The organism is Paenibacillus amylolyticus, from assembly GCF_036894225.1.
GTDB lineage: Bacteria > Bacillota > Bacilli > Paenibacillales > Paenibacillaceae > Paenibacillus > Paenibacillus amylolyticus.
Window position 1 is genome coordinate 3,460,284 of sequence record NZ_CP145892.1, and the last position, 115,343, is coordinate 3,575,626.

Here is a 115,343-nt window from a genome sequence, read left to right on the forward strand (position 1 = left end):
AATGATGCGTAGGCGTGAATTTCTTCTCCTGCAACCGATTTTGCTTGTTGGATTGCAAAGGCAGCGGAGAAATCCAGTCTTCACTTGCAAACGCAAGTTTTATAGTAGAAAGAGACAGCCTGTAAGGAAAGCCCAGAATAAGAGGAGGGCAAGCCGGAAGCAGAGTCAACTGATCCACTTGAAAAGAAAGAAAGGTCAACCGGGCTACATGCGCTTGCTCTTTTATCGTTTGGAGAATGTAGGATTGCTGAGTAGGGAGCAGAATACAACTGCCTTGGCTCAGATCTTGGGAGATGTTGTTTGTTAACACCCGAATTCCATGATCCAGAGCAATAAGCAATGTATATTCATTGGCAGCGTTGCTCTTGATTGACGGATTATGATGATTGGTTTCCTGCAGTGGTGTGAGCTGAAGCAGATCATGCTGCTGCAGTTGGATGTAAAGGGAAGCCATTTGCATTCTGGAGCACTCCGATCTAGTGATAATAATTCTCAATTACTAGTTTACCACATTTTACACGTTAGATAATGTTTCGTTGCAGACATTATTACACGTAGCAGAAGTTTACAAAATCCAAAAATCCTCCATAACCCAAAGGGGTTGGAGGATTTTTGACGTTATCTATGCGATATTATTGATTCATCCATTTCGGTAGTTCATCAAGCAATTGCTCCAGTGCCAGTAGGTTGTCGGTATTCCAATCGGCTGATGCTGTGTAAACGTGTCCTTGCTGAACGGCCGGCAATGTTTTCCATAGTGTGCTCTGTAACAACCGATCAGATTCAGCTCGACTTTCGTCATTATCCAGCGTTAGGACAAAGAGATGATCTCCTGCATAGTCCGGCATTAGTTCTTCCGAAAGTTCGACGAATGTTAGCTCCTTGTCGATAATGTTTTGCTGAATTGCTGGTGGAATTGCAAATCCGTGCTCTTGATACAAGACTACACCCAATGAACGATTGCCCATCACATAGAGCTGTTTACCTAACTGCAAGAAGATGGTCGCTGTCTCGCCCTCTGCCACATTCAGCTTGTCCCACATCGCTTCCGCTTTTGTATCAAATCTGCTGATCCATTGCTCTGCCTCATCCTGTTTGCCAAAAATGTTGCCAAGTTCGCGTACGCGTTCCGTAAATGGTAACGCCGAGTTGAACGGAATGGTAGGCGCAATCTTCGAAAAAGCGGTGTTTCGGTCAGCATCTTGGTTATAACCATTCAAAATCAAGGCAGGCTGCAAGGCTGTTATTGCCTCCAAATCACCAGGATTTCCGACATCATCAATACCTTCTAATCGGTCTACAATATAGCTTTCGGAAGCATGAATCAGATTGGCTCCAACGACGGAAATATCCATGGCCAGGAGATCTCCAAGTGTTGAACCAAGATAGATCACCCGTTGCGGCTGAGTGGGTATTTCAATCACTTCGCCTGTTTGGGTTGTATAGCTTTTTGTCGTTTGTTCGTTGGTCTTCACAGCTTCTTGTGAAGGGGCGCTTTCCGAACGGCTGCATGCTGCAAGGACGGATAGAAGAAGGAAGCATGCTCCCCATATGAATAGGTGTTTCTTAATTGTACTGTTCATCATTGTTTCCCCCTGAGTTCTCTTTTTCTCATTGATAACCATTATCAATTACAACGTAATTATAGGTGCCTTTTCAGCGTCTTACAATGAAAAAAACGCAGTGAATTTATTTGTACAAATGTCAATGCGTGCATCTATTTGTTCGTTGCTTTGTTTTCAATCCGCAGGTGTGTTGTCATCGGAGTATGCGTGATCAAAAACAGCTTGCTGTATAAGGAATTAATAACCTTTGGATAATAATGACATTGACAACTGCAGGTTTTTCCAAAATAATAGTATGTAATTGAATACTGGTACCTTTAATTCAGTCCAGAGAGGCTGGCAAGGGCAGCGGATTTCATAATCACGCGAGAATCAGGGCTTATCCCGACATGGGATGCTCTGTGTCTTCGCGCGGATTATGATGCAAAAAGAGGCTACTTGTCAGTGTATAACTTGACGAGTAGCCTCTTTTTTCTGCTTTTTTTGGTATCAGATACACTTTACGTTGGGGGTATTCTGATGAGCAAACAAGATCAAGAGTTTTCATGGCAAGCTGTGCCGAAATCGCAAAGAAACCACTTTTGGAAGACGTTATCCGTCATGCTCGGTTTCACATTTTTCTCAGCAAGCATGCTGGCAGGAGGCACGTTGGGCGTAAGCTTGACGTTCATGGAGTTTATTGGCATCGTGCTTGCAGGCAATCTGGTGCTCGGTATCTATACAGGGGCACTGGCACATATCGCCGCCAAAACGGGCCTGTCCACACATCTGCTCGCTAAATATGCGTTCGGCGCAAAAGGGTCGTTTCTGCCTTCATTCCTGCTAGGCTTCACACAAGTCGGATGGTTCGGAGTAGGCGTAGCCATGTTCGCGATTCCAGTCGCCAAAGCCATGGATTGGAACGTGTACCTGTTGATTATCGTGTTCGGACTTGCCATGACAGCATCAGCCATTTTCGGCATGAAGTCACTCGTCATTCTCGGATATATCGCGGTTCCTGCGATTGCCATTCTCGGTGGTTACTCCATGTTCGAAGGTGCAGGTTCGCTGGGTGGTCTGCAAGGGTTGCTTGATTACACGCCGACTCAGTCGCTTACCGCGGCGGCAGCATTAACGATCTGTATTGGATCATTCATAAGCGGCGGAACGCTGACACCCGATTTTGCCCGGTTTTCCCGGACATCGAAACAGGCAGTTACTGCAACAGTGATTGCATTCTTCCTGGGTAACTCACTCATGTTTCTGTTTGGTGCAGTTGGCGCAATGGCCTATAACCTGGCTGATATCTCGGAGGTCATGTTCCTGCAAGGATTGATCATCCCGGCAATCATCGTTCTGGGCCTGAATATCTGGACAACCAACGATAATGCACTGTACGCTTCGGGTCTTGGTTTTGCGAACATCACCAAAATCTCAAAGAAATTCTTCGTCATCGTAAACGGCATCGTGGGTACCGTATTCGCCATGTGGATGTACAACAACTTCGTCAGTTTCCTAAACGTACTGGGCGCGGCGGTACCATCGATCGGGGCAATTATTATCGCAGATTACTTCATTGTGAAACGTAGAAACTATAAGCCATTTGCCGACATGTCATTCAAAAATGTAAACTGGGTAGCGATGGTGGCTTGGGCCATCGGCGTTGCATTTGCCCAACTGGCTCCTGGCGTAACACCATTGAACGCACTACTTGGTACAGCAGTGGCCTATATCGTCTTGATGCTGATTGTTCCTGCCAAAGAAACCAAAGAAATGGGGAAAATAAATGATTATACAGAACGCAAAATTGCGGGGTAAAGAAGGACTATGGAATATCGTTGTGAAAGACGGAAAGTTTGAACGAATTACACAATCGCTGGAAGTGACCGAGAATGAAGAGGTCCTGGATGTTAACGGATCGCTTGTGCTGCCACCGTTTATTGAGCCGCATATTCATCTCGATACAACGCTCACTGCAGGTGAGCCGGAGTGGAATCTAAGCGGAACGCTGTTCGAAGGCATCCAACGCTGGTCGGAGCGCAAGGCTTTCTTGACACATGAAGATGTCAAAACACGCTCCAAAACGGCACTCAAGTGGCAATTGGCACAGGGCATCCAGCATGTACGGACTCATGTGGACGTTACCGATCCAAGCTTGATCGCAGTTAAAGCGATGCTTGAAGTAAAAGAAGAAATGGCTCCATATATGGACATTCAGCTTGTTGCTTTCCCACAGGAAGGCATTCACTCTTATCCAAACGGGGCAGAATTGCTGGAAGAGTCACTGAAAATGGGCGTTGACGTGGTCGGCGGCATTCCACACTTCGAATTCACACGCGAATACGGCGTTGATTCAATGAAAGTTGCGTTTGATCTGGCCGAAAAATACGACCGTCTGATCGACATCCATTGTGATGAAATCGATGACGAGCAATCCCGTTTTGTTGAAGTCGTTGCCAAGGAAGCTTACGAACGTGGACTGGGTTCACGCACAACGGCAAGCCACACAACAGCGATGGGGTCATATAATGACGCTTATACGTACAAATTGTTCCGTTTGCTGAAGATGGCTGATCTGAACTTTGTCTCCAATCCGCTGGTTAACATTCACCTGCAAGGACGCTTCGACACGTATCCGAAGAGAAGAGGGCTGACGCGTGTCAAAGAGTTGCAGGAAGCAGGTCTGAATGTGTGCTTTGGTCACGATGACATCTTCGATCCATGGTATCCGCTCGGTACAGGCAACATGCTGCAAGTACTGCACATGGGGATTCATGCTTCGCAGTTGCTTGGTTACGACCAGATCGTGAATTCGATCGACCTCATTACAAAAAACAGCGCAAGAACGTTACACATTGAGGATGTATACGGTATTGAAGAAGGTAAACCTGCTAACTTCATCGTACTTGAAGCAGAGAACGAATATGAGGCTGTTCGCAAACAAGCTGGCGTACTTTATTCCTACAGAGGCGGCCGTAAAATTGCGGAATCGAAGCCGCGGGACACATCCATCATTTTTGAAGGCGGTACAGAAAAGGTTACTTTTAATAAATAATGAAGAAAATATACTCCCATTAAAGTCGCTATTTTAGCGGCTTTTTTTCTTTTTTGTACTGTCTACATACAATAAGAACCAAACATTCAGCTTGTCTTAAGTGCTTCACTAGAAGCCTGCTTCCCGCCTTTTTTACGAACAAAACTAATGATCAGCAGTAGCAGGGGTAACAAGCCAAATAAAAAAATGGACATATTGCCAAGAAAATCACCCAAAGCTAACGTTTCCTCCAGGTTTTTAGGCAAGTAAGCAATTACATACAAGACTGGCAACATGGCGAATTGTATGCTCGTAATATTTTTGAGACGAAACAAATCTCGGATCCCGATTGCCGCAAAATAGTGTTTAAAAGCATAGGTTGCAAAGATCTGCATCAGCCAAAACACAATGAACAGTGATTCATATCGCTCAAAAAGAAACCCCTCAATTTCAAAACTTCGAACCATGTCGAACGTTGGCCACATTCGTGTTTGAATTCCTGGCAAAGATAAGTTTCCTACAACGGTAACAATCGTGACCAAATATATGATCGTACAACTAAGTATGCTGTATATAGCAGCTTTATTGCTTGCTTTCACGTCCACCATGTAAGCTGTGATGATGAGTAAAACTTCATATCCAGAATAGGAGAGACACGAAGGTTTAAGACCCTTCAACACAGGCATGAATCCATCGCCCAGAAGTGGTCTGAGGTTATTAATTTCAAACATCTTGCTGCTTAAAAGGAAAACCAGCGCTAACAACACAAGCGTAACGGGCAACACAATTGAAAAGACCCGGATGATGACCTTAAGACCACCCGTTAACATATAAATACCAATCCACAAACTGACCATAATGGTGACCCAAGTAGGCGTGCGCTCAAGGATGTACATACTTGTAATTTCGGCCATGACTCTAACTTCGAATGAACAAAGAACAACAAAATACACGATAATTAAAAGTCCCAATAGATAAGCAATCCACTGACCTGTGATTTCGGGTATAAATTCGAATACCGTTTTACCGGGGAATCTACGACACAAGGTTACAAGAAGAATGCTGATTGTGGTTACAATTAATCCTGATAAAATGACAGAAATCCATACATCTGGTGTCCCTACTGCTTTACTAATTGTGCGAGGGAGTGTTAGAATTCCAGCTCCGAGTATTGAATTGATAACTACAATAATTACCTCGGAGGTATTAATATTAGATGTGGATTGCTTCATTTGGCCTTCGCTCCAAACCGGAGAATATATTTCTAGGTAGTATCGCCCAACGCAGTTGTTTTATGTAAAATAAGTTGGAATGATATAATGTAGAGATATCCAATAATGAATTGAAGATGAGGATGCAGGTTATGCCAAAGAACGATAATATGTTAGCCATTCTATGGATGCTGAATTCAGGCACCAAAGTAACTGCAAAACAGATGTCCGAAAAGTTAGAAATCAATATAAGAACCGTATATCGATATATTGATACATTATGTGCCAGTGGAGTACCGATCATTTCCGATACGGGTCACAACGGAGGGTATAGCTTGCTGAATCAGCATATCAAAGCACCTCTGTTATTTGATATTGATGAAAAAAAGGCACTTCTCCAAGCTGCTGTGTTTGCAAAAGAAGCTGGATACCCTTTGAGTGAGGCATTGGACAATGCAACATCCAAATTGAAAATGTATACAAATCAGGATCAGGAAAACACACTTCGCCGTCATTTAGACGGGTTTAACGTTATCAATCGCATGGGAGATCCATCCGTTCAGACGATCTTGGCGGAATTGGAGCAAGCCGTGGCTAATGATTGCTCTGTCGAAATTGATTATCGCAGAAGCCGTGAGGAACAACCCAAGAATAGAGTAATAGACCCATATGGAATGGTTTACTGGAATAATAAATGGTATACCATTGCGTTTTGCCACTTGAGAAATGAATTTCGCAGCTTTCGGGCAGATCGTATTCTGCGAATCAAGCTTACTCCGCTCCGCTTTAAGCGTTCGGAAGCCTTTTCTGCTCGTGAATTTTTTCTGCAAAGTTTATTACCTGATGTAGGAGGGAAAGAGGGGTTAATTTCCTTGGTTATCGAAGGCCGATCAGAGGCATTGGATGACTTGGGGCTGCATTGGTTTATGGGACATTATCTGAAAGAGCGGACTTCTAATCAAGCCATCTTTTTATTTGATGAAAAATCAATTGATACATACGTCCCCTATTTTCTCCTATCCTATGGGAAGTCCATTCAAGTCATCGAACCACAGCGTTTGAAGGACAGACTTGTTGCTGTTGTATCCGAGTTAATGGAATACTATCAACTTTAACAACTTCACTGACAGCATTTGAACTCATCGGATTTTGATCAGGGAACTTGATAAAGAACTTGATAAAAAAGTTGCGAAGCTTTGCTGCTTTGGATATGATTATCTAATGTTCGATTAAAAAAATACTTATGTAATCATTTAATGATAAAAGACAGTGAGGTAGAAAAAATGATCGCAAGAACAGAAGAAGATTTTAATGGCTTGAAGGAAATTGGCAAAATTGTAGCTTCTATTCGAGATGAATTGGTTCAAAGAACCATCCCAGGCATAACGACTAAAGAACTTGATGATTTGGCAGGAGAGCTTTTTGAGAAAGCTGGCGCAGTTTCTGCTCCAAAAAGTGAATATAATTTCCCGGGATTTACTTGTATTAGTGTTAATGAAGAAGTGGCACATGGTATTCCGGGAGATCGGGTTATTCAAGAAGGGGACATCGTCAATATTGATGTGTCGGGCTCCAAGAACAGTTATTTTGCAGATACGGGACTCTCGTTTGTCGTAGGCGAAGGTGCAGAAGTGTTAACGAAAATATGCGACGTTGTTAAATTGGCATTTGAAGCAGGTCTAAAAAAAGCAAAACCGGGCTCCAAAAAAAGCGGGATCGGAAAAGCCGTATTCCAAACTGCTAGACAGCATGAATTAACGGTTATCAAAAACCTTACAGGACATGGTGTTGGACGTGGAATACACGAAGCACCTGACCACATCTATAATTATAATGATCCATCGGATGATGAATTGTTAAAAGAAGGTATGGTTATCGCATTCGAGCCATTTATTTCAACTTCAGAAGAAGAAGTAGTCCAAACTGGAGATGGCTGGACCTTTGTTACTAAAAACAGCTATGTAGCTCAAATAGAACATACCATTATCCTTACTAAAAATGGTCCGATTATTGTCACTCTTTAAGGTGTTCAAACTGAAAGTCGCTAAATTTAGCGACTTTTTTTGTTTTTGTTTTATTGGTACGTCAAAGTAAATCAAAATATAAACGTTCGCTTATTAATTTATGTTGAAATTATGGAAGGATTTAACGTATATTTAGATCTGATCTTTATGTTATAGACAGAGGTGATTGATTGAGCACAACAAAAAAGCGCGTTCAAGTCATTGATGGACTGCGTGGATTCAGTCTGGTCGGCATTGTACTGGCGAATATGCTGGCTTTCCAATATGGAATGTATGGCCAGAGCAAACCCCAACTGTTCGGGATTGGCGGAGCAGATCAGGCTTTCCTCTCATTCCTGCTGATCACTGTGGTGGGCAGTTTTATGCCGATTTTTGCATTTATGTTTGGCTTTGGAATGGTTAAGCTCTCGGAAAGCCTAAAATCACGAGATTTACGACCAAAGTGTCATCTGGCACGCCGTTTTCTACTACTGTTTGGAATCGGATTACTGCACATCATCTATCTATGGGAAGGGGATATCCTTACATTTTATGGTGTACTCGGTTTCTTCTTGCTCATGTTCCTTAATCGGAAGCCCAAAACGCTACTCATATGGGCGGTACTGCTACTCATGGGAGCGGGCATACTTGGTCTCCCGGCATCTAATCCGATGAACCCGCTGGCGATTGAGTCCATTAATATGGAGAACTACATCATTCAAAGTCAGGATGTATACGGCAACGGCACATACGCGGAAATCAGGAATTTCAGTAATAACGGCGATCCATTCGGCGGGGATTTGGAGCTGTCATTTGCCCTGATAGCCCTGATGTTAGCACCACTCATGACGGTGCCGATGTTCCTGCTCGGCATGCACGCTGCCAGAATAGGCACGTTTAGCGATCCCCAAACGATGCGAGCTATATATCTTCGCCGGGCATCGTTATTGATTCCGGTAGGTTTGATACTCAAAGCATACGGTGTATTGGCACCACAATTGGGTGCGGAAGGTTGGCTCGGAATCGGAATCGGGGGGACGCTTGGAGGAGCGTTGCTTGCACTCGGATACATATACGCATTCGCGCTGTTGTATGCTGGAAACCACCGTTTCAGCCTGATGGGCAGGTTCGAGGCGGTCGGCCGTCTCTCGTTGACGAATTATCTGATGCAGAGCGTAATCTGTACAACAATTTTCTATGGATATGGCCTGGGACTGTTTGGAAGTGCTGGCGTGTTTATCGGAGCAATTATTGCGCTTGCTGTCTACGTTATTCAATTGTGGCTCAGTCCGCTATATCTTAAGAAATTTAGCAATGGACCTGTCGAGTATATCCTACGGATCTGGACTTATCTGTCCTGGAAAGGGCAGCCAAGAAAGAAGAAAAGATCAAATTTAACTACGAATGAAAACGCGCCTGGTGTTCAGTAAGCATAAAGTGTTATCGTGAAACGCAAAAAGAAGCTCGTTCCACCAAAAGAAAGGGCTTCTTTATGCCGTAACGATCATCTTCCTAATGTTTCCTGTTATAATTAGTAATTATTTATAGATTCAACATATCAACCCTAATACATAAGCTAACTAATATAGTGCGGGCAGTGGTAAGGTAATGCGAAATGAAAGATGAAGCATATACATTCAACTGTTTCCACTCAAGCTTGAAAGGATCATTATTGTGCTAAAAATAATTAATTTTCTTCTTTTCTTGCTGATCATTTGGGTAGTCATCTTTTATCCTTTTCGTTTTGCTTGGTTTGAAGGTTTGAAACAGATTCCTGCAGATCTTCATGTTATTTATTTACTTTTCTTGTTCTTTGGGTATCTGATCTGTTCATCGGCTATGGGACTTATGGTTGGCAAGATGTTTTTTAAACGAAAAGAACAGTGAGTATGTGTAAGTATGGAGGTTGGAGAATTATGAAGTTACATACTAAAAGACTTTCTCAAGAAATAGAAGATCTACACTCAGGGAAATATTTTTCATAGAATACTCTGCTGGAGATGAGATATTCAAGAGTTTGAGTCATTGGTTCTATAATATCATTCAAAGTCGCTAAAGCAGCGACTTTTTTTGTTTAATCCATGTAATTGCCTATCTCAAGGGTTGAGGGGAAAGAACTTATTTCAATGATCGATTAGATAATTTTTGCTTTGAATAGGCCTCCACTCGCATCAACCAGTGGGGTGGAAGCAATGAAGGAGTTTGCTACATTACAGCCTTACGCCTGTCCTGCCCAGATTATTGACTTGGGTAGTGACTCAGCGAATCTGGAAAAGATTATGGATGCGAGACCTGATGTCCAAGAATGTGAAAGATGAAACACTTATTTTTAGTAGATATCCCAAGATTTTTTGAGTAAGGAGTTTCTATTATGCACATAATAATAAGCCAGCTATTATATTTAATAGCTGACTTTCTTTTTATTCAAAAGAGAGCTATTCCCAATTAGCTGCGTGTTTTTGAATTAGATTAATCATCTGTTTCATTGCAGGTGAAATCCACTTATCTTTGTGATATGCCAAATATGTGGATATTGTAGGGCGGTCAGACTCAACTTCTTCGCCTTGAAATTTTTTGGATTTTAATTCTTCTTTGACAGAAAAGTAAGGAACCATCGAAATGCCTAGTCCGTTTTTCACACATTGCTTAATCGCTTCGATACTTTGGAACTCTATACTGTTCATAACATCGACTTTTTTATAATTGATGTAATCCTTGAATACAGATTTGTAACTGCAGCTACGTTCCGTATATAACACAGTTCCTTTTGCATGGTTTTTCTCATGAGGGGGACTAATAAGGACCATTTTTTCTCTCACCAAACGTTCGCAGTGTAGTTCGGGAGCTCCCCATCCCTCTTTTTCTAAGGCAACAAGCAGGTCAATCTCACCATTTTGAACAGCTTGAGAGACATCTTGGTAGTCAAGTGATTTGAGCGAAAGGTTAACTTGCGGATATTTCTCACCATACTCAACCAATAAAGAAGGTATGCGACAGATCATTAAGGATTCCGAAATACCTAGTGTCAAATTTCCCGAGGGCTCATCATTTGAAGTAAGTGCTTGCGTATACAACTCAATAATTTTATGAGCATACGGCAGAAATTGATGTCCGTATTGTGTGAGCACAACTTGTTTACCTAAGCGATCAAAAATAGGCTTACCGAACTCTTCCTCCAATTCTTTAATATGTGTCGTGACAGAAGATTGAGCATAACCGAGATGTTCAGCTGCTTTCTTAAATCCTCCTTTTTCAACAATAGTTTTTAATGTAATCAAATGGCGGAGTTCCATAGATACCCTCCTAAAGTGAGTTCATTTTTAATGAACTAAAGATTCAATAACATCAATTTTACTGTTCATTTCATTCATTTTATAATGTTCATATTCTGAAAGATATATAAACATAATTGTTAAAGGTGGATGGTTAAATTGGTACAAAAAAATAAATTGTTTGAACCTGTCAACGTTGGTTATAACTTTCTAAAAAATCGTGTAGGAGTAGCTCCAATGACTCGTACGAGTGCTACTCCGGAAGGTCTTGCCACGGAGCAGATGGCTGAATATTATGCGTCTTTTGCTCGTGGAGGTTTTGGATTTGTCATTACAGAAGGAACATACACAGATCAATTGTACAGTCAATGTTACTTTAACCAACCTGGCTTGATAAATGAAGAACAAGCTATTGCTTGGAAAAAAGTCGTGGATACTGTACATGAAGCGGATGCTGCAATTATAGTTCAGCTTGAGCATGCAGGAGCACTTTCTCAAGGAAATCGCTTCAGTTCCCATAACCTAGCTCCTTCAGAAGTGCAACCTAAAGGAGATCCTTTGGCGTTCTATGGTGGAGTTGATAAATTTCCTACTCCGATAGCTGCAACAAAGCAAGATATCGAACAAGTGATTCAGGGATTTGTGGAATCAGCAATCCGGGCAAAAGCAGTAGGGTTTGATGGTGTTGAAATTCATGGAGCCAATGGTTACTTGCTTGATCAATTCTTGACCGACTACACTAATGAACGATCAGATGAGTATGGCGGTTCGACCGAAAATCGGGTACGGCTTTTAATTGAAGTTTCATCTGCAGTCCGTAAAGCCGTTGGACCGAATTTTACAGTAGGTATTCGAATTTCTCAAGCCAAAGTCAATGACTATATCCATAAATGGGGTGGAGGTGAAGCAGATGCTAAAGTCATTTTCGGTGGATTAGGGCAAACCGGGCTTGATTACATTCATGTGACTGAATATAAGGCATGGAAGCCTGCTTTCGAAGAGAATGGGCCTTCATTGGTACAACTAGCTAAAAGATTTTCAGGTAAAATTGTCATTGCCAACGGTCAACTTGAAGATCCATTAAAAGCATCTGAAATCATCACTGATGATAAGGCTGATCTCGTGACATTAGGAAAGGGAGCTCTAGCTAACCACGATTGGGTTACTAAAGTTAAAGAAGGTAAGCTACTAGCTGAGATGAGAGAGGATAAGATACTGCGACCAGATGCAACGATCAAAAATTTTGAAATCCTTTAATGGGAACAGACAAAAGTATTTTACTCAATTATTTCAAACTGAGGATGTCATACTATCTGTGTAGAGCTCTCAATCAGTGGTATGCATTCTCGACACCAAATAAATGGCTTTCAGAACTTATTGAGCAATAATAGTATTGCCATAGGTCGTTTTAAACGGATGACCTGTGGCAATTAAGGTAGAAAACAGACATTCAATTAGTGGGTTGCAATTATATACTAATTAATATTGGGAAATATCCATTTCAAAGTGATTTTAACGTTCTTATTCAGATAACAACGAAAGATGCCTGAACCTTTGATACCGCCTGTGGAATTCATCTATAAGTTACACACTATCTTTTTGGAAAGTACCTATCATAAAAGTGCGTACTATTCATAATATGTGACTCATGTATACTAAATTGTACCTCGATGTAAAGGAGAAAAGATCATGAAAAGCAAAGAAAATTCGACAACGTTGCGTATGTTAATGCCTCAATGGCAAGGGGGAGATAATCCTAATTACTCCTTTGGAGCTGAGCTTCTTGAATGGCTAGCTCCAGAGAATAACAAGCATATAACCGTTAAAGTACCTGTTTCAATGAGCGATGATACCCCCTTGGAAAAAGAGGAAGGTATTATAGGTGATATTGTGGGAAAAGAGCAATTATTAAATCAACTTGATGCGGCAAATCATTTAATCAAAGCATATCAACCAGACCGAATTGTCATGTTTGGAGGAGACTGTTTAGTGGAGCAAGCCCCATTCGCTTATTTAAACGAACGTTACAGTGGTGAGTTGGGATTACTTTGGATTGATGCGCATCCTGATATAACAACACCAAAAGAATACTACAATGGTCATACTTATGTATTGGGTAATCTATTAGGTGAGGGAGCTCCTGAATTCGCTGCTAAAGTAGATAAGCCTTTTCGTCCAGAGAACGTAATGATCGCGGGAATAGATCAACCGACTGGCCAAGAATCGGAACTAATTTCAAGATTATCAATTAAATCAGCGTCCAGTTCTCAATTAAAAGAAAGTAGCAAAACTGTGCTGGATTGGATCGAAACGAATAGGATTAAATATTTGGTGATTCATTTGGATCTGGACGTTCTTGACCCGAAAATTTTCAGATCATTGCTCTTTGCAAATCCGTTATCAGACTTAGAGATTGATTTTCCTATGGGGAAAATGCAACTTTTTGAGGTAGCAAAATTGATCAATGAAGTTAGTGATGTCACTGATGTAGTTGGTCTCGGGATAACCGAACATCTTCCATGGGATGCAATAAACTTAAAACAACTACTTCAGAAAATGCCTATCCTTAACGATTAAGATGCTAATGCTTCAAAAGTATGCGCTTAATGAAAGGGACCATCGATATTAAGGAACAGAAGCACTTTCTTCATATAGTTAGTCTCCTTAGTAGCATTCATAAGAACTACATCTGTATTAGATAGGAGAACAAACAAGTGACTCATAATAAAACTGTTAAAACGTTACGCATGCTAATGCCCCAGTGGCAGGGAGGAAACAAACCAAGTTATATTCTTGGAGCTGAGCTCCTAGCATGGTTAGCTCCAGAAAACAATAATCATAAGACAGTTAAAGTACCTGTATCCTATAGTGAAGATATGACTCTCCACACAGAGGAAGGTATTTTAGGAGGAATCGTAGGTAAGAACCAATTGTTGAATCAACTGGATGCAGCAACTCATTTAATTGAAGCTTATAAACCCGATCGAATAGTTATGTTTGGCGGGGATTGTTTGGTTGAACAAGCGCCATTCGCCTATTTAAATGAGCGTTATAATAGTGAAGTTGGACTATTATGGATCGATGCACATCCTGACGTGGCAACCCCAGAGGTGACGCCCAACGGGCATGCTCATATATTAGGAAATCTGTTAGGTGAGGGAGCGCCAGAATTTTCTCAAAAGGTTAAAAAGCCTTTCTTACCGAAGAACGTTATGTTAGCGGGACTTGTTCAAACAACTGAACATGAATCGGAACTTATTTCTAGGTTATCTATTAGTTCAGCAACTAGCGCCGAATTAAAGGATAATAATAAACCAATATTGGACTGGATTTCAGAAAATCAAATCAAATACGTAGTAATTCATTTGGATTTGGATGTACTTGATCCGAAGATTTTCAGGTCATTGTCATTTGCTAAGCCGCTGTCTGACAAAATTCATACTCGTATGGGTACGATGCAACTTACAGAGCTGATAACTTTAATACAAGAAGTTAGCTTGTTAACTACGGTTGTTGGACTAGGTATCACAGAACATCTTCCATGGGATGCTATAAACTTAAAAAATTTACTTAAGGATATGCCAATTCTAAAAAACTAAAAGAGAGTTTTTTGAAAATTGGTAGATGTACTGATGATTATATATACTTGAGCAATTTTAGCTAATCGCTCATATAGATTAGAAATGTAAAAAATCACAACAAAACTGCTTCGTCTTCATGAAACAAGGCGTTTGGTATTATCTAGTTAAGCGTGGAGTCAGAGATGCCTACTGGTCCAAGAGTTTCATCCGACATCGTGATTGGCAAACCGAAAACTTCCATGGGAATTTACAATTGTAGCTGATAAATAAACGGAAAGTGCTATCCAGAGAAAAACCACTCCTTTGCCGGAGTGGCTTCTTTGGATCACACGGAATAAGTGAATTAGTAGACAGTTATATAACCTGAAAATAGTTCAATTACCGACAGGTAATCCATCTCCAATCGTTAGACTACCGCCGACATTAGATAATCGCCTTGCTTCACTTCCTGTTCAGTAGTTTTTAACACGTCCAAGTAGTTGGCGGAGTTGGTAACGATGACTGAGGTGGCAGTGATGTAACCGGCTGTCCGGATTTGCTCCGCGTCAAACTCTACAAGCAGTTGCCCGCAAGAAACCCGATCGCCCTCTTTAACTTTTTTCTCAAAAAATTGTCCTTTTAGCTTTACCGTATTCACTCCAATATGGATCAGAAGCTCCATGCCACTGTCCGTGGTCAGACCGAGCGCATGACCGGTAGGGAATACGGTGGTTACGACACCATTGATTGGCGATACCAAAATTCCATCAGTGGGTTCAATGACAAGCCCCTGTCCCATGGCACCTGAAGAGAAGGCGGGATCGGGCAAATCTTCAAGTAGCTGAACACTGCCTTTAAGCGGACTCACAATGATTTCCTTGTTTAACCGAGATTCACTTGGCTCAATCGCTTGTTTTTCCTGTCCAGAAGTTTCAATCTGCGGCTCCTCAACAGTAGCCTCAAGATCCTTGAATCCAAGTAGCAACGTGAGTAGAAAAGCCAGGACAAAAGATACGGAAACACCGATCACAACCGAGGCGAACCCCGTTGTCACGTAAGTAGGAAAAGCGAGCAGGCTGGGAAGTGAGTAAGCGACTGCCCGACCACCCCCGACTCCGATAATTGCGCCCCCGATCGCTGCGGAAATACATGCGTAAATGAACGGTTTTTTCAATCGTAAAGTAACTCCGTAAATGCCTGGTTCCGTGATTCCGAAAATCGCAGTAATCGTAGCAGATCCGGAAAGGGTTTTAAGCTGTGAATTGCGGGTTTTCAGCATAACGGCGAGCAAAGCACCGGCTTGAGCCAGCACGGCTGCGGTCAACATCGGCCGCATTAAGTCATAGCCTATTGTCGCCAGATTATTAAGTGTAATTGGAAGAAAAGCCCAGTGAAGTCCGAAGATAACAATGACCTGCCAGAAACCACCAGTGACTGCTCCTGCCAACATTGGGCTGAATTGCATGAGTGAGGTAAAACCGCTAGCTAACCCCTGACTAACACTGTTGCCGATCGGTCCAAAAGCAAGAATGGTAAGCGGGACGACAATTAGAAGCGACAGCATCGGCACAAGAATATTGCGGATAGACTGGTGAATAATCGAGTTGAACCATTTTTCTATATGAGATTGAACCCACACCGCCAGAAGGATTGGAAACACGGTGGAAGTGTACATCACAAGCACAATGGGGATGCCTAAGAAATCATAAGTTTGACCGCTATTAAACGCAGCGGAAATGGTCGGAAAGACCAGGGCTCCTGCAATAGCCAAGGATACGTTCATATTAGCTTTGAATTTCCTTGCGGCAGTAACTGCCAAAAATATGGGCAAAAAGGTGAATACACTGCTTGATGCCGCGTTTAAAATTAGATAAGTTCCTGAGGTGTCATCTAGCCAGCCGAGCGCCACAGACAAAACAACCAGACCTTTGAGCAATCCAGCTCCAGCTAGCGCACTGAGCAGCGGGGAAAAAACACTGGAAATAAGATCTACGGTTTTTCCGAATATTCCTGTTTTTTCTGCATTCTCTTTAGTATCCGTTTTGCTGCCGCCATCTTGAAGGTTGGTGTGCTCCATGATTCCTTCATAAACTTTGGACACGTTATTGCCGATGACGACTTGAAATTGACCGCCGCTTTTCACAACGGTGATGACTCCAGCTATATTTTTCAACGCCTGTTCATTCGCTTTTGTATGATCTTTCAGGGTGAATCTAAGCCTGGTTGCACAGTGATATACATCATTCACATTAGATTCACCGCCAACAAGTTCAATAACACGTATGAACAGTTCTTTGTCTTTATTACTCATAGCATATTGCCTCCTTCATGATGGGTAATTGATCTCAGGTTGTGAGCTGTTCGTTCCTGATGTGCCGGCTTACATCGTTTCACTTCCAAAAAGCAGCAAAACCTGAACTCGTGGCAAAATAAAAAGAAAAATCATTTTGCCATCAGTCCAGGTTTTGCCTGCTTTACCAGTCACAATCCTTTATCTAATGTGTTGTATATGAAGTTTTAGCTTGAAAGAAATAGGGCTATAAAGTGCTTCGTTCAGTAAGCCGCTGGATATGAATGGTTAAGTAAACGAATTCATCTTTGTTTAAGGACTGTACATACGTTTTTTCTAAGTACTCGTTGATCTTGCAAGTGCAAGAAAAGGCTCTGACATAAGTCTTTTTCACCTGCTGATATAAAAAATCTTCGCCGCTTTGGTGAATCTCGTGGCGCAATAAGCGCATGGCGAAATATTGAAGGTGTGTTAAGAAACGCGAATAATTTAAGCTCGATTCATCAAGAACAGTGCCGTAATGGTACGTGACGATTTTCAAAATCTCGTTGACAATTTCAGTCATCTTTATCGTCATTTTCATTTCAGTGCCGTCAAGTCGGGCATTGACGACATGTAAGGCGATAAAACCAGCCTCATCTTCCCCGAGCGAAACTCCAATCATGTCGCTGATTAACTGCAGAGCATCCAATCCGATACTGAATTCCGTTTTATAGAAACGTTTAATTTCGAACAGCATGGCATTTTTAATCTCCATACCTTTGTTCTTACGTTGGATGGCAAAACTAATATGGTCGGTTAACGACAGATAAATATTGTCGCTGAGTTCAGTACCAAGTACATGGTTGGCGTGTTTTACGATCTCGTTCACAACTTCGAAATGAACGGCGGGTAATTCATGTATCAGTTCAGCCATTTTTACAGCAAATGCATGCTCGGCTAAATGGAAGATTTTATCGATCTTGTGTTCATCGACCACATCACCTGCACTTTTTTGGAAGGAGATGCCTTTACCCATAACGATGACTTCCTTCCCCTTTGTATTGCGGGTCAGCAGAAGGTTATTGTTTAATACTTTTTCAATAATCATGTGCATCGGCTCCTTGTTTTCTGCAATATGCATAAAAAAAACCTAAGATAGTTCAAACGCCGCCAATTGGTTAACGGCATTCAAACTTTCTTAGGTATTGCCCGAATCAACGGTCACAATCCTTATTTGAGGTAACTATAGCACAAGTGATAAAGCGGTTTCAAGTTACAAATTAATCCCATTTAATCCCATAAAAAAAGTTCTTGACATGTAATGCATTACACAAGATAGAGTCCAAATTGAGAACACAATAGAACAAGGAGGACTTCAAAATGAAAAAGGGATTAAAAATTGTGACGATTGGCGGCGGATCGAGTTACACCCCAGAATTGATCGAAGGTTTTATCAAACGGCATCATGAACTTCCAATACGTGAATTGTGGCTTGTAGATATTGAAGCAGGAAGAGAGAAACTTGAAATTGTAGGAGCCATGGCTAAACGGATGGTAAAAGCGGCGGGAATCGACTGTGATATTCACTTGACGCTTAATCGAAGAGAAGCGTTGGCCGATGCCGATTTTGTCACCACCCAATTCCGAGTCGGCCTTTTGGAAGCCCGTATTAAGGACGAAACGATTCCGATTAGCCATGGGATGATTGGTCAGGAAACCAACGGAGCAGGTGGGATGTTCAAAGCATTCCGTACCATTCCGGTTGTTCTTGGAATTGTTGAGGACATGAAGGAACTTTGCCCAGATGCTTGGTTAATCAATTTCACGAACCCTGCGGGAATGGTAACGGAAGCTGTGCTCCAATATGGTAAATGGGAGAAGGTCATTGGTTTGTGCAATGTTCCGATTATTTCCTCCAAGAATGAAGCTGCTGTTCTGGAAAAAAATGAAGAGGAACTGTTCTTCAAATTTGCCGGTATTAATCACCTTCACTGGCACAAAATTTATGACCGAGATGGTAAAGAGCTAACTAAACAGGCCATCGAAAAGCTCTACGGTCCTGATGCCGAGCCAGAAAAAATGGTAGAAAATATAAAAAGCATGCGTTTCTTGTATGAGCAAATTCTCCAACTGGGTATGCTGCCTTGTCCTTATCACCGGTACTATTACATGACCGACAGCATGCTTGAAGAGGAAGTAGAAGCGGTCAATGGCGAAGGAACTCGCGGGCAGGTTGTGAAACGCCTGGAGGAAAGTTTGTTTGAACTTTATAAAGATCCTAACCTGAATTACAAGCCTAAGGAATTGGAAAAACGCGGAGGAGCTTATTACAGCGACGCAGCTTGTGAAGTTATTAATTCTGTATATAACAACAAGGGAACGCATATGGTAGTCAACACACAGAACCGCGGAGCAATTAGCGATCTACCATATAACAGTGCCATCGAAGTTACAAGTATCATTACAGCCCATGGTGCAGAGCCTGTTCACTTTGGCGCATTCCCGTCCGCACAAAAAGGGCTATTGCAGGTGATGAAGGCAATGGAGGAACTGACGATCGAAGCAGCGGTCACAGGAGATTATGCAACCGCTCTACAAGCATTCACACTTAATCCGCTCGTTACCAGCGGTGACATTGCTAAGGTAGTTTTAGATGAAATGTTGGAAGCGCATAAAGAACATCTTCCGCAATTTCACAAATAATTTATTTAGAGATTGAAGTCATTCAGGCCTGTCCCTCATATAGGGACAGGCCTGAATGTTGTTCGTTCATGAAGTTTAACGGGATGGAAGAGAAAAGAACTCATGATCTCAAATGGGCTCTTTTCTTCTTTTAACAGGATGGATGTTGTTTTATGTAGATTTTCGTTCAATCAGTCTAAACTGAAGAGGATGAAGATTGGATGCCGAATTTTCCAGCATACTCATAATAATATTAAAGGCATTCTCTGCTTGTTTATCCACGGGGTAATGGATCGTTGTCAGATCCAGCAGGTGAGCGCTGTCTGTATTATCAAATCCCATGATTCCCACATCATCCGGAACCGAAAACCCCGAGCGTTGAATCTCCGTTAAAATACCTGCTGCTACCTCATCAGTCGAACAGGAAATGGCATCCGGCTTGTCCGTTTGTTCTATCCACCATCGCGCTATTTCCTCACCATCATGAATGGTGACTTTATTATGAAATTGCGGAAAGCCAGTGTTCTTCAACCCATGCTTCTGTACAAAATCCTCATAAGCTCTTATTCGCTCCAAGGTATTCTGTCCTTTGGACGAATACACGTTCAAAATTTTACGATAACCTCTGGCATACAGATATTCGAGACCCAGCGTATAACCTTGATATTGGTCCATAAATACGGACGGTATGGTGTCGCTGGTAAGACGCTGCCATGTTACAATTGGCCCATATTTCGTATAGGATTCGATGATATCCCACTCAATCGTCCGTACCAGACAAAGAAGGGCATCCACCTGTTTACTGCGTAACATTTCAAGCGCTACAAGCTCCTTATCACGATCTCCGTCTGTCATAAAAAGCATAATGTTGAATCCGTATTTTTGGGATATCATGTGGAATGAACGGACAAGTGACATCAAAAGGGGATTGTAAGTAACACCCATAACACCGATGACTTTTGTCGCTCCATTTTTTAAGGACTTTGCATTCGAATTAGGGACATAATCCAATTGCTCAATGATGTTCAAGACTTTTTCTCTTGTTAAATCGCTTACATAAGGATGTCGATTAATTACCCTTGAAACGGTTGCTGTAGAAACGCCTGCAAGACGTGCAATCTCTTGAATATTTGCCATCTGATCCACCTCATCATTAAGGATAGCACGATTTTAATTGTTTACAAGGTAGAGGCCATCATCTCGATTTGTGACCAGATAATGGCATGTTAGATGTTGAGAACAAAAACTTAAATCCTCACAAAGTGACACGTATTTTTCATATACCTTCTACGTTGGTTGACAAACCAAAACCACGTTTGTTAGAAGCTCACCTTTAACAAACGTGGTCGAGACGGCGGCTAGATAAGACGCTAAGAGCTTGAGTTTGTCCTTTCCGCCAGTTTAGTAATCAACTCGATATCTTGTTCGGTTAATTGTTCAAAAAAATGTTTGCGTATTGCCTTGGAGAGGTAGGGACGGGCATCATCTAACATTGATTTTCCAGAAGAAGTGATACTTACTTGTACTCCACGATCGTTGTCTAATGGTTTCTTCATCACGAGTCCACGTTTTTCCATACGCTTCAGATGATGAGATAATCGACTTTTATCCCAGTCCATAGAGTCGGCTAATTCCTGTTGGCGAAGACTACCATCCCCAAAAAGGACTAATCGGTCCAATACTCCAAAATCACCCTCTGACAATCCTGAGTGATCGGCCATATCTTTGACGATACGACCGAAGATGGTTTGAAAGGAACCTTTCCACATATGCCATATTCGCATTTCTTCTTCGTTAAGTTCATTTTTATCCATAGGAGCATAATAACATGGTTGACGCGTCAACTTCAATGTGCTAAATTTGATCCAAGGTTGACGCGTCAACTTAGTTCATATAGACCCACCAATCACAAAAAAAGGAGATTATAACTATGCAAGATAAACCTGTCGCTCTGGTCACCGGGGCTAATAAAGGTATCGGCCTTCAAATTGCGAAGGATCTCACGAAACAAGGATTCACCGTGCTCGTTGGATCTCGTAGCCTCGAGAATGGAGAAACTGCCTCAAAAAGCATCGGTTCAGATTCACACGCTCTCCAGCTCGACGTTACAGATGAAAACTCCATCGCTGCTGCTGCAGAACGTATTCGGAACGAATTTGGTCGTCTCGATGTACTCGTGAACAATGCGGGGATCTCGCACGCAGGCAGATCGGGTGAACCATTTCCGAACGGTGGCGCAGCGAGTGGTCTTTTGACCGTTGCTTCGCTTGAAGATATTCGTACAGTTTATGAGACTAATGTTTTTGGAGTTATTGCTGTTACGCAGGCGATGTTGCCACTTTTGCGGGAGGCCCCGGCAGCACGTATCGTCAACATAGGCAGTACCGGCGGCTCCCTTAGCTGGAACTCTATTCCCGAAAACTCGCATCGTGCGATGTTTGGTGCCTATTCGGCATCAAAATCAGCTGTTCATGCGGTGACACTTGCCTTTGCATTTGCGCTTGAATCAACAAACATCAAGGTCAATGCGGCATGTCCAGGCTTCACATCGACTGCGCTTAATAATTTTGCTGGTACTCGTAGTGTTGAACAAGGGGCTCGTGAAGCGGTCCGGCTGGCGATGATTGGAGCGGATGGCCCAACAGGAACATTCTCAGATGAGGATGGACCCATTGCTTGGTGATCATAGTTATACAATGAGGGTGAGCAACTTAAGGAGGATTTCAGGATGCGCGTTTTCGTAACAGGAGCAACAGGCTACATCGGTTCCGCTGTTACCCGGGAACTTATTGAAAGGGGGCATCAGGTCATCGGTCTCGTTCGTTCAGACAGTAGTGCTGCGAAACTAGAAGAGTCCGGGGCCGAAGTACACCGCGGTGACATCAACGATCTTGACAGCCTCCGTAGTGGTGCAGCTGCTGCGGATGGCGTCATTCATCTGGCATTCCATCACGACTTCTCGAACTTCGCTGGAGCACTCACAACAGATCTGCATGCCGTAGAAGCGATGGGGGCGGCACTTGAAGGATCTGGCAAGCCGTTCGTAATCACCACACATGTGAATGGAGTAGCAACGGAGAACATAGTGTTAGCGCTGGCAGGGCGTGGAGTGCGTACATCGATTGTAGAGCTTTGTCCATCGGTACACGGTGAGGGTGACACAGGATTTGTGCCGAGCCTGATCAATATTGCCAAGATTAAGGGCTTCTCAGCCTATGTGGGAGAGGGGAACAACCGCTGGCCGGCTGTGCATCGCCTTGATGCCGCGCATCTATATTGTCTGGCGTTAGAAAAGGCACCCGCTGGTTCACGACTAGATGGGGTCGCAGATGAAGGAGTGCCATTTTGCGACATCGCGAGTGCTATTGGTGAGCAGCTGAACGTACCTGTAGTCAGCATTTCACGCGAAGAGGCAGATGCCCATTTTGGCTTTCTCAGCACACTCGCATCGCTCGATATCCCGAGATCAAGCATTGCAACTCAGGAACTTATGGGATGGCGGCCAGTGCAACCTGCACTGATTCCCGACCTTAAACAGTCTCATTACTTCAACAACTGATTGGAATTTTCACGCCTTTTTAAAAAAATAACAACCATTAATAGAAGACACTCCATTCGTCAGGGGTGGCTTCTTCTTTTGCTAATGTATTCTTAAGACGTGGAAAAAATAGGTTCTTGAATTTCTTTCCCGATGTACAGCCGAATCCGAGATTGTGATAGGCTGTATCTACAAAAGTATTACACATTCTAAATGGAAGGGGATGATTTACCTGGATCAGGAACTTGCGACCACGATTGCTATCGAATTTAAGAACAATCAGAAGGTGTTGAATGCGATCGGTGACGAAACCCGGCAAGCCATCCTCATAGCCTTGATTCAAGGGCCGCAAAAACCCGGCATGCGCGTAGGAGAGATCAGGATGAAAACTCATCTTTCCCGACCGACCGTATCACATCATCTGAAAATATTGAAAGAATCACAGATAATAAGTGTTCGTAAAGAAGGAACTCTCAACTATTACAGCCTTGACTCCGGTAGCAAGTTGAAATTGTTGAAAAACCTGGTGAACGAGATAGAAAAGTTGCTAACGCAATGTGAAGAACAAGCATCGGAACAACAATTAGAAAAAACGGGGAGGGGGAGTTGCGAATGAATCAGACAGTCGCAGCGGCAAACGGAGTGGACATTCCTCAACTCGGGTTCGGCCTATATAAGATCAAAGACGGGGGGACCTTCGAAAGGACTGTCGAGGAGGCTATTCGAATGGGTTATCGCCATTTCGATACGGCCAAAATTTACGGTAATGAAGCGGCGCTAGGTCGGGTCATCCAAAACAGCGGCATTCCCAGGGAGGAGTTCTTCATTACCTCCAAGGTATGGACGACAGACCTGGGGTACCGTGCGACGAAAAAGGCGTTCGAGCAGACTTGCCAGAAGCTGAACGTAACATATCTCGATATGTATTTGATTCATTTTGCCGGTCCTCAATACGTGAACGCCTGGAAGGCGATGGAAGAGTTATACGACGCAGGTAAAATCAAAGTTATAGGTGTAGCCAATTTCGAGATCCGGCATCTGGAGCATCTGAAGAAACATTCCCGGATTTCGCCGATGGTAAATCAGATCGAGACCCATCCGGAATTTCCGCAACACGAATTGCATGATTATATGGTTCGACATCGGATTCTGCATGAGGCTTGGGGACCGTTGGGGCAGGGAAGCAAAGCGCTGCTGGAGCATCCGGAGCTGGTGGCAATTGCCCTTTGCCACCAGAAATCGGTTGCGCAAGTCATTTTGCGCTGGCATCTGCAACGCGGAATTATTGTCATCCCCAAATCATCGAATCCTCAACGGATAAAAGAGAACAAAGAAACATTCGACTTTGAGTTGAATGAGAAGGAAATGGAACAAATACGACGGTTGGACACGGGTAAGAGATATTCCGTAAGTCCGAATGGCTACATGGTCAACCCGTTTTATATCAATTTGATGAAGTTATTTATTCGCTCTCATTGATGGATCATATTTCTGCGGTACTGGTAGGGCGTAACTCCATATTCCACTTTGAACAACTGGATAAAATATTGATTTTTTCGGTAACCAACCATCTGGGCTATGTCGGCTACACGGAGTTCCGAATCTTGAAGCAATTGAGAAGCCTTCTCCAACCTTTTCCTGGAAATGTAGTTTGACACATTTTCGCCCGTCTCCTGTTTAAACAGTTTGGAAAAATAGACGGGATGGAGATGTGCAACTTTCCCCAGTTCGTCCAGGCTAAGGCCATGTGACAGATGGTCTTCGATATACGTTTGTACTTTGTCAACGATGGTTTGAATGGACATCTGTTTGTTGTTTCTGATCCGACTGACCCGATCCATGAGAGTTGAGGATAGTTCATCAGGATAGTGTAACTGGTTGAATATCCACTCCACGGTTTCAGAGGGATCGCGATCCTTATCCGTCAGATATACATATAGAATGGTCTCCATGAGAAAGATTGTTTTTTGCTTATGGAGATGGATTTGATCATATTTTTTAATGATATTTCCCGCCGACTCCCAATCACCGCATGACGGAGAATGGTTGAATATGCCATTGAAGTCTTCTGAGTGTAAGTCCTCATTAAGAAAGAACCTGTAGAACATCTGTCGGGTCACATTTCGATCAGTCAACAAAAATGGAGGAGACGCGACCGATTGCTCCAGTTGGATGGTCAGTTCCCCAGCAGCTTCTTCCGGAAGCAGACCGAACAGTCCCGTTCCCGCATTCCAAACGAGACGATCCAATTTGTCTCCGACAGCATGTTTTATAGCATCCTCATGTTCCTGTGTAAAACCCTCCAGCTTGAAGCAGCACATACGACGACGCCCTAAAAATTCAGTATACGCATCATATTGCTTCCTTAATGTCTCGTTATGACCAAGAAGTGAAAGCAGATACTCCAATCCATCGAAGTTCTCCCATGCAACAGATTGAGCGGGCCGTGTCTTTGTAATATTGTTGATGGCTTTGGACATTGCTTTCTCCACATCATCTTTGTCGACAGGTTTGAGCAAGTAGTCGAGCGCACCTAAACGGATTCCTTGTTGCGCATATTCGAACTCGGAGTAGCCGGAAAGGATGATCACTTTGGTTGGCAAGTTATGTTGGTGGATATGTTGAAGCAGATCAATACCAGACACCTCAGGCATTCGGATGTCAGTGATCAGAATATCGATGTGGTTTTGAGTCAACATCTCTCGGGCTTCAATCGAATTGGTCATCGTCTCGATCTGATCAATGCCAAAGGTGTTCCAATCGAGCAAGTGCTTCATGTATTCAACGACATAATGTCCGTCATCCACAATTAATAATCGCATTAGTTATCTCCTTTCACCACGGGAATGCTGATGAGCAGCAGCACGGACAAGCCGCCCCAATCATTAGTAGTAAAATGTAACCCGCTACGTTCGCCGTACGTATTTTTCAGACGTTGATTTACATTCCAGAGCCCTACGCCTTTAATTCCTTCAGACGGGGTATCGCTCTCAAGCCGAGCCTCTAGGCTGCGGATATCATCCAGCGAAAGACCTTTGCCGTCATCGGAGACCTTGATCGTTATTCCAGCCTCCGTCTGTTTTACTTCAATCGTCACCCGATGGGCACCTTGTTGTCCTTCAATGCCATGTTGAATCGCATTTTCAACCACTGGCTGGATGATCAGCGGCATGAGGGGAATGGAGGACAGTTCAGGCGGCAGATCAATGCTGTACTCCATTTTTTTGCTAAGAGCCATAATTATCAGGAAATGTTCCGCAAACTGAAGCTCGCTTTCCAGCGTGACTTCATGCCGGTCCAATTTGGTTAAATAACGATAATATTCAGCCAGATGTTTGCTCATGCGCATGACAGAATCAGGTGAGAATTGAGCCACCGACATGATGAAAAACAAACTGTTGTACAAAAAATGGGGATTGATCTGAGCCTGGAGTTGTTGAAGTTCCGCACTTCGTCTTAGTTCCGTTTCAGTCTTCAAGGATACGAACAGATCCTGGATCTCGGTAACCATATGATTAAAACTTCTGAACAGGCTGTAAAACTCTCTATCCGTATTTTCGGTAATACGAGTATTATGATTGCCTTGTTCGACCTGTGAAAACTTCCGCTCCAACAAACGAATATTACGGTAATAGTTCCGGTAAAACGTAAAGATCACAACCAGACCAAGCGTGAAAACGGCTAAAATGCTAGCAAAAAAAACTTTACGGTTGCGGTCAAACGGTTGCAGAAAATCATTCGTCTGTGTATATGTAATCAGGTAGGCGTCGATTGATTCAATATATCGGGAAAGAACATAGTAATCGTCCGACTTGGTGTGATAATCATATTTCAAAGTGATCTCCGGCTGTGGAGAAATCATTTCAGTAACCGCTTTCAATAGATCGTTGTCGACTTCTTTCTCACTCCATAACTGATGGGAATTAAACCAAAAAAAAGCGTTTGAGCTGTTGTTGTTCACAGCCTTTTTCAGCAGATTTTTCAAATAATCAGTATTCAGCTTTACACCAACGACGTACTGAGTCGGTTCATTTTGTCCGGGTTTTTGGATGTAAGGGTAGAGGGCAAAGTAATACAAGCCATTGCCGACGATTTGCCATCCCCGTTGATGAACATCCTTGAACGGAAGTCTTGCCTCCGGCGTACTGTTGGTGGACAGAAACGTTTCTTCAGACTTCCAGTAAATGCCGATCGATTCAATCGATCGACTGGAGAGGAGCGTTTGCCGCAAGCGATCAACAATATCGTTTTTCTTCATTTGAGAATCGTAATTGCTCAGTTCGATAACATGCCTCTGATAAAATCGGACATCACTGTCTGCAGCATATTGAACCCCGTACATGTTAGCTTCGTATATAATCCCGTCTAATATGCCTTTCACATAATCAAGCTGGTTTTTGGAAGCGCCAATCAGATTTTCTTCAAGTGTCTTGGAGCTCAATCGATTCATCACGAAAAACAAACTTAACGTCAGCAGCAGAAAAAAAACAAAGAAATAGATGAATCGCTTCATATACATTTTTCTGATCATATGTGTTTCCTTTCATATCGTCAAACGCAGAAGTTTAAAATCCAGATCGGATTAACTTTAATATAAGCCAAACCTTCGAAAAGCGGAAGGGCAGCAACAGCGAGAAATGAAAGCGGTTTTAAACTGCTTCAGGGCGGGGTGATGATCTTGAAATTTTGGCATTTTGGAGTGAAAGCGCTTTTGTTAAGCTTATCTTCAAGGATCGCTTTCGAAAGCCATCATAGAGGAGGTATGCAACATTAACGAGATTGTGCCCGTCAGATCCGCTAAAAAAACAAAGCTTTCCCAGCGGACTTCATTCAAAAAGGAAATTAAGAAAAGCTGGCCTTTGTACGTACTGTGTATTCCCGCATTTGTGTTTGTCTGCATCTTTTCTTATGGCCCGATGGTAGGTTTACTCATGGCATTTCAGGACTACAAACCATGGCTGGGCATCACAGGTTCACGGTGGATCGGGTTAGATAATTTCGAACGAATTTTCCAGTACAAAGAAGCCACACAAGCGATCGTTAATACGTTAATTATTGCCGTTTCTAAAATTATCGTTGGTATTATCGTTCCGATCGTTATGGCTATCCTGCTGAGTGAGATCCGAAATATGGGCATTAAGAAAAGTGTACAGACACTGGTGTATCTGCCGCATTTCTTGTCCTGGGTTACTGTGGCAGGGTTGATGATTGACATTCTCGGATTAGACGGGGGAATCAACCACATCTTAACAAAGGTTTTCGGCAACGATCCCATTTACTTCTTGGGTGATCCTGATCTGTTTCGATTCACGGTTGTGGTCAGCGATGTGTGGAAGAGCTTTGGCTTCGGCATGATTGTTTATCTGGCGACCATTGCGGGAATTAATCCTTCCTATTACGAAGCGGCCGAGATCGATGGTGCCACACGCCGGCAGCAAATTCGATACGTCACTTTGCCTAGCATGTTGCCCATGATCATCGTCATTTCTACATTGAGTCTGGGAAATATTCTGGACGCGGGTTTTGATCAGGTCTTCAATCTGTACAATCCGCTTGTCTACAGTACGGGAGATATCATTGACACCTATGTCTACCGTTCATCCTTGTTAAACGGGCAATATGGATTCGGGACAGCAGTAGGATTGTTCAAATCGGGGATTAGCTTGATCTTGATCGTTGTCTCTTACAGGCTGGCCTATAAGTATGCCAATTACAAAATATTTTAACAAGGAGGGAGAGGGATCATGTACCATAAGACGACAGGTTATAGAGTATTCTCCTATTTTAATTACGCGTTTATGATACTGGCGGGGCTGGCGTGTTTCCTACCACTGCTTCATCTATTGGCGCAATCGCTCAGCAGCAAAGCGGCCATTAGCGGTAATATGGTTTCATTTTGGCCGGTGGGGTTCAACGTGGATGCCTATGTAAAAACGTTCAACAATTCTAATTTCAACGGTGCCATGCTAACATCCATCACTCGAACCGTATTGGGTACAACCATCAGCATGTTTATTCTTACCTGTGCAGGATATGCCCTGTCCAAGGAATTCCGGGGACGTAACGTGCTCATGTGGTTTTTTATCTTTACCATGCTCTTCTCGGGGGGATTGATACCTTCTTACATATTGATCACAGCCCTTGGATTAAAGGATACCATCTGGGCTCTTGTGTTACCGGGCGCTTTCGGTGCCTATAATTTGATTCTTCTCGTCAATTTTTTCAAAACGATTCCAAAAGCCTTGGAAGAAGCAGCTTTCATTGACGGAGCGTCCTTTTTCGTAATTCTCAGCAAAATATATTTACCATTATCTCTGCCTGGCATCGCGACCGTATCCTTGTTCATTATGGTGGGGCACTGGAACTCCTGGTTTGACGGGATATTGTACATGTCGGATGCAAGTAAGTATCCGTTGGCTTCGTTCTTACAGACGGTCGTTGTGCAGAGCAATATGCAAAATATGGCGATGAGCCAGTCTGAGGTGGCAGCCATGTCTGAACAGAGCATCAAGGCAGCGCAAATTTTTGTCAGTACGCTGCCGATCATTTTGGTCTATCCTTTTTTACAAAGATATTTCGTGAAGGGAATTGTACTAGGAGCCGTCAAAGAATAGTTAGGATGACGAAAAATTGGATCGCTATATATGTTCAACTAAACATTTACACGATAACGTAGAGGACAGAAGAGACCTGAAGAAGCGGAGCGTTCGCCTTTATTCCAGAATTTCACCTTTGTAAAAGTGAATCAAAAATTCTGGGAATAACAGCGATCGGAAGGTTGTTCTGTCATCGGAGTGCCAGTGTAAATAGGCAATTAGTTGAACTTATATAGAAAACAAATTGAGTATGAGTGAAGGGGGCATGTTTCCATGAAGAAAAGAACTGATTTATGGAAAATGGTAAGTATGGTTATGCTGTCGGCTGTTCTTATGGCTGGCTGTAGCAAAGGGGAGAGTGCTTCCGAGACCGCACCGGCATCGGTGCTTAAAGACGGAAAATATGATCCACCGTTTACAATCACCATAGCCAAACAACAGGATGAAAATGCTGGAAAGTACATCAACGGTGAGACTTTGAATGACAATGTATTGACCCGCTGGGGCGAACAAAACCTGGGTATCAAAATCCAAACCACCCTGCTGGGAGGTGATGCTTCACAATATAATACCAAGCTGCGGCTGGCACTGACGGGTTCCGAGAAACTACCAGACGTTCTGCCCGTCTATGACACCATGCTGGTCAATGATCTGATTGAGTCGGGGCAGGTCAAGGAGATTACAGAAGACATCTCAGCCTACATGCCTGACCGGATAAAAGAAATATACAAACAATACCCGACCACCTTCAATCCAGTGGTTAGAGAGGGTAAGGTCTACGGGATGGCGATTGCGCCGAATCTGACGGAAGGCGAAGTCATGCTGATCCGCCAGGATTGGTTGGACAGATTGGATTTGAAAGCGCCAACAACGATTGAAGAGTTTGAACAAGTCATCGCGGCGTTCACTAATGAGGACCCAGATGGGAACGGCAAGAAAGACACATACGGCTTTACTTTTTCAGGTAAAGATTCCTACAACACGGGCTGGGTCAGCGATCCAGTCATGATATTCAGCGCATACACAGGCAAACATCTTCCAAGGCAATGGCATAACGACAATGGCAAACTAACCTATGGATCTGTGGCTCCTGGCAACAAAGAGGCACTTGCCAAGTTACGCGATTGGTATGCACAAGGGTACTTGAACAAAGAATTGGCCACCCAAGGGGCCTGGGATGCTCTGTCCGATTTTACGGAGGGGAAAGCTGGTATCATCATTGGTCGTCCTTGGCTGTACGACAGTGTGAAGGACGTAGAGAAAAATGTGGATGGTGCAAAAATTAGTGCTTATCCGACCATTCAAGGTGTGAACGGTGATAAGACCTACCAATCCGCCCAGTTGAACGATGGTGTGTTCATGTTTAACAAGGATTTTCAGAACATGGAAGCCTTCTTCCTGTACTACGATAAAATGTACGACGCAGCGTTCAGCACGGGAGAGTTCAAATACGGCTACGCTCAAGGATACGATTACGATATCGTTAACGACGAAGTCACTTTTGATCCAACGAAATTTAATACGCCATTAGAGGCTGTGCAGGGCGTTGGGAAAATGGCATTTACCAAAAATACGCCGAGTGTTGATGGTCCCGGCCAATCCTACTACGATCTGGCGAATGGAGTTAAAGCCGACACGGGTGTCCTCATTCAGAGCGCCTCGAAGGATCAAACGACGCAGGACGGATATCAAATTTCGTATGAAAACAGAGATGTTTTACTGCCAAATGAGTTTAACGGTCCACCAACGCCAACGATGCAAAATGTGTGGGAACAGTTGACCACCATGGAACAGGAGACGTTCACCAAAATCATATATGGCAATGAGCCGCTTGAAGCATTTGATACCTTTGTGAAACAGTGGCATGAAAAAGGCGGAGACACCGTGATCGAAGAAGTTAACGAATGGTACAACCAAGCCAGTGAGACGGATGTAATGACACTGATGAATTTGAAATAAAGTCTAGTTTCACCTGAACCAGCCTTCCGGCAACAGGAAGGTTGGTCCTCTAAAAAAAGGAGATGATGAGACATGATCAAAGGTAAATCGTGGATGGCTATCGTCATTGCATTGATGTTGTTAACAGTGCATTTAACGTCCTCAGCTCAAACCGTTCACGCTGCTGCTGGTGAAGAGACCAAGATCGCCGCAACACTGTTTGTCCTGAAGAATGAATCCGAAGTATCCAATGCCAAAATTCATTGGGCACCTGTCCAGGGAGCGACTGCATACGAGTTATACAGATCAGAGAACAATGCGCCTTATACGTTATTACAGACCTTAACAGGTACAACGACGGATGATTATGAACTCAATATAGGTAACACATACAAGTATCAAGTGAAGGCATATGGCGGAACTTCCTTGTTAACCTCCGCTGCCTCGCCAGAATATACCCCTTACAGCCTTCCAGAGGACCTCACAACTTTTGATAACACAACGCAATCAACGCTTATGCTCCCGAATGAACTTAAAGTTGGAGACACCTACTACAGATTCAATTTCGTGCAAAAGTCATCAGGCGGTTTTGGCGAAATGATTCAACAGACGTCAACAGATGATTTCACCTACGGTAACGACAAAGTGGTCCTTTCCTACACAGATCATCCCGATCTGGCGAATTCTAAATTTGAAGGCATCAACATCCTCTACCATGCACCCACGAACAAGTTTGTTTTTTGGGCTCACTATGAAAACAGTACAGACTACACACTTGCGAGGGTATCGGTGGCTTCGGCCACGCCTGGAGAAGACTTTACATTTCACAAAAGCTTTCGACCGGAAGGGAACCAATCCCGGGATATCTCCATTTTCAAAGATGACGATGATTCGGCGTATCTGATCTCTACGGCCAATAATAATTCGGACACCATCTTATATAAGTTAACCTCCGATTGGCTGGATGTGGATCATCAAGTTTCTGTTATTTATCAAAATCAACACAGGGAACTGCCCAAGATGATCAAAAAAGATGGCATTTATTATTTGTTCTCTTCCCAGGCGGCAGGTTGGTATCCGAGTATCCCTCTGTATTCATCAGCAACAAGCATAGACGGAGATTGGTCTGAATTACGGACGATTGGCAACACGTCAACCTTCTCGGCGCAGTCGGGTTCCGTCATGCGGGTGAAGCCAGATACGGGCAACAACGTGGTTATGGTTGCGTATCGCTGGATGTTCGGCTGGGCAGGTACGCAAAATGGAACAACAGAGGAACGACTGCTTCCCGTTTGGTTCTCTGATGGTTACGCATTTTATGATTATTTTGATCAAGTCCTTTATAACACAAGCGATGATGCTGTCGTTCCCGTTCAAAATGGAAAACTGCTGTCACAAGGTAAACCAGCAACAGCCCAAACGGCTACTGGAACAAATCCGGCAAGTAATGCTAATGATGGCAACTATCAAACCGAATGGGTCGGTACAGGCAGTTCTTGGCCACATTGGTGGAAGGTCGATCTCGGCTCTGTTGAACAGTTGAATAATGTGCAAATCTCCTGGTGGATGCAAAAAGGCTCCGAAGGTTATTACAAATACAAAATCGAGACCAGTACGGATAATGTAAACTGGACCGTGGCATTGGATCGAACCAATAATACATCTTACGGTTTCACATCAGATACGCTATCGAGCACTGCTGCCAGGTATGTACGAATTAATATGCAAAATGCGGCACTTCATAACAATCCCAACAATTGGTACACGCCAAGACTATGGGAAGTGAAGGTATTTGGATCGGACACCAATTAACGATATGTTCCTAAAAGAAGAGAGGTAACGGTGTGAATAATCAATTAACCAATGGTGGCATCTGGAATGATTCAAGCGGTCAGCCGATCCATGCCCATGGTGGACATATGTTATTCCAAGACGACTATTATTACTGGTATGGCGAAGATCGTAGAGAGGATATATATGTGAGTTGTTACCGTTCCAAAGATCTATTCAAATGGGAGTTTCGAAACCATATCTTGACGACCTCTACACCAGCTGCACCCATTCGAGTTCGGACAAATCTGGCATTAGTGAACGATAAAGGTGGAAAAGTAAATCTCGAACGGCCTAAAGTGCTTTTCAACGCGGTGACCAAAAAGTTTGTACTCTGGGCTCACTATGAGAATGGTAACCATTACAACGATGCCGCATGCGCCATTGCCACATCGGATTCTCCGGATAGTCATTTCGTGTATCATGGCAGCTTTAATCCGTACGGGTATATGTCGCGTGACTGCACGCTCTTTCAGGACGATGACGGGACAGCGTATTTTATTTCAGCTGCCAGAGACAATGCGGACCTGCACATCTATCGTCTGCAGGAGGATTACCTTAATGTCGAAAGTCTTATCGGAAAGCTGTGGCAGGGGGAATATCGGGAGGCGCCAGCCGTCTTCAAACGGAAAGGGAAGTATTATATGGTGACCTCATTTTGCACGGGTTGGGCTCCCAATCAAGGGAAATACGCGATGGCTAATACGATGGATGGTCCATGGGGGATGCTCAGCGATTTTGGCGATGAAACGACGTATCAAACGCAACCAGCGTTCGTGCTGAAGCGATCAGAGGAGGAGTACCTGTACTTTTCGGATCGTTGGAACGGATCGGATTATTTTCAATCCAGCTATGTGGTACTACCCATTGAATTCAATGGGGACATTCCGATTCTGAATGATTATTCCACGTTATCTTTGCGAGAGGACGCACATCTGATTCATTTTGAACGCATAATTTGAACGATAAAACGACTGATGAGAAAAGACTTTGTTCCTACAGCGAATGCAGGTTCAAAGTCTTTTTGAATGAATTTTATAATTTCAAATCCAACGAATAGCGATCGCGAAGTACTGAACAATGGTGGAGCTCATGTCCAGCCATAACAAATGCAATCGATCGAGCTGAAGCAGGATTATCACTGACGATCCCTCTACAGAGCCATGCTTCCGGGGTGAGGCGACGGAGCATAAGAATGGTTGAGCGACGTGTGACAGCATATTCTTCATTCAAATCAGCTACGGTATACGCATTGAAGGGATGGCTCTGCATAAGCACGTCCTGATCGTAGCCGGGATGATTCGCTTGGTCACCTCTGGCGATGCGAAGCAATCGGCTGCTCATAATTCGTTCGTTATCCAAAAGGTGGCCGATGACCTCTTTCACGCTCCATTTGTCTTCGGCGTACCGATAATTTGCTTGCTCCTCTGTCAATGAAGAGAGCAAAGTTGGTATGATGTTGGCTTGCAGCTCTAAGCGTTCGATGATGTTACCTTCAGGAACAAGCTGGATATAGCCTTCATAAAAAGCTGCATATTCATCTGTAGTTGGTCTTTCAACCATGGTAATGCCTCCTTTGTGATCATAGATCTGGAATATATTGTAGCATAAATCTTACTTCCAGCATTGAAATTGGCCCTTCCGCTTGATAGGTGGAAGGGCTACTTCATGTAAATGGAGCAGTCTTATAGCGTTTGGTTATACCACTTCTAATCCGTACGTCGTATCCTTTTATTTTGGACAAACTTCTCTAAAACCTCAAAATCCTCAGTCACTTTTTTGAACGGCAACGTGTCCAGCACCTGTTCCCGATAATTCTTTTTAGCCGCTGCGCTGAGACGGGAGTCAAGTATGCTGAGTATGCCAAGGTCCGTTTCACTGCGGATCAAGCGTCCAGTTCCTTGCCGTAATCGAAGAAGCATGTCCGGTACAAACACCTCCATGAACGGATTCTCTGTTACAGATGCCTTATATTCATAAACAGGATCCGATGGAACAGGGAAGGGCAGCCGGAAAATAATGACCTGTGACAGGTCAGACCCCTCGATATTCACACCTTCCCAGAATACACCAGTACCCAGGAGGACACCTTTGCTTTTCCTGAAATCAGCGATGACACTGTCCTGTGATGATCCCTCTTTTTGAACATGGAGTGCCCATGTGTATTCATTAGCCTTTGAGATCAACTTTTTGTGAATGTATTTCATGTCCTCTTTTGCTGAAAAAAGAACGATTGTTCTTCCCTGAGTTAGATTACAGAGTTGAACCACTTCGTTGTACGCTGCTTCAAGATAGTTTTCGCGCTGATCGTGGTGGTAATAGGGAACTTTGTTCGAAATATACATCATGGCATGGTTGGTGTAGTCAAAAGGGGAGGGGTGGCGCTCTAAGAAACCTCCCTTATAACCAAGGGAGTGCGTCATATAAGAATATTGTTCCTCCAGCGTATCCCCGCCTTGGCACAGCGTTGCTGATGTTAGGATTACAGGTACCTTGCCATTAAATAAAGCGTATTTCAGAAATTGGCTTATATCTTTGGGACAGATGCTGATCGTGGCTACTCCCAGGGGACTGCTTGCCCATAAGAGATAGTTGTCCTCAATTTCAGATAAGACACGAATGAGGGTGATAAGACCGTTGATGGCTTCAAAAGCGTCATCGATCTCCCGCTCGTGACGGGAGGTCAAAATGGAAAGGCGCAGACTGAGATCTTTTAAATCGTTTAAGACTTGGTTTAACGGTATTCCTTTGATTTCCGACACTTTGATTCGGTCGTTATCCTGCTTGGCATGGTGGAGCAAATCCGCATTTACCTGTTTGAAGATGCGCTCAGCGCAGTTTTTGATGGACTTGGATTGTGAGAAGAGACTTTTATCCCCGGACTGCTTCGTGAGAAGCTGCACCGTGGTATCCAGAATGCGGGAAATTCCCCGATAAGTGAACTCAAGTGTTCTGGCATCCCGAACTTTTGCTTCCAGATTATGCGCTTCATCAATGACGATCAGAGCAGGCTGTTCCTAGATGATGCTCTTGGTTCCTTCTTTTTTCTTCATCAAATCCCGTATGAGCAAGTCTTGGTTCACGATAATAAAATCAATCTCGTGAGCTTTTGCATTCAATTTCGCTCTCATGTCGTAAAACAAACATGCAGTTTTATGATGACAACGTTCAAATTTGCAATCATTCACGGAAACGTGGGACCATTCAGCATCACTAACCCCAGCTTTAATATCGGCTCTTTCATCGATTTCATAATCTAATATGCGCTGCGCAAGGGTAGACACGGAGGAGTTTGCATCATCAAGATTGATCCATTCCGCTGCTCTACTTCGGCAGGCATACTGACCCATGCCTTTTCCCACGACGGAGCGAACCGTTGAGAATCCCAATCGACTACCAATAATCCTTAAATCTTTATGTATCTGTTCCGAGAGCTGAATGGAGGATGTCGCTATAATGACTGGTTTCTGAGACATTTGATTCGTGAGCAGACTTGGGATCAGGTACGCAAAAGACTTACCGATTCCGACACCAGCTTCAATCATGGCATTATGCCCATGGATATAAGCATCGGCGATATCGAGAGACATTTCTTGCTGTCCGATCCGCTCTCTAAGGCCAATTCGGGGGAACCGGTCATATATTCGGAAGATGGCGTTAACCAAAGAACGTTCGATTTCCTTGTCCGGTTCCTGCTTATTTATTTTATAAAGTTCATTTAACCAATTCATAACGATCGCCCCTCTTCCGAATGATGATCTTCTTGTACTACATTTTGGAGACGATTTACCTCACAATGCAGTTGTAACGGCATTTTTTAATCTGGATACGCCTTCCTGTAATTGTTCATCTGACAAATGTGCAAAAGACAAATAGATACCATACTTCGTACCAACAGACGTTGAACTGCTGACTTCTGAGTATACCACACCTTGTGACCGAGCTGATTCCCTAAAGGCCTCATAAGTGGTCCCATTACCTCGCCACCAGCCAAACACGTGGAGACCCGCTTCATTCTCCACCCAATCAAACCATGTAGAGAGCTGCTTGTTCAAAAGTTTGAGTAACAGATGGAATTTCCGACTGTATAATCGATTCATTCTGCGCAGATGACGTTCATATTGACCACTTGTCATGAATGCAGCTAATGCCCGTTGTTCGATCAGGTTGACGGGTCTTGGCTCGTATAATGCCTGTGCCTTTCTAAAGGTATCTGCTAAGGTAGGGGGAAGAACCACATAACCAAGTCGTACTTCTAAAGGCAAGGTTTTGGTAAAGCTACCCAGGTAGATTACACGTCCTGCTTTATCGAGTGTTTTCAGTGGTTCAACATGCATTCCGCGATATCGGAATTCACTATCATAATCATCCTCAACAATCATGGCATCATTTCGCTGTGCCCAGTCCAGCAAGGTTTGTCTGCGTTCCAGACTGAGCATTTCACCAGTAGGAAATTGTCGTGACGGCGTGACAAACATCATACGTGCTTCCCAGTCCTGGGGCACAACGCCCTGACCATCGAGATTAGCTTCAATCAACTTTGCACCCGCAGCCAATATGGCTTTAGAAATCCCGACATAACAAGGACTCTCTGTCACTACATAATCCCCAGGATCTGCAAGTAATTGAGTGAGTAGAGCTATAGCTTGCATGGAGCCTGCAGTTACTGCAATATGATCGGGATCAACTTGAATGCCCCGCATCCTCCGAAGATAGGCAGCAATGGCTTCTCTCAATTTTGGATCCCCGGTTGAACTAACCATGGCAGAAGTTGTTTTCAGGTGATGCTCACGCTGCCTTATCTCTGCATACAATCGATTATTCCATTCATCGTAAGGAAACTTGGAGAAATCAGGTTGATATTTGCTAAAGTCGATCACTTCGTCGTTATTCATTCTGGAATCATGTGTATGAGCATTGGCTGGTGCATTTCTTTGAATCGACTGCTGTTCAAACTGCTGAATACGATTTCCCCAGGCTGATAAGTGATGGGTACAAGCTTTCTCGGTGGACGCATCATTGCTTAAGTCCAATTGATAAGCAACAAAGGTTCCTCTTCCATGCTCTGAATGAATGTAACCTTGAGCAGTCAACGTATCATAGACTTGATTCACGGTTCCTCTGGAAATGTGATACGTCGCGGCTAACTCTCGAGTAGAGGGTAACTTCTCGCCATGTATAAGATTACCTTCATGAATTGCATCACGAATGGCATGATAGAGAGCCTTCATCTTCGTATATTTTCGGTTCAAATATGAACTGTAAGCTACATGAAATTGCATAGGACCTCCAGAGTTATCATTGAAGTGGTACAATAAAAACCAAAAATATTGGATCTTTTTATATGACCATTCTCATTCTATACTAAATCATAGATTAGAGCGATGCCTTTATTGAAAACCACCAAAAGTTACTTAGGAGGACTACAATCATGCAAACAGGTACAGATCGTGTAAAAAGAGGAATGGCTGAGATGCAAAAAGGTGGCGTCATCATGGACGTTATGAATGCAGAGCAAGCTAAAATTGCTGAGGCGGCAGGGGCAACAGCTGTTATGGCTCTTGAACGGGTACCTTCCGATATTCGCGCTGCTGGCGGTGTAGCTCGTATGGCAGATCCAACCATCGTTGAAGAGGTTATGAAGGTTGTATCTATCCCAGTTATGGCCAAAGCACGTATCGGTCATTACATAGAAGCCAAAGTGCTTGAATCCCTAGGTGTGGACTATCTCGATGAAAGTGAAGTTCTTACGCCTGCAGACGAAGTGTTCCATATCGATAAACATGAGTTTACTGTACCATTTGTATGTGGAGCCAAAGATTTGGGAGAAGCTCTTCGCCGTATTGGTGAGGGTGCATCGATGATTCGTACAAAAGGTGAGCCTGGAACGGGCAACATTGTTGAGGCAGTTCGTCATATGCGTCTAATTAACAGCCAGCTCCGCAAAGTGCAAAATATGTCCAAAGACGAGCTGTACGCTGAAGCCAAAAATCTGGGTGTAGCTTATGAGTTGCTGCGCGAAGTTCATGAAAATGGAAAACTTCCTGTCGTTAACTTTGCAGCAGGCGGTGTAGCTACTCCGGCGGACGCAGCATTAATGATGCACCTGGGAGCAGACGGTGTGTTTGTAGGATCAGGTATTTTCAAATCCGATAGCCCTGAGAAATTCGCTCGTGCAATCGTTGAAGCTACAACACATTACACCGATTACAAACTGATTGCTGAAGTATCCAAAAACTTGGGCGCCCCGATGAAAGGGATCGAAATTTCTAAATTGGCTCCAGAAGATCGCATGTCCAACCGCGGTTGGTAAGAGCAGATAGAACAACTGGAGAATAAATAGTATCAAACAAAGCCGATCAATGGATACAAATTGATCGGCTTTTTTGGTTATTCTTGACGAAAGTAAAAGCAAAGACGGAGAGGAGAATGTCCATTTTCTTATCAATTGAGAATGATTATGATTATCATTTACGAGATTCGACATTTGCTGTATACTGAAAATAACTATTTTACATAATGCATAAATAAAAAATTAAGGATTCAAAAGGGAGAGAATTAAATGTCTACACGCTTTAAAAAAGGAATGTTATTTTGTTTTATTGCTGCACTTGTTGTTGTACTTGCAGCCTGCTCCAATAGTAGTGATGGTAGCGATCAGGCAAACAATAACTCGCAGCAAGCAGCGAAAAATGTTGCAACAGATGAGAAGAAATCGGATGCAGACGCTTCAGGTGCTGCTCAAACAACGTATCCATTAACCGTTTCAAACTATACAACAGAGAACGGCACATGGGTGAAGAAGGATCAAACGTTTGACAAGGTACCTGAACGAGTAGTTGCCAATACCCAGGGTGCAGCCGAGCTGATGATTCGCCTTGGTTTGACTGACAAAATTGTTGGAGTGGCTGCGTTGTTTGGTAGTGTACCTGAAGATATTGCTGACGAGTTTAAACAAATTCCTGTGCTTGCTGAAGGCTATGTAGGCAAGGAAGTGACCATAGGCGCTTCGCCTGATCTGGTTGTAGGGCGTGGTGGATTGTTTGAGGATGCGGACTGGGGTGTTGGTACAGTAAGCAGCTTGAATGATATGGGGATCAAAACATATGTACAAAGCACCAGTGTTCCTGATGCATCGTTAGATAGTCTGTATCAGGATATTACTGAATTAGGTGAGATATTCAACGTACAAGCCAATGCAGCGGCATATATTGAGACGCTTAAAGCACGCGAGAATGCCTTGTCGGCCCGAGCTAGCGCTGAGACGATCAATTATGCATCATTTTCGGATAATGGTGATGGAACCATTGGAATTTACAACGGAAATGGTGATACGTTTATTGAAAGTGCAATGTCATTAATCAATATGCATAATATGCTGATTAATGAAACTGGCACACTCAGTCTGGAGAAGTTAATCGAGATTAATCCAGATGCAATGATTATTTCGAGGTATGCAGGTGGTATTGATCCTGAGCAGACGATTGAAAAGCTGCTTGCCAACAAACAGGTACAAAACATTAACGCAGTTAAAAACAAAAAAATCTACATTATTGATTTCAACAACTTCTGGGGTTACGGGGATTCCATCTTCACAGGTGTTGAAGGACTCGCTGATGATCTCGGGTTGTAATGAAACCAAGGACAAAAACATAGTACCATTAAAAGTCGCTATTTTAGCGGCTTTTTTTGTTATCAGGGACCAAATTCCTGTCTAAAGCTGTTCCCGGTCAGCCTGAATGATAGCGAGAATGGAGTGAACACTCTATTTTAATACGATTTGACTTGTGAATGTATTATCGTTATAGTGTGAATCAGTTCACACTATAAATTAAGGAGTAATCTATGCCAAAAAATACTTTCTTTCGTTTAGACGAAGCAAGGCGCGAGGAAATATCGAGTAGCGCTATGCATCTTTTTGTTGATAATCTTTACGAGGATATAACTATGAAGATGGTTTTGGATAGTTTGTCCATGCACCCCGGAACATTTTATCGGTATTTTGAAGACAAAGATGACCTTTATTGTCACTTAATACGTAATGTGACCCAGAAAAGAGCTGCATACTTCAGTAACAGTAATGAAGATTCCCTTTACAGCTATTTCCTTACTGGCTTATTTGGTAACGTTAATGGCATGGTGACCGAGCCACTGAATGAGTTGGAAATCAAACTGACTAAAACATTTTCATATATTCCTGAGGACATTTTGCTGAAAGTATATGTGAATGTGTTAAAGGGCGAGTCATTCCCCATGATCAAGGACATTTTACGCCGAATGAGGGTTGATGGATATCTCCGACCGGATGTTGACGACGACCTGATTTCTTTTATGTTTGAGTCAATGCAGCTTAATTTAATCTTGTTTTTTAGGGAATTCGATATTAAGGACTCTAATCTGCAACATAAGATCAGCAAGTACTTTGCTGAATTTATGGGTCATGGGCTGCTTGAAGATCATAAATATTCTGAAATGGTTAGCGATCTTAAGGGGGAAATAAAATGAAAACCTATGACGTATTTCCAGAACCAATTGGCGGCTATACTGTCGGTCGAACCCAGATGGATTTTGAGTACACGGCATCAGATTACTCCAAAAGAGAACTGACCGCTTTTGTGTACTATCCGTCTGACAGTAGCGAAGGTAAGACTACATCAACGTACATGTTTCCTGAAGTCTACGAGATGTTTAATGAGCAGCCACTTGTCACCGCGTTGAAGGATGTTTTCTCTATAGATATCAAGACCCAGTGTTACGACGACCTTGCTCTTTCCGGGAAGGAAAAGCGCTATCCAGTGTTATTCTATGTTTGCGGCGGGGGCGGATCTCCAGAATGGGGTACAGTGCTTTGTACAGACTTGGCAAGCATGGGGTATGTTGTGGTAAGCATCGGCCATCAGAATAGCACGATGTATAAACGTAAAGATGGGCGCCTGTTTAATGTATCCAAGGATTTTTCGGATGTCATTACAGCGTTTGGTGAAGATCCGGAGATGCTGGCGTTGGCTGGTAAGATGGAGATGCGTCCTGACGATGAAACTGCCATTGAGATGTGCCGTAACGTGCTTGCACTACCGATACTTTCCAAGATAACAGAGTATAGTGAATCACAGGCAGAAGATGTAAGGTATGTAGCCGATTATCTTTACAAACTGGACTCTGGAGAGCTGAATTCCATCTTTAAGGGCAGATTGTTGCTTGACATCGGCATGGGTATAGTCGGACATTCCTATGGAGGGCCTACGACGGCGATGGTTTGCCGGGATGACGACCGGTTCGCCTGCGGGATTGGCTTGGATAGCGGTGCGTTTGGACTTCTTGACAGCGATCTTAAGAAACCCTTCTTGTTCCTGTTTTGTGAACCTAACTATAATATGAATGCGGTTATTGGCGCTAACAATAGCATGGAAACCTATTATTTCTCAGTTGATCGTGTTGCACATTTAGATTACTGTGACATCGTGTTTACCAGTGTTAATGAGGAACACAGAGGCGAACGGGATGTTATGGAGATGCGAAATATTGTTACAGACTATGCGAAGAACTTTTTTGATCATTACATACTGCAGAAGGCAGCAAGTGTGGAAAGTCTGGCATACGATGGTGTGGAATTGATCAGGAAGACTAGCAACAAGTGACATAACCGAGAGACTACTGATTAATATATGTCAATTAATTCATATCAATGAGCTAGCCGTACAGACGCAGAGCCGATAACCCCTATTACGCGGTTATCGGCTCTCTGATATTACAAATTAACTTCCTGGTTCAAATAATTGACGCTTATTCGGCCTTAGTCCCGCCAGTGTTTACTTGCTTCCAGGCTCCATCAACATGATATGACATTCCTTTTCGGCGGAAGGCTTGATCTCGACTCCTTTAGGCACAATATACATCTCGCCCTTGGAAATCTTCACTTGCCCATCACGAAAATCAATTATCATTTCCCCTTCGAGCACAAAAAATAACTTGTCAGTCTCCTCATGAACATGCCACTCAAAATCTCCAGCAATCTTAACGATCTTAAATTGATAGTCATTCATTTCACCAATGAGTTTCGGAGACCAAAGATCGTTTAATTTCGAAAATTCCTCATTTAATTGAATAGCTTGATAGTGCATCGTCATTCCTCCTGTGTATTAATCCTATATGTTCAGTATACTGATCTAAGCTTTTGTATAACATGGATGCCTATTGAAATCAGGATGGATTATTGATGAACTTCAGACGATACTCCGTAGGTGAAATACCGCATTGTTTCTTAAACACTCTGCTAAAATAAAAGGGGTCAGTAATGCCAACGGTCTCGGCAATCTGTTGTACAGACGCATCACCTGCCAATAACATTTGCTGTGCCATGTTTATACGATATTTCAATACATATTCTGCTGGACCCATACCTGCATGTCTTCTAAACACGTAGGAAAGTCGATTTCGATTAACGTTATTTTGTTCTGCAAGCGATGCGACAGTCAGACTTTGATCATAGTATTCATGGATATAGGTAGAGACCCGTTCAAATAAAACATCTGATTCACAACTATTTTGCCTATGATCAACACATATTAAAGTCTCATTCAGTACATCGCGAAATAGCATCTCGGTCTGAAACTTTGAAATACCTCCATGCTGGTTATACACATGCCAAAGACGCGTGATTAATTCGATCAGACGTGGAGACTGACCCGTTGATAATTCAAAATGCTGATTGGAAAAGCTTGTCTCTTCGAGGTCCGAACTACATATCCGGTATAAAACGAGGATATATTCCCAGTCCGTTCTATGAAACACGGTTTGATCCAGTTTCATTTTCGCGCCCCCATGTACAACTTTTCCTGGTGAAAAGATATAGGGTGTACCATCAAATTGAAATTGTATTTTTCCTGTAAGAGGAAATACAAATCCAGGAAAAGAATCGGTATAGTCAGCCTGGGGAACCCCTGGATTTCTAGCATATCGATATACTCCTTCGACTTGAAAAGGAATGTGTGCAAAATGCGCTGCTAACTGATTAACGTCTACTTTCACATTACGTACCTCATTTCAAAAGTGTCTGCCGGTCATTCTAAGATAAATCGTTGTGTACCTTACACCAACATTATTGATAACGATTATCACTGTCAATATATATAATGAAAAAGAAAGCTCTTTTTTACATATGGGCAATAGAATCCATCTTGTGTTAACATGTGCACTAACTAATCCAATTGTTTGCTTGAGAAGGGGAACCCATGTCAATTCGAATAAAAATGCTGCTGTCCTTCACGGGCATGCTCGTTATAAGTCTACTGTTCATCCTGCTTACGGCAAGTCTGTATACGATTGCGGCTACAGGGGATCTACAGAGTTTCCGTGATATATACAAGGTACATTATCAGATCAACCCCCTGACTGAACAGGGAGAATCGATCTTTCAAGAGATGAAGTTTCTGGCCAAAAATGACCCTGATGACCTGCAGAACAAGGTTTTGCTGCGTGAATATGATATGAAGCTTCGAGCTGAGAAGTCAGGGCTCTACATCAGACGAGAGAATAGTCAGATCTTCGAATCGCTGACCTTCAACCAGCCAGAACTGAAGCAAGCACTGCCTGCCTATGATCTTAACAATTATCAGATTCGGAGCACCTTCAATATTGGTGAGCGATTTTACGCGTATGCAAAATTTGATTTTCAATATTCAGATGGGGAACGGGGGAGTATCTTTGTCATTCGTGAGAGAAGCCCCTTTGCGGAGCTTACTCGCAAGTTGCTGCCTGTGATGTCATTCCTGCTTATTGGCGTCCTCATCATTGCAAATCTGCTCTTGTTCCGCTGGATCACGCGCAGCTTCATTAAACCCTTGAATCAACTACGAAGTTCAGCCGAACATATCAAGGATGGTAATCTATCCTTTAAACTTCAGCTAAACTCTAATGACGAGGTTGGTCAACTCAGCGAAGCGTTTGAGAGCATGCGGAATCAATTACAGCTCTCCTATGCGTTACGTCAGCAGGACGAAGTGAACCGCAAAGAGCTTATCTCCAACATTTCGCATGATCTCCGTACGCCGATTACTAATATCAAAGGGTATATTGAGGGTATTCGTGACGGCGTGGCTAATACTCCGGAGAAAATGGAGAGTTATGTTAATATCATTCACTCCAAAGCAGTTAGCATGGATAAGCTGGTGGATGAACTGTTTTTGTATTCCAAGCTCGACTTGAACCAAGAACCTTTCCTGTTCAAGACAGTTGATCTCGCTGATTTCCTTGAAGATAGCATCGAAGAGCTGAGATATGATCTGGAGGATAAAGGTGTTGCCCTGGATTGGAATAACCAGCTGTCTGGTCCCGCTATGGCTGCTGTGGATCCGGAGAAGTTAAAACGTACCGTTGTTAATGTGGTGGATAATGCACTCAAATACATGGAGAATGAACATAAACGATTCGAGATTACACTTCAAGCTGATGAGAACTGGATTACGATGGCGTTTAAAGATAATGGCAGGGGAATACCTGAAGAGGCACTGCCTTATATATTTGAACGCTTCTATCGTGCAGAACAATCTCGGAATTCCTCAACGGGCGGAAGTGGGCTCGGGTTAGCAATTGCCCGCCAAATCATTGATGGACATGGGGGCTTTATCTGGGCAGAAAGCCAGCCCAATGATGGCACGAGTATATATATCAAGCTGAAACGGCTGAATGAAGAGAGGAACTAATGAGTAATGGCAAACATTTTGATCATTGAAGACGAAACAACGATTGCGGAACTGGAACGGGATTATTTTGAGCTCAACGGATTTTCCGTGGATCTCTGCCATACTGGAGATGAAGGTCTGAAGCAGGCACTGGAGGGGGACTATAATCTGATCATTGTTGATCTGATGCTTCCGGGACTGGACGGATTCGAATGTTGCAGGCGCATTCGTGAGGTAAAAGAGGTGCCCATCCTTGTCGTTTCCGCGAAAAAGGAAGAAATCGATAAGATCCGGACATTTAATCTGGGAGTGGATGATTTTATTACAAAACCGTTTAGCCCAAGTGAGTTGGTTGCACGAGCAAAGGCTCATTTGACCCGATACGAGAGACTACTTGGCAAAAACAAACCAGCTGAGCAGGATGAAATCCACATTCGCGGGCTTCACATTGACAAAGGATCACGCCGCGTTTTTGTTAATGGAGAAGAGGTGGCGATTACAACCAAGGAATTCGAGTTACTTGTATTTCTTGCGAGTCATCCCAACCGTGTATTCAGCAAATCAGAACTGTTCGAGCGGATCTGGGGCATGGATTCCACCGGAGACATTGCAACGGTTACCGTCCATATTCGCAAACTGCGGGGGAAGCTGGAGACAGACCCCAAAAATCCGGAGTATATTGAAACCGTCTGGGGTGCAGGCTACCGGTTTACTGCATAAGTTTCGTGAAAATTTAGAGCCAGTTTATATTTTGTTAATAACTTTAGCCTTGGGAGTTTCTTTTTGTCCTCTATTCTATAGATACAGGCAACTACAACCTATAGAGGAGGAATTCAACCATGAATTCTACAACCCGCAAAATCGCTACATTTCTAACCATAACTGCATTAGGTACAGCAGTGTTCCCGTTAACTGCGAATCAAGTACATGCAGCTACATACGTTACTAACATTGCAGCAACAGCCACACAGCTTAATCAACAACAGATTGAAGCTGCTATCAAGGATCTCAATAGCTTGGGGATCATGAACGGGTATGCAGATCAATCTATGGGTGAACATCGAGCAATTACCCGTGCGGAGTTAGCTTCATTGGTTTTCAAAACGTTTAATTTGGAGAGCAAGACGGGAGAAACCGTAGAATTGACGGATGTGAATCCGAATGCATGGTATGCGCCATATGCGTCAAAGCTTGTTGAACTTGGCATCATGCAGGCTAACGATGGACAATTCAATCCGCAAACTCAAGTGTCGGATGCTGAACTCGAACAGGTCGTATCCAAAGCGATGCAACGTGATGTAAAGTCCGTTCACCATTGGATGAGCGAGTTCTACTCCGAGAACGGTACAGCAACGCGCGGCGAAACAGCAGTGCTGTTGCAAACTGCACACCAAGCTATTCCTTCGGAGCAAGCTCAAATCAAGAGCGTTAGATCACTGAATGCCATTACGTTAATTGTAACTTTTGACAAGCCGCTGACAGCAGCGAATGAAGCTTTTGCCAAGGCACAAACGGACTTTGCGTTTAGTGGCGGGTTGACGTTAACCAATATGCCCCGTTTGAAAACAGGGTCAATCGCGACTTACATCGTTCCAACGTCCGTACAAGATGCTAGTGAAGTGTACAACCTGACTTACAAAGGCCAAGACGCTGGTTCCTTTGAAGGCAGTGGTACGAAAATAAACATGACAACGGCTAGTCAAGTAACGAATGATACATTCGAGATTGAAGCATTGCAAGTGAACAGTGTCGTGGATTATGGTTACATCATTTCGGCTTACAGCGGTGGTCGAGGAGCTAATGCATTCGTGCTGAATGATCAAGAGCAAGCAGGAGGCAAAACGGTTCAGATCATCTCTTCCATGCAGGCAAGACAAGTTGTAATTACGCCAGAAGGTGGCGAGCCTATCGTTGCCAGATATGTTCCGTTCACGCAATCCACAGACGGTAAACAAGAACCGAAGTTCCGTTTGCCTGAGGGACAAACGCTGAAATCAGGTGTCACATATACGGTTTCTTCGGATTGGGCCAACATCGAAAATGCTTCATTTACGGCGAAATCGTTTGATCCACTAGCGGTTGCAAGTGCTCAAGCAGTGAGCGAAACCTCCATTGAAGTTACACTTGACCAGGACCCTGGGGATGAACTGTTCTCTGGTCGAAGTGTAACGTTAACTTCACCTAGCGGGGATGTTCTGACGGCCACTTATAAATATTCAAGTCGAAAAGGTGCGACGGGTGTATTCGACCTAACAAATGATGGAAAGTTGACTCCGGCTACTACGTATACAATAAACCCAGTTGGGGATTGGAGTATCGCTTCTTCGGTCACCTTGACACTGGAGTAAAGGAGGCAGTATGAGTAAAACGCTGATTATCGTTGTCCTGATAAGCAGTATGTTGATCGTTCAAGGTTGCGTGCCTGAAATGAGAAACAACTCCAACGTGGAGGAAAAGGCCATGACTTCAGCAGATGAACAGCTGTTCAAGGCAGTAGAGGACAGCGATACTGAACGCATCGAACAAATGATTCAAGCAGGTGCCAATATCAATGCTCAAGATCAGAGTGGACGAACCGCTACAATGATTGCAACTTACAATAATGATCTAACATCGGCTAAAGTGTTAATTGAAGCGGGGGCAGATGTGAATATACAGGACGATATGAAAAATACCCCGTTTCTGTATGCTGGCGCTGAAGGATACTTGGATATTTTGAAGCTGACAATCGAGGCGGGAGCGGACCCAGCGATAACGAATCGATATGGAGGGACAGCACTTATTCCAGCTTCGGAGCATGGATATGTGGATGTAGTGCAAGAACTACTGACTCATACTTCGGTGGATGTGGACCATGTGAATCAATTGGGATGGACAGCACTACTCGAAGCGATCATTCTTAACGATGGCAATGCTCGGCAGCAGGAGACGATACAATTACTCATTGACCACGGAGCAGACGTAAACATATCGGACCGTGATGGGGTGTCACCACTCAGTCATGCGAAGAATAATGGCTTCAAAGAAATTGAAGACATTTTGGTACGAGCTGGTGCGAAATAGAACCCTTTTAGGGTGAATAAAGAAACAAACATGTTGAGATATATGTAAAAATGGTTTTCATGGAGCGCCTGATTCCTTCTATGCTGAAGGGCAGGCGCTTCATTCAATCCATCTTACGTGTATGAAACTGGCATAGTCTTAACATAACATGATTAGATTCAAGAACGAAGATCTTAAAAATTGAATATCTCTGCTTTAAAGTTTGCTATAGTTTACCACCATGCTTCCGGATAAAATGGAAATACCAACCATGTAAGCGCTATCTATTATTGCGCTGATTATACATGTTGGAATCATTCATGGAGGTGTATGATGAAGAGGAAGTCTTGGTATACTTTGGCGGTAACTGGTGTCATCTCTTTGTTTTTTTCGGTAAGCGCTTTCGCGGGTTATGTGTTCTGGGAACCTCTAACCTATTTTAACGCAAGTACGTGGCAAAAAGCGGATGGGTATTCCAATGGGAACATGTTTAACTGTACGTGGAGGGCTAACAATGTTAATTTTACAAGTGACGGCAAGCTTAAGCTTGGTTTGACCAGCTCTGCACAGAACAAGTTTGATTGCGGAGAGTATCGTACCACGAATACGTATGGGTACGGCTTGTATGAAGTCAGTATGAAACCTGCCAAGAACACAGGTGTAGTTTCCTCATTTTTCACATACACAGGTCCTGCACATGGCACCCAATGGGATGAGATTGATATCGAATTTTTAGGAAAAGACACAACCAAAGTTCAGTTTAATTATTATACCAATGGGGTTGGTAATCATGAGAAGATTATCAATCTAGGGTTTGATGCATCCCAGGGCTTCCATACTTACGCATTTGACTGGCAGCCGGGACATATCAAATGGTATGTTGATGGTGTATTGAAACACACGGCAACCAGCAATATTCCTAAAACACCCGGAAAAATCATGATGAACCTGTGGAATGGAACAGGAGTAGATAGCTGGCTCGGTCCTTATAATGGGGCTAATCCGCTCTATGCAGAGTACGATTGGGTCAAATATACGAGTAATTAAGCAGACTGAAGCAGCCGTTAGCGGCTGCTTTTTTCTATATTCTGGCATTGTATTTATTCAATATATGTATTCAATATCCAATATCCTAAATTAATGCAATAAATGTTGCAATATTAGTATGGGCATAAATATCAAAAATTCATTATGATTAACTTGTAAGCAACATTACATAGACTGGGGGAACGAAGTTGGACACAAGTAAAAAGAGACGAGTAGGCAGTTTGGTCATGATCGGTGTATTGGCCCTATCTGCAGCCTTGAGTGGGTGTAGTAACGGGAACGAAAAGAAAACTGAATCAAGTACACCAGCGACAACGTTGGAGCTCAAAAATGGGAAGTATGATCCACCAGTATCCATTACGTATTTACGACCATGGGGTCCAGACGTGAAGTTTAAGTCAGGCGAGGATCAGGATAACAACGTCCATACAAAATGGGCCAAGGAGAAACTCGGGATTGAGTTGAAAAACCAGTGGATATCTCCATCCACCAATAATGCATTTGAGACGAAACTGCGCCTGTCACTGGCTTCCAATGCAGACATGCCGGACATTATTTCGTATCGCGGCGAATTCAATCTGGTGCGTGAATTGATTGAGTCCGGAAAATTTGTCGATGCGGGCGAGTTGTTTGACAAATATGCCAGCGACACATGGAAAGCAGCCGTAAACGAAGATCCTTCCGTATGGTATCCATACATGCAAGATGGCAAAAAGATCGGTATTCCGATTTTGGACTATTCCTATAATGGTGATCCTGTCATGTGGATCCGTGAAGACTGGATGAAGAAATTCAATCTGGAAGCACCTAAAACTATAGATGATCTTGAAGTCATTATGGAAACGTTTACGAATCAAGATCCGGATGGCAATGGGAAGCAGGACACTTACGGACTCACCATTGGCTTCAAGAACTGGCTGAACACATGGATGTCTGAAGCTGGGTGGGTATTTGGCGCTTATGGTACAATGCCAAACCAATGGAATCTGACGGCGGACGGAAAACTTGAATACGGTTCCGTTACACCTGGTGCGAAACAGGCTTTGGCCAAATTACAGAGCTGGATGAGCAAAGGGTATATCCCGGAAGAAGCCGGCGTGTATGACGAGACAAAAGCAGCTGAAGAATTTACTGCCGGAAAAGCAGGTATTGTGGTGGGTCCACACTGGATGCCATCCTGGCCGCTGGAGGATGTGAAGAAAAACAATCCTGAGGCTGAATACAAAGCGTATCCAATTCCTTCCGGTCCAAACGGTCAAGCAGGAAGACATGGTACGTCAAACGGAAATGGCGTAGTTCTAATTAACAAAGACATGAAAAATCCGGAAGCCTTTTTCACCTATCAGAACTATCTCTTTGATCACTATGCAAATCCTAAAGAGGGCGATGAGTTTGAGCATGGATTTGCGGAAGGATACGATTGGGTTATGGTAGATGGGAAACCATCTACCGATGCAAGTCTTACGGGTGGTTATGCTCCCGAGAAGTACACGTTGACTTTTGATGGAGCGAGAATACCAAATCTAAGCATGACAACACTTGCCAAGCTGGCAAGCGGTGAAGAAGCAACTACACCGTTTGAGAAGAAAATCAAATCAGGTGTACCAGTACCTATGCTTGATGCAGCCAAGATTGTTTTGGATCAAAAAGATATCGTGTTCAATCAAATGTTTACCGGTGCACCTTCAATGACGATGCAGATGAACAATGACATTTTGACAAAGATGGAGAAGGATACCTTCTCTCAAATTGTATATGGCAAAACCTCTGTGGACGCGTTCGACTCATTTGTTGAGAAGTGGAAGTCTTCAGGCGGAGATCAGATTACGAAAGAAGTTAACGAGTGGTATGATTCCGTGAAAAGCGGAAAATAGGATGACGCAGGGCTGGCTGAATTGAATCATCGCGGCCACATAAGCACCAAAAAGGCATTGCAGGAGAAGATCTCCGGCAATGCCTTTTTGTATTTGATATGGAGAAGGGGAAACCGGAGAGATTACTAGAACGTCAAGTCTGGTCTGTGTACTCTCTTAAACCGGCAGATTTTCCCGATATTCCTGCGGTGTAAGATCATAAAATTTCTTGAAAACTCGGATGAAATATGCGGTATTGTTGTAACCGACAAGTTCTGCAATCTCAAACACTTTGGCGGTTGATGTTCGCAAATGATAGGCTGCTTTCTCCATTCTTAACCGGTACACATAGGCAGTAAGTGCTTCACCTGTCTCCGCCTTGTATACCTTGGACAAGTAGACTGGGTGCAGATGCACATGGTCGGCAATTGCAGGCAGTGATACATCTCCAGCCAGATGAAGGTCGACAAAACTTTTGACGCTGCGCACAATGGTGCTGTGATTGTCTCTAAGCTCTTGTTCAGCATCATCTCGTATGTAATGAAGTGTACGCACGGACCAGTCCTGTAGCTGCTGCGCAGTGGAATAGCTGGGAGCTTGAAAGTAACGATAGGACTCTGCTGGTATCAAAGAAGAGATTTGTTTACCATTTTTATGAATGATGTACGCAAACGCGCCCGCAATAGCAAAATACACCTCAAAAGTTGACTCAGCAATATCATGATGTTCATTGGAATGCAGCAGTTCCTCAAAAATGTGCTCGATTTTCTGTTCCACATCCTCAAAGCGACCAGCTTCGAGCAGGCTAATCAACGTTGGTGGCTGATACAGCGACCTGATCGTATGTAGAGGGTTGGCATCCGTTTCATCGGAAGCGGTGACAAACAAACCTTGCACCTGACCCATCCGTTTACGCATGGACATAACCGTTCGCTCATAGAGTTCTCCAATTTCGTGGGGAAACTTGCCCCAACTGGAGACGGAAATGGAGATTGCACCTTTCAGGTATAACTGAACATTGGTTTGAATCTGGGCAGCATACTGCTCAAGCAATGTCTGAGGCGTCTCACTCCTGCTATAACTCATCGTTGTGGAATGTTTCATGCTTACCAGAACAACAATGTAATCATGAACGTCCCGTGTGTGCCAGATATGAAAATGATTATGCATCACTTCACTTATGATATTACATATCGCATATTCCATTAGGGCCAGGTCGCCGTGCGCCATATCGGATAGATGTTTCTCCATACGGATAATCAACATGCCGAGATCTTCTCCTACGGAGTAGGGGAGCTCCAGCAGATCAAGCTTGTCTGCCAGCGTCTTCTGATCATAGACTTTTCCAGTCAGCAACTCATGCAACATCGTGGATTGAAGCAATGGCAGATGATCCTGAAAGGCGTGTAAGGCTCTTTGATGAGATGCTGCGGTTTCCCACTTTTCTTTAATTCGATGAACAAGACGTTGCACGGATTCGATCAGATCTTCATCACTAACGGGTTTCAGTAAGTAATCAAAGCTTTCCTGCGCAATGGCCTGTTTCGCATATTCAAAGTCGGCGTGACCTGATAACAGAATCGTCTGCACATGAGGCCACTTTTCATGAATCGCTGTAATCAGTGCAATGCCTGACATTTCGGGCATACGTATATCCGTAATTACAATGTCAATGTCGTGGTTGTCCATAATTTCCAGCGCTACTGCACCGGATAATGCTTCATGAACTGTACCGATCCCGCAGCTTTCCCACGGAATGGTCTCTGCCAGCGTTTCCACGACGGAACGTTCATCGTCAACTAATAATATTTGCAGCATGGGTCGTTCACCTACTTGTCTGTATTGTCGTGCCACGTGATGTTAACTTTAATCCCACCCATTGAAGAATGATCATAAGATAGTCCAGATCCTTCACCGTACAGAAAAGATAAACGCTGATGGACATTCCATGTACCACATCCCATATTCTCATCCAGCGGTTTAAGAAGATTATCTCTCAGATGATCAAGTTGTTTCTCAGACATGCCAAGCCCGCTGTCCTCCACGATAATTGTGTACACATCATCCTCGCAGTCCGCATAGATTTTAATCTCACCATCTACCGATTTGGGCTCCAGACCATGAATAATAGCGTTCTCAATAATAGGCTGGAGGGTTAGTCTGGGAACTGTTTTATCTAAAATATCATGGGGCACGTCGATTGTAAAATGCATTCGTTCCAGACGAAGTGACTGGATTTCTAAATAATTTTTGACCATTGTCAGCTCTTCACGAAGCGTGGCTTGATCCTTTTCGGACCTGGTTATGTATCGGTAATACTCTCCCAGATTCAGTGCCATGGCTACTACGGCCTTTTCATTTTTCATTCGGGCCATGTTCTTGATATAGAACAGACAGTTATATAGAAAATGCGGATTAATCTGCGATTGCAACTGTTTGAGCGTGGCTTCCCGACTTCTTAATTTCTCCTCATATACATTCTCGATTAATTCTTGAATTCGTTGAGCCATGATGTTGAAACGTGCAAATAACAAGCTGAACTCATTGCGTGCAGAATGATGAAGCCGAACGGAAAAGTCCCCGGTGGACAAGCGATTTGTCCCTTTCACCAACTGTAAGAGTGGAAGCTGCACACTTCGGTAGAGTGTATATAATACAACAACGCTCATCACGATCAGAACGGCAATTGAAGCGTAAAAAAGATTCCGGCTACTCGTAATCGGTTTCAAAATTTGCTGCATAGGCACATAGTCAACATAATACCAGCCCAGGCTCTTGGATTGAATATAGGAAACGTAATATTCCGTTTTGTTCAACGTTGTACTGAAGCCACCGCTGGCCTGCAGTTTTGCTTCTTTCAGGGAAGGCAGGATTGCGTTCAAGGTCTCCTTTCCAGAACTATTGCTGATTAATCCATAATCGGGATGGAACATGAACGGGTCACCTTTATTATTTAACTTGTTTTGATTAAGAAGTGCAGTTAAGTGATGAACTGGAAAACTGATTTTGGTAATCAATCTGGCTTTGCCAGGTCTCGCCATCGCTGTCGTTGGATCGGTAGTGTACCAGATAAACTGATTGTCGGCATAGGTCCAGGATTGCGAGAGAGGCTCCTTAAATTCATCATCCCTGTACGGAATGTAAGCATAATAATCCGTTGATATCACTTTTTGCATCCTTGGGAAGTATAGTGTGATGGTCGAATGCCATTTGCTTGCTGCGTTGTACAGATTCATTTTCTCCAGAATGGCGCTTCCAACTTTCACACGTTCATAGGGAATGTCCTTGTAGTCGGGACGTTGATATTCCTGAATACTCGAATCTTGCCCAATAGACATCCCATACAATGACAGTTGGTAAATATTGGATTCTACTGAATCAGCAAATGTTGAGAGATGATTCATCGTATTGTTTTGAATCTCGTGTTCGATAACACGCACGCTTTCCCGGTTCGAGTATGTATAGAGAAACAGCACCAGAATAAGCAGCATCACAAACAGCAGTGTAATTTTGGTAAAGACATTCAAGCGTGTGAACAAAGTCCAACCTCCTTAATCTTATTAAAATATTGATATCGTTGTTGCAATATTAGGATATAGATCACAAATTTCCATTGCTATAATTTTAATATACAAGTTCACGATGACTTGTAAAATACAAAATTTAGAACATGGGGGATGCAGGAGTGAAGGAACATACGTTAGAAACGCCGCATAAACGGCGCTCCACCAGGGTAAAACAGCGCTGGAATATGCAACGGAACTGGACCTTGCATATGATGCTCATTCCAGCTGTATTACTGGCACTGGTGTTTCAGTACATACCGATGGGCGGCATTGTAATTGCTTTTCAGGATTTCAAACCATACTTGGGATTTTCTGAATCCAAATGGGTGGGTTGGGACAATTTCCGATATTTATTCTTATATCCGGACGTAGGTCAGGTGATCTGGAATACGCTGGTCATTGCATTTTTCAAAATCATCGCAGGACTATTCGCTCCATTCCTGTTTGCCATTTTGCTCAATGAAGTACGCTTGACGGCATTCAAGAGAGTAAGTCAAACGCTTGTGTATCTACCGCATTTCCTATCATGGGTTATTCTCGGTGGTATTCTGCTCGATATCCTGTCTCCTCAGGGCGGCATGGTCAACCAGCTTGTCGTAGCCTTTGGAGGAGAACCGATCTTCTTCCTGGGAGACGGTACATGGTTCCGGATAACGCTGATCCTCAGTGATGTGTGGAAAGAATTTGGTTTTGGTACGATCGTATTTCTGGCTTCTCTCTCAGGAATTAATCCTGCGCTCTACGAGGCTGCCGAGGTGGATGGGGCCAACCGATTTAAACAGACGCTGCACATTACGATTCCGGCATTAATGCCGATTACAATCGTACTGATGACACTCTCTATCGGCAATATCCTGAACGCCGGTTTTGATCAGGTGTTCAACTTGTACAATCCGCTTGTGTATGACAAAGGCGACATCATTGACACCTTTGTATATCGACTCGGGATTCTGAACGGGAAGATGAGTTTTGCCACAGCAGTAGGGTTGTTCAAATCTGTGGTTGCTACCATTTTGATTGTTATATCTTACAGAATGGCTTACAAACTAGCTAATTATCGAGTTTTCTAGAGAGGAGAAAAGGGCTTGTATTATAAAACAAAAGGATACCGCATATTCAGCATCGCTAACTATACTTTTCTTGGGATATTATCGATACTCTGCATTTTACCAATTATTCATATATTGGCTGTTTCATTCAGCAGTATGGCGCCAGCATCATCAAACCTGGTTACCTTCTGGCCCATCGGGTTCACAACCGACGCATATGTAAAAACATTCGGGAATTCAAACTTCATCAACTCCTTGATCGTATCACTTAAACGGACTGTAATTGCGACGATCATTGGTATGGTCATCATGCTCTTAACCGCATTTCCGTTGTCGAAGGAAGACATCAGTTTTAAAGGTCGCTCCTTATATACGTGGTTTTTCGTATTTACCATTTTGTTTAGCGGTGGTTTGATTCCAAGTTACATTCTGATCCAGAAGCTTGGCTTGATGAATACAATCTGGGCGCTTATTCTGCCTGGCGCACTGTCCGTGTGGAACGTTATTCTCATGATGAACTTCTTCCGCGGTCTGCCCAAAGAACTTGAGGAAGCAGCTTATTTGGATGGAGCAGGTCATATCAAAACGTTGATTCTGGTCTACGTGCCACTGTCTCTACCAGCTATCGCAACCTTGTCCTTATTTACGATGGTGTATCAGTGGAACTCCTGGTTCGACGGCATGATCTATATGTCTGATATTAAAAATTATCCACTTGCTTCTCTGTTACAGACCATTATCGTTCAGCAAGATCTCAGCAAAATCAACGTCGATCCTTCCATGTTAGAGAATATTTCGCAGCGAACCGTACGCGCAGCACAGATCTTTATCGGCGCGCTTCCGATCCTGATGGTATACCCGTTTTTACAACGTTTCTTCGTTAAGGGGATCGTTATTGGAGCAGTTAAGGAATAGGCTATGCAAATGCAAGGATAACTGAGCTGAGGGAGGAAGAAGGATGAGAAAAGGACTGGCATGTATGGTGGCATGGAGTTTAATGGCTTCTCTCGTTTATCCAGCAACTGCTGGAGCAGAAAGTGTACAGGGTCAAGCGGAGGTGGGAAATGTGCAGGCGAAAAGCCTGCACTTCTCTGTTCCCTATACAGATCTGACCGGGCATTGGTCACAATCTGCAGTTACACGTTTGCAAGACTTGAATTTATTGAAAGGTTATACGGACGGTACGTTCAAGCCCAGTCAGGTCATTAGCCGAGCTGAATTCGTGATGATTCTGGATCGGGCCTTTGGTTTCACCGGTAATGCGGCGACTGGTTCATATGCGGATATGACTTCAGACGATTGGTACTATGACGTGATGGTACGAGCGAATGGTTCTGGCATCATCGAAGGGACAGACCGTGAACATCTGTCACCACAACAACCGATTACACGCCAAGATGCAGCGGTGATGGTAGATCGAGCTTTTCAACTTTCAGCGGCTACAAATGAAGAAAGTGAACAATTGAAATTTCAGGATGCAGATGATATTTCTAGTTATGCAAAGAAAGCGCTTACCTATCTGGTGAACGAAAATATTCTTAAAGGTTTCCAAGGCAAATTAAATCCTAAAACCTCGATTACACGAGCGGAGACGGCAGAGTTACTGTCAGCGATGATTGCAGATGTAAAAAGCACTCCTGGAACATATGAGTCTCGGGTAGATGGCAACTTGATTATTAAATCAACGGATATCACGTTGAAAAATATGGTTGTCAATGGAAATCTACTGCTGGCAGAAGGCATAGGCGAGGGATCTGTTGTTCTTCAGGGCGTAACTGTTACAGGAAGTGTCATCATTAAAGGCGGAGGCAGTCATTCCATCAACATTAACAACTCCAAGCTGAAGCGAGTAGTCGTTGACAAACGTGGGGAACCCGTCAGAATTGCCATTACGGAAGAAAGCAACATTCAGGAGATGCATGTAAAGCAGAAATCCATTCTGGAGATCTCTTCAAACAGCCTGATTGATTCCATGAATATTCATGCAGAAGCGAGTCAGACTCGAATGGATACCAAAGGTACAATCCAAAAATTGAGTGTAGATGCCGATGATGTTGTGATCAACGGAGAGAAAGTAAAACAAGGATTGCGCACATCCATGGTGGGTGAAGCCCAACAACCTGCTTCATCGCAGCCTGGTGGTTCAACAAATGTGACAAGTACACCCACACCATCTTCTCCAGACGGGCAATCACCGTCTACACCATCAACACCAAGCAATCCTGCGGGCGAAAAACCGGTTCCAGCAACAACGATTCCGCATGATCAATGGGAGCTGGTCTGGAATGATGAGTTTAACGGGCCTTCGATTGATGCTTCCAAATGGACCGTGCAGGATACAGGACTCGTTTATAACAATGAAATGCAATATTACAGCCCGGATAACACTCGCATTACAAAAGATCAGAATCGAAGCGTGTTGCAGATTGAAGCAAAAAAGGGTCCGAAAAACGGTAAAGATTACAGCTCTGGCAAACTGATCTCCATGGGAAAAGGCGACTGGACCTACGGTAAAGTAGTTGTACGTGCGAAGCTTCCGATTGATAAAGGCATGTGGCCTGCCATATGGATGATGCCAACAGATGAAGCACATTATGGTGGATGGCCTGCCTCTGGAGAAATCGATATTATGGAGCTAATTGGTGGCAAAGAGAGTAATAACAAGGTATATAGCACATTGCATTATGACAGTGTGAAGCCTGACGGCTCCCATGGACATGATCAGGGAAGTCTTACTCTTCCGAAGGGAGAAACTTTCGCTGACGATTATCACGATTTCCAGGTGGAATGGTTGCCGGGTATGATTCGTTTCTATGTGGATGGAAAGCTGCATCATGAAGTGACCAACTGGCAAACGAAGGCCGCCGGCCAACCCGAGTATTATACGTTCCCTGCACCATTTGATCGTCCATTCTATCTGATTCTGAATCTGGCAGTTGGAGGAGACTGGCCGGGGGCACCTGAAAGCAACTTCACTTCCGAAAAGATGAATGTTGATTTTGTGCGAGTATATTCTTACAAAAATCTAGACACATGGCCTGATGTAACAACAAATCCCATCGAGCCTGTGCAACAGCGTGACCCACAAGCCGATGGCAATCAAATATACAATGAACGTTTTGCGGAAGGGTCTGAAGACAATGGAGTGCCTCTTCAGTGGAAATTCATCACAAATGCTGATGGAGCTGGCAGTGTCAAAGTTGTAACGGATGAGCAGAAAGGGAAAGCAGCAGAAGTTACCATTGATGCATCGGGTACTGAAAACTACTCGGTTCAACTCACTCAGATGCCGATGTACATCAAGAAAAACAAAAAGTACAAGATACAATTTGATGCGAAAGCATCTGCTAACCGTACAATCATGTCCAAACTGAACCAATTTGAAAAAAGCTGGACCAATTATTCGGGTGATAACACCTTTGCACTCACGACAGATTGGCAATCCTATGACTATACCTTCAATATGCGGGATGGCACGGATAACAATGCCAGATTCGAATTTAATCTGGGGTTGGATGATACAACCGTTTGGTTTGCCAATGTCAGGCTGATCGAGGTGGGTGAAGCTGATCCGTTAACTGTCGAACGAAACGCGCTACCTGATGGCAACTTTATTTACAATGGCACATTCGATCAAGGCAAGGAGCGTCTGGGATTCTGGTCAAGCAGCATTCAGGACAGTGCGGCAGCCAATATAAGTGTAAATAACTTTTCGAAATTCCCAATTATGGAGCGTCAGCTGGTTGTTGATGTTACTCAAACGAATAATGACCCACAACAAGTTTCGGTGAACCAACCGGATTTGAAACTGGAAGCGAATACAACGTATGGTTTCTCCTTAGATGCCAAGGCAGACACACCGCGAAGTATCGACATTGATGTTGTCAGCAGTAATGGGCATACGGTACAGGTTCATCAAGGACAAAACCTCTCCTTGAACCAAGAAATGAAAACATTCACCGGAGAAATCATCATTGGAGATGGAGCATCAATCGCACAATCCGAGCTAAAACTGTTATTCGGCAGTTCTAAAGGTAAGGTATATGTGGACAATGTTCGTCTGACGAAACGCGGCAAACCTCTGTCAGTGAATGGCTACGCACATGTTCCTGCAACCGAAGCCTGGATGATGCAGGGCTTACAACTGGAGGACTCCGTAGAAGGAGGAAAACATGTCAGTTACATGGATCAGGGAGATCTGCTGCAATATAAAATCGATGTAGCTCACGACGGAGTATATGTTCTGTCTGCCCGAATGGCCAGTGGAAAAAGTGATTCCAAGGTTCAGTTCAGCATTCAGGATGAACAAGGTACAACCGTTGCACAATCAGACCTGAGTCTCGGAGACACGGGTGGATGGCAAGCATATAAAACGGTGTATTTTCCAGGGGTCAACTTGACAGCAGGTAAACCCTATTATGTGAATTTTGAAGGAGCAGATTATAATACACGTTGGGTGGATATTTCACAAAACAAAATTCAGAACAGTGAGCTAACAGCTGATCTGAATCATTGGGAGCTAACTCCTAATGATCTGACAGCCTCACATGAAGAGGGCGTAGGATTAACGATTAAATTGCCTGGTACAAGTGAACATTGGTGGGATGCTTTGTTGCAACAAGGTCAGATCAAACTTGATGCAAACAAAACGTACCGACTTACCTTCGAGGGATCTGCTTCCAGTCCTAAATCCATGCAAGCGGTTCTTTCTCAGAATGCAGGGGATTTTGTGAAGTATTTTGAAGAAGAAGTGGAATTAACCGCGGATCAAAAGTCATATAGTTACACCTTCACTATGGGGGATAGCTCCGATTCGGCAGCTATGCTTGCATTTGGATTAGGATATCCGCTATCTACAGGTGAACACTCGATTCACATCAATAACGTCCAATTATATGAAGTTAATCCGAATGCAGATCAAGGAGGTCAGCCAGCTCATGTTAACCTTATTCCCAATGGGGACTTCTCCAAAGGTGAAGAAGGTTGGTTTACCCACGCGGATGGTAATGCAGCGGACCTTGAGATGCAAGTTAGCAATCAACAGCTTCAAGCCAAGATTGGTCATGCAGGCCAGCATCCATGGGATCGTCAAGTCATCAATGAAGGATTTGGCATACAGCAAGGTTTTAAATATAAATTAACGTTTAAAGCCGAAGCGGAGAAGTCCAGAAAATTGGGTTTGGGAGTTGGATGGGTCGATGCCGCTGCCAACTATGAATGGCATGGGTTCTTTGGGGCACGAGTTGATTTGACTCCAGAAGAACAGGAGTTCACGTTTACATTTGATGCAACAGAAGACAGCTATGCGAATACTCGAATTTCATTTGATCTGGGTAACATTGATGGTGAGCAAGATGGCAACACAACCGTCTCATTATCCGAGGTCAGCTTGATTAATCTGGGTCCTGCCAATTAACTTCTGAATTCTCTATATATTGTCTTATATGCTTGCCTAATTCTCTTATTACCTATGCATGCAGAATAAAGTTGTCCAGAAATGACATCATAAAGAAGTAGTATACATCTCAGTTTCCAGAGGAGGATATCTTGTATGGCTGACCAGAAGAAAAGAAAAGAAGCTGCCTGGAAGTCACGAAAGCAAGAACAGCATCCCCATGGCAAAATCAAATCGCTTAAAGAATTATCCAGCGAATATGAAGAGAAACCTACTACGAATTAAGCAAGAGACTGTCAGTAAACATTGCTGGCAGTCTTTTCTTCATATATTGCAGACATTGAGCGATACGTACTTACTCTATTCTAAAAACGAATGAACACAAGAGATAATGTCTGAATAGTTCGTAAATAACTGTGAACAAATCGTTAATTCATTGACATTGCATGTGATTTTAATTAGAATACGAAATGGACTTCAGGTTAATAACAGATATGAGTATCTTTATGTTTAGTTTAGAGCTTAGCTGTTGAATCTTTAAATCCTAACAACGAATATAGGAGCGACAATATTACAATCCTATATGAAGATTAGGATTTTTTGTTTTTAGCTTTGGAGTATAATTTGAAAGTTGGAGGCTGGCTTTACCATGGACAAATGGTTCAAACTTAAAGAACGAGGCACGACCATCCCCACAGAAATTATCGCAGGGGTTACAACATTTTTCACAATGGTATACATAGTTATCGTAAACCCAGGAATACTCAGCAGCACAGGCATGGACTTTAACGGAGTATTCATAGCAACGGTACTGGCAAGTATTGTGGGAACTCTGATTATGGGAATATGGTCCAATTATCCAATCGTCATTGCGCCGGGTATGGGCCTGAATGCATTCTTTGCCTATAGCGTAGTTGCCGGGTATGGCGTATCTTGGCAGGTTGCACTGGGAGCCGTATTTATAGCAGGGATTTTGTTTATTATTTTATCACTGACTTCATTCCGTTACATGTTGCTAGATGCAATTCCTGCTAGCTTAAAACATGCCATAACCGCAGGGATCGGATTGTTTATTACAACGGTAGGTTTGCAAAATGCCGGGATTATTGCCGATTCAGAATCGAATTTGATTACGATCGGAAACTTGGCTGAGCCAATGGCTTATCTGACCATTATCGGATTGATTATTACCGTTGTGCTGATGGCTTATAATGTGAAAGGTTACCTGTTCATCGGAATGGTGGTAACAGCGATACTTGCCTGGATCATGGGACTATTCCAAATGCCGGAATCGATTGTATCCATGCCGCAAGGCCTCGCGTCAACGGCTTTGCAACTGGATCTAGCAGGTGTATTCTCGAATGGTTTGTATACGATCATATTTACGTTCCTGCTGATCACGCTGTTTGATACGACGGGCACGATGCTCGGCGTTGCTGAACAAGCAGGATTGCTTAAGGATGGTAAATTCCCACGCTCGCGTGGCGCATTATTGGCAGATGCTGTAGGAACAACCTCAGGTGCTTTGCTCGGAACAAGTCCAACATCGGCTTACATCGAATCCAGCACAGGGGTAGCTGCAGGAGGAAGAACGGGACTGACAGCGGTAACGGTAAGTGTACTGCTTGCGCTGACCTTGTTCTTCACACCGATCGTAAGTGTAATATCAAGTATTCCGGCGATCACTTCACCGGCACTGATTATTGTTGGGTACTTTATGATTAACGTCATTAGCAAAATCAAATGGGATGATCTCGAAGAAGCATTTCCTGCCTTCCTGATTATCATCCTTACTCCGTTGACGCATAGTATTGCGACAGGAATCGGCGTAGGTTTCATCTTTTATCCGGTACTCAAGCTGCTTCGTGGAAAAGGTAAAGATGTTCATCCAATCTTCTACATTTTTGCGGTATTGTTCTTCATTCAACTTGTGTTCCTGGACCACTAAAACTGTCTTATCCTATGGAGAACTGCTCTCAACAAGCAGCTCTCTTTTTTTATGTAGTTCATACTCCGTTCATATTCCCGTCACGAAGGGGACATCTTTCATGGTTACACTATACCTATGTCGCAAGAGCGGCTCTACAGATATAAACGACAGGAGAAGATGGAAATGGCAGAAGCAGTGGATGTAACAACAACGGGGACTAAGGGCCGTAAAAAACGGTACTTATGGTTGAAAATAATAGGTGGTATTGTCGGAGCGCTGGTGCTGTTCATGGGCATCACGTTTGTCGTTCATACGATAAGTAATGGGGCAGAGAAAAAGAAAATCGAATCGTACGGCCAATATGTCAATGTTGATGGGAAAAATATGAATGTATCCATTCAAGGTAGCGGCGAACAAACCATCGTGTTACTTCCCGGACAAGGAACACCGTCACCAGTACTTGATTTCAAATTGTTAATCGATGAATTAACTTCCGATTACAAAGTTGTGGCGATTGAGCCTTTCGGTTATGGGTTAAGTGACCAAACCGAAACGGAGAGAACCACCGAGAATATTGTTAGTGAAATTCATGAAGCTGTACAGCAGCTCGGTATAGATCGTTATATTCTGATGGGGCATTCCATCACGGGACTGTACGCGGCGACTTATGTGAACACGTATCCGGATGAAGTCTCTGCTTTTGTCGGGATCGATAGCAGTGTTCCGAATCAACCTGGCATGGATGTTAAATTACCTTTGAACTTAATGAAATTCTTTCAAAAATCAGGCTTAATGAGAGTACTCAATAAAGTGAGTGGTGATTCATATGCATCACTTGACTATGATGAACATACCAAAGAACAGATGAAGTTGATTTCGAATCAAGTCTCGACAAATCCGACATTAGTAAATGAGCTTAAACATCTGGGTTCCAATTTCAAAAATGGAGAAAAACTCACGTATCCTAGTGATCTGCCAGTGCTTCTCTTTGTTCAATCCAATAACGAGAAAAACCCGCAGTGGATTCCGTTACATGAAGCACAAGCCAAACAATCCGCGCAGGGCAAAATGATCCCAATGGAAGGTTCACATTACCTGCATCATACGAAATACAAAGAAATTGCCGAGGAATTCAAATCTTACATGAAACAAATCCAATAGGATGATTGATTAATAAACTGCGGTACCGAATCTGGTGCCGTGGTTTTTTGTTATCAGGAGAGGCTAAAATAAAGACTTGACCTTAGGTCAGACCTAAGGTTTATGCTTGTAATGTGAAAAACAGCAAAGGTGGTGAATTGGTTGAGTGATGAAATTACGATTAGTGAGCTGGCAAAGCTGATGAAAGTCTCTGTACATCAAATTCGATACTTCGAAGAAAAAGGGGTGTTACACCCTGCTTATATAGCAGAAAACCATTACAGGATGTATGGGGTAGATGAAATTTACCGTCTATCTCATATTTTATTGCTTCGCAAAATGGGACTGTCTGTTCAAATGATCAAGGAATGTTTGAGTAACCTGACAACCGTTCAAATCACATCATTATTTCGCCAAGCGTTAGCAGACACGGAAGCAGCCATCACTCAGCTTCAGCAAACAAAGCACCTTATCAGCAAGTTGCTGCAGGAGAAAGATCATATTCCACGTGATGAGGATCAAGTGACTTATTATATTGATACTCGTGAGGAGATTCACTTATCCCTGTGGTTCCATATGGAAGCGCAAGAGTACTTGCAAGCAAGGCAACTGATCCAACTTAAAGAAAACATTCCCAATTTATTTGAAGCCGACATCCATTATGCGTACGATGAGACGGACACCGTAGGAATTTATACACAAAAGGAGGGAGCGAACGATTTAGTTTTGCCTAGAGGAAAATATTTTTCTCGTCATGTATATGTACAAATTGAAGCTGAACTCAAAGAACATATCAAGGAATTCTATGCTTATGCAGAACACCAGGGCTATACGTATCACGGTCCACTTATTATGGTAGAAAAATCTTATTTATCTTTATTCACACCAGAAAAGCTTCATTATGAGCTGTTGTTACAAATGATCGATTAGGGGAGGCACACAGTGACAACTTCCATTCAGATAGAACCCGTTTGTCCCCAGTTTCATCAAGCTGTTGCTGAACTCATGGCTTATGGTTTTGGACACAAATTTCAAAAGATCACTTCATTGTCCATAACTGATCTGGCTTACGTATTTGAACAGTTGCTCAATCATCCGCCCATGGAACAAAGTACTCTTCGTATCATTGCTCGTGAAAATGAGGAGATTGTTGGCACCATGTGCTTGAAATGGAAGGAAGCAGATAACAGAGCAGCAATAACAAGCGTTCGTGCCAATCCTCATTGGTGGAGCCACTGCAATAGAGTTGGCATGTGGAAACTGCTTCAGTTAATAACTGGTTTACATCTGCTGAAGCATACTCCTACATTAGGCGAATGTTATGTGGAAGATCTGGTTGTACATCCACAGCACCAAGGCAAGGGAATTGGTACGCAGTTGCTTCAATGGGCACAGAAATATATGTTGCAATCCAAATCAATGTCATCTCTTAGCTTGCATGTGGCAAGTCAGAATCATCAAGCGATACAATTATATGAACGCTATCAATTTCGCAAGCAGTATAGCACAAACAGCTTTCTGACCGGCCTGCTCTTAGGCGAAAACCAATGGCATTACATGATTTACAAAGGAGATAGTTATGTTTAATTGGAAAAAACGATACATCTCAGTTATTGTGGCAATCTTACTGATGGTTGGTGCAGGACTGAACATAGTCGATCAAAGTGATTTTGACATGGAGGAACAAACCATTGAAATTCAATCTCCACAGGGTAAGTTAACAGGTACGCTCACGTTACCCAGAAACCATTCAGGCAAGCTAGGTCTAGTACTGTTTATTCACGGTGACGGTCCGATAGACTCTACTCATGGTGAGGGATACAAACCGTTGTGGGAGCGACTGGCATCGATCGGGTATGCATCCTTGTCGCTAGATAAACGGGGAATCGGGGGTTCAGAGGGAAACTGGCTAGATCAAAGCATGGATGATCGTGTTGTGGAGGCACAGCAAGCTATTGCATGGGCGAAAGAACAATCCAACATTGATGATTCCAAAATAGGCGTATGGGGTGCCAGCCAAGCAGGCTGGGTGATTCCTAAGCTTGCTGGGAAAGAACATCTCGCCTTCAGTATCTTGGTATCACCAGCGATAAACTGGTTGGAACAGGGAGAATACAACACACGTAGCCAAATGGCGAAAGACGGTCATTCCACGGAGGAGATTCAAAATCAGGTCGATTATGAAAACCAGATTAAAGAGATTTTAAAGAAACATGGCAGATATGAAGAGTACACCAAGATTGCTCGAGAGCATGATCTGATTTCCAAAGAACGCTGGAACTTCATAAAGAAAAATTTTGCTTCAGATGCCACGGCGGATTTACATCATTTCAAAACCCCTGTACTCCTTCTACTTGGAGAAGATGATGTGAATGTGGACATTGTTGATACAGAGCAAGCATACCGTAAAGGAATTCAGCCATCTTCCTTGCTTCATGTGAAAATCTTCTCTAATACAGAACATTCGATGTTACCAACCTCTATTGCAGGCTCGGAATGGAAACAATCACTACGATTTCTGTTTGCTCCGAGAAGCATTACAGTGGATGGGTATATGGATGAAATAGAACATATGTTGACCGCTTTTTCCTTATAACAGAGGGTTTACGATCACTTCGTATCACCAGATAGATAATTGTCATTTCGAAATGAAAGAGCAGGGTCAGGGAGCGCCCTTATCCTGCCTTTTTGCGTGTTATATGTTAACTACTGTGCCAAATGTTCCAGATCCGGCTGCAATTTGGTCCGCAAAACATATAACATAATGGCCCCAACTAGGAAAGCCACGGCATCCGCAATAACGAGCGACCAGATCACTCCATGAAAGCCATTCATTTGATTAGCGATATACAATATAGGAATTAGTGTAATCCCTTGAATTATGGACATAACAAACGCGGCGGTTCCTTGGGCTGTTGCTTGGAAGATCCCCATAAACAAAGAAGTCATTCCTGTAATAAACAAGGATAAGAAGGTTACATGCAGAATGTAGCTACCCATTTCAATTAATTGCGGGTCAGTCGTAAATAAACCAATCAAGTGGTCAGAGATCAGATAAACGATAACACCGAACATGACGGCTAAGCCCAAAATAGCTTTGATCGTGAATCCAATCGTTTGTTTCATACGTAATTTGTTCGCTGTGAATGAGAAGGCAATCAACGGCACAACTCCCTCGCACAAGCCCATCAGAATAAATTCAGGAAATTGCAGTAAACGTGATGATATTCCATACCCCGCAACGGCCTGATCCCCATATTCGACAAGAAAAAGGTTAAGAATAAGCGACATTGCACCCAAGAAGACACTCATAACAAAGACGGGAACACCGATTTTGAACACATTGCTCAGGATGTCCTTGGTCACCTTGAACCATTTCAGGGAGACGGTTAAGAATTGGCTCTTATAACTCATATGGTAAGCGTAAAATGCACTCGCAACCAAGTTGGAGATGACGGTAGCAGATGCAACGCCAATCACACCCCAATGGAAGACAAAAATGAATAATGCATCAAGGATAATATTTATAACAACACTGAGAATCATACCGGTCATAGAAGTCATTGCTGAACCTTCTGAGCGCACGATATTCTCCAGGGTGAAGAATAAGATGACGAAGGGTGAACCCATAAGCATAATCGTGACATACTCTTTCGTAAATCCGAAGGACTCTGGCGTTGCCCCCAGCCCATGAACGATTGGTTCAATCAGCGGGAGCCCAACGGCCATCACAATAATTCCGAGAACTAAACTGCTGTAAAAGGCAAATGAAGATACATGCTTCAGATCATCTACTTTTTTCTCTCCCAGCAAACGGGAGATGAATGTGCCGCTGCCTATACCAATTAAATTACCAAGGGCCATGATAACCGCGAATAAAGGTAAAGTTAATGCGAGTGCGGTTAACATTGCCGTATTACCCAGTGTGCCAAGGAAATAGGCATTCAAGATGGAGTAAATAACACTCATTGACGTGCCTAGCATCATTGGGACAGCAAAATGAGCTACGGCTTTGGCGATTGGTGCTTTTTCAAAGTAATGGAGGTTTTCTGCATCCATGTGGGTCACTACTTTCTTCGTTAATATTGATCTAATCTAACACCGTTAGATTGAACCTTACAGTGTTAGATGTTATCATGAACTTATGAACCTGTAAAGCAAAAACTTACACTGTTAGATAAAAGGGCGGATACTGATGAAAAAACAACAGCCTCAGATTTCGGAAGATAAGATTTTGGAAATTTCGTGGGAGCTTCTCGGGGAAGAGGGCATCGAGAAATTCAGCATGAGACGCTTGGCAGACAAGTTGGGGATTCAGGCTCCATCTCTATACTGGTACTTCAAGAGCAAGCAGACGCTCTACCAGCGTCTGGCCAACCAGATATCGAAAATTATTCTGGACGAGTTTCATACTGAAGGGGACTGGAAGGAGCAGATGGAGGGGCTTGCGGTGACGGTACGGAGTGTGCTCAGCAGATACCCGTGCTCCACACAGCTCATGATGATGACGTTGCCCCATGAACCGGACATGATCCGCTTCACCAACCGCATGTTGCTCTGCATGGAATCAACGCCATTAGAGCAAGAACAGAAATTACAGGCCGTTCTTACAATGGTCAACTATGTATTCTACTTCGTTCTGGATGATTATCAGCATCAGCGCAATATATCTGCTGTTATTAAGGACCAGGAAGCACTTCAGGGTGAAGAGATGATCCACCTTCTGGACTCTATGAGTGAGAAGGAAGCGGGACTTTTCAGCAGGATGTATAAGAACGGTCTGTTTGAGGTGATGGGAACCGACGGAGCTTTCGAGTTCGGCTTGAAGCTTATTTTGCTCGGGATTGAACAAGTCATAAAGAAACCCACCGAGAATTAAACTCCGGTGGGTTTCTTCTTATACTAACGTTAATCCCTTTATCAGTCTAAAATTTAGCCTGAATTTCTTTTAAAAACAAATCCGCAGCAGTCGAAAAGACCTGATGTTTTTTCCAAACGATATTTAACCCAGATTCAAGTCTTGGCTCTAGAGGTCTGAAACAAAGATCGCTTTCACTGGACGTATTCACTATTTTATCAAGTGTTAATGCATAACCAATGCCTTCTTCAACCATAATGGCAGCATTATATGCAAGATTGTATGTAGTTACGACGTTTAATTTGTCAAAATCTTCACCAAACCAATCCGCAAACTCATTTTTCGAAAATGTCTGCTTCATCGACTGTCGTGAACAGATCAGTGGAACATGTAATAAGTCTGTAGATCGAATCGTATCTTTGGAGGCGAGTGGACTTTCTTTTCTCATAACCACTCCCCAAACATCCTTGTCGGAGAAATTGATATAGTTATATTTGGAAACATCCGCTGGCTGGATTAGAATACCGAAATCAAGGAGTCCCTTGTCAAGCCGCTCAGTTACATCATCTTCGTTGCCGCTGTATAGGTGATAGCGTATATTGGGATATTTATTCTGAACTTCTTTTGCCACTCTTGCAATCTGTTTCATGGCTTCCGTTTCTCCACCGCCTATATAAATATCTCCACTTATGGTTTCTTCCATTGATTCAAATTCTGCCTCTAATTTATCGACCATACCCACAATTTCTTCAGCCCTATTTCTTAAAAGCATACCTTCATCTGTGAGAACAATACTGTAACTACTGCGAATAAATAATTTCTTTCCCAACTCTTGCTCGAGGTCTTTCAATTGTCTGGACAAGGTGGGCTGCGTAACATGCAAGAAATCAGCAGCGCGTGTAATACTTCCTTCTCTGGCGACCGTAAGAAAATAACGCAATACTCTAATCTCCATAGTAACTCCTCCTTTATCCTTTATATTCTACAATAAACCTTACAGAAATGCCTTTCAAGCATAACTTGTTATAAGATATGAGTATTTGCTATGTGGTGTATAAACGCTAAACTAAAAAGCAAGGCAACTGGAGAAGAAAATGAAAGGAATGAATGATATGGATAAGACAAAAGTATGGTTTATCACTGGCGCTGGTCGAGGTATGGGCACAACTATTGCTAAGGCTGCTTTAAATGCTAGACACAAGGTTGTTGCTACCGGCCGGAATCCCGATGCAGTGGTTCGCGCGATTGGTGATTCCGAGAATGTAATGGTTGTCCCATTAGATGTTTGCGAGAATGCTGATGCACATGCCGCAGTAAAGGCGGCAATTGACGAGGCCCAACCGCCGCAACGCTTCATTGCAGAAGCCGACGCGATAGACATTGCAGAGCAGAAAATTGCCAACCTTCAGACAGAGATCAATGCTTACCGGGATCTCTCTAAATCCATGGCATATGACAACTAAACGAAATCACCTGCTTGTATTCATTCTGACCTTTGGTGTATTCAGTATTTTAAATACGGAGATGGGCGTAATCGGAATCTTGCCTTTGATTGCAGAACATTACGAGGTCAGTATCTCAACCGCTGGTTTTATCGTGAGTCTTTTTGCGCTTGCGGTTGCTATATCTGGCCCCATTTTGCCCTTATTATTTTCGGGCATGAACCGCAAGCATGTCATGTTGTTTGTACTTGGCATTTTTATTGTGGGCAGCCTGGTCTCCGCCATCACATCAAACTTTACGGTATTGGTCATTGCACGTGTCGTTCCGGCTTTTTTCCATCCGGTCTATTGCTCATTGGCATTTACGGTCGCAGCGGCGTCAGTCCCCAAGGAAGAAGCGCCGAAGGCAGTGGCTAAAGTATTTGTAGGCGTGTCGGCAGGCATGGTACTTGGAGTACCCCTCTCGAGTTTGATTGCCACCAGCACATCGTTGTTCTATGCGATGTTGTTCTTTGCCGTCGTAACGATCGTCGCATTTGTAGCAACACTTCTTTTTGTGCCCTCAATGCCAGTTACGAAAAGAATCTCTATGGGTACTCATCTGTATGTATTGAGAAGATCCGTGATGTGGCTATCCATTGCTGGCGTGATTTTCATGAACGGAGCTGTATTTGGGGTCTATAGTTACCTTGCCGAGTTTCTGAAAACCGTAACAAGATATGACTGGAACACCGTCAGTGTGTTGTTATTTCTATATGGCTTGGCCAATATGGTTGGGAACATGATAGCAGGGAAACTGCTCGCTAATTTCCCTTTAAGAACGATCAAGATGTATCCCATTGCATTAATAACGGTATACATCTTGTTGTTCACCTTCGGACAATTCAGTGTGCCAACAGCCTTCCTTATTATCATCTGGGGGATCATAGGAGGCATAGGGGGCAATATCACTCAATATTGGGTGGTATCGGCAGCACCAGAGGCACCCGAATTGTCGAATGGGATCTTTCTAACCTCTTCCAACCTGGGAACAACACTTGGTGCTAGTGTATGTGGACTAATCGTAACTGGAATAAGTACACAATATATTGTAGTTGGAGGAATCGTGTTCCTTATCTTTAGTATCGTAACGAATTACTTCAGAATCTCCATGACTGGCCGATTCGAGGGTTCCAAAATTGGAGGATAAGAGGCGGACGTAGTGAAGGCGTTATACATTACCGTTTCGGCATTTTGCTCTCATCCATATACAACAGGTTCCAGCGGTGACCGTCCAGGTCGGCAAATCCCGCGCCGTACATCCAGCCGTCTATTTCACCCGGCTTGCCAAAGATGGTTCCTCCAGCTAACTCGACTTTTTCAATAAAAGCATCAACTTCTTCTCTGCTGTCAGCACCAATGGAAAATATCACTTCTGCGCTATGGGAAGTATCTGCGGTTTTGGCACCTGTAAATTTCTCAAATGTTGCATCCGGAAACAGAAGAATCGTTGTTGAGCCTATGACAAGCTGGGCTCTCTCGCTGCCAACATTCTCCCCATGGAATCCAATCTCATTGAAAAAGGTAGTGGATTTCACAACATCTTTCACTGGAAGGTTCATCCAGATTTTTTGTGACATGGCTGTAGCCTCCTAGAGTATATTTTCAACACTCTTACTATACTCTACCTCAATTCAAAATTACATAATCGTGTACATACGATTATGTAAGAGTTAGAAATAACTAATATAATGAAGGATGATTTAAAGAAATCTGCATCTTTCTAATCAGTTCAAAACCCAAACCAAAAGAGCAATCTCCAATGAGGTTGCTCTTTTGGTCATGGCTTATTATGTCTAACGGTGTATACGCAGTTTCTTCCTCCGGCTAGAATGTATTCTCCCCGTTCAATATGAACATTATCACCTAGAACTGTTTTGAATAAATGTAACTCATTCTTGCATAACCCGGTACATACCGCGGCCGCTTCACAGATCGGACAATGCTTCTCAATGAATAGGAGACTACCATCATCCTGCTCCTTAACCTCGGCCATATAACCTTCATTGGTGCGAATTTCGGCCAATTTCTCCAATCTCTCTCTAACTCCTGATGAATCGCCAAGATGCTGAAGATATTGTTCTTGCATATTTTTATTTCGAACATCCAGCAGCTTGTCCAGCCCTTCAGTACCAAAAGCCTCTTTCATCGAATTGATGAGGCTGACGGATAGATCCGAATATCCACTTGGAAAAAAACGATTAGCCGCGGGAGTTAATATCCATAACTTGGTGGGACGACCCATGGGACGGGCCTCTTCCACAGTGGTGACCAATCCTTCTCCTTTTAGCGCATTCAGATGTTGACGAATAGCCATTCCGGATAACGAAAACTGAGAGGAGAGAGTGACAACATCCATTCCCCCGCGCTCTTTTAACAGATTGATAATTGCTCTCCGGGTACTGGTCGAGACATCCTTTTTAGTTTGATTTCCGCTCATGGTGCACCTCCTTGTGACGCAACTGAGTCTACATGACTAACTACATTTTAAACAAAAATGTTGACAAAGTCAAAGCCGAACTGTAGCTTAGACATTATAAACAAAAATGTTTACTAAGTATCCGGATACGATGTATACATACCAATTTTCTTGGAGGTCACATTTCATGTCGTCTAATCATCAAAGTATTTTCAGCCCGCGTTATTTTGCACTAACCATAGGAATTATTTTGTCAGTGATGGCCGTTGGATTCGAAGGTTTATCCGTCACCACCATTGCTCCTTCAATTGCTGGAGACTTGAACGGCCTTAGCCTGTTCGGATGGATATTCAGTACCTATCTGCTTGCGCAGATTATCGGAACGCTGGTCGTCGGTCGAATCATTGATAAAAGAGGGCCTGCAGCACCGTTCACTTTTGCACTTCTGTTGTTTATCGTAGGGCTGATCGCTGCCGCAACCGCAGGCGACATGTATACCATGATAGGATCACGGGCTCTACAGGGTTTGGGTGCCGGAGCTATGATGACTTGTGTGTATACAGCTATATCGTTAAGTTACCCGGATGAGTTACGTGCCAAAATTCTTGGAGCATTTGGTACTGCCTATGTTCTTCCGTCCATGCTCGGTCCATATGTAGCAGGAGTTATCGCAGATCAGTGGTCCTGGCGCTTTGTTTTCTGGGGGATCTTACCTGTGCTGGTGGTTTCAGCATTGCTTAGTTTACCTGCCTTTAGGAAATTGAAAGTGCAGAAGACGGGAGGGGAGAGCGGATCTTCATCCACTTGGATGGCGTTACTCTTAACGTTGGGTACAGGGATTTTCCTAGTTGGTCTAAGTAGGCTCCCGAGCATTATGGGATTTGTTTTAGTCATAATCGGCTTCGTATTGATGATATTTCCTCTCCGTAAATTGCTACCGAAGGGTACACTTACGTTGCGCAGAGGAATGCCAGCTATTTTGGCAACACGTGGATTGTTCTTCGCTGCCTATACTAGTACACAGAATTTCTTGGTATTGGCTCTAATCGATGTGAAAGGAATTACACCTTCTCAGGCCGGATTAATTGTGGCGAGTGCTGCATTAAGTTGGTGTATCATTGCGTATCTGCAAGGACGGTGGGATGCGGCAGATCAGGGCAGTGGACGTCATATGAGAATTATTCTTGGCGTATTGTTACTTGCCATAGGGATTGCCATCGTATTTTGGGTACCTGTTGTGACCGTTACCATCGCAGTTATTGGGCAGATCATTGCAGGAGTTGGTATTGGATTGGCGCATCCGATTAGTGGTGTTGTCGCATTCTCCCAAACGGGGGAAGAAGGCGTGGGCCAAACCTCGGCAAATCTGCAATTTGCAGATTCTTTTACACCTGGTGTAGTGATTGGCATTGGTGGTTCCATACTTGTCGTGTGTCAGGCTGGCGGTATGTCACTTCAATCCGGCTTAATTGTAGCCATGGGTTTCCATCTCTTGTTGATCGTCACGAGTATCATTGCCAGCACTCGGATTTCACCACGCAGATGAATAAGAAAGTGGGTGTACAGACCATTGCTCACTGAAGATCCGAATAAACTATTTACAGCTTATCGCATCATCGGAACGAAATGGACGATCCATATTTTATGTGCTCTGTCTCAAGGCCCGAAGAGATTTGGTGAAATATTCGATAACATTCCTTCCATTTCCGAAATGATCCTCTCCAGACGTTTAAAGGGTCTTCAACATGATCATTTGGTCAAAAGAACAATACGGACACGCCCTACACAAATTATTTATGAACTTACGCCAAAAGGAGCTGCTCTTGCAGCATTCATACCCTGTCTAATGGACTGGGATACCGAATTTCAAAATGATACCACCGGGAGGACTAAAGATGATCATTGAGGTCAGTGATACAGCATCGGACAAAATCGTTGAGATCTTATCAAGTGCGGATATCCAAAATGCCTTTCTTAGAGTAGGCGTTGATGAAGGGGGATGCAGTGGTTTATCTTATACCCTTATCGTGGATGAACAGCAGGCAGAAGAAGACATTGTGTTAAATAAAAAGCAATTTAAGATATTGGTTCACGCGAACAGTATTCCATATATTGATGGTCTTGAGATTGACTATGAAGAGAGCGGAATGTTAGGCGGATTCACCATGAATAATCCAAATGCCAAAGTTTCGTGTGGATGCGGGGCCAGTTTCAGAATGGCCAATTATCGTGGCGAAGTGAAAAAATGTGACTGAACTGAAGGAAGGAGTGCAGAGCAATGATCTCATTTGTAATATCTGACCAAGCAATCGATTCATTTAAGAATGAATGGGAATTGGAAGAGGACCAATATGTAAGGATTTACGCAAAATATGTCGGAGGAGGCTCCGATGCTTTTACAATTGGCATAAATGCGAGTGCTACACCGGTCGATCCCGCATTGGTTCAATCCATTGGAGGATTTCATTTCTTTGTTGAAAAAACAGATGCCTGGATCCTGGAGGATGAACTTCTCCAAATTGACTGTAATGAAGATGGAATATTTTCAAGCAAAATCTCCTATTGAACATGGGGAACCCTATTCTAGACCATAATCTTACTTTTTAAACATTTAACTTTACAAAGTATAACACTTCATGTATATTCAGGGAGTAAAAAGGTTTATTTTACCATAATATCCATCAAATTATGGAGGTGTGGAAGACAAACAACAATCAGATTGGGATTTTTGATGCTCAGTACAGGGCGCCTACAATTGGGATTATGCTGGTTCTGGCAACCGTAGCTTTTGAAGGACTGGCTATCACAACGATTGCCGCGAAAATGGCACAAAGTTTAGAGGGTATTCATTTATACGGTTGGATTTTTAGCGCATTTTTGTTATCTCAGCTTATTGGAACTTTGGTTATGGGTCAGCAGATTGACAAGCGCGGCGTTTTTACATCCATGCTGATATCTTTTAGTGTTTTTGTGTTAGGAACTGTGTTCTCCGCTATTTCTTTCGATATGCACATGCTTATTGCCGGAAGAGCCCTTCAAGGTTTTGGAGCGGGAGCCCTGATCACATGTGTTTATACCTGTGTGACGTTACATTATCCAGATACACTTCGTACTCAAATCCTGGCCGCATTCTCTATGGCATTTGTCCTACCAACCTTAATCGGACCTTATGCAGCAGGCCTTATTGCTTCCTACATCTCGTGGCGATATGTTTTCTGGATCGTTTTACCCTTGATTGGAATAGCGCTCAGTCTCACATTCCGTTCTTTCCGTAATTTGCAGCTTCAGCAAGATCTGTCAGGTCCAGCGCGAGCAACCGACTCAAAGATTATGTATGCGATTCTGCTTGCGGTTGGAACGGGGCTGTTACTCACAGGACTTGGTATGATAACCGATTGGAAAGGCATAGTACTCACTTTGGCTGGAATAGTCATCATGATCACACCAATGCGTAAATTGCTGCCAGTAGGGACTTTTTCGGTGAAAAAAGGATTGCCTGCTACTTTGGTATCGAGAGGGCTATATGTTGCTTGTTATTTTACAACGGAAAGTTTTGTGATCTTGGCGCTAACCGAAGTGAAGGGGTTATCAGCTGACCTTGCTGGCCTCATTGTAGCAGCAGGTTCTCTTAGCTGGTCCGCCGCAGCGTGGTTACAAGCCAAGCTTGACGCACGAGATCAAGGTCGTGCCCGAAAGGGCAGGGTCATGACGGGCATTGGGATTATGATCGTTGGAACTGCGCTTGTGATCCTGGCTCTTATTTTGACGGACGGTGGGATTATACTCATCCTTCTCTCACAAATGATTACAGGGTTCGGTGTTGGATTGGCCAACCCTACAACAGCAGCCATTGCTTTACAACATGCCTTGCCCAGGAAAGAGGGAGAAATGTCCGCGAATCTGCAATTTGTGGATTCCTTCTACATGGGCGTAAGCATTGGAGTTGGTGGCGCTCTGATTGCCTTGTCCGAAACTTTACAGTGGGGCATATCGACAGGTGTTTTGATCGTGTTAACACTGCAATTATTATGGGTCTTGTTAAGTTTCTTGGCATCACTACGAATTACCAAACTCGTTCATCAAGAACATCATCCAATCAACCAAGTGAAGGATAACATCTCCATGTAACGGATGACGACCGCGTCGTTAAATACATCACGAAGAACGGGGGGACTAATTGCATTGGGAGGTGGGTAAGATGGCACGTGTATTAGTAGTCATTACTCCAGCTGAAGGACATGTGAATCCATCGTTAGGATTAGTTACTCAGTTGATAGACAATGGTGAGGAAGTCATCTATGTGTGCACGGAGGAGTATCGTTCCCGAATTGAACAAACCGGTGCCCAGATCATTACCTATCCGTTTCCACAAGATGCCTTCTCTCATGATCCGGTGTTGAAACCCCAGGAATACAAGCATTCTTATCAGTTCATTTATATGATGGTAAGCGGTATTATCCGGAGGATCATCCCCAATGTGCTGCAGGTGATCGAGGATCAAAAGTTCGATTATATGATCTTTGATTCCCTGATGGGATGGGGAGGGACTATTCTTGCAGAAAAACTGGGAATTCCTGCGGTGTGCTCGATTGCGTCCTTTGCTTTTGTGGAGCCTCTGGGGTCTAGCTCAGTTCTGAATGAGACGGAGACGAAGGAGCTTTATGAGGCTACGATGAAGATCACAACGGAATTATCTGAAGAGCTTCAAGTGAGTATTCCAGCCATGGAAGAGATTCCGGCACATACAGGTCAGTTAAAGCTCGTTTACACCAGCCGTTATTTTCAGCCGCAGGCAGAAAAGCTGGATGATCGTTTTATTTTCACGGGTCCTTCGATCATAACACGCCAAGATGCTCCGACCTTCTCGTTTGAGTTGCTTCGTGAACGGTACCCGCAAACCGTGTACATTGCTATGGGTACGATTTTAAATAAAAATTTGGATTTCTATCAGCTTTGTTTTGAAGCATTAGGGGATCTACCCGTGAATGTTGTTTTATCTTCAGGAAAATACACGGATATGGAGCCGCTGGCTGATCAAATACCACCTAATTTTATCGTCAAGCCATACATTGCCCAGTTGGACATGCTGCAGCATACCGATGTTTTTATTACACACGCTGGAATGAACAGCACAAGTGAGGCGTTATATTATAACGTTCCAATGGTGATGATTCCATTAACATCGGATCAGCCTCTTGTCGCCAATCGGGTACAGGAGCTCGGCGCGGGTATTACTTTAAATAAACATAACCTCAGTGCAACTAATTTGAGACAGGCATTAACAGAAGTGCTACACAATTCACTTTATAGACGGCAGGCTTACCTCATTGGTGAATCTCTAAGGCAGGCTGGCGGTTACAAGCGAGCTGCCGAAATGATCATGAGTCATATGGGTTCAGGCCGGGGGAGTTACACAATTTAAATAGTTTTCCATTCAAAGTCGCTTAATAAGCGGCTTTTTTTGGTTTTAATAGTCTTAAGACTTGACCTACAGTTAACTCTATGTCTTATACTCGATTAGGCTTGCAAATTATATAAGGAATTGGAGATTTTATTTATTATGGCGAAGAGCACGAATTGGAATGTTTTTGGACTGGCAATACTACTAGGTTTATTTTCTACATTAGGTCCATTTACGATTGATATGTATTTACCGGCTTTTCCGGAGATTGCACAAAATATGAATACAACGGCATCACTTGTACAATTTAGCCTTACTGCCTGTTTATTAGGACTGGGTGTAGGACAACTTGTTATGGGTCCTTTGAGTGACGCGTACGGTAGACGTAGACCATTGTTGATCTGTATGGCAGCCTACATTATTTGTTCCTTGGCATGTGCTTTTGCTCCGAATATCGGACTATTGATTTTGTTTCGTTTCACGCAAGGATTTGCGGCTTCAGCTGGAATTGTCATTTCCCGTGCGATAGCTAGAGATCTATACAGTGGACATGAACTCACTAAATTTTTCTCTTTGCTGTTGCTTGTAGGGAATTTGGGGCCTTTGGCAGCACCGATTGCGGGAAGTGGGGTTCTTTCCTTCACAACATGGATTGGCGTATTTATCTGCCTTTCATTCTTGGGGATTTTCTTATTAATCATGACAAAGTGGAGCTTAAAAGAAACACACCCCGTCGAAAGACGTATGGTTCCTGACTTCAAACAGCAATTGGGTAATTACAGAATGCTTCTGCGTGACCGCAAGTTTGTTGGTTACATGCTGGCACAGGGAATCATGACGGCAGGGGTCTTTGCTTATGTAGCCGGAACCCCATTCATTTACCAAAATATATATGGAGTTACACCCACAGTATTTGCTATATTATTTGCTTCGAACGGCATCAGCTTGATCATCGGATCTCAAATCGTGGGTCGACTAGCTAAACGTATCCCTGAGCAGACGCTGCTATTATCGGGACTATGGCTTGCTATAATAGCAAGTGTGGCTGCTTTGGTCGTAACCCTGGCTCATGGTCCACTTTTCGCATTGGTGATTCCATTGTTCTTCTTCGTATGCTCGATCGGCATTACGTCTACAGCGGCATTCCCACTTGCCATGGAGAGTCAAGCTAAGATGGCCGGAAGTGCAGCAGCACTGCTCGGCGTTGTTCCTTTTCTTCTGGGTGCACTGGTTGCTCCTCTGGTCGGCATCGCGGGTGAGGACACTGCCGTCCCGTTAGGACTCACTTTATTAATGACCAGTATCATTGCGATTGTTACTTATTTCCTACTCGTTAAAAACGTCCCGCAGCATACACCTAATCATGCCCAGTCTAATGCTGACTTCTAGTATAGAAGGAACAGCTCGCCAAGCATTGGCGTGAGACATGAATGAATATGATTCCATTACAAGTCGCTAACACAGCGGCTTTTTTTGGTTTTCCGTACTGAACCCTCAGCCTGAATTCAGGTAAGGCATTGTTAGATAATGGAGAGACTAGGGAAGAGGGGATGCTCACTGCTTCATTTGGTATAAGCTTAATCTCTCTTGTACAGCATCCAGAACTTCTTCCGGAATCTCCTTCACCTTGATATCTTTTCCTAGAAAAAGCAACCAATTGGTGATTTCGGTTAACTCTTCTGAGTTATGAACATTCATAAATGCCTTTAGGAGGGCAGTCGTTTGGTATGGATTCGTATAGGCAATTGAAAACTTTAAAGGATGGTATTTTTTGAATTGCGCAATCGCCTTTGGACCAAGTTCCAGGACAAGGTTGATAACTTCTTCCTGCGTATTTCGTTTGAGTTGTTCTACAATCTTTTTTGTACTCAGTCTTTTTTTCGCCGGGTATGCTTCGACATGGATGAGGTTGTCAACGGATACGATTCGTCTTTTTTCTTCCTCCAAGTCAAAACCTTCAATGATCCAATGGCCTTTTTGATGATGAAGGTGCAAGAGAACGATGGGATAGGACTTTGTTTTCTTCTCTTCTTGGACAGTAACTAACAAATAACGTTCTATAAGAAGAATTTGGATGAGTTTCTCCAAAGTAGGGTGAGGCAGGTCTGATAGATCAAGCAAGTCTGGATTATGGGGATTGGTTCCTTCAAAAAGCAATATTTGATTCAAATGTACAAGGTCATCTTGCTGATTTTCTGAGATAAGGCCCAATAATTTTTCAGCCAAAGATTGACGACTCTTCAGATAAGGAAGCTGTTGATTTCTTGTCGCCATAAAAGCAATGAATAACGCTTTGATTTCATTATCGGTAAACCGTACCGTGGGCAGGAGGGAGTTGTTCATGACAAAATAACCCCCGTCACGCCCAACTTCAGCGACAAGTGGCATTCCCATGGCTTCAATTTCTCTGATATCTCGAATGGCTGTTGAACGAGAAATGTTAAATTCTCGCATGATTTCAGAGATAGTAAAGTGGGCACGGTTATTGATATACCGGGTGATGATATTTATGCGTTCAACTTTTTTCATTGGGCCCCCTAAACAGTATCATATTCTGACATGATTTAAGGTTATTATAAACCTATCAAGTGAAAACACAAATCAATTGAAAATTGAAAGAGGACGGTGTAAACCATGAGTAATTATCATTTCGAAGAAAAAGAGAGCTTTATCGTGTTAGGTATTGGAACGGATCTTAAGAGCGACTATACAGACTATGTTGGCATCAGCAAGGAGAAGGCGGATTTTTGGTCCACGGTGAAAGAGGATGGAAGCCTGGACAAACTAAAGTCTCTGGCAACAAACGACTACATTTTTGCAGTAAACGAAGCAGTAAATAACCAGATGATGCATTATGCTGGTGTCATGACAGCAGAAACTTTGCCAGAAGCAACGAGAGTAATCCAATTTCCTAAGGGAGAATACCTGGTTGTGAAGGGCGAAGCTGAAACGGCTGATGCGCTCAATAATATGCTTACTGGCATTGCCTTTGGTCAAGCCCTCCCCGTAGAAAAAGATTATGCCTATGTTGGCGGTCCAAATACAACAGTTGAAATGGGAGAGAAAAATGGTTTGGTATATGGTGAAATGTGGATTCCTGTTGTAAGGAATTAACTAAAGCATAAATATTCAATGCAAAAGAATCCCTTCTTTTATAGGAAGTGGATTCTTTTTTTAGTTCGATGTCTAGTGATTATCATTTAATAGATTTAGTATTCCTCAAGTATGTTATCATATTCTTTGTGATGACGGCTTCATTCGAGAACAGCTAAGTAATAAGCATTTTTTATTATTTACATAAAGTCAATGGAAGGCAGGAGATATAGCAGTATGGTCACGCTGATACTTTCGCTCGTTATGATTATAAACATATTACTCTCAGCGGTATTTTTGTTTTTTGAAAGGAGAGACATCGGTTATACTTGGGCCTGGCTCATGATATTTTACTTCATTCCTATTTTAGGTTTTATCGTTTATCTCTTTCTGGGACGTAACCTCAAAAAGAAAAATTTCTACGGACTTTCAGCTGAAGAGAGAAACTCCCTAAAGTTAATTGTCGAGAACCAGTTAGTGACATTGAAGGAGCAACGTAAGGAAAACAACCCCCTGCTCATGAAATATGCTGACCTGATTCAATTGAATCTGACTTCATCCAATGCAATCCTAACCAATGACAATGAGATATTCATCTTCGATGATGGACAAGAGAAATTTGATTCTTTATTTGCTGATATCAAGGAAGCCAAGAAAGAGATTAACATCCAATATTACATTATTCAACCGGATTCCTTAGGGAAGAAATTACGAGATGAATTAACTATAAAAGCTAAAGAAGGCGTAAAAGTGCGAGTTCTCTATGACGAAATTGGTTCAAAGAAACTTTCATTGAAGTTTTTCAGAGAACTGATCTCTGCGGGTGGAGAAGTAGAGGTCTTTTTCCCGTCACTGATTAGGCCATTAAATTTCCGTATGAATAATCGAAATCATCGAAAACTTTGTATTATTGATGGGGAGATTGCTTATATTGGCGGATTTAATCTGGGAAATGAGTATCTAGGCATGGATAAAAAGTTTGGATACTGGCGTGATACACATTTTAAAATGCACGGGGATGCCGTTAATCATATTCAAGGAAGGTTTATTTTGGATTGGAAACACGCCAGCAAATCCGATCAAGTAAGTTACGAACAATACTCCTTCAACACAGCAAGGCTTGATGGTTCAAGTCCGGTTCAGATTGTGTCTAGTGGTCCTAACTCACAGGTGGAACACCTGAAGAATATGTACATCAAGCTTATAGTAAATGCCAAAAAGAGTGTGTATATTCAAACGCCTTACTTTATTCCTGACAGCACTTTTATGGATGCATGTAAAATCGCACTGCTATCCGGGGTGGATCTGCGCATTATGATTCCCAATAAGCCCGATCACCCGTTTGTATATTGGGCGACTTGGGCGTATGCTGGTGAATTATTGGACTATGGAGCCAAGATTCTGTTGTATGATAATGGATTCTTACACGCAAAGACCATTGTAGTAGACGAAGAAGTCGCTTCAGTAGGGACGATGAATATTGATTCCCGGAGCTTTAGGTTGAATTTTGAGGTGAATGCAATTGTATATGACGAGCGAGTTGCGAAACAACTTCAAGAATTGTTTCATCAAGATAGCCAGTTAAGTACAGAACTTACTTCTGATCGTTATAGAAATAGGTCCCTTATTATCAAATTTAAAGAAGGAATATCACGTCTTCTTTCACCTATTTTATAGCTCAGCTTCACTGCCGAAGTTATACTCAACCAGGCACGATAAAACTTTCCACTGAAGTGCTTCTTAACGACTAGAGGTATTAGGAAATCCTTCTTTTTAAGTCAACAGTCAAAAGCTCTCTTCCAAATGGAAGAGAGCTTTCCCAATTGCACGACAGCATGTTATTAATTTAAAACGCCGCTGCCGACTATTGTAACCTTTACTTCCGGGTGAAAACGAACTTGGGCATATTCTTTATTCCAGTCTAGGCTTTTCCATAAGTTCGGGTAATGGGCAATTAAATGTCTGCCAATACCGAAGGAATCACAACCACTTTGCTGAAGTGTCTTGATAATTTGTTCTGCGTCCTGAGTCATGTCATCGGTTAACTTGCGGTTCAGACGTTCAATTGTGTCTTTTTCCTGAAGATGATTCATTGCATACTCAACGATCGTTACTGGAAGTTCGATACGGAGGTTCACATCAATTTGGCTATCACTTGCCACCTTTACCGCAAGTTTGCGCTTAATTTGTGCGATATTTGCTTCATAAGTGACATAGTTCCGCGGGTTGCTGGAAGGCCCTGGGTGGACCTTTTTGACAAAACGCGCTGTTTTATTCCATTTCCCACTCATAATAATGTATAGAGGAGCCTGTTCGGTCGTAAGACTCCCATTGAATCTTTGCCCATGAAACAGGGCGATTCCCCGAGCATCAATCTCCTCTCCATCCTTATATAGATAAGGCAGTGTAAAATCCTGTCCCGGATCCAGCATGGGAGGGAGAAGGGTCTCTAACGTCATTTCCGGAAAAATACATAATTCCTCCAGACTCTTAATTTTTTTCGTAATAAAATCACCAATCAATATGCTGCCAACTTTTTTTTGGTGTAACAGATCTCCGGCATCGCCATCCACAATCGCAATTTTCACATGTGAGGTTGGGTAATCGGGTTCCCGATATAAGACGTCCAGGTAGGGGTAGATATCATTTTGTGCGAGTTTGTTGCCGTATAAGATCATCCCATATTTAAAAAACCGGATATCACCAGTCACTTTAGCGCGAATTCTATCCGTACTTTGACGGACGGATCTCCCGGTGCCTGAGTGGACTTCATTACCGTTGCTCCCTTGTTGACTCTCAGAATCATCGACAATTTCAAGCGTCTGTTTAATTTCACCCTCTGAGGTGATGTCAAACGCCGAAGCATTAGCCAGTCTTGCATCTTTTAAACTATCCTGATCCCAACATCCCGTCATCACCATGAGCAGGGTCAGCAGGATGAGGATTTTCCCCCGTTTACTCATATCATCTTCTCTTTTCGTTTCATTATATAAGATAGAACCAACAGGAGCAGAGGCAGGATCATGAGAAAAAAGTATGCCGATCTGTTGGCTATCGTACTAATTAACTCAAGTTTTTCCTTCTGTTGTGGCAGATACGCAATTATGCAAGAAGCAAGAACGACATAAGGCACCGCTTTTTTATGGTGTTTTTGTTTGAAGAGATAACTTATACCATAGGATGCCGTATAGTAATAGCCACATATGGCCCCAAAAATTGAAATTAACCAGATAGGGAGGAACAGGAAATCGGCCCGATCCATTGTCCCGAGTGGGATAGAGCGGAGCAGATAAATAACCGGTTCAGGCATTAAGTCAAGTTGCTGGGGGCTGAACGCCGTTGAACAAATGAACACGGTGAATGCATACAACACCACGACTACAGCACTTGCTAAAGCAACAGACTTGAGTTTGCCACCGCTGCTACCTTCAACCATAGGAAACACAACGAGAAAAAACTCGAATCCAAACATAGCCATTAATGTTTCGGTTGATCCACTAATGATATTGGGCCATCCTGCTTCGGTTAAAGGCAAAAGATATAACAGATTAACTTCCTTGAGTCCATAACTGATCAATACCATCATGGGCAAGACCAAAAAGGAGATGAGTACAAGTACTCGCGCAATGATTCGTAATTTTTGCCGAACCAAATAGATACTGCTGAACAAGAAGAGGGCTAATATAGCCCATCGAGGCGTATCCTGCAGCATCCAGCGGTTAATCACACCGTAACCGTTCACCAGAACAGAAGTGCCCATTAACAGGAAATATCCAACGTATGCAATGATCAGCAACTTGCCAATCCATTTCCCCGTAATCAGCGTTACAATGTCATAAATGGATGAACTCGGGAATCTTCGCATCAAAAGCCAGCACAACAGTATGACAAGTTGGATCAGGAACCCTCCAAGAAAAACAGAAATCCATCCTCCGCCTTTAGAGATAAGGTGTATACGGTAAGGGAGGGACAGAATATCTACACCGATCTCAAATTTCAAAATGAGCAAGAATAGTTGTCCCCGAGTGATTGTTGTTTCCTTATTCACGTTTTTTCCAACTCCTAGAGAACTTCTGCTGATTCAGCCGTTGCGGGCGGGCATCATGAGGACGCCCGCGAAGCGCCCAGATGGGAAATCGAATCCATACATCCTTCATGTCAGCTAATCGGAAAGGGGCCACTGGAGCAAAATAAGGCGATCCGAAGTTTTCCATCTTACAGAGGTGAATGGTTAGAATCACCAGACCAAATGCGATGCCGATATATCCAAAAAGCGCCGCTCCAATCATCATTGGAAAGCGGAGAATACGGACTGCCGAACTCATCTCATGCGAAGGCACCAAAAACGACGAGATAGCGGTTAGTGAAACCACAATAATCATTGTATAGGATACAAGCCCCGCACGAACGATAGCATCTCCGATAACCAAACCGCCAACGATGCCGATGGTCTGGCCCACTCGGCTGGGAAGTCGGACCCCGGCTTCTCTTAATACTTCAAAGATCAGTTCAAGCAACATTGCCTCTACAAGTGCAGGAAAGGGGATGTTCTGCAATGATTTCTTGATTGTGTGTGCCAGTTCGATCGGTAAAATGGCGGAGTGAAAAGAGATGGTTGCAATATAAACAGCAGGTAATGTAAAAGCAATGACAAAACTCATCATGCGAATTAACCGTAAAAAGGAACTGACAATCCAGCGACCATGGTAATCATCCGGACTTTGATAAAAAGCAAAAAACGTAACTGGAGCGATAAGAGCTGAAGGACTTCCTTCCGCAAGTATGGCGACACGTCCTTCCATCAAGTTGGCAATAACCCGGTCAGGTCTTTCTGTATTGAGCTGCTGGGGAAACAGAGAGAAGGGGTTATCCTCCATAAACTCTTCAATAAAACCTGGAGCGAGCACCATATCTGAAGATATGGACGTGATTCGCTCTTTTACTTCGTTCACTAACTCCGGATTGGCCAAGTCCTGGAGATATACAACTGCAATTTTGGTATGTGTCTTCTCGCCGACGTTAAAATATCGAACGATTAAGGATGGACTAATAATTTGTCTACGGATCAGATTCAAATTAACCGAAAGCTGCTCTACGAATCCATTGTGCGGCCCTCGAATAACGCCTTCATTCTCCGGTTCGGTTGTGCTTCGGACATACATTTTCTCGGTAGAAAGAATGTAAAACTCCGGGTACCCATCGATTATGTAAAGACTTTTCCCTTGAATAAGTGAATCTATTCCACGTTGCAGATCCGTATCTTTTCGACTTTCTAAAGTGGTGAACGATGGGTAGATTTCCGAATGAGCTTGGCCATTCAGTGCTGTTAAGACATGTGTTTGAATGATCTCCTGATCTACAAGTGAATCGATATAGAGAAGCACACTCTGTACACCATTAAGTAGAAGCTGTTGTTGTTTCAAATCGTCAGTACAGTAGAGGGACTGTTCCACATAAGAAATATTCATTTTTAATTCAGAAAAAGCCTGATTGGTTGGGGTCATTGATCCACCTCTTTATAAAATGCGACATGAATTATCTTGTGCAAAATCAAGACTATTATGCAATAGGCGCTTCTTATTCAAAGAACTTATAACCAAACATTGAAAAAATAGTTGCACATAAATCCATAATTTACAATTCAATTAGAAACTTTTTCCTAAATCTAGCGTCTAATACTATGACTTTTTGAGGGGTTATACATTACTAGAGAGTAGAAGGAGCCAAAGACAACACATGAATATGAAGAAGAAATTATCCATTTTTACCGCTTTAGCCGTTTTTCAAGCATTTGCAGTCGGTTCTGTGAATGCGCAATCAGCACCGCAAGGTGACATCGCGTCAGTAAACACAGCCAATGTAGAATCAGTTGAGGTGTTACAGCAAGAGCAGCCGATTGCAGAGCGTGAAGTGAAGACGGAGAGCAATAACAAATCTATCAATACTCCGCCCACTGAAGCCAAGGACACTCAAACCTCAACCGGCACTGAGGCAACACCCAAAACAGATAGCGAGAAACCTGCATTGGATGGGGGAGAGACCCCTGCAAACGAAACGGGTACAAAACCTGTAGTTCAAGAGGAAACCCCTGAGATGGTTGAAACGCCAGCTACGCCTGCTCAGATAGAGCAACCATCCGTTGATGGGACGTCTCCTGCAGTAGCAGGTGGAAATCTGACGTTGTACATGAATAGCAACAAAATGGAGCAGGATGGAAAAACGTATCTTGCTGGACAGCCAATGGCTGTAAAAAACGGTGTATCCTATGTTGCAATCCGTGCGCTGGTTGACCGTGTGGGATATGGCGTCAAATATGATAACAAAACCAAGGAAACCATCATTATTAGTGGTGAAGATGAACTCCGATTCAAAACTAACAGCAAGGACTATACGGTAAATGGAGAGACCAGAACGATGAAAGGCCCTGCTTATCAGCAAAAAAGTACATTCATGGTGCCGTTAACTTCCATTACTCAAGCTCTGAACATCACCTATAAAGTGAATCAGTCGGCTAAAACGGTTGTGTTGAATCTTAATACAAAACCTGTTGCAAGCTTTACCATTTCCCAAAAGGAAATTTTTGCGGGTGATCAAGTAGACTACGTGACTTCTTCCAGTTCACCTAATGGAATGGATATCGTTGACGAACGCTGGACTGGTCGCCAGGATTCATTTGATCAAGCAGGTACATATACGATTTCATATCAAGTACAGGATTCCAATGGTCAATGGAGCGATCCCTATTCAACTACGATTGAAGTTTTGGCTCCTAATCTTCCTCCTGTAGCCATGTTCGCCACGGATAAAGAAGAGTATAAAATGGGCGAAAAAATAACATACACAGACCAAAGTACAGATGATGAAAATAATATTGTTAAAGCGGCGTGGGAGAACAATTCACTTGCGTTCTTTGAACCGGGTCCAAAAACCGTGACTCTTACGGTAACTGACAATCACGGTGCTACGAACACGTACTCCAAAGTCATCACCATAACCAATGAGACCTTATATTCATTTACCGATTTTAATTTACTCTTCACGCCGGTAGGACAGAAATTCACCTTTAACGGCGGCGAAGTGACTACGATGGAGAAAGTGCCTTATACTTACATGGATGAGCCAAGTTTGCTGATCCGCAGTAACAGTCCGGAAACTGTGAATACGGAAGGCATTGTATATAAAGAATCATCTTCGGGGCAGACCCGTTTCATGATTCACCACGTGAACAATACAGGCAAAAGAGTAAAAATGTATGTGATTGCAACCAATAACAATCCGAATCCAGCCGTATTTGAACAACAGAATATGGGCTTTGCCGGACCTACACCGTATGCTACCGTAGCTGGGAAACTGTCTATTGATAAATGGTTCAAGTCGATTCAGACTGGAGCGGATCAAAAGAAAGAGTACCTTCAACCTGGGGAAAGCAAACTGATTTTGACAGAACTTAATAAAACGCCGATGAAAGAAGGACAAGTAATCTCCCTCTATTCGGACGCTTATAGTGATTATTCCTTAGACTATAACGTTATCCTGGTGGAAGAAAATAAAGATCCTTTCGAGGCTTTGTCATTGCTACCTGTGCTGGATCGTGACGGAGTACACAACCGGGGTACGTACCCGAATGCGACTCGCATTATAAAGTACGATGAGCACGTGGGAATCAAACCTGCCCGTCTGCCACTTGGTGACAATTCAAGCGATCCCAATCTGGTAGGAACAGATCCGATGGCTTACACAGACGCATCCAATGCGGGTAATTTCGGCGTATTGTACAAAATCACGCTGACCAATGTTGCCCCGCGTACGCTTATCTCCTTTAACCCTCGTGGAGGGAAGTACTCCGGAGTAGCTCTGGTGAACAATCAGTTGGTATCGATTGCCGATGGTAACGTTGCGGTTGCCAATTCAAGTGAACAAAGCGTGCTTTACCGCACCGGGTCAACTGGAGAGAGCGTAACCATTCTATTCTCTGCCGCGCCGGGAAGCAACCTGCCGGTCAATCTGCTCTTTACACCACTCCCATCGGAGAAGTAATGTAGGTTTCTCTTATAACGAATAGTTTGAGTGGCACGTTAATCATCGACAGAAAAGACTCCATATGGAGTCTTTTCTTTTCACAACTTATTTCTACTAAGGAGGAATCAGAATCCGATGAATGTAGTCGTCAAGTTGATACGTGAATTCAAAGAGCGCGATACCCGGCGTTTGTTGAAAGATTATCGAGACAGAGTGGAGCTTATAAGGAAACGGAATTTGGAAACTTGGGACGATCAGCACCTGCAAGCGGAATCCCTTCGGCTACAAGAAGAAGCAAGATTAGGCACGTCTTTGGATGAGCTACTTGTTGATGCTTATGCTTTAGTCTGCGAGGCTGCGAAGAGAACACTCGGATTACAGCCTTATGATGTCCAGATTATGGCTGCTATCGCTTTGCACGAAAGATTTTTGATCGAGCAGCATACCGGTGAAGGAAAAACACTCTCTGCTGTTATGCCTGTTTATCTCAACGCTTTGACAGGCAAAGGCGTTCATGTGCTTACTTTTAACGACTACTTGGCAAATCGAGATGCGGCGTGGATGGGACCGATCTATCGCTTCCTCGGGTTAACGGTAAGCTCGGTTCAAGCGGGCATGAGCCTGTTCGAGAAAAGGGAAGCTTACGCCAAGGACATAACCTATGTTACAGCTAAAGAAGCAGGGTTCGATTATTTGCGCGACACAATCGCATTTAATGAAGCTGATACCGTGCATCGCCCTTTCCATTACGTCATCGTCGACGAAGCAGATTCATTGCTTCTTGATGAAGCACGAGTGCCGTTAGTCATTAGTGGCGATTCGAGTGCTTCCAAAAGTGATGGCGTTCTTTTCGCAGAAGTGGCCCGGCAGCTGCAGCCAGGAGAGCATTACGATTTTGACGAGTTCCAGCGGAACGTTTACTTGAATGAAGCGGGTGCTGCAAAAGCAGAGTTGCTGCTGGGATGTGGCAATTTGTACGATAGCCATAACAGTCATTGGTTAACGTCATTGAATTGTGCGCTGCATGTGGAATCGTTATTAAAAAAAGACGTTGATTACATCGTCAGGGACGGTGTAATCGAGCTAATCGAAGAACACACCGGACGTGTGGCCGAGAACAGGTATTTGCCGGACGGGCTGCAAGCTGCGCTGGTGGCAAAAGAAGGGTTGCAGTGGAAGGCCGGTGGGAGAATTCTCGGCACGATCACGATTCAACATTTTATTAGCCTGTATTCGGGAATTTGCGGAATGACGGCTACGGCGCATGCTTCAGCAATGGAATTTGAGGATATCTATGCGCTGCAAGTCGTTCAAATACCGCCAAACAAGCCAAACATACGGATCGACCACAAACACCGAATTTACACCCATAAAGAAGCCAAATATAAGGCGCTTGTACAAGAAATCTCTTCCGTCCATAGGATGGGACGCCCCATTCTTATTGGTACGTCAAGCGTCGAGGAATCTGATATGCTGGCGGAGGCGCTTGCCGTTGCTGGCGTACCTTGCCAGGTTCTGAATGCAAAAAACGATGCAAAAGAAGCTGAAATCATCGCTAAAGCGGGAGAAATAGGCGCGGTAACGGTATCTACGAATATGGCAGGGCGCGGCGTCGATATTCGTCTCGGCGGCGGTAATCCCGCACAGGCAGAAGTGGTTGCCAAACTGGGCGGATTATACGTGATAGGTACATATGTGAACGAAAGCATGCGGATTGACGACCAGTTGCGCGGACGTTGCGGCCGCCAAGGTGACCCTGGGTCTTCCGTATTTTATATTAGCCTGGAGGACGAGTTGATGCTTCGCTTTGGCATTCATAGACTGTTTCGCGCCCCAAATCAGGACGAGGTTCTTGATGATCCCGCGCTTCACAGCAAAATCGAGCATATCCAGCGCGTTATTATAGGTCAAAACTTCGATATTCAGCGGGAATTGAACGGTTATTCGGATATGGTGGAGGATCAGAGGCGAATTCTATATGAAGAACGGTTCGGAATTTTGAAAGCTGAGAGACTGATGAGTCCATCGGAGCGGCGTGTACGGCTTTTTTATATCGACGAGTTCTGGGCTGACCATCTGGCATACGTTTCTTACATTCGTGAAAGCATTCATCTCGAGAGCATTACCAGTCGTAACCCACTCGACGAGTTTCATACGCAAATCACCCAAGCATTCGAGCAAATTCCGGCTAAAATAGATCATGAGTCGGCAAATATGCTTAGAAAACTTGGAGGTTCGAATGATCCCGAGAAATGGGAACAGTTCGGTCTGAAGAGTCCTATTTCGACTCGGACTTATATGATCAACGATCAATACAGCCAAGATAAGCGCAGCTCATGGACCGGAACGACGGTATTTGCTTTTTGGGGCAGCAAGATTTTGAAGCTATTACTGAAGCCAGTATATAGGATGTCAAAATAGTGATGGGAGCGTGACGATCGATGAACAATAGAGAACGGTTTTCGAGCCGGGTCGATTCGTATTTGAAATACCGCCCGAGTTATCCAAAAGAGGCTATTGACTATTTGTACGACGTCGTTGGTTTACGTGTGAACAGTAATATAGCAGACATCGGTTCAGGTACTGGCATCATCTCAAAACTACTTCTGGAACGCGGAAGCTATGTAATCGCGGTGGAGCCAAATCAGGCAATGCGGGAAGCCGCCGAGCAAATGTTAGAAAGTAATCCGAAATTTCAGAGTACATCAGGTTCTGCAGAATCTACAGGATTACCTGATCAGTCGGTTGATTTTATTGTCTGTGCTCAGGCATTTCACTGGTTTGATCGCTCCGCAGCCCAAATCGAGTTCCGCAGAATTCTACGGCCAGGTGGGAGAGTAATACTCATCTGGAATTCACGTCTTACTAACGGTACTCCATTTCGTGAAGAGTACAATCAACTGCTCCATACATATGGAACCGACTACGAAAAAGTTAATCATAAGAATATTTCTCAGGCGATGCTTCTCTCTTTTTTCAAGGAAGGTTCAATGCATGAAATGCGATTCAGAATGAGTCAGGATTTTGATTTCGAGGGATTGAAAGGCCGGTTGTTATCATCTTCTTACAGCCCTGTACCCGGGCATCCAAATTACGATCCTATGATGACAGAACTGCGTAATTTATTTGATAAAAATAATCAAGAGGGTATTGTTGAATTCGATTATGAAACTGAGATTTTTTGGGGAGAAGTATAAATACGGCATTTGAAAGTCGCTATTATAGCGGCTTTTTTTTATTTTAGTAGAACAAGTTCTTGTCTCACCTGCCGGGATTAGCTGTTGGAACGAGCCAGGCACACTTCCTTAAAATCTTATAAGAAATTCTTGATATTTCAGAAATTTATCCGATAGGCGGATGCTATTATACAAATACAAACAAAGACGAGGTGATGAAATGCAAGCAAAATTGGCAGCGGACGCCATTCCCATCTCCAAAAAGCGAAAGACATGGATAAGGACGATACAAAAGCACAAAGTGATGTATGCTCTCTTATTACCAGCTTTAATTTACTTTGCCGTATTCAAATACATTCCTATGGCGGGAATTATGATTGCTTTTAAAAACTACAACCTGGCTTTGGGACTATGGGATAGCCCTTGGGTGGGATTCAAAAATTTTACCGATTTTATGAACGGCGTTTATTTCTGGGACATCATGAAAAATACGATCATCATATCGTTGTATAAGCTATTGTTCGGTTTCTCCGCGCCCATCGTGCTGGCTTTACTCCTCAATGAAGTTTACAGCCAATGGTTTAAGAAAATCGTACAGACTATCACTTATTTGCCTCATTTTCTATCATGGGTCATTGTGTATGGAATTATGGTAGCCTTACTAGCCCCAGGGGATGGTCTCTTTAACATGATTTTGAAGGATTTTGGTGTTGAACCCATCTCGTTTCTAACGGAACCGGTCTGGGGCAGAATGCTAATCATCTTATCTGAAGTATGGAAGGATATTGGATGGGGGGCGATTTTGTACCTTGCCGCCTTGGCAGGAATCGATCCAAGCTTGTATGAAGCGGCTCGAATGGATGGTGCATCCAAATGGAGACAGCTCTGGCATATCACGTTACCCGGTATTCGAGGAGTCATTATTCTGATGCTGATTCTTAAATTAAGCCATATCCTGGATGCGGGTTTTGACCAAATATTCATGTTTGCCAACACCTTTAACCAGGAGAAGATCGATATTATCGACACATGGGTATACCGGGAAGGGTTGGAGCGTCTTAAGATTGGCTTGGCTACTGCTGTAGGATTGTTTAAAGCTGTCATCGGATTTGCTTTAGTGTTGGCAGCAAACAAGCTCGCCAAAAAATTCGATGGGCAAATCTGGTGAGGTGGTCTTTAGAATGATCCATATGACAATCGGGGAAAAAGTCTGGCAAACCGTCGTTTATGTAATTCTTATTTTGTTATCCCTACTGTGCGTGCTGCCCTTTCTATATGTGGTTGCTGTCTCCGTAACGCCAGAATCGGAAGTATTAAGAAGAGGGATTGTGATTATACCAGAATCCTTTACCTTTCTGGCCTATAAAGAAGTATTCATCTCGCATGGGATCTGGCAGGCGTATAAAATTACGTTATTTCGAACGATTGTAGGCACTGCGTTAAATGTGTTTTTTACAGTAATCGCGGCCTACCCGTTATCCAAAAAATATTTGCCCGGAAGAAGTCCGTTTTTACTCTTCATTGTGTTTACCATGATGTTCAGTGGGGGATTAATTCCGACTTATTTACTAATCCGCTCTCTGGGATTGTTAAACAGTCCTTGGGTATTGATTATTCCAAATCTCATTAGTGCATTTAATCTGGTGATCATCAAAGGTTTTTTTGAACAATTACCTGGTGAAATTGAGGAATCAGCGAGGGTAGACGGTGCCAGTGAACTTCAGACGTTATGGCGGATCATTTTACCCCTGTCCTTACCCGTCCTGTCCACCATTTCCTTATTTTACGCAGTCGGGCATTGGAACAGTTATTTTGATGCTATTGTATATATCAATGATTCCAACTACATGCCACTTCAAGTGATTTTGCGCAACATTCTGCTTAACGTTGCAACTCAAAGCGCTGATTCGCTCGCCAATTCCGGGGCTGTCAGTACGTTCGCTGTGCAGATGGCTACAGTAGTTGTAACTACAGTCCCGATATTGATCGTTTATCCATTTTTGCAAAAGCATTTTACCAAAGGTGTACTCCTGGGATCCGTTAAAGGATAAAAGGTGTTCCAACCTAACTTATTACGGGGAAACCGTGATAATATACAAGCAAAGGAGAGGTCAATATGCAGCGTAAAAAGATTTCATTTGCTATTCTGTCGGCAATCTTAGGACTTGGAACGCTATTGTCAGGATGTGGGGGAAATGAAGAAGTTACATCGACAACTTCGAGTCATTCACAAGGCCAGTCTGGCCAGTTTGCAACCAAAATGAAAATCTCAATGTTTAACCAAGGCACTTTTAATGCTGCTGCTCCAGTACCTCCACGTGATGAAGATATTCAACGCCAAATGTTGGAAGAAGAGATGAACATCGACTTGGAGATGATGATTCCTCAGGCTGGGCAAGCAACAACCAAACTGAATACACTCATTGCAGGCGGGGATATTCCAGACTTGATCTTTTTGAAAAGTCGTGCTGATCTTGCGCAATATTACGACCAAGGAGTTCTTGCGGATTTGACACCGTATATGGACCAATTCCCTGAACTACAGAAACGATTTGGCACCGACTCATGGGAGGCAATGTCCTATCAAGGAAAAACCATTGGAGTTCCAGGTTATGATAATGTAAACGGTATCAGTCGAAGCTTCTTTATCCGTAACGATTGGCTGAAAAAGCTGAATATGGAAGTACCAACGACACCTGATGAGTTGTTCGAAGTTATGAAAGCCTTTACAGAGAAAGATCCGGACGGGAATGGCAAAAACGATACGTACGGATTCATCGGCGGTATGAATAAAGAAGGCAATCTGCAAACCTACGGCTTTGATAGCTTGATGTGGATGTTTGGCGTCAACCCTCCTTCAGCCGTTGAGATAAAAGATAATGAACCGGTATTTCTGTTTATCGATCCCAAAATGAAAGAGGCGCTTGCTTACATTAATAAAATGATGGCAGCCAAGGTAGTTGACCCAGACTGGGTGACGATGAATTCGCCTGATCTGTTGGACCAAAAGATGTTTAAGGGTAGAGTTGGCTTCATGATCAGAGATGCTCGTAGACTGGAACCGGATTATCAACAGAAAATGAAAGAAATTAGTGGCGAGGTGCCGGAATGGATCGTTATTCCTCCAATGAAAGGTCCTTACGGGGATCAAATTGTAGAGAGAAAATCATTCCAAGGCAATTCATGGGCCATATCCGCAAAAGCGGACGAGGACAAAATCATTCGGATCTTATCCATGCTGAATTATCTCTTTACGGATGAGGATGCCTATCCGAACTTTGCATACGGAATCAAAGGGATTCATTGGGATGTCGTAGACGGCAAGATCAAAAATAAAACCTCCGAATTATCAAAGGAAATGAAAGAGAAGTACCTGTGGGTCGATCATTATAGAATGCCACGCCGTGGTGATGATGCAGAGTACTTCAGCTTCCAGAATCCGAAGACAGCGGAAGCTTTCAAGGACAATCAGCAATATGTGGGGCCAACGCTGCCCGGAAATTTATTGACCCCTGACCCTAGCGATACCTTGGATGCTGACCGCACACGTTTCATTAATGAAAGCTTAGTTAAATTTATGACGGGCAAAGAGCCTCTTTCCAACTGGGACAATTTCCTTCAGACGCTGGATACCAAGTTTGACATGCAGAAATATAAGGAAACAGCAATCCAGCAATTTAAAGAAGCCGGCCTTATCAAGTAAAAATAAACGAAGAGAGAGTGGCTATTCATAGCCCCTCTCTTTATTAGCATATGCTATTCTTAGTTTAAAACGGAACTAAAAGGAAGATGATGGATGCGAAGAAGAATCAGCTTGCCTTTAAAATTATTTTTTATCGTATTTGCCTTTGTATTAGGCTGCATCATCTTGATAAGCCAATTGTCTTATCGCTATGTCCAAAAGGAAATAAGAACCAATGACATTTTTTACACCAATCAAATACTAGACAAGGTTGACCAGTATTTTACCGTTAATTTTTCCTCCTTTCAGACAATTCTCTTCTCAGTTGAAACATCAGTGAAAGCCAACATTAACAATACCGAAGTGATTAAAAAGCAATTAAGAGAGCTGTATGAACTCAACAGTATTTATGTCAGTAATATTTATTTGATCAAAAGCGATTTATCCATTCTAGGTGGAAGTACACCTACTCGAATATTCGATGAACCTTTATCTGAAAGAGCACCTTTATTTGATGCGGCTGACAAAAATAGAAGGACTACCTTTGTTAGTGAACCTTACAAATCGAAGTATTCTGGCTGGACCGTTACGATGGTTCGATATCTGAACGGTGCTCCGTTTCCTATGGCCATTGCGGTTGATTTGGATCTAAATGCCATTGAAGAAACCTTGTTCAAGATTAATAAACAGGAACAAATGAATCTGGCTCTGATCACTGCGTCAGGTAAGATCATTGCCGGATTTTCTGAAAATAAAGGACCTCTGAATATTCAAGATCATTCTTTTTCGATCGGAGAGACGTCAGCGGAAGAAATTCTGGATACGACAGAAACAAACCTTCAACTGTTTACCAACGATGGTATTCCGGTCTCCCTTTTGAAAAAACCAACGGAGAAATTCAACTGGACCATCATCTCGATCAACGATGAATCACGCTTAAAAGCAGCGTTGTCCAGATTGGAAACCTATTACCTCGAGTTGCTCGCTGCAGGTCTTCTTTTAAGTTTGTTCATTTCTTTTTTGGTTGCCAAATATATAAGAAAACCACTTTATACGCTCAAAACAAAAATGAAGCAGGTAGAGCAAGGCATCCTCACAACAACAATAACCATTAATCGAAACGATGAGTTTGGAGATCTTTCACGAGCATTCGATCGTATGTTACAGCAAATTGTGGAACTGATTCGCCGGGCCGAGCTTCATAATGAACTTGAGCGGAAGCTGGAAATCCAAGTGTTACAGTCTCAAATAAACCCACATTTTCTGTATAACACACTTGGTTCAATCAGCAATGTGATACGTCTCGGACAAATAGAGAAAGTAGATGTGGTGATCGGGTCGCTCATTTCATTATTGGAGTACGGGATAGACGACGCTTCAGAGAAGGTTTCCCTACGCCAGGAATTACGCAATGTAGCAGACTATATTGAGATCCAGAACATTCGGTATAACCGAAACTTCCACTTGATTGAAAATATCGAAGCAGGACTGATGGATTTCCCAGTTTTCCGAATGCTGCTACAGCCCCTTGTGGAGAATAGTATCTTCCATGGTTATAACGGAGGGGGAATTGAGGGGCCAATTACGATTCATGCGTACAGGGAGGACAGCATCGTCATCATCGAAGTTATTGATCAAGGAGAGGGAATTCCAGCTGATAAAATAAAACATATTTTAATCTCAGAACCGAGTGAAGAGGAAGTAAAAAGGAAAAGAATCGGACTGAATAATATTCATGGGCGAATAAGACTCCACTACGGAGATCAATTCGGGCTGGATATCATTAGCATACCTAAGGAAATAACCCGTATACGCGCTGTATTCCCGGCAGAATTGCCAAAAGGAGATGCATAATGGGGAGAGACTATACCTGCTTCATTGTTGACGATGAAGACCTGATCATTCAGCGATTGGAATTGTTTTTTAATGAACTCTCTCATAGGGATCGACGATTTGTTCTGGTGGGCAAAGCGAATAATGGGCTGAATGGGATCGAGGAGATCATAAAACTTAAACCGGATATCGTCATATCCGATATTGTAATGCCGCGTATGGATGGCATCTCCATGATTGAGGAGCTCAAGGCAGAGCTCCCCCATACCCAATACATACTTCTGACCGCCTATTCATCCTTCGAATACGCTCAGCGGGCGATTCAAGCCAACGTATTGGAGTACATTGTAAAGGTTCCGCTGCGGGAAGCCGATTTGAATCGAGCGTTGGATAAGGCAGCCGGAATTTTAAATGAGTTTGAGAAAAAAGAGGCGGAGTTTCATTCGTTAAACGTATCCGTGCTTGAAAATAAATACAGAGTCCGCAAGCAATTTTTTAACGAATTGATCCGAGGTGAAATTCCTTCTCATCGGGCATCGGATTTTGCCAATCGCATGCAGTTTCATTTCTTTCAAGCCAACTATTGCTGCTTCATCGTTGAGATGAATACGTACGAAAGTTTCCGAAACGAATACGCGGCCGCAGATCAAAACATCTTGAAGTATGCGATAACAAATATCATCGAAGAAACAGTGATGAATGGTAGTAGTGGGGTAGCTGCGGATCTGTCGGATAATCGTTTTATTGGTTTTTTATCCTGGGAAAATAACCGCAGTGATATGGAAACGGAATATGCTTGCCTATCCTTGGGAGGGCAGATCATCTCTCATTTGCATCAATATTTGAATAAAAGGGTGTCTGTCGCTTTTGGAAGTCCGCATCGAGGCTGGGAATCGATCAAACAGGCGTACACGGAAGCTAAAAATGTGAGTGAAGACTTCTATTATCATACCGAAAAAGTCGTAAAAACACCGATGCATCGGTTCCAATATCATAATGACAAAAAAGCAGATTTTCAGCAGAAGCTGGCTGATTTTCTTATACGGCTGAAACGAAAGATTTCCAAGGAAGAGCTGGACAATGCACTTGCCGATCTGTCGCAATTTATTACGGACCATAAAATCCACAAGTCCATCATGGCGCCAATGATTAGAGATTTGTACAGAGACATTACCGTGAAATTTAAATCAGGGAATAAGATGGCCACGGAAGTTCCAGACTTCCCCATGGAATTTATGGCATTTCAGGAGCAGCTCGCCTATATTGGCGACTTCACATTTGAATACGTACACGCGGGCCAACTATTACATCGTGCTGAAATTATGAGTGCTATGCATTATATAGAGACAAACCTGAAACAACGTTTAACGTTGGAGGCAATTGCCGAGGAAGTGAATTTAGCACCATCGTATTTTAGTAGCTTATTCAAAAAAACAATGAATGAAGGCGTGATCAGCTACATTAACCGTAAAAAAATCCATCTCGCCCTCGAGTTGTTAAACGTTCGAGATTATTCATTATTGGAATTGTGCGAGGAAGTAGGCATCGTCAATGAAGGGTACTTTTGCAAACTTTTTAAAGAATATACGGGGGATACACCTAAGCAATATCGGATAAAAATGACACGGTAGGAATTCAAATAAGGATACAAAAAAATGTATGATTTTTTCGCAAAATCCTGTAAAAAAAAAGGGGTCAAAACCATTACCATGATAGGAGCATCTAATCATGGAGGTTATCAAAATGGAGCTTATGAAATCAGATGTAACCGTCATAGGTGGAGGAATTGCCGGGATATGTGCTGCCATTGCTGCCGCACGCCAAGGACTCCTGGTTTCACTTATCAATGATCGGCCGGTTCTGGGTGGAAATGCGAGCAGCGAGGTCAGAGTTCATATCAATGGGTCTGCATATCTCGGAAACAGTCCATCCTATTATGCTCGCGAGGGCGGGTTGGTGGAAGAACTCAAACTGAAGATCTTTCATTACAACCCGTTATACAACAAAAAACTTATGCTTTCACTTTCGGATACGGTGTTATTGGACATGGTTTATGATGAGCCCAACATTTCTCTATTCCTGAATACATGTGTGCATGAAACAGGCATGGAGAACGGCAGAATTCAATGGGTGGAGGGCCTTCAACTAGCTTCCGAAAGAAAATTTCGTTTTGAAAGCTCAACCTACATCGATTGCTCCGGGGATGGAATTGTTGGATACCAAGCAGGTGCTCACTTCCGATGGGGAAGAGAGGCGAAGCATGAATACCAGGAGGAGCTCGCTCCAGAAGTGGCGGATCATTACACCATGGGCGATACGATTCTGTTTCAAGCCCGTGACGTAAACTATGCCGTTCCTTACAAAAGGCCAGGCTTTGCGTATGATATTACGAAGCTGGAGTTTTTTGATAGTATCAGAAAAGGATTAAACCATCGGTCTTTTCCAAGGAAAATCAACGGGCTTGGCGGATTGTGGTGGCTGGAATACGGCGGACATATGGATATTATCAAGAATAATGAAGACATCGCCTTGGAACTGCGGAAATTGGTGTACGGGATCTGGGATTATATCAAAAATAGCGGTGAGTTTGATGATGTAGACAATCTCATCCTGGATTATGTATGCCCGATTCCGGGAAAGCGAGAGTCGAGACGGTTTATAGGTGAACACATGCTGTCTCAGAACGATCTTACAACAAAGACTCATTTCGAAGATGCGGTATCCGTCGGAGGCTGGTATATGGATCTGCATGCAAATAAAGGCATCTACGATGAAGGGCCGGCTACAGCATGGAATTTTGTGCCGGGATTGTATAATATCCCGTTTCGCAGCTTATTTTCACGCAATATTCCTAATCTCATGTTCGCTGGCCGTAATATAAGCGCTACACATGTGGCTTTTGGATCTACAAGGGTGATGGCAACCTGTGGTTGTATGGGGCAGGCGGTAGGAACGGCTGCTGCGTTATGCGTAAAATATGATACAGACCCCGCGGCCATCGTCAAAGCCCATATGGGTGAGCTTCAGGCGCAGCTGCTTCGAGACGGGCAAACAATTGTAGGGCTTCAAGAGCCGTTAGATCCTTATTTCGCAGACGGATTAACGATTCGTGCCTCGTCTCAGCGAAGCTATGAACATCTTCATACAACCGAAGAGATCTCCTTGGAGAACGCGTTATGTTTGGTCTTGCCGATTCAGACACCCGTGGTTGAAAGCGTGCAGATCAAAATCAAAAATAGATCCGAGCATTCGGAAACGTTGCAAGTGAAGCTGTTTGGTGGGGATCGAAAGGAAAACTATATTCCCACCAGCGAGCTGAAGGGCTACAACTTGGTGATTTCAGCGGGTCACGATGACTGGATTACACTGGACCTCAACTGCAAGAAGCCAGAAAACGACAAAATCTACATCGTATTGGAAGGTACAGCGAGCCTTGCCGTGTATGGCAATGAAGAGAAAATGACTGGAGCGGTGAGCTTCCTTTATAGACCGGAAGAGCCATCCAGGCTGAAGAAACTTAATAAGAGCATTTGCTTCAAGGATCTGCTACCATCCCAGGATATGTATAATCCCGCGAATGTCGTCAACGGCTTCTCCAGACCTTATGGTCTGCCGAACAGCTGGATTTCGGAACGTACGGAAGGACAGGAATGGTTGGAATTTGGTTTTGCAAGCCCCAAGAATCTGGATGAAATCCATCTTGTTTTCAATTCGCAGCTGAATTTGGAGCATTTCGATGATCCAATCGAGTCGTTGATCCAAGATTATGATGTGACTTTAACTTTAGAAGACGGAACCGAGAGTGTAACTAAAGTCCGTGGGAATTATCTTTCGTTGAACAAACATCAGGTGTTTGCACAAGGTGTAACCCACATCCGGTTTGATTTCTGTGCAACGTATGGTTCGCCTTATTATGAAGTGTTTGCTGTAAAACTTTATGCTCCTAATAACGCTAAGTGAGGGCGGGTGAAGTCGTGATGAAGGAATTTTTCCCACGAAGAGGGCTACCTAATGTCATTCAGAAGTTGGAAAATGGTGAAACCGTGACCATCGTTTATTTCGGCGGTAGTAATACACGTTCGAAAGGATATAGGGTCATGACGGCGGATTGGCTGCGAGGGCAATATCCCCATGCCGATATCCACGCTGTGAACGCAGGCATTGATGGGACAGGATCGGACCTCGGCTGCGCCCGTTTAGAGACAGATGTGCTTCGTCATCAGCCTGATCTCGTATTTGTTGAATTCGTTGGCAACGATGGCGGAGTGCCCGAATCCAAGGCGCGGATCGAAGGCATTGTCCGACAGATTCGCAAGCGCAGCCGGTTTATCGATATCCTGTTTGTATATACGATCAAGGAGCGGGATTTGACCTCATTTCAATCCGGCGAATACCAGAAGGGCGCTCTTATGCAAGAGGAAGTCGCCGACTATTACGGCATTCCTTCGATTCATCTGGGCGTAGCGGTCAGTCAATTGGTTTCGGATGGAAAGCTTATTTTTACTTCAAGGGCAGACGTATCCATCCCCGGAGCAGTTATTTTCACGCATGATTCGATCCATCCAACGATCCCCAAAGGACATCAGATTTACACCGATACAATCACCCGGTCGTTTGAGAAAATCAGAGAACTTCGAGATCACGTGGGAAAAGTCGAACATCACTTGCCGCAGGACCCCTTGGTCCCGGCCAATCCTTGGGAGTATGCAACCATGTTGCCACTGGATCGTCTTACTCATTTTTCCGCAGGGTGGTCTTACATGACCTCTGATGATTTTCCTTTAGTGCGTGAGTATGATTGGTTGTTCCCCGGATTATGGCGAGCAGTTGATGCCGGAGAGGCGATCACAGTGGAGTTTGAGGGAACCCACATCGGCTTATTTGATATCGGGGGGCCGGATTCTGGCCGATTGAAGGTGTCGGTGGATGGAGGAGAACCCTTCCTTATTGATCGATTCACGCTCTACAACGATCATAATAGAAATCAATATATTTTCTTGCCGGAGCTACCAAATGGGAAACATACAGTTCTCTTCGAGATCGATCACGAGAAAACTGACAAAGCGGCCGTGTTTGAGGCAAGTGGCAATGAACGAGGTATGGAACATGTTCGGCAACATCCAGCTTGGTATGATCAAACCGTCATTCAGCTTGGAAAGTTGTTATTGGTGCAGCCGCCTTTATAATTGATAAGTCCTCTTGCAACACTTGGAAGACCTATATTCTATCTGACTGCTACTGAGCAATCAATTAGGATGTAGGTTTCTTTTTTTACTTAAAATCGTATAAGAAATTCTTAAAATGAAAGAAATATCACCGTAATCTAACATGCTAAGATAAAAACGACAGAGCGGGATTAGGCAGAAGGGAAGGTTAAGTGCTTTTTTACGATCATTAGAGCAAAAGGTAACTCATTTTTGGAAGCGTTATCATTATGAGGAGAGGCTGTGAATTGTATGGTCAAAAGGAAGCTGTTTTTCTTCATCGTTTTCATGTTGACGGTCGTAGTTCCTTCCAGCCTGATCGGAATAAGGACCGCTTATGCGGAGACCTTACCTTATCAGACGATTATCATCGATGACGGGAGTATCAAGATCAATGATGTTGTGACACCTGATGCGGGTAACAAGAACAATGGATATGCGGCTCCGAATTGGACTACAAGCACAGGGGTGAAGGGGTATGATCTTTCCAGCACCAAATATACGAGTACAGCAGGCAGAACGATAACATGGAATCCACGCTTGGAAGCAGGAACGGCGAAAATATCGTTCTATAAGCTAGATTGGGCGGATAAGGCTGATAGCAATGTAAAAATCGAAATTGTTCATAATGGAACAACGGATGTAGTCTTTATGGATCTAAGACCCTCATCTGGCGCTCCAGCAGGGTGGGTTGATTTGGGAGAGTACTATTTTTCTGGAGTTGGTGAAGAATTCGTTCAATTGACCCGTTCTACCGGCACCACAAACACGATCCTTACACGCGCGGATGCGGTCAAGTTCGAAGGGAATATAACGCAGAAAGAGCCACATAAGACAATCATCATTGATGATGGAAGCCTCACAATTGATCATGTCGTTACGGTTGATTCCGGCAACGCTAATAACGGATTCTCTGCTCCATATTGGAGCACAAGCGCGGGAGTGAAGGGATACAATAATTCCAGTTCCAAATTTACAGACGCTGTAGGTAGAAGCATCACCTGGAATCCACGCTTGGAAGCAGGGACGGCGAGAATATCGTTCTATAAGCTGGATTGGGCGGATAAAGCAGATAGTAATGTGAAAATTGAGATTGTTCATAACGGGATTACGGATGTTAAGTTTATGGATCTAAGACCTTCGTCAGGTCCATCGGTTGGATGGGTAGATCTGGGGGAGTATGAGTTTAGTGGTAATGATAGCGAATTTGTCAGGCTGACTCGAACACAGCCTTCTACGGGTACAATTATTACGCGGGCTGATGCAGTCAAGTTCGAGGGGAATATCCGTCAACAGGCACCACCGTTGCCCCCGCTGCGGAGCCGCACATTAACAAATCTCAGTTACACAGAGAAAGGCAGCATCGAAAATGATAACTATAAGGCGACCTTCTATGAAGCGGCATGGGATGAAGGTAAATCCATCGTGCGTGACATGTTCTACAAAAACACAGAGACAGGGAACTGGGTTCCAATCAATAATGAATCGGAAAGACTTGAGGAACAATGGGTTTTATTGGACGGGAATGCGGGGAGCCGAACCAATTACTATGATACGATGAACAAACGCTGGATTACATTCGACGGGGTCCATTTTCCCGACAGCCACACGGCGGTATTGACCGATTCTACGCATGGCAGTGATTACGATTTTGAAGTGAACTGGTCCATGGCAGGGGATAAACCAGATGTTTCTTTTGCCTTTACGCCTCGCCGCGATGGCAATTATGTGATTGGATATCAGTCCTTCACAACAGAGGCAGTCTCGGGCATCAATGAAGTGTTAAATGGATTCCGGTCACATGCCAAAATGGTAGGTACAGTGGAATCAACAAGTTTAAGAGAGCTGAGCGCTCCGATGAGCCTGGTTGAGAAAAAAGATGGTTCGGGAAATCCATTAACGTATGGCGTATTTGTACCTTCGGCAGAGCTTCCGGTTGAATTTGAACCGACGGGAGGTGTGACGAAACAACGGCTTGGCATGAGCCTGGTCAACAACGAAGGCAGTGTGCAACCAATCCTGTATGCCCCTCAATTAGGGACTTATTCGCAAATGACCGCAGAAAGCACGTATCAATTTCATATGGGGCTAATCGCTCAAAAAAGCAATCTATATGAGTCCTACGTGGATATTCTTCGCAATGAGTACGATTATTCGGCATACCGGGAAAATGTGTCAGATCAGTCGCTTACTGACGCGATGTTTAATATGATTGATCTCCTTAAAATTGAGCCGCAAGGGGACGACTCTGTGAATTATGTCCCATCACCCAGCGGGTGGTGGAGCCGTGCCAAGGGTTTTATAGATATCGAAAACGAGGATAGCGTCCGAACAAGCTCAAATGCAGTTCTTTTGGGAGCTTATTATTTAACTGGGGATGACCAGCTATACGATACGAGAGCACTGCCGTCCGTCCAGTATGGCCTATCGCGAAATGGTATTGGTTGGTCGCCAACGCAGAAGAAAGTATACGGTGTGCCTTCCTTATGGAAAATGGCTACTCTGCCATTTGATGTTTCAAGCGTAGCGGCTGTTAATCAGATGATGGGCACTACAGCTGGTATTGGGGCGCTGGCACAGGAAGAATACCTCGTACGTGACCCGGATCAGAAAGACCGCGGGCCTGTCATTCAGCCCCTGATGATGTATCGGATGACGGGAGATGCACAGTATTTGCAAGCTGCGAAGGATGCAGCCGACAGTTATATCGCGCAACATATTGATACGCCTGCATCAGTCGATGTGAGTAAAAATGAGTTCATTTATTATTATAGCAAGCTGTGGATGGAGATCTTGGAGCTATATGAGGAAACTCAGGATCCCAAATACTTGGATGCCGCCTATAAAGAAGCCAAACGCTATGCGACCATGTTTGTTGCTCGTCCAGTTCCTGAAGGTAACGTTACAATTCCTCAGCCGGAGACATATAATTACGCCGAGTCGTTCCATTGGCCGGAAAGTGGTAAATTTCAATATCCGAGACTCAAGCTTCCCGAAGATATTGCCGGAGGTGTTCAAGCGGAGCGTTGGCTTATTTCACCGAGCGGATTGACGTTTGAAGCAGGAAGTACAACCGGCTATTATCGGATGAATGCTCAGGAAGCTCCGTTCATGCTGAGATTGTCGCTCTATACAGGGGATGAACTGCTGCAGGATATTGCTCATAATGCGGTTATTGGACGATATTCCAGTTATCCAGGTTATTATTATAAGGGTTTCGCCGTTAGTCAACTTGAACCAGACTTTCCTCTGGAAGGCCCCAGCGGGGCTACATCCATCTATTATCACCATATCCCGGGGCAGCTCGGGCAAACGATGGATTATTTGATCAGCGAACAATCATTGAAATCAAACGGCAGTATTACGTTTCCTTCCGTTTTTGAAACGAATTTTTTATGGTTTAAATATCACCTCTATGGGAATAAACCAGGTCAATTTTATGGTAACTCCGACGTTTGGCTATGGATGCCCAAGGGGATTATTAAGACCAACCATCCTCAATTGAATTGGATAACGGGTGAGAGCGGGGATAAATTTTACATCGGGCTAAGCAACGCATCGTCAGAAGAAGTTCAGACTCCAATTGAATTAAACGAACATATCATTGGATTCAATCCGGCGCAGGATTATACCGTAACGATCATCCGCGACAATGGCACACCAGAGCAAACGGTAATGAGTGGTGGAATCATTCAAGCCACGGTTTCAGGTAAGGGCATCACCGCGATCATTGTAGAAGGACTTAACATTAATGTGCCGCTACATCAGGTCAGAACGGCAGATACATCGGATGCAAGTTATTTCTTTGATACCCACAGTCCAATTGATGCGGTTAAAGGCATGCTCATCGTTAAGCCCGACGAAACGGTTTATGATGCTTATGTGCAGGCCAAAACGACAAAACCAGCGACAATCCATTATTCCTTGGATGGCGGGGCCACGTACACGACCATCCCAGATACGATCTATCCGATGGAATGGTCGATACGAGTGAATGATTTATCCCAAACTTTCACGTATTACGTGGAATCGGAGGGGAAACAGACCCGTAAGCGGACACTCTATCTGCCGGATCAGGTATCGGAAACTCCAGTTCAACCCGATGGGCAGGATAGCTCAACCATCATCGTGGATAATACGGAGGCGGAGACAGAAGGCGTCTGGATAAGGGATACGACGGCTAACGATTATTATTATGATAACTATGTGTATGCCAAATCTACGACCGGCACAGCGACAAGTAAAATGAGATGGCGGCCTGAGCTTCCAGAAAGTGTCACTTACAGTGTGTATTATAAGATTCCGCAAATCACGGCTGCGAGTGAAAATTGGGCAACAAATGTCTCATTTACCGTTTATCATAGCGGCGGCTCCGATACGGTGACAGTTGATGAGACAACAGCGAATGGTACTTGGGTGCACCTGGGGGATTATCCTTTTGCTGCAGGCGATAGCGGGTACGTGGAACTAACCAATAAGGCCAATAAGTCCAGAGTCGTTGCCGATGCAATCATGTGGGTGGACCCAAACAGGGTACCGCAATTGGAGTCTGCTGTGATCCTGTCCGATCGGAAGGAACTGCAGATGACTCAAACCGCACAACTGAGCGTAACCGGTTATTTGGATAACGGTTTGGTCGGTGATCTTACACAGGCCGATGTGCAGTATTTCGTTGATCGTACGGATCTGGCCGAAGTGAATAGCAGTGGGGTGTTGACCCTTCTTAATCTTGATGGAGACACGGATCACATTGAGGTATGGGCTACGGTTACGATTGACGGAGTGACCTTAACCACACCACCTTTGAACATCACGATCAGGGACCTAACGGTTATCGTGGACAGTACAAATACAACAGGGTTATACACGACAGAAGGTTCGTGGAGCCAAAGCAATTTAGCTGGATACAAAATTGGGGTTAAATCCCGCTATTCAACAGTTCAAGGCTCATCAGCAACGTGGAAAGGCGAGTTTCCAGAAGGTAAATATACGGTCTCGATCTATAAACTCGTCCATACGACAGCAAACGATAACAATGTCAAAGTGGAAGTGAAACATAAAGCGGGTACCGAGGTCACCTATATCGATGCAACGGTCGGCTCATCGGGTTGGGTTAATCTGGGGACGTTCGACTTTACGGGCGACGGTAGCGAGTATGTTCGATTAACCAGGGTTACGCCTACAACGGTAGACCCGCCAACGCTTCCTGCGGATATGATCTATACGAGGGTTGACGCAGTTATGTTCGAACGGCATTCAAATGATTCGGAGCCGCTTGCCAATGAAGCGCCAGTTGAACCGACACTTTCTGAATCAGAGCAGTGAATTATGAATGGAAGTGGAACAACGGTAAGTGATGTTATACAAATTATTGTAAAATAACGCTAAGAGCCGAGTGGATCAAAACGATCCATTTGGCTCTTTTTGTCTAAGTGCAAGAAAGTGTGTTTACAAGGGAAGGCAGTCGGCCACCTTCCTCTTACCACCCATTAATCACTTAAGTTTGCCAAATCCAACTTTTTTGGATTCTTGTAAAAAAATTGCCGCGTTCAGATTATGTTTCGTCACACTCAAAACGTTTCTCTAGACCCACACAAATCTTCAATGGTACCATCATACACGTGCTTGAATTGAAGATTGCAGGAGGATATCATGTGGATCAACTTAAATACGATAATCTAAAGCTGGGGGAGCGCGGAGCTATCATCAGCATTATCGCCTACATATGTTTGACCGTATTAAAACTGATCGTTGGCAATATGGCCGGATCAGAAGCGCTCAAGGCGGATGGATTAAACAATGCCACCGATATTGTGGCCTCAATAGCTGTACTGATCGGTTTGAAGCTTGCCCAACGACCAGCCGACACAGATCATACATATGGTCACTGGAGAGCAGAGACCGTTGCGTCACTTGTTGCTTCTTTCATTATGATGGCAGTAGGTTTACAAGTACTGTTTCAAGCCATTGGTTCTGTGTTTCAGGGTAAACATGAATCTCCGGATATCATCGCTGGGTACACAGGCATTTTCTGCGCAGTTATCATGTATCTGGTCTATCGCTATAACAAGAGACTTGCTACTCGTATTAAAAGTCAGGCAGTCATGGCTGCAGCTCGAGATAATATCTCCGATGCCTGGGTGAGCACCGGTACGGTCATTGGGATCGTGGGTTCCCAGTTCGGCCTCCCATGGCTGGACCCTGTAACGGCTGTCATCGTAGGTTTCCTGATCTGCAAGACCGCTTGGGACATTTTCAAGGAAGCCACACATCATCTGACGGATGGTTTTGATGTTGAACTGATTCAGGAGTACAAAAAAACGATTGCCGGAATTGACAGCGTAGAGACAGTTAAAGACGTGAGAGCGCGGAACTATGGCAATAACGTTGTAGTAGACGTTGTCATAACAGTTGATGCTGAGCTGGATCTTCAACAAGCACACGATATCTGTACAGACGTGGAGAACGAGTTAATGGAGGAACATGACGTATACACCGTTCACGTTCATGTGGAACCTGATACGTTGGAAGAGTGCATTTAAACTCAGGATTATAAAAGAGCGACTCGGCAAAGCAAAAAAACCAGTGAGCTTTAATTATTCACTGGTTTTTGCTGATTTCAATTTTCATTTTTAAAAGAATACGCGCGTTGTTTATCCCATACATGACTATCTCGGCAAATTGTAGGTAATCAGATTGTTATATTTATCCGCATGTTTCTGTTCGTCCAGGATGATCCCCCACACCGTGTCTTTATATATGCCATAAGGGAGACCAAACCATATTTTTCTATACTTTTCCACGGCCGCCAATTCACCCTGAAACGCCTTTTGCAGTCCGGCAAGATAAGAGGTGACCGTTTCAACCGGCTCACTGCTTATGCCCGTAATCTCCTGACCTGTCAGATCCTTGTACATTTGGCGGAACATTTGATTATGTCCTCGTTCATCATTGCGGATGCTCGTGATGATGGCAGCCTGATTGGCATCGGGCGACAACTGAATCAGTGAATCATAGAACACCTCATCGTTTCGTTCTCCTTGCACAGCCGTTTTGATTAATTCAAGTGCTTCGGCTGATGATGTTGCCCATACCGGAGTAAAAGTGTACCTGTAACCATAAGGATATGCCACATACATTAAGAATCCCTCCAAGACAAATATGAGTTAAGATATGCACGTATGCCCATCAGCGTTAACCCATATCATCTGTCCTGCCTTATTAGTGGAAAGCTTCAGTAAAACTTCACTTGGTATACCTCAATATTTTACTGTAACCATAAGCAAGAACAAATGGCAGGAGGTATGACACAAAGGTCCAAATTATGTTCCATCCATTAAAATAAATGACATGCCCCATCATTTTGGCAACCCATTCGATTAATGTCAGCGACAATGATGCAACAAGAATCGCCAACCATGGCTTGGCGCCTTTTTCTGAAATCATATACATCATCAGGCAACCAGCGATCGGATAGACTCCAAGATCCATTGGAAGAGCAGCCAAGGATTGATTATGAGTATTTGGCATAATATTCCAAAAGTAATTAAATCCGATATTGTTGATGGATGCTGAAATAGCCACACCAAGTGGATAATATAGAATAAGGATTGTAAAGTTCCGACGCAGAATCCATACACCCAATATAATGGGAATGACCATACCCAACAGAATGTTTCCTAACATGCCATTTTCCTCCAAAGCTTTGTTACTTCTGTAGTTTCACTATAAGCCGCATCAGCATTTATCGGATTTCTCTCACTTCAATACAAGTGGTGTTGTATAAGTTAACCAACTCCATGGGATATAATGCATATTAGCAAATTCGAAATAGGCTTGTGTGAGTCCAAACGTTAAAAAGGCCGCTTATCCAACAAGGGTAAGCGACCTTTTTTAGCGCATTTAGTAAACTTACATTAATGCAGTTTAAATTCGTTTAAAAACGGAGCAGCTTATCCACATGATTCATATGTTCCAGATTACGAATAAACTCGTATCGTTCTTGTTTTGTTCCATTAAATGGTGTTTCTAAAAGAAATTGATTGAATTTCTGTTCAAGCATATTCCAGCCAAACGGAGTTTCCATATCGCCTAGAGGTACAGGCATCCACCGTTCATATATATTGCCATCATGTGTTGTTATAACAACATGGGCAGCGCAAAAATGAGTTGGATGATCAGCCAGATATTGCTGCACTTCATCATCCAGGGTTACTGTAATTTTTTGCACCAGTTCCTGAACCTCCGGATCGGTAAAGCTATTGAATATTAATTCCTCTGAGTCCATACGACCGTATTTGAGAGCCACGGCTGAAGTGAATTGTGTGCTGGCCTGTGCTCCGATTGCGGTCTTAGGCTTAGGATTCGTCAGACGATATACAAATGAAGAGGTCCTCACATCAACAGACTTGATCTTGGATGGTGTTAAACTATAGTCTTCGCGAAGTTCCAACATAGCATCCAGAGTGGCGTGTAATCCACGCTGGCAGGCATGACGTTTGAAATAAATGTAAGTCACTTTAAAATCAGTTCCCAGTCCTTCCAGCACATGACTTGTGTCACAATGCCCGCTTGTTCCTTTGAAGGCCTGGAAGAATCCATATTTTCCTTCCAAAGCTGCATCAGGACCCGTGAAACCACAGGATGCCAGTCTCACGGCTCTTAATCCGGTCAATGCCGCCCAGCCACTGCATAAAATTTTCCCTGAAGTTCCATCATTCTGATATTCAATTAAACCTCCTGTGAACAGAGAAGCAATCCCCATCGCATCCTTGGTCTGCTTGGAATCTGCATTTGTTAATTTACTTACCAAGGCTACTGCTGCGACAGCGCCGCATACCCCGGTAGCATCAAATCCTCTTTCCCGGTACATAAATGGATTGATCGCTTCGCCTAACCGAGCATATACGTCATAAGCCGCAACAATGGCGGTGATCATCTGTTTCCCATCGTTTCGGTGAAGCTGAGCCATACTTAGCAGGAGCGGAACAAGCACAGATCCAGGGTGGCCCATGGCGTGGCGATAGCCGTCATCCAGATCTGCACAACGTGCCATCATGGTATGAATAAAGACAGCATGATCTGTGCTAGTGCGAACATCCTGTTCACCAATCAATGAGACCAAGTCTTCATTTTTAATAATAGAGTCTGCCAATCTTGCATATTCCAAAATGCGTTCACTTGTTTCAGAGTATCGACCAAATACCATATTACCGTAAGAGTCCAGTATTACCTGTTTACCTACTTCGATAGCCCTCTCGGAGAGATCCTCATATTGAAGACGGGTTACGTAGTTAGCAAGTTCTACAATCATATGATTCACAACAGTTCACCTCGTTATTTTGACTTCAATCCGCAAATACACGGGAAGTTTACATAACAAAAATATAAAGTTGGCATCATGTTGAACTCAAGCACAAGTTAACTGCACTAACTCAACTTTTGTATGCACATAAGTAATTGAACGCCAATATGATTCAATTGCTTTGATGCAATGAAGGGGTGCAATAACGTTTGACTATTTTTTTCAAATCCTCTACGTAAGAGGGGAAAATTTTAGATTTGTGATAGATCAATGCAAGCGGGTGAAGATAAGAAAAATCAGCGATTGGAAATACATGAAGGTGAGAATTCGTATGATTAGACTCATTCAATGCATGAATCCCTGAAAGATACATCGTTAATGAAAAACTGGCTGCGTAATCCTCAGCACACAAAAGGTGATGGATATCCGGTTGCGTCAATTCGTTAATACAATGCAGGGATATGTTACGTTCAGCGAGATGTTTATCGAGCAAAATACGGGAATTGAAGTTTTTCTTATTCAGAACAAAGGGTACATGTTGAAACAGACTCAAATCCGCACCCTGGTTAAATGTTTCGATGCACTCGGGATATTGATCAGGGAAATACTGCTTGAGCAAATTGTCCGAGATTACCATGTACATCTGCTCAAGCAGAATTGTTTCATACTTTACATTTTGCGTTACGATATTGTCCACACCTGAGAGAAACAGATCCAGTGAATTGTTTAACACCATCTCCTGCATTTGCGGTGAGGTTGTACGATGAATTTTAAGCTCCACTTTGGGATGCAGGGCATAAAACTCTTTTAATAATTTCGGCACGATAATGGGATAGCGGCCTTCGGTAATGCCAAAATGAATCGTGCCTGACTTATCCTCTTTAAGATCAGTAAGTTGATTCTCCATATTTTGATCCAGTAGCTCAATTTGACGTAGCGTATCTTGCATAATTTTTCCCGCTGCTGTCAGCGCAATTTTAGGTTTTCTTTCGAAGAACGCAACACCATGTTTTTCTTCCAAGCTTTTTAGGTATTTGCTGAGTGATTGATGGGAAATATATAGTCGTTTCGCTGCATTGGAAATGTTTAACTCTTCGGACAGAACCAAAAAATATTTATAGTTATTAAGCATGCATACCTCCTGAGGTAATCTTTTGTGTGACTCTGATGTAAACACTATAGATGCAACACGGTTAAAGATCATCATACTGCAACTATTAGTTACATACAAGCAATCTAAATGTGCTTTGGGGTTGCGAATATCTATGATAAATTATGAATGTATTCACGATGTCCATAGCGGTGTAAGCGTGAGCAATATGCAAATGTCTGCTCCAAAATATAATTAACAGGAGGTTATGTGCGTGAGTAAAGTTGCAGTTCTATTAGCAGAAGGATTTGAAGAAAGTGAGACACTGACGATTGTTGATATTTTGAGAAGAGCACATATCGAATGTCACATGATTAGTACAGCGGGTGAAATGGTTCGTGGTAGTCATGACATCGTGGTCAAGGCTGATGCGCTCATCAGTGAAGATGTTAAAACTTACGATATGATCGTACTTCCTGGAGGAATGCCTGGGGCCGCTAATCTTCGTGATGATGAACGCGTAATTCAACTTATTCAGGAAATGAATCAGTCCGGCAAATATGTAGCAGCCATGTGTGCGGCACCTCTTGCACTAGCCAAA

At 43.4% G+C, this 115,343-nt stretch carries 92 protein-coding genes and 1 pseudogene (2 of these 93 cut by a window edge); 63 read left to right on the plus strand and 30 right to left on the minus strand.

What is annotated here, in order from left to right:
* A protein-coding gene (locus V6668_RS15460) for an AraC family transcriptional regulator (protein WP_338706016.1) crosses the window boundary here: on the minus strand, positions 1–460 show its start. It extends 1,259 nt beyond the left edge of the window; only the first 460 of its 1,719 coding nucleotides appear in the window; the start codon lies at positions 458–460; the stop codon falls past the left edge of the window.
* A 172-nt stretch (positions 461–632) separates the two neighbouring features.
* Complete coding sequence (locus V6668_RS15465) at positions 633–1,586, minus strand: ABC transporter substrate-binding protein (protein WP_315372610.1); 954 nt, start codon at positions 1,584–1,586, stop codon at positions 633–635.
* Positions 1,587–2,084: 498 nt separating this feature from the next.
* Between V6668_RS15465 and codB the strand changes: the two genes are divergently transcribed.
* Positions 2,085–3,362 carry a cytosine permease gene (gene codB / locus V6668_RS15470; RefSeq protein WP_338706019.1) on the plus strand — a complete coding sequence of 426 codons (1,278 nt, stop codon included), beginning with the start codon at positions 2,085–2,087 and terminating at the stop codon, positions 3,360–3,362.
* Entirely contained in the window at positions 3,331–4,599 is a 1,269-nt protein-coding gene (locus V6668_RS15475; protein WP_338706021.1) for a cytosine deaminase, read from the plus strand. Before codB ends, V6668_RS15475 begins: the two co-directional genes overlap by 32 nt.
* Positions 4,600–4,685: 86 nt before the next feature.
* Here the strand turns inward: V6668_RS15475 and V6668_RS15480 are convergent, their stop codons facing one another.
* Entirely contained in the window at positions 4,686–5,810 is a 1,125-nt protein-coding gene (locus V6668_RS15480) for a GerAB/ArcD/ProY family transporter (RefSeq protein ID WP_338706022.1), read from the minus strand.
* 131 nt (positions 5,811–5,941) lie between these two features.
* Between V6668_RS15480 and V6668_RS15485 the strand changes: the two genes are divergently transcribed.
* The 4 genes from V6668_RS15485 (at position 5,942) to V6668_RS15500 (ending at position 10,110) form a co-directional block, all read left to right on the plus strand.
* On the plus strand, positions 5,942–6,904 hold the full coding sequence (locus V6668_RS15485) for a helix-turn-helix transcriptional regulator (RefSeq protein WP_338706023.1): 963 nt from the start codon (positions 5,942–5,944) through the stop codon (positions 6,902–6,904).
* A 168-nt stretch (positions 6,905–7,072) separates the two neighbouring features.
* A complete protein-coding gene (map, locus tag V6668_RS15490) occupies positions 7,073–7,813 on the plus strand; it encodes a type I methionyl aminopeptidase (RefSeq protein ID WP_036615705.1) in 741 nt (246 codons plus the stop codon).
* A gap of 170 nt (positions 7,814–7,983) precedes the next feature.
* Positions 7,984–9,222: a DUF418 domain-containing protein gene (locus V6668_RS15495; protein WP_338706024.1), complete on the plus strand. Its 1,239-nt coding sequence runs from the start codon at positions 7,984–7,986 to the stop codon at positions 9,220–9,222.
* 762 nt (positions 9,223–9,984) lie between these two features.
* On the plus strand, positions 9,985–10,110 hold the full coding sequence (locus V6668_RS15500; RefSeq protein WP_268745227.1) for a hypothetical protein: 126 nt from the start codon (positions 9,985–9,987) through the stop codon (positions 10,108–10,110).
* A gap of 117 nt (positions 10,111–10,227) precedes the next feature.
* On the opposite strand, the gene V6668_RS15505 is transcribed toward V6668_RS15500, so the two are convergent.
* Positions 10,228–11,085: a LysR family transcriptional regulator gene (locus V6668_RS15505; RefSeq protein ID WP_076317857.1), complete on the minus strand. Its 858-nt coding sequence runs from the start codon at positions 11,083–11,085 to the stop codon at positions 10,228–10,230.
* A gap of 138 nt (positions 11,086–11,223) precedes the next feature.
* Here V6668_RS15505 and V6668_RS15510 point away from each other — a divergent pair, with 138 nt between their 5' ends.
* The 3 genes from V6668_RS15510 to V6668_RS15520 all read left to right on the plus strand — a co-directional run bounded on the left by V6668_RS15510 (position 11,224) and on the right by V6668_RS15520 (position 14,663).
* Positions 11,224–12,321, plus strand: a complete 1,098-nt coding sequence (locus tag V6668_RS15510) for an NADH:flavin oxidoreductase (RefSeq protein ID WP_338706025.1) — start codon at positions 11,224–11,226, stop codon at positions 12,319–12,321.
* 432 nt (positions 12,322–12,753) lie between these two features.
* The gene (locus V6668_RS15515; RefSeq protein WP_036671243.1) at positions 12,754–13,641 is read left to right on the plus strand and encodes an arginase family protein; all 888 of its coding nucleotides are present in this window, start codon (positions 12,754–12,756) and stop codon (positions 13,639–13,641) included.
* A 170-nt stretch (positions 13,642–13,811) separates the two neighbouring features.
* Entirely contained in the window at positions 13,812–14,663 is an 852-nt protein-coding gene (locus tag V6668_RS15520) for an arginase family protein (protein WP_338708954.1), read from the plus strand.
* A 388-nt stretch (positions 14,664–15,051) separates the two neighbouring features.
* On the opposite strand, the gene V6668_RS15525 is transcribed toward V6668_RS15520, so the two are convergent.
* Both V6668_RS15525 and licT read right to left on the minus strand, forming a co-directional pair.
* Positions 15,052–16,935, minus strand: a complete 1,884-nt coding sequence (locus V6668_RS15525) for a beta-glucoside-specific PTS transporter subunit IIABC (RefSeq protein WP_338706026.1) — start codon at positions 16,933–16,935, stop codon at positions 15,052–15,054.
* A 226-nt stretch (positions 16,936–17,161) separates the two neighbouring features.
* A complete protein-coding gene (licT, locus tag V6668_RS15530) occupies positions 17,162–18,004 on the minus strand; it encodes a BglG family transcription antiterminator LicT (protein WP_282321376.1) in 843 nt (280 codons plus the stop codon).
* A gap of 272 nt (positions 18,005–18,276) precedes the next feature.
* On the opposite strand from licT, the gene V6668_RS15535 reads away from it, so the two are divergent.
* Positions 18,277–19,599, plus strand: a complete 1,323-nt coding sequence (locus tag V6668_RS15535; protein WP_076253107.1) for a 6-phospho-beta-glucosidase — start codon at positions 18,277–18,279, stop codon at positions 19,597–19,599.
* A gap of 150 nt (positions 19,600–19,749) precedes the next feature.
* Here the strand turns inward: V6668_RS15535 and V6668_RS15540 are convergent, their stop codons facing one another.
* The gene (locus tag V6668_RS15540; RefSeq protein WP_076253108.1) at positions 19,750–20,715 is read right to left on the minus strand and encodes a LacI family DNA-binding transcriptional regulator; all 966 of its coding nucleotides are present in this window, start codon (positions 20,713–20,715) and stop codon (positions 19,750–19,752) included.
* 233 nt (positions 20,716–20,948) lie between these two features.
* A complete protein-coding gene (locus tag V6668_RS15545) occupies positions 20,949–21,392 on the minus strand; it encodes a MarR family winged helix-turn-helix transcriptional regulator (RefSeq protein ID WP_076253214.1) in 444 nt (147 codons plus the stop codon).
* 116 nt (positions 21,393–21,508) lie between these two features.
* Here V6668_RS15545 and V6668_RS15550 point away from each other — a divergent pair, with 116 nt between their 5' ends.
* From V6668_RS15550 to V6668_RS15565, 4 genes are all read left to right on the plus strand, one after another.
* Entirely contained in the window at positions 21,509–22,261 is a 753-nt protein-coding gene (locus V6668_RS15550; protein ID WP_338706027.1) for an SDR family oxidoreductase, read from the plus strand.
* 45 nt (positions 22,262–22,306) lie between these two features.
* Positions 22,307–23,137 carry an SDR family oxidoreductase gene (locus V6668_RS15555; protein ID WP_338706029.1) on the plus strand — a complete coding sequence of 277 codons (831 nt, stop codon included), beginning with the start codon at positions 22,307–22,309 and terminating at the stop codon, positions 23,135–23,137.
* A gap of 202 nt (positions 23,138–23,339) precedes the next feature.
* On the plus strand, positions 23,340–23,732 hold the full coding sequence (locus V6668_RS15560) for an ArsR/SmtB family transcription factor (RefSeq protein WP_047843023.1): 393 nt from the start codon (positions 23,340–23,342) through the stop codon (positions 23,730–23,732).
* Positions 23,729–24,595, plus strand: a complete 867-nt coding sequence (locus tag V6668_RS15565; protein WP_076317853.1) for an aldo/keto reductase — start codon at positions 23,729–23,731, stop codon at positions 24,593–24,595. Before V6668_RS15560 ends, V6668_RS15565 begins: the two co-directional genes overlap by 4 nt.
* On the opposite strand, the gene V6668_RS15570 is transcribed toward V6668_RS15565, so the two are convergent.
* Together V6668_RS15570 and V6668_RS15575 are read right to left on the minus strand one after the other, a co-directional pair.
* Entirely contained in the window at positions 24,589–25,938 is a 1,350-nt protein-coding gene (locus tag V6668_RS15570; protein ID WP_338706030.1) for a response regulator, read from the minus strand. The genes V6668_RS15565 and V6668_RS15570 overlap by 7 nt on opposite strands.
* Entirely contained in the window at positions 25,938–27,647 is a 1,710-nt protein-coding gene (locus tag V6668_RS15575; RefSeq protein WP_338706031.1) for a sensor histidine kinase, read from the minus strand. The genes V6668_RS15570 and V6668_RS15575 overlap by 1 nt, the downstream gene beginning before the upstream one ends.
* Before the next feature lie 310 nt (positions 27,648–27,957).
* Between V6668_RS15575 and V6668_RS15580 the strand changes: the two genes are divergently transcribed.
* The 5 genes from V6668_RS15580 (at position 27,958) to V6668_RS15600 (ending at position 34,442) form a co-directional block, all read left to right on the plus strand.
* Positions 27,958–28,842, plus strand: a complete 885-nt coding sequence (locus tag V6668_RS15580) for an ABC transporter permease (RefSeq protein WP_338708955.1) — start codon at positions 27,958–27,960, stop codon at positions 28,840–28,842.
* 18 nt (positions 28,843–28,860) lie between these two features.
* The gene (locus V6668_RS15585) at positions 28,861–29,730 is read left to right on the plus strand and encodes a carbohydrate ABC transporter permease (RefSeq protein WP_017688372.1); all 870 of its coding nucleotides are present in this window, start codon (positions 28,861–28,863) and stop codon (positions 29,728–29,730) included.
* A 255-nt stretch (positions 29,731–29,985) separates the two neighbouring features.
* Positions 29,986–31,671, plus strand: a complete 1,686-nt coding sequence (locus V6668_RS15590) for a hypothetical protein (RefSeq protein ID WP_338706032.1) — start codon at positions 29,986–29,988, stop codon at positions 31,669–31,671.
* Between the two features lie 72 nt (positions 31,672–31,743).
* On the plus strand, positions 31,744–33,462 hold the full coding sequence (locus tag V6668_RS15595) for a discoidin domain-containing protein (RefSeq protein WP_338706033.1): 1,719 nt from the start codon (positions 31,744–31,746) through the stop codon (positions 33,460–33,462).
* 32 nt (positions 33,463–33,494) lie between these two features.
* The gene (locus V6668_RS15600) at positions 33,495–34,442 is read left to right on the plus strand and encodes a family 43 glycosylhydrolase (protein ID WP_338706034.1); all 948 of its coding nucleotides are present in this window, start codon (positions 33,495–33,497) and stop codon (positions 34,440–34,442) included.
* Positions 34,443–34,515: 73 nt separating this feature from the next.
* Here V6668_RS15600 and V6668_RS15605 read toward each other — a convergent pair whose 3' ends face one another.
* The 4 genes from V6668_RS15605 to V6668_RS15620 form a co-directional block, all read right to left on the minus strand.
* Positions 34,516–35,043 (minus strand): DinB family protein, encoded by a 528-nt coding sequence (locus V6668_RS15605; RefSeq protein WP_338706035.1) that lies wholly within the window; start codon positions 35,041–35,043, stop codon positions 34,516–34,518.
* 146 nt (positions 35,044–35,189) lie between these two features.
* Positions 35,190–36,383, minus strand: coding sequence for an ATP-dependent DNA helicase (locus V6668_RS15610; protein WP_338706036.1), 1,194 nt, complete (start codon positions 36,381–36,383; stop codon positions 35,190–35,192).
* Positions 36,384–36,497: 114 nt separating this feature from the next.
* The gene (locus V6668_RS15615; RefSeq protein ID WP_338706037.1) at positions 36,498–37,211 is read right to left on the minus strand and encodes a DEAD/DEAH box helicase; all 714 of its coding nucleotides are present in this window, start codon (positions 37,209–37,211) and stop codon (positions 36,498–36,500) included.
* A 60-nt stretch (positions 37,212–37,271) separates the two neighbouring features.
* On the minus strand, positions 37,272–38,762 hold the full coding sequence (locus V6668_RS15620) for a PLP-dependent aminotransferase family protein (protein ID WP_338706038.1): 1,491 nt from the start codon (positions 38,760–38,762) through the stop codon (positions 37,272–37,274).
* Between the two features lie 146 nt (positions 38,763–38,908).
* Between V6668_RS15620 and pdxS the strand changes: the two genes are divergently transcribed.
* The 4 genes from pdxS to V6668_RS15640 all read left to right on the plus strand — a co-directional run bounded on the left by pdxS (position 38,909) and on the right by V6668_RS15640 (position 43,118).
* Positions 38,909–39,793 (plus strand): pyridoxal 5'-phosphate synthase lyase subunit PdxS, encoded by an 885-nt coding sequence (gene pdxS, locus V6668_RS15625; protein ID WP_200868523.1) that lies wholly within the window; start codon positions 38,909–38,911, stop codon positions 39,791–39,793.
* A 249-nt stretch (positions 39,794–40,042) separates the two neighbouring features.
* Positions 40,043–41,113 (plus strand): ABC transporter substrate-binding protein, encoded by a 1,071-nt coding sequence (locus V6668_RS15630; RefSeq protein WP_338706039.1) that lies wholly within the window; start codon positions 40,043–40,045, stop codon positions 41,111–41,113.
* A gap of 212 nt (positions 41,114–41,325) precedes the next feature.
* Positions 41,326–41,985 carry a TetR/AcrR family transcriptional regulator gene (locus V6668_RS15635; protein ID WP_338706041.1) on the plus strand — a complete coding sequence of 220 codons (660 nt, stop codon included), beginning with the start codon at positions 41,326–41,328 and terminating at the stop codon, positions 41,983–41,985.
* Entirely contained in the window at positions 41,982–43,118 is a 1,137-nt protein-coding gene (locus V6668_RS15640; protein WP_338706042.1) for a choline esterase, read from the plus strand. The genes V6668_RS15635 and V6668_RS15640 overlap by 4 nt, the downstream gene beginning before the upstream one ends.
* A gap of 145 nt (positions 43,119–43,263) precedes the next feature.
* Here the strand turns inward: V6668_RS15640 and V6668_RS15645 are convergent.
* Both V6668_RS15645 and V6668_RS15650 read right to left on the minus strand, forming a co-directional pair.
* A pseudogene (locus tag V6668_RS15645) lies at positions 43,264–43,601 on the minus strand (cupin domain-containing protein).
* Positions 43,602–43,680: 79 nt separating this feature from the next.
* A complete protein-coding gene (locus V6668_RS15650; RefSeq protein ID WP_338706043.1) occupies positions 43,681–44,508 on the minus strand; it encodes an AraC family transcriptional regulator in 828 nt (275 codons plus the stop codon).
* A gap of 203 nt (positions 44,509–44,711) precedes the next feature.
* Here V6668_RS15650 and V6668_RS15655 point away from each other — a divergent pair, with 203 nt between their 5' ends.
* The 6 genes from V6668_RS15655 (at position 44,712) to V6668_RS15680 (ending at position 52,123) form a co-directional block, all read left to right on the plus strand.
* On the plus strand, positions 44,712–46,181 hold the full coding sequence (locus V6668_RS15655; protein ID WP_338706044.1) for a HAMP domain-containing sensor histidine kinase: 1,470 nt from the start codon (positions 44,712–44,714) through the stop codon (positions 46,179–46,181).
* A gap of 6 nt (positions 46,182–46,187) precedes the next feature.
* Positions 46,188–46,880, plus strand: coding sequence for a response regulator transcription factor (locus V6668_RS15660; protein ID WP_338706045.1), 693 nt, complete (start codon positions 46,188–46,190; stop codon positions 46,878–46,880).
* Positions 46,881–46,999: 119 nt separating this feature from the next.
* Complete coding sequence (locus V6668_RS15665; protein ID WP_338706046.1) at positions 47,000–48,508, plus strand: S-layer homology domain-containing protein; 1,509 nt, start codon at positions 47,000–47,002, stop codon at positions 48,506–48,508.
* A 10-nt stretch (positions 48,509–48,518) separates the two neighbouring features.
* Positions 48,519–49,223: an ankyrin repeat domain-containing protein gene (locus tag V6668_RS15670; protein WP_338706047.1), complete on the plus strand. Its 705-nt coding sequence runs from the start codon at positions 48,519–48,521 to the stop codon at positions 49,221–49,223.
* A 312-nt stretch (positions 49,224–49,535) separates the two neighbouring features.
* Entirely contained in the window at positions 49,536–50,249 is a 714-nt protein-coding gene (gene bglS / locus V6668_RS15675; RefSeq protein ID WP_036615630.1) for a beta-glucanase, read from the plus strand.
* Positions 50,250–50,437: 188 nt separating this feature from the next.
* Positions 50,438–52,123, plus strand: a complete 1,686-nt coding sequence (locus V6668_RS15680) for an extracellular solute-binding protein (RefSeq protein ID WP_338706048.1) — start codon at positions 50,438–50,440, stop codon at positions 52,121–52,123.
* Between the two features lie 156 nt (positions 52,124–52,279).
* On the opposite strand, the gene V6668_RS15685 is transcribed toward V6668_RS15680, so the two are convergent.
* Together V6668_RS15685 and V6668_RS15690 are read right to left on the minus strand one after the other, a co-directional pair.
* Entirely contained in the window at positions 52,280–53,920 is a 1,641-nt protein-coding gene (locus V6668_RS15685) for a response regulator (RefSeq protein ID WP_017688357.1), read from the minus strand.
* Positions 53,921–53,931: 11 nt separating this feature from the next.
* Positions 53,932–55,641, minus strand: a complete 1,710-nt coding sequence (locus V6668_RS15690) for a sensor histidine kinase (RefSeq protein WP_083669649.1) — start codon at positions 55,639–55,641, stop codon at positions 53,932–53,934.
* A 146-nt stretch (positions 55,642–55,787) separates the two neighbouring features.
* Between V6668_RS15690 and V6668_RS15695 the strand changes: the two genes are divergently transcribed.
* The 9 genes from V6668_RS15695 to V6668_RS15735 all read left to right on the plus strand — a co-directional run bounded on the left by V6668_RS15695 (position 55,788) and on the right by V6668_RS15735 (position 67,778).
* Positions 55,788–56,738: an ABC transporter permease gene (locus V6668_RS15695; RefSeq protein WP_017688355.1), complete on the plus strand. Its 951-nt coding sequence runs from the start codon at positions 55,788–55,790 to the stop codon at positions 56,736–56,738.
* Positions 56,739–56,753: 15 nt separating this feature from the next.
* Complete coding sequence (locus tag V6668_RS15700) at positions 56,754–57,632, plus strand: carbohydrate ABC transporter permease (protein WP_017688354.1); 879 nt, start codon at positions 56,754–56,756, stop codon at positions 57,630–57,632.
* 43 nt (positions 57,633–57,675) lie between these two features.
* Positions 57,676–62,133 (plus strand): carbohydrate binding domain-containing protein, encoded by a 4,458-nt coding sequence (locus V6668_RS15705; RefSeq protein WP_338706050.1) that lies wholly within the window; start codon positions 57,676–57,678, stop codon positions 62,131–62,133.
* 135 nt (positions 62,134–62,268) lie between these two features.
* Positions 62,269–62,397 (plus strand): DUF6254 family protein, encoded by a 129-nt coding sequence (locus V6668_RS15710; protein WP_219845137.1) that lies wholly within the window; start codon positions 62,269–62,271, stop codon positions 62,395–62,397.
* A gap of 364 nt (positions 62,398–62,761) precedes the next feature.
* Entirely contained in the window at positions 62,762–64,060 is a 1,299-nt protein-coding gene (locus tag V6668_RS15715; protein WP_017688352.1) for an NCS2 family permease, read from the plus strand.
* Positions 64,061–64,225: 165 nt separating this feature from the next.
* On the plus strand, positions 64,226–65,203 hold the full coding sequence (locus V6668_RS15720) for an alpha/beta hydrolase (protein ID WP_036615620.1): 978 nt from the start codon (positions 64,226–64,228) through the stop codon (positions 65,201–65,203).
* Positions 65,204–65,344: 141 nt separating this feature from the next.
* Complete coding sequence (locus V6668_RS15725) at positions 65,345–66,112, plus strand: MerR family transcriptional regulator (protein WP_338706051.1); 768 nt, start codon at positions 65,345–65,347, stop codon at positions 66,110–66,112.
* Between the two features lie 12 nt (positions 66,113–66,124).
* Positions 66,125–66,769 carry a GNAT family N-acetyltransferase gene (locus V6668_RS15730; protein WP_338706052.1) on the plus strand — a complete coding sequence of 215 codons (645 nt, stop codon included), beginning with the start codon at positions 66,125–66,127 and terminating at the stop codon, positions 66,767–66,769.
* Positions 66,762–67,778 carry an alpha/beta hydrolase family protein gene (locus V6668_RS15735; protein ID WP_338706053.1) on the plus strand — a complete coding sequence of 339 codons (1,017 nt, stop codon included), beginning with the start codon at positions 66,762–66,764 and terminating at the stop codon, positions 67,776–67,778. The genes V6668_RS15730 and V6668_RS15735 overlap by 8 nt, the downstream gene beginning before the upstream one ends.
* A gap of 110 nt (positions 67,779–67,888) precedes the next feature.
* Here V6668_RS15735 and V6668_RS15740 read toward each other — a convergent pair whose 3' ends face one another.
* Positions 67,889–69,241 carry an MATE family efflux transporter gene (locus V6668_RS15740; protein WP_036671318.1) on the minus strand — a complete coding sequence of 451 codons (1,353 nt, stop codon included), beginning with the start codon at positions 69,239–69,241 and terminating at the stop codon, positions 67,889–67,891.
* A gap of 136 nt (positions 69,242–69,377) precedes the next feature.
* On the opposite strand from V6668_RS15740, the gene V6668_RS15745 reads away from it, so the two are divergent.
* Positions 69,378–70,061 carry a TetR/AcrR family transcriptional regulator C-terminal domain-containing protein gene (locus tag V6668_RS15745; RefSeq protein WP_282321349.1) on the plus strand — a complete coding sequence of 228 codons (684 nt, stop codon included), beginning with the start codon at positions 69,378–69,380 and terminating at the stop codon, positions 70,059–70,061.
* A gap of 46 nt (positions 70,062–70,107) precedes the next feature.
* On the opposite strand, the gene V6668_RS15750 is transcribed toward V6668_RS15745, so the two are convergent.
* Positions 70,108–70,995, minus strand: coding sequence for a LysR family transcriptional regulator (locus tag V6668_RS15750; RefSeq protein ID WP_100527888.1), 888 nt, complete (start codon positions 70,993–70,995; stop codon positions 70,108–70,110).
* Positions 70,996–71,134: 139 nt separating this feature from the next.
* On the opposite strand from V6668_RS15750, the gene V6668_RS15755 reads away from it, so the two are divergent.
* Both V6668_RS15755 and V6668_RS15760 read left to right on the plus strand, forming a co-directional pair.
* Positions 71,135–71,503: an SDR family NAD(P)-dependent oxidoreductase gene (locus V6668_RS15755; RefSeq protein ID WP_338706056.1), complete on the plus strand. Its 369-nt coding sequence runs from the start codon at positions 71,135–71,137 to the stop codon at positions 71,501–71,503.
* On the plus strand, positions 71,493–72,671 hold the full coding sequence (locus tag V6668_RS15760; RefSeq protein ID WP_338706057.1) for an MFS transporter: 1,179 nt from the start codon (positions 71,493–71,495) through the stop codon (positions 72,669–72,671). The genes V6668_RS15755 and V6668_RS15760 overlap by 11 nt, the downstream gene beginning before the upstream one ends.
* Positions 72,672–72,699: 28 nt before the next feature.
* On the opposite strand, the gene V6668_RS15765 is transcribed toward V6668_RS15760, so the two are convergent.
* Together V6668_RS15765 and V6668_RS15770 are read right to left on the minus strand one after the other, a co-directional pair.
* Complete coding sequence (locus V6668_RS15765) at positions 72,700–73,101, minus strand: VOC family protein (RefSeq protein WP_249910606.1); 402 nt, start codon at positions 73,099–73,101, stop codon at positions 72,700–72,702.
* Between the two features lie 200 nt (positions 73,102–73,301).
* Complete coding sequence (locus tag V6668_RS15770) at positions 73,302–73,961, minus strand: helix-turn-helix transcriptional regulator (protein WP_036671328.1); 660 nt, start codon at positions 73,959–73,961, stop codon at positions 73,302–73,304.
* A 166-nt stretch (positions 73,962–74,127) separates the two neighbouring features.
* On the opposite strand from V6668_RS15770, the gene V6668_RS15775 reads away from it, so the two are divergent.
* From V6668_RS15775 to V6668_RS15800, 7 genes are all read left to right on the plus strand, one after another.
* Entirely contained in the window at positions 74,128–75,486 is a 1,359-nt protein-coding gene (locus V6668_RS15775; protein WP_338706060.1) for an MFS transporter, read from the plus strand.
* A gap of 12 nt (positions 75,487–75,498) precedes the next feature.
* Positions 75,499–75,846, plus strand: coding sequence for a winged helix-turn-helix transcriptional regulator (locus V6668_RS32230; RefSeq protein ID WP_422395215.1), 348 nt, complete (start codon positions 75,499–75,501; stop codon positions 75,844–75,846).
* Positions 75,836–76,195: a HesB/IscA family protein gene (locus tag V6668_RS15780; RefSeq protein WP_017688344.1), complete on the plus strand. Its 360-nt coding sequence runs from the start codon at positions 75,836–75,838 to the stop codon at positions 76,193–76,195. Before V6668_RS32230 ends, V6668_RS15780 begins: the two co-directional genes overlap by 11 nt.
* A gap of 23 nt (positions 76,196–76,218) precedes the next feature.
* Positions 76,219–76,506, plus strand: coding sequence for a HesB/YadR/YfhF family protein (locus V6668_RS15785; protein WP_076327548.1), 288 nt, complete (start codon positions 76,219–76,221; stop codon positions 76,504–76,506).
* 122 nt (positions 76,507–76,628) lie between these two features.
* Positions 76,629–78,068, plus strand: a complete 1,440-nt coding sequence (locus tag V6668_RS15790) for an MFS transporter (protein ID WP_338706062.1) — start codon at positions 76,629–76,631, stop codon at positions 78,066–78,068.
* A 70-nt stretch (positions 78,069–78,138) separates the two neighbouring features.
* Positions 78,139–79,362, plus strand: a complete 1,224-nt coding sequence (locus V6668_RS15795; protein ID WP_338706063.1) for a macrolide family glycosyltransferase — start codon at positions 78,139–78,141, stop codon at positions 79,360–79,362.
* A 138-nt stretch (positions 79,363–79,500) separates the two neighbouring features.
* Positions 79,501–80,730: a multidrug effflux MFS transporter gene (locus tag V6668_RS15800; RefSeq protein ID WP_047843067.1), complete on the plus strand. Its 1,230-nt coding sequence runs from the start codon at positions 79,501–79,503 to the stop codon at positions 80,728–80,730.
* Positions 80,731–80,895: 165 nt separating this feature from the next.
* Here the strand turns inward: V6668_RS15800 and V6668_RS15805 are convergent, their stop codons facing one another.
* Positions 80,896–81,870 (minus strand): helix-turn-helix transcriptional regulator, encoded by a 975-nt coding sequence (locus V6668_RS15805; RefSeq protein ID WP_338706065.1) that lies wholly within the window; start codon positions 81,868–81,870, stop codon positions 80,896–80,898.
* Positions 81,871–81,975: 105 nt separating this feature from the next.
* Between V6668_RS15805 and V6668_RS15810 the strand changes: the two genes are divergently transcribed.
* Together V6668_RS15810 and cls are read left to right on the plus strand one after the other, a co-directional pair.
* Positions 81,976–82,455 carry a GyrI-like domain-containing protein gene (locus V6668_RS15810; RefSeq protein ID WP_127548714.1) on the plus strand — a complete coding sequence of 160 codons (480 nt, stop codon included), beginning with the start codon at positions 81,976–81,978 and terminating at the stop codon, positions 82,453–82,455.
* 216 nt (positions 82,456–82,671) lie between these two features.
* A complete protein-coding gene (cls, locus tag V6668_RS15815) occupies positions 82,672–84,111 on the plus strand; it encodes a cardiolipin synthase (protein ID WP_282321342.1) in 1,440 nt (479 codons plus the stop codon).
* Between the two features lie 164 nt (positions 84,112–84,275).
* Here the strand turns inward: cls and V6668_RS15820 are convergent, their stop codons facing one another.
* Genes V6668_RS15820 through V6668_RS15830 form a run of 3 tightly spaced genes read right to left on the minus strand, consistent with a single transcriptional unit; the run spans position 84,276 to position 87,938 of the window.
* On the minus strand, positions 84,276–85,397 hold the full coding sequence (locus V6668_RS15820) for a Ger(x)C family spore germination protein (protein WP_101313829.1): 1,122 nt from the start codon (positions 85,395–85,397) through the stop codon (positions 84,276–84,278).
* Complete coding sequence (locus tag V6668_RS15825; protein ID WP_249910593.1) at positions 85,394–86,482, minus strand: GerAB/ArcD/ProY family transporter; 1,089 nt, start codon at positions 86,480–86,482, stop codon at positions 85,394–85,396. The genes V6668_RS15820 and V6668_RS15825 overlap by 4 nt, the downstream gene beginning before the upstream one ends.
* Complete coding sequence (locus V6668_RS15830) at positions 86,475–87,938, minus strand: spore germination protein (RefSeq protein WP_036615566.1); 1,464 nt, start codon at positions 87,936–87,938, stop codon at positions 86,475–86,477. Before V6668_RS15830 ends, V6668_RS15825 begins: the two co-directional genes overlap by 8 nt.
* 232 nt (positions 87,939–88,170) lie before the next feature.
* Here V6668_RS15830 and V6668_RS15835 point away from each other — a divergent pair, with 232 nt between their 5' ends.
* The 12 genes from V6668_RS15835 to V6668_RS15890 all read left to right on the plus strand — a co-directional run bounded on the left by V6668_RS15835 (position 88,171) and on the right by V6668_RS15890 (position 110,890).
* A complete protein-coding gene (locus V6668_RS15835) occupies positions 88,171–90,471 on the plus strand; it encodes a copper amine oxidase N-terminal domain-containing protein (RefSeq protein WP_338706067.1) in 2,301 nt (766 codons plus the stop codon).
* A 117-nt stretch (positions 90,472–90,588) separates the two neighbouring features.
* The gene (locus tag V6668_RS15840) at positions 90,589–92,874 is read left to right on the plus strand and encodes a DEAD/DEAH box helicase (RefSeq protein ID WP_338706068.1); all 2,286 of its coding nucleotides are present in this window, start codon (positions 90,589–90,591) and stop codon (positions 92,872–92,874) included.
* A 20-nt stretch (positions 92,875–92,894) separates the two neighbouring features.
* A complete protein-coding gene (locus V6668_RS15845; protein ID WP_338706069.1) occupies positions 92,895–93,650 on the plus strand; it encodes a class I SAM-dependent methyltransferase in 756 nt (251 codons plus the stop codon).
* Between the two features lie 199 nt (positions 93,651–93,849).
* Entirely contained in the window at positions 93,850–94,797 is a 948-nt protein-coding gene (locus V6668_RS15850; protein WP_338706070.1) for an ABC transporter permease, read from the plus strand.
* A gap of 13 nt (positions 94,798–94,810) precedes the next feature.
* Positions 94,811–95,680, plus strand: a complete 870-nt coding sequence (locus tag V6668_RS15855; RefSeq protein WP_076210617.1) for a carbohydrate ABC transporter permease — start codon at positions 94,811–94,813, stop codon at positions 95,678–95,680.
* A gap of 65 nt (positions 95,681–95,745) precedes the next feature.
* Positions 95,746–97,332, plus strand: coding sequence for an extracellular solute-binding protein (locus V6668_RS15860; RefSeq protein ID WP_338706073.1), 1,587 nt, complete (start codon positions 95,746–95,748; stop codon positions 97,330–97,332).
* Positions 97,333–97,647: 315 nt separating this feature from the next.
* Positions 97,648–99,165 carry a sensor histidine kinase gene (locus V6668_RS15865; protein ID WP_235193828.1) on the plus strand — a complete coding sequence of 506 codons (1,518 nt, stop codon included), beginning with the start codon at positions 97,648–97,650 and terminating at the stop codon, positions 99,163–99,165.
* Positions 99,165–100,775: a response regulator gene (locus V6668_RS15870; protein ID WP_338706075.1), complete on the plus strand. Its 1,611-nt coding sequence runs from the start codon at positions 99,165–99,167 to the stop codon at positions 100,773–100,775. The genes V6668_RS15865 and V6668_RS15870 overlap by 1 nt, the downstream gene beginning before the upstream one ends.
* A 97-nt stretch (positions 100,776–100,872) precedes the next feature.
* Positions 100,873–103,104 carry an FAD-dependent oxidoreductase gene (locus V6668_RS15875; RefSeq protein WP_338706076.1) on the plus strand — a complete coding sequence of 744 codons (2,232 nt, stop codon included), beginning with the start codon at positions 100,873–100,875 and terminating at the stop codon, positions 103,102–103,104.
* 17 nt (positions 103,105–103,121) lie between these two features.
* Complete coding sequence (locus tag V6668_RS15880) at positions 103,122–104,330, plus strand: SGNH/GDSL hydrolase family protein (RefSeq protein ID WP_076317810.1); 1,209 nt, start codon at positions 103,122–103,124, stop codon at positions 104,328–104,330.
* Positions 104,331–104,600: 270 nt separating this feature from the next.
* Positions 104,601–109,673, plus strand: a complete 5,073-nt coding sequence (locus tag V6668_RS15885; RefSeq protein WP_076327532.1) for a hypothetical protein — start codon at positions 104,601–104,603, stop codon at positions 109,671–109,673.
* A 329-nt stretch (positions 109,674–110,002) separates the two neighbouring features.
* A complete protein-coding gene (locus V6668_RS15890; RefSeq protein ID WP_076327531.1) occupies positions 110,003–110,890 on the plus strand; it encodes a cation diffusion facilitator family transporter in 888 nt (295 codons plus the stop codon).
* 126 nt (positions 110,891–111,016) lie between these two features.
* Here the strand turns inward: V6668_RS15890 and V6668_RS15895 are convergent, their stop codons facing one another.
* The 4 genes from V6668_RS15895 to V6668_RS15910 form a co-directional block, all read right to left on the minus strand.
* On the minus strand, positions 111,017–111,487 hold the full coding sequence (locus V6668_RS15895; RefSeq protein ID WP_036671366.1) for a ferritin-like domain-containing protein: 471 nt from the start codon (positions 111,485–111,487) through the stop codon (positions 111,017–111,019).
* A gap of 106 nt (positions 111,488–111,593) precedes the next feature.
* The gene (locus V6668_RS15900; protein WP_036671368.1) at positions 111,594–112,034 is read right to left on the minus strand and encodes a CBO0543 family protein; all 441 of its coding nucleotides are present in this window, start codon (positions 112,032–112,034) and stop codon (positions 111,594–111,596) included.
* 250 nt (positions 112,035–112,284) lie between these two features.
* Positions 112,285–113,661 (minus strand): MmgE/PrpD family protein, encoded by a 1,377-nt coding sequence (locus V6668_RS15905; protein ID WP_338706078.1) that lies wholly within the window; start codon positions 113,659–113,661, stop codon positions 112,285–112,287.
* Between the two features lie 163 nt (positions 113,662–113,824).
* On the minus strand, positions 113,825–114,784 hold the full coding sequence (locus tag V6668_RS15910; RefSeq protein ID WP_338706079.1) for a LysR family transcriptional regulator: 960 nt from the start codon (positions 114,782–114,784) through the stop codon (positions 113,825–113,827).
* Positions 114,785–115,016: 232 nt separating this feature from the next.
* On the opposite strand from V6668_RS15910, the gene V6668_RS15915 reads away from it, so the two are divergent.
* On the plus strand, positions 115,017–115,343 hold the 5' portion of the coding sequence (locus V6668_RS15915) for a DJ-1 family glyoxalase III (RefSeq protein ID WP_076317806.1). 231 nt of this gene lie beyond the right edge of the window; only the first 327 of its 558 coding nucleotides appear in the window; its start codon is at positions 115,017–115,019; its stop codon lies off the right edge, out of view.

Bases quoted from the DNA above. Each gene is read 5' to 3' on its own strand.
- codB (WP_338706019.1), top strand. From the start codon at position 2,085: ATGAGCAAACAAGATCAAGAGTTTTCATGGCAAGCTGTGCCGAAATCG.
- map (WP_036615705.1), top strand. From the start codon at position 7,073: ATGATCGCAAGAACAGAAGAAGATTTTAATGGCTTGAAGGAAATTGGC.
- V6668_RS15660 (WP_338706045.1), top strand. From the start codon at position 46,188: ATGGCAAACATTTTGATCATTGAAGACGAAACAACGATTGCGGAACTG.
- V6668_RS15630 (WP_338706039.1), top strand. From the start codon at position 40,043: ATGTCTACACGCTTTAAAAAAGGAATGTTATTTTGTTTTATTGCTGCA.
- bglS (WP_036615630.1), top strand. From the start codon at position 49,536: ATGAAGAGGAAGTCTTGGTATACTTTGGCGGTAACTGGTGTCATCTCT.
- V6668_RS15475 (WP_338706021.1), top strand. From the start codon at position 3,331: ATGATTATACAGAACGCAAAATTGCGGGGTAAAGAAGGACTATGGAAT.
- V6668_RS15780 (WP_017688344.1), top strand. From the start codon at position 75,836: ATGATCATTGAGGTCAGTGATACAGCATCGGACAAAATCGTTGAGATC.
- V6668_RS15840 (WP_338706068.1), top strand. From the start codon at position 90,589: ATGAATGTAGTCGTCAAGTTGATACGTGAATTCAAAGAGCGCGATACC.
- V6668_RS15655 (WP_338706044.1), top strand. From the start codon at position 44,712: ATGTCAATTCGAATAAAAATGCTGCTGTCCTTCACGGGCATGCTCGTT.
- V6668_RS15595 (WP_338706033.1), top strand. From the start codon at position 31,744: ATGATCAAAGGTAAATCGTGGATGGCTATCGTCATTGCATTGATGTTG.
- V6668_RS15850 (WP_338706070.1), top strand. From the start codon at position 93,850: ATGCAAGCAAAATTGGCAGCGGACGCCATTCCCATCTCCAAAAAGCGA.
- V6668_RS15705 (WP_338706050.1), top strand. From the start codon at position 57,676: ATGAGAAAAGGACTGGCATGTATGGTGGCATGGAGTTTAATGGCTTCT.
- V6668_RS15790 (WP_338706062.1), top strand. From the start codon at position 76,629: ATGGAGGTGTGGAAGACAAACAACAATCAGATTGGGATTTTTGATGCT.
- V6668_RS15555 (WP_338706029.1), top strand. From the start codon at position 22,307: ATGCGCGTTTTCGTAACAGGAGCAACAGGCTACATCGGTTCCGCTGTT.
- V6668_RS15480 (WP_338706022.1), bottom strand. From the start codon at position 5,810: ATGAAGCAATCCACATCTAATATTAATACCTCCGAGGTAATTATTGTA.
- V6668_RS15505 (WP_076317857.1), bottom strand. From the start codon at position 11,085: ATGGAACTCCGCCATTTGATTACATTAAAAACTATTGTTGAAAAAGGA.
- V6668_RS15770 (WP_036671328.1), bottom strand. From the start codon at position 73,961: ATGAGCGGAAATCAAACTAAAAAGGATGTCTCGACCAGTACCCGGAGA.
- V6668_RS15640 (WP_338706042.1), top strand. From the start codon at position 41,982: ATGAAAACCTATGACGTATTTCCAGAACCAATTGGCGGCTATACTGTC.
- V6668_RS15620 (WP_338706038.1), bottom strand. From the start codon at position 38,762: ATGCAATTTCATGTAGCTTACAGTTCATATTTGAACCGAAAATATACG.
- V6668_RS15465 (WP_315372610.1), bottom strand. From the start codon at position 1,586: ATGATGAACAGTACAATTAAGAAACACCTATTCATATGGGGAGCATGC.
- V6668_RS15720 (WP_036615620.1), top strand. From the start codon at position 64,226: ATGGCAGAAGCAGTGGATGTAACAACAACGGGGACTAAGGGCCGTAAA.
- V6668_RS15855 (WP_076210617.1), top strand. From the start codon at position 94,811: ATGATCCATATGACAATCGGGGAAAAAGTCTGGCAAACCGTCGTTTAT.
- V6668_RS15885 (WP_076327532.1), top strand. From the start codon at position 104,601: ATGGTCAAAAGGAAGCTGTTTTTCTTCATCGTTTTCATGTTGACGGTC.
- V6668_RS15910 (WP_338706079.1), bottom strand. From the start codon at position 114,784: ATGCTTAATAACTATAAATATTTTTTGGTTCTGTCCGAAGAGTTAAAC.
- V6668_RS15760 (WP_338706057.1), top strand. From the start codon at position 71,493: ATGACAACTAAACGAAATCACCTGCTTGTATTCATTCTGACCTTTGGT.
- V6668_RS15895 (WP_036671366.1), bottom strand. From the start codon at position 111,487: ATGTATGTGGCATATCCTTATGGTTACAGGTACACTTTTACTCCGGTA.
- V6668_RS15520 (WP_338708954.1), top strand. From the start codon at position 13,812: ATGCTAATGCCCCAGTGGCAGGGAGGAAACAAACCAAGTTATATTCTT.
- V6668_RS15615 (WP_338706037.1), bottom strand. From the start codon at position 37,211: ATGAATTGGTTAAATGAACTTTATAAAATAAATAAGCAGGAACCGGAC.
- V6668_RS15860 (WP_338706073.1), top strand. From the start codon at position 95,746: ATGCAGCGTAAAAAGATTTCATTTGCTATTCTGTCGGCAATCTTAGGA.
- V6668_RS15810 (WP_127548714.1), top strand. From the start codon at position 81,976: ATGAGTAATTATCATTTCGAAGAAAAAGAGAGCTTTATCGTGTTAGGT.
- V6668_RS15670 (WP_338706047.1), top strand. From the start codon at position 48,519: ATGAGTAAAACGCTGATTATCGTTGTCCTGATAAGCAGTATGTTGATC.
- V6668_RS15535 (WP_076253107.1), top strand. From the start codon at position 18,277: ATGAAAAAGGGATTAAAAATTGTGACGATTGGCGGCGGATCGAGTTAC.
- V6668_RS15900 (WP_036671368.1), bottom strand. From the start codon at position 112,034: ATGTTAGGAAACATTCTGTTGGGTATGGTCATTCCCATTATATTGGGT.
- V6668_RS15750 (WP_100527888.1), bottom strand. From the start codon at position 70,995: ATGGAGATTAGAGTATTGCGTTATTTTCTTACGGTCGCCAGAGAAGGA.
- V6668_RS15570 (WP_338706030.1), bottom strand. From the start codon at position 25,938: ATGCGATTATTAATTGTGGATGACGGACATTATGTCGTTGAATACATG.
- V6668_RS15765 (WP_249910606.1), bottom strand. From the start codon at position 73,101: ATGTCACAAAAAATCTGGATGAACCTTCCAGTGAAAGATGTTGTGAAA.
- V6668_RS15835 (WP_338706067.1), top strand. From the start codon at position 88,171: ATGAATATGAAGAAGAAATTATCCATTTTTACCGCTTTAGCCGTTTTT.
- V6668_RS15560 (WP_047843023.1), top strand. From the start codon at position 23,340: ATGATTTACCTGGATCAGGAACTTGCGACCACGATTGCTATCGAATTT.
- V6668_RS15710 (WP_219845137.1), top strand. From the start codon at position 62,269: ATGGCTGACCAGAAGAAAAGAAAAGAAGCTGCCTGGAAGTCACGAAAG.
- V6668_RS15500 (WP_268745227.1), top strand. From the start codon at position 9,985: ATGAAGGAGTTTGCTACATTACAGCCTTACGCCTGTCCTGCCCAGATT.
- licT (WP_282321376.1), bottom strand. From the start codon at position 18,004: ATGATTATTGAAAAAGTATTAAACAATAACCTTCTGCTGACCCGCAAT.
- V6668_RS15735 (WP_338706053.1), top strand. From the start codon at position 66,762: ATGTTTAATTGGAAAAAACGATACATCTCAGTTATTGTGGCAATCTTA.
- V6668_RS15820 (WP_101313829.1), bottom strand. From the start codon at position 85,397: ATGAGTAAACGGGGGAAAATCCTCATCCTGCTGACCCTGCTCATGGTG.
- V6668_RS15845 (WP_338706069.1), top strand. From the start codon at position 92,895: ATGAACAATAGAGAACGGTTTTCGAGCCGGGTCGATTCGTATTTGAAA.
- V6668_RS15740 (WP_036671318.1), bottom strand. From the start codon at position 69,241: ATGGATGCAGAAAACCTCCATTACTTTGAAAAAGCACCAATCGCCAAA.
- cls (WP_282321342.1), top strand. From the start codon at position 82,672: ATGGTCACGCTGATACTTTCGCTCGTTATGATTATAAACATATTACTC.
- V6668_RS15665 (WP_338706046.1), top strand. From the start codon at position 47,000: ATGAATTCTACAACCCGCAAAATCGCTACATTTCTAACCATAACTGCA.
- V6668_RS15575 (WP_338706031.1), bottom strand. From the start codon at position 27,647: ATGATCAGAAAAATGTATATGAAGCGATTCATCTATTTCTTTGTTTTT.
- V6668_RS15870 (WP_338706075.1), top strand. From the start codon at position 99,165: ATGGGGAGAGACTATACCTGCTTCATTGTTGACGATGAAGACCTGATC.
- V6668_RS15545 (WP_076253214.1), bottom strand. From the start codon at position 21,392: ATGGATAAAAATGAACTTAACGAAGAAGAAATGCGAATATGGCATATG.
- V6668_RS15590 (WP_338706032.1), top strand. From the start codon at position 29,986: ATGAAGAAAAGAACTGATTTATGGAAAATGGTAAGTATGGTTATGCTG.
- V6668_RS15605 (WP_338706035.1), bottom strand. From the start codon at position 35,043: ATGGTTGAAAGACCAACTACAGATGAATATGCAGCTTTTTATGAAGGC.
- V6668_RS15905 (WP_338706078.1), bottom strand. From the start codon at position 113,661: ATGATTGTAGAACTTGCTAACTACGTAACCCGTCTTCAATATGAGGAT.
- V6668_RS15550 (WP_338706027.1), top strand. From the start codon at position 21,509: ATGCAAGATAAACCTGTCGCTCTGGTCACCGGGGCTAATAAAGGTATC.
- V6668_RS15830 (WP_036615566.1), bottom strand. From the start codon at position 87,938: ATGACCCCAACCAATCAGGCTTTTTCTGAATTAAAAATGAATATTTCT.
- V6668_RS15875 (WP_338706076.1), top strand. From the start codon at position 100,873: ATGGAGGTTATCAAAATGGAGCTTATGAAATCAGATGTAACCGTCATA.
- V6668_RS15635 (WP_338706041.1), top strand. From the start codon at position 41,326: ATGCCAAAAAATACTTTCTTTCGTTTAGACGAAGCAAGGCGCGAGGAA.
- V6668_RS15525 (WP_338706026.1), bottom strand. From the start codon at position 16,935: ATGAGTAATAAAGACAAAGAACTGTTCATACGTGTTATTGAACTTGTT.
- V6668_RS15755 (WP_338706056.1), top strand. From the start codon at position 71,135: ATGAAAGGAATGAATGATATGGATAAGACAAAAGTATGGTTTATCACT.
- V6668_RS15715 (WP_017688352.1), top strand. From the start codon at position 62,762: ATGGACAAATGGTTCAAACTTAAAGAACGAGGCACGACCATCCCCACA.
- V6668_RS15795 (WP_338706063.1), top strand. From the start codon at position 78,139: ATGGCACGTGTATTAGTAGTCATTACTCCAGCTGAAGGACATGTGAAT.
- V6668_RS15800 (WP_047843067.1), top strand. From the start codon at position 79,501: ATGGCGAAGAGCACGAATTGGAATGTTTTTGGACTGGCAATACTACTA.
- V6668_RS15685 (WP_017688357.1), bottom strand. From the start codon at position 53,920: ATGCTGCAAATATTATTAGTTGACGATGAACGTTCCGTCGTGGAAACG.
- V6668_RS15585 (WP_017688372.1), top strand. From the start codon at position 28,861: ATGTACCATAAGACGACAGGTTATAGAGTATTCTCCTATTTTAATTAC.
- V6668_RS15485 (WP_338706023.1), top strand. From the start codon at position 5,942: ATGCCAAAGAACGATAATATGTTAGCCATTCTATGGATGCTGAATTCA.
- V6668_RS15540 (WP_076253108.1), bottom strand. From the start codon at position 20,715: ATGGCAAATATTCAAGAGATTGCACGTCTTGCAGGCGTTTCTACAGCA.
- V6668_RS15515 (WP_036671243.1), top strand. From the start codon at position 12,754: ATGAAAAGCAAAGAAAATTCGACAACGTTGCGTATGTTAATGCCTCAA.
- V6668_RS15785 (WP_076327548.1), top strand. From the start codon at position 76,219: ATGATCTCATTTGTAATATCTGACCAAGCAATCGATTCATTTAAGAAT.
- V6668_RS15805 (WP_338706065.1), bottom strand. From the start codon at position 81,870: ATGAAAAAAGTTGAACGCATAAATATCATCACCCGGTATATCAATAAC.
- V6668_RS15745 (WP_282321349.1), top strand. From the start codon at position 69,378: ATGAAAAAACAACAGCCTCAGATTTCGGAAGATAAGATTTTGGAAATT.
- V6668_RS15880 (WP_076317810.1), top strand. From the start codon at position 103,122: ATGAAGGAATTTTTCCCACGAAGAGGGCTACCTAATGTCATTCAGAAG.
- V6668_RS15775 (WP_338706060.1), top strand. From the start codon at position 74,128: ATGTCGTCTAATCATCAAAGTATTTTCAGCCCGCGTTATTTTGCACTA.
- V6668_RS15565 (WP_076317853.1), top strand. From the start codon at position 23,729: ATGAATCAGACAGTCGCAGCGGCAAACGGAGTGGACATTCCTCAACTC.